Origin of the sequence: Nonomuraea indica (genome assembly GCF_002850745.1) — a bacterium.
In the GTDB taxonomy this organism is placed as follows: Bacteria; Actinomycetota; Actinomycetes; order Streptosporangiales; family Streptosporangiaceae; genus Nonomuraea; species Nonomuraea indica.
Window position 1 is genome coordinate 133698 of record NZ_KZ559476.1, and the last position, 112085, is coordinate 245782.

The 112085-nt window shown below is 74.0% G+C and carries 108 protein-coding genes (1 of these 108 only partly in view); 48 read left to right on the plus strand and 60 right to left on the minus strand.

Features of this window, described 5'->3' with window-relative positions; all coding sequences use genetic code 11:
- Window positions 1–25: 25 nt before the first annotated feature.
- On the minus strand, window positions 26–964 hold the full coding sequence (locus tag CXR44_RS26245) for a DMT family transporter (RefSeq protein WP_101788785.1): 939 nt from the start codon (window positions 962–964) through the stop codon (window positions 26–28).
- Here CXR44_RS26245 and CXR44_RS26250 point away from each other — a divergent pair.
- Window positions 963–2372 carry an aminotransferase-like domain-containing protein gene (locus CXR44_RS26250; RefSeq protein ID WP_101788786.1) on the plus strand — a complete coding sequence of 470 codons (1410 nt, stop codon included), beginning with the start codon at window positions 963–965 and terminating at the stop codon, window positions 2370–2372. The genes CXR44_RS26245 and CXR44_RS26250 overlap by 2 nt on opposite strands.
- On the opposite strand, the gene CXR44_RS26255 is transcribed toward CXR44_RS26250, so the two are convergent.
- On the minus strand, window positions 2348–2653 hold the full coding sequence (locus CXR44_RS26255; protein WP_101788787.1) for an antibiotic biosynthesis monooxygenase: 306 nt from the start codon (window positions 2651–2653) through the stop codon (window positions 2348–2350). The genes CXR44_RS26250 and CXR44_RS26255 overlap by 25 nt on opposite strands.
- A gap of 44 nt (window positions 2654–2697) precedes the next feature.
- Here CXR44_RS26255 and CXR44_RS26260 point away from each other — a divergent pair, with 44 nt between their 5' ends.
- The 3 genes from CXR44_RS26260 to CXR44_RS26270 are packed head-to-tail and all read left to right on the plus strand — an operon-like array spanning window position 2698 to window position 4911.
- A complete protein-coding gene (locus tag CXR44_RS26260) occupies window positions 2698–3369 on the plus strand; it encodes a CGNR zinc finger domain-containing protein (protein ID WP_101788788.1) in 672 nt (223 codons plus the stop codon).
- Window positions 3370–3413: 44 nt separating this feature from the next.
- Window positions 3414–4022, plus strand: a complete 609-nt coding sequence (locus CXR44_RS26265; protein ID WP_180903707.1) for a GNAT family N-acetyltransferase — start codon at window positions 3414–3416, stop codon at window positions 4020–4022.
- Window positions 4023–4035: 13 nt separating this feature from the next.
- Window positions 4036–4911: a 1,4-dihydroxy-2-naphthoate polyprenyltransferase gene (locus CXR44_RS26270; protein ID WP_101788790.1), complete on the plus strand. Its 876-nt coding sequence runs from the start codon at window positions 4036–4038 to the stop codon at window positions 4909–4911.
- A 9-nt stretch (window positions 4912–4920) separates the two neighbouring features.
- Here CXR44_RS26270 and CXR44_RS26275 read toward each other — a convergent pair whose 3' ends face one another.
- Complete coding sequence (locus CXR44_RS26275; protein ID WP_101788791.1) at window positions 4921–5853, minus strand: quinone oxidoreductase family protein; 933 nt, start codon at window positions 5851–5853, stop codon at window positions 4921–4923.
- A gap of 95 nt (window positions 5854–5948) precedes the next feature.
- On the opposite strand from CXR44_RS26275, the gene CXR44_RS26280 reads away from it, so the two are divergent.
- Window positions 5949–6836 carry a LysR family transcriptional regulator gene (locus tag CXR44_RS26280; protein WP_101788792.1) on the plus strand — a complete coding sequence of 296 codons (888 nt, stop codon included), beginning with the start codon at window positions 5949–5951 and terminating at the stop codon, window positions 6834–6836.
- Window positions 6837–6867: 31 nt separating this feature from the next.
- On the opposite strand, the gene CXR44_RS26285 is transcribed toward CXR44_RS26280, so the two are convergent.
- From CXR44_RS26285 to CXR44_RS26310, 6 genes are all read right to left on the minus strand, one after another.
- Window positions 6868–7374 carry a GNAT family N-acetyltransferase gene (locus CXR44_RS26285; protein WP_101788793.1) on the minus strand — a complete coding sequence of 169 codons (507 nt, stop codon included), beginning with the start codon at window positions 7372–7374 and terminating at the stop codon, window positions 6868–6870.
- 138 nt (window positions 7375–7512) lie between these two features.
- Entirely contained in the window at window positions 7513–8250 is a 738-nt protein-coding gene (gene dapB / locus CXR44_RS26290) for a 4-hydroxy-tetrahydrodipicolinate reductase (RefSeq protein ID WP_101788794.1), read from the minus strand.
- Between the two features lie 65 nt (window positions 8251–8315).
- On the minus strand, window positions 8316–9629 hold the full coding sequence (locus CXR44_RS26295) for a M16 family metallopeptidase (protein WP_101788795.1): 1314 nt from the start codon (window positions 9627–9629) through the stop codon (window positions 8316–8318).
- Window positions 9626–11947, minus strand: coding sequence for a polyribonucleotide nucleotidyltransferase (locus tag CXR44_RS26300; protein WP_101788796.1), 2322 nt, complete (start codon window positions 11945–11947; stop codon window positions 9626–9628). The genes CXR44_RS26295 and CXR44_RS26300 overlap by 4 nt, the downstream gene beginning before the upstream one ends.
- 274 nt (window positions 11948–12221) lie before the next feature.
- Window positions 12222–12491: a 30S ribosomal protein S15 gene (gene rpsO / locus CXR44_RS26305; protein ID WP_101788797.1), complete on the minus strand. Its 270-nt coding sequence runs from the start codon at window positions 12489–12491 to the stop codon at window positions 12222–12224.
- A 175-nt stretch (window positions 12492–12666) separates the two neighbouring features.
- Window positions 12667–13086 (minus strand): VOC family protein, encoded by a 420-nt coding sequence (locus tag CXR44_RS26310; RefSeq protein WP_101788798.1) that lies wholly within the window; start codon window positions 13084–13086, stop codon window positions 12667–12669.
- A gap of 83 nt (window positions 13087–13169) precedes the next feature.
- Here CXR44_RS26310 and CXR44_RS26315 point away from each other — a divergent pair, with 83 nt between their 5' ends.
- Window positions 13170–13754 carry a TetR/AcrR family transcriptional regulator gene (locus CXR44_RS26315; protein ID WP_101788799.1) on the plus strand — a complete coding sequence of 195 codons (585 nt, stop codon included), beginning with the start codon at window positions 13170–13172 and terminating at the stop codon, window positions 13752–13754.
- 71 nt (window positions 13755–13825) lie between these two features.
- Here the strand turns inward: CXR44_RS26315 and CXR44_RS26320 are convergent, their stop codons facing one another.
- A complete protein-coding gene (locus tag CXR44_RS26320) occupies window positions 13826–14746 on the minus strand; it encodes a bifunctional riboflavin kinase/FAD synthetase (protein ID WP_245899414.1) in 921 nt (306 codons plus the stop codon).
- A 141-nt stretch (window positions 14747–14887) separates the two neighbouring features.
- Between CXR44_RS26320 and CXR44_RS26325 the strand changes: the two genes are divergently transcribed.
- Window positions 14888–15904 carry a TRM11 family SAM-dependent methyltransferase gene (locus tag CXR44_RS26325; protein WP_101788801.1) on the plus strand — a complete coding sequence of 339 codons (1017 nt, stop codon included), beginning with the start codon at window positions 14888–14890 and terminating at the stop codon, window positions 15902–15904.
- Between the two features lie 3 nt (window positions 15905–15907).
- Here CXR44_RS26325 and truB read toward each other — a convergent pair whose 3' ends face one another.
- From truB to rimP, 8 genes are all read right to left on the minus strand, one after another.
- Window positions 15908–16777: a tRNA pseudouridine(55) synthase TruB gene (gene truB / locus CXR44_RS26330; RefSeq protein ID WP_101788802.1), complete on the minus strand. Its 870-nt coding sequence runs from the start codon at window positions 16775–16777 to the stop codon at window positions 15908–15910.
- Entirely contained in the window at window positions 16774–17886 is a 1113-nt protein-coding gene (locus CXR44_RS26335) for a DHH family phosphoesterase (RefSeq protein ID WP_245899415.1), read from the minus strand. Before CXR44_RS26335 ends, truB begins: the two co-directional genes overlap by 4 nt.
- On the minus strand, window positions 17883–18335 hold the full coding sequence (rbfA, locus tag CXR44_RS26340) for a 30S ribosome-binding factor RbfA (protein ID WP_101788803.1): 453 nt from the start codon (window positions 18333–18335) through the stop codon (window positions 17883–17885). The genes CXR44_RS26335 and rbfA overlap by 4 nt, the downstream gene beginning before the upstream one ends.
- 40 nt (window positions 18336–18375) lie before the next feature.
- Window positions 18376–18672 carry a DUF503 domain-containing protein gene (locus tag CXR44_RS26345; RefSeq protein WP_101788804.1) on the minus strand — a complete coding sequence of 99 codons (297 nt, stop codon included), beginning with the start codon at window positions 18670–18672 and terminating at the stop codon, window positions 18376–18378.
- Window positions 18673–18792: 120 nt separating this feature from the next.
- Window positions 18793–21870 (minus strand): translation initiation factor IF-2, encoded by a 3078-nt coding sequence (gene infB, locus CXR44_RS26350; protein WP_101788805.1) that lies wholly within the window; start codon window positions 21868–21870, stop codon window positions 18793–18795.
- Window positions 21871–21982: 112 nt separating this feature from the next.
- Entirely contained in the window at window positions 21983–22297 is a 315-nt protein-coding gene (locus tag CXR44_RS26355; protein WP_101788806.1) for a YlxR family protein, read from the minus strand.
- On the minus strand, window positions 22281–23285 hold the full coding sequence (gene nusA, locus CXR44_RS26360; RefSeq protein ID WP_101788807.1) for a transcription termination factor NusA: 1005 nt from the start codon (window positions 23283–23285) through the stop codon (window positions 22281–22283). The genes CXR44_RS26355 and nusA overlap by 17 nt, the downstream gene beginning before the upstream one ends.
- 11 nt (window positions 23286–23296) lie before the next feature.
- Window positions 23297–23800, minus strand: coding sequence for a ribosome maturation factor RimP (gene rimP / locus CXR44_RS26365; protein ID WP_101788808.1), 504 nt, complete (start codon window positions 23798–23800; stop codon window positions 23297–23299).
- Between the two features lie 1971 nt (window positions 23801–25771).
- Between rimP and CXR44_RS26375 the strand changes: the two genes are divergently transcribed.
- Together CXR44_RS26375 and CXR44_RS26380 are read left to right on the plus strand one after the other, a co-directional pair.
- Window positions 25772–26731 carry a hypothetical protein gene (locus tag CXR44_RS26375; protein WP_144070084.1) on the plus strand — a complete coding sequence of 320 codons (960 nt, stop codon included), beginning with the start codon at window positions 25772–25774 and terminating at the stop codon, window positions 26729–26731.
- Window positions 26728–27186, plus strand: a complete 459-nt coding sequence (locus tag CXR44_RS26380; protein WP_245899416.1) for a ferritin-like domain-containing protein — start codon at window positions 26728–26730, stop codon at window positions 27184–27186. Before CXR44_RS26375 ends, CXR44_RS26380 begins: the two co-directional genes overlap by 4 nt.
- A gap of 391 nt (window positions 27187–27577) precedes the next feature.
- Here CXR44_RS26380 and CXR44_RS26385 read toward each other — a convergent pair whose 3' ends face one another.
- The 3 genes from CXR44_RS26385 to CXR44_RS26395 form a co-directional block, all read right to left on the minus strand.
- On the minus strand, window positions 27578–28369 hold the full coding sequence (locus CXR44_RS26385; protein WP_101788811.1) for a class I SAM-dependent methyltransferase: 792 nt from the start codon (window positions 28367–28369) through the stop codon (window positions 27578–27580).
- Window positions 28370–28457: 88 nt separating this feature from the next.
- Window positions 28458–30200 carry a proline--tRNA ligase gene (locus CXR44_RS26390; RefSeq protein WP_101788812.1) on the minus strand — a complete coding sequence of 581 codons (1743 nt, stop codon included), beginning with the start codon at window positions 30198–30200 and terminating at the stop codon, window positions 28458–28460.
- A 160-nt stretch (window positions 30201–30360) separates the two neighbouring features.
- Complete coding sequence (locus CXR44_RS26395; RefSeq protein WP_101788813.1) at window positions 30361–31032, minus strand: hypothetical protein; 672 nt, start codon at window positions 31030–31032, stop codon at window positions 30361–30363.
- A gap of 129 nt (window positions 31033–31161) precedes the next feature.
- Here CXR44_RS26395 and CXR44_RS26400 point away from each other — a divergent pair, with 129 nt between their 5' ends.
- The gene (locus CXR44_RS26400; protein WP_101788814.1) at window positions 31162–32250 is read left to right on the plus strand and encodes an acyl-CoA dehydrogenase family protein; all 1089 of its coding nucleotides are present in this window, start codon (window positions 31162–31164) and stop codon (window positions 32248–32250) included.
- 7 nt (window positions 32251–32257) lie between these two features.
- Here CXR44_RS26400 and CXR44_RS26405 read toward each other — a convergent pair whose 3' ends face one another.
- On the minus strand, window positions 32258–32731 hold the full coding sequence (locus CXR44_RS26405) for a hypothetical protein (RefSeq protein ID WP_101788815.1): 474 nt from the start codon (window positions 32729–32731) through the stop codon (window positions 32258–32260).
- 94 nt (window positions 32732–32825) lie between these two features.
- On the opposite strand from CXR44_RS26405, the gene CXR44_RS26410 reads away from it, so the two are divergent.
- The 5 genes from CXR44_RS26410 to CXR44_RS26430 are packed head-to-tail and all read left to right on the plus strand — an operon-like array spanning window position 32826 to window position 39155.
- Entirely contained in the window at window positions 32826–33893 is a 1068-nt protein-coding gene (locus tag CXR44_RS26410) for an LLM class flavin-dependent oxidoreductase (protein ID WP_101788816.1), read from the plus strand.
- A complete protein-coding gene (locus tag CXR44_RS26415; RefSeq protein ID WP_101788817.1) occupies window positions 33890–34978 on the plus strand; it encodes a hypothetical protein in 1089 nt (362 codons plus the stop codon). The genes CXR44_RS26410 and CXR44_RS26415 overlap by 4 nt, the downstream gene beginning before the upstream one ends.
- A 37-nt stretch (window positions 34979–35015) precedes the next feature.
- A complete protein-coding gene (locus CXR44_RS26420) occupies window positions 35016–36620 on the plus strand; it encodes an AMP-binding protein (protein ID WP_342748601.1) in 1605 nt (534 codons plus the stop codon).
- 57 nt (window positions 36621–36677) lie between these two features.
- Window positions 36678–37985 carry an FAD-dependent oxidoreductase gene (locus tag CXR44_RS26425; RefSeq protein ID WP_245899417.1) on the plus strand — a complete coding sequence of 436 codons (1308 nt, stop codon included), beginning with the start codon at window positions 36678–36680 and terminating at the stop codon, window positions 37983–37985.
- A gap of 9 nt (window positions 37986–37994) precedes the next feature.
- On the plus strand, window positions 37995–39155 hold the full coding sequence (locus CXR44_RS26430; protein ID WP_101788818.1) for a DUF6986 family protein: 1161 nt from the start codon (window positions 37995–37997) through the stop codon (window positions 39153–39155).
- Between the two features lie 30 nt (window positions 39156–39185).
- Here the strand turns inward: CXR44_RS26430 and CXR44_RS26435 are convergent, their stop codons facing one another.
- The 5 genes from CXR44_RS26435 to CXR44_RS26455 all read right to left on the minus strand — a co-directional run bounded on the left by CXR44_RS26435 (window position 39186) and on the right by CXR44_RS26455 (window position 43972).
- The gene (locus tag CXR44_RS26435; protein ID WP_101788819.1) at window positions 39186–39866 is read right to left on the minus strand and encodes a copper homeostasis protein CutC; all 681 of its coding nucleotides are present in this window, start codon (window positions 39864–39866) and stop codon (window positions 39186–39188) included.
- Between the two features lie 365 nt (window positions 39867–40231).
- Entirely contained in the window at window positions 40232–40843 is a 612-nt protein-coding gene (locus tag CXR44_RS26440; RefSeq protein ID WP_101788820.1) for a GNAT family N-acetyltransferase, read from the minus strand.
- A gap of 201 nt (window positions 40844–41044) precedes the next feature.
- Window positions 41045–41794, minus strand: a complete 750-nt coding sequence (locus CXR44_RS26445; protein ID WP_180903708.1) for a GntR family transcriptional regulator — start codon at window positions 41792–41794, stop codon at window positions 41045–41047.
- Window positions 41795–42400: 606 nt separating this feature from the next.
- The gene (locus CXR44_RS26450; RefSeq protein WP_101788822.1) at window positions 42401–42808 is read right to left on the minus strand and encodes a Zn-ribbon domain-containing OB-fold protein; all 408 of its coding nucleotides are present in this window, start codon (window positions 42806–42808) and stop codon (window positions 42401–42403) included.
- Window positions 42809–42814: 6 nt separating this feature from the next.
- Entirely contained in the window at window positions 42815–43972 is a 1158-nt protein-coding gene (locus tag CXR44_RS26455; RefSeq protein ID WP_101788932.1) for a thiolase C-terminal domain-containing protein, read from the minus strand.
- A 165-nt stretch (window positions 43973–44137) separates the two neighbouring features.
- On the opposite strand from CXR44_RS26455, the gene CXR44_RS26460 reads away from it, so the two are divergent.
- The 6 genes from CXR44_RS26460 (at window position 44138) to CXR44_RS26485 (ending at window position 49545) form a co-directional block, all read left to right on the plus strand.
- Entirely contained in the window at window positions 44138–44740 is a 603-nt protein-coding gene (locus tag CXR44_RS26460) for a flavin reductase family protein (RefSeq protein ID WP_425437453.1), read from the plus strand.
- Complete coding sequence (locus tag CXR44_RS26465; protein ID WP_101788824.1) at window positions 44737–45876, plus strand: acyl-CoA dehydrogenase family protein; 1140 nt, start codon at window positions 44737–44739, stop codon at window positions 45874–45876. Before CXR44_RS26460 ends, CXR44_RS26465 begins: the two co-directional genes overlap by 4 nt.
- An 11-nt stretch (window positions 45877–45887) precedes the next feature.
- On the plus strand, window positions 45888–46661 hold the full coding sequence (locus tag CXR44_RS26470) for an SDR family oxidoreductase (RefSeq protein ID WP_101788825.1): 774 nt from the start codon (window positions 45888–45890) through the stop codon (window positions 46659–46661).
- Between the two features lie 38 nt (window positions 46662–46699).
- Complete coding sequence (locus CXR44_RS41160) at window positions 46700–47179, plus strand: PadR family transcriptional regulator (protein WP_245899418.1); 480 nt, start codon at window positions 46700–46702, stop codon at window positions 47177–47179.
- On the plus strand, window positions 47176–48174 hold the full coding sequence (locus tag CXR44_RS26480; protein WP_101788826.1) for a hypothetical protein: 999 nt from the start codon (window positions 47176–47178) through the stop codon (window positions 48172–48174). The genes CXR44_RS41160 and CXR44_RS26480 overlap by 4 nt, the downstream gene beginning before the upstream one ends.
- Before the next feature lie 75 nt (window positions 48175–48249).
- A complete protein-coding gene (locus CXR44_RS26485; RefSeq protein ID WP_101788827.1) occupies window positions 48250–49545 on the plus strand; it encodes a DUF2252 domain-containing protein in 1296 nt (431 codons plus the stop codon).
- A 4-nt stretch (window positions 49546–49549) separates the two neighbouring features.
- Here CXR44_RS26485 and CXR44_RS26490 read toward each other — a convergent pair whose 3' ends face one another.
- Genes CXR44_RS26490 through CXR44_RS26500 form a run of 3 tightly spaced genes read right to left on the minus strand, consistent with a single transcriptional unit; the run spans window position 49550 to window position 50940 of the window.
- A complete protein-coding gene (locus tag CXR44_RS26490; RefSeq protein ID WP_101788828.1) occupies window positions 49550–50365 on the minus strand; it encodes an ATP-grasp domain-containing protein in 816 nt (271 codons plus the stop codon).
- 45 nt (window positions 50366–50410) lie between these two features.
- Window positions 50411–50668 carry a hypothetical protein gene (locus CXR44_RS26495; RefSeq protein WP_101788829.1) on the minus strand — a complete coding sequence of 86 codons (258 nt, stop codon included), beginning with the start codon at window positions 50666–50668 and terminating at the stop codon, window positions 50411–50413.
- An 11-nt stretch (window positions 50669–50679) separates the two neighbouring features.
- Window positions 50680–50940 (minus strand): hypothetical protein, encoded by a 261-nt coding sequence (locus tag CXR44_RS26500; RefSeq protein ID WP_101788830.1) that lies wholly within the window; start codon window positions 50938–50940, stop codon window positions 50680–50682.
- A gap of 115 nt (window positions 50941–51055) precedes the next feature.
- Between CXR44_RS26500 and CXR44_RS26505 the strand changes: the two genes are divergently transcribed.
- A complete protein-coding gene (locus CXR44_RS26505; protein ID WP_219601997.1) occupies window positions 51056–51715 on the plus strand; it encodes an NIPSNAP family protein in 660 nt (219 codons plus the stop codon).
- A gap of 21 nt (window positions 51716–51736) precedes the next feature.
- Here the strand turns inward: CXR44_RS26505 and CXR44_RS26510 are convergent, their stop codons facing one another.
- From CXR44_RS26510 to CXR44_RS26520, 3 genes are all read right to left on the minus strand, one after another.
- On the minus strand, window positions 51737–52333 hold the full coding sequence (locus CXR44_RS26510; RefSeq protein WP_101788935.1) for a TetR/AcrR family transcriptional regulator: 597 nt from the start codon (window positions 52331–52333) through the stop codon (window positions 51737–51739).
- Between the two features lie 8 nt (window positions 52334–52341).
- Window positions 52342–53889: an MFS transporter gene (locus tag CXR44_RS26515; RefSeq protein WP_101788831.1), complete on the minus strand. Its 1548-nt coding sequence runs from the start codon at window positions 53887–53889 to the stop codon at window positions 52342–52344.
- Window positions 53890–54067: 178 nt separating this feature from the next.
- On the minus strand, window positions 54068–55006 hold the full coding sequence (locus tag CXR44_RS26520; RefSeq protein ID WP_245899419.1) for an SDR family oxidoreductase: 939 nt from the start codon (window positions 55004–55006) through the stop codon (window positions 54068–54070).
- A gap of 48 nt (window positions 55007–55054) precedes the next feature.
- On the opposite strand from CXR44_RS26520, the gene CXR44_RS26530 reads away from it, so the two are divergent.
- From CXR44_RS26530 to CXR44_RS26545, 4 genes are read left to right on the plus strand one after another with little or no spacing between them, the layout of a single operon-like run.
- Window positions 55055–55792 carry an enoyl-CoA hydratase family protein gene (locus CXR44_RS26530; protein WP_101788832.1) on the plus strand — a complete coding sequence of 246 codons (738 nt, stop codon included), beginning with the start codon at window positions 55055–55057 and terminating at the stop codon, window positions 55790–55792.
- 8 nt (window positions 55793–55800) lie between these two features.
- Window positions 55801–56613, plus strand: coding sequence for a CoA transferase subunit A (locus tag CXR44_RS26535; RefSeq protein WP_101788937.1), 813 nt, complete (start codon window positions 55801–55803; stop codon window positions 56611–56613).
- Window positions 56610–57341, plus strand: coding sequence for a CoA-transferase subunit beta (locus tag CXR44_RS26540; protein ID WP_101788833.1), 732 nt, complete (start codon window positions 56610–56612; stop codon window positions 57339–57341). The genes CXR44_RS26535 and CXR44_RS26540 overlap by 4 nt, the downstream gene beginning before the upstream one ends.
- Window positions 57338–58375 carry an NAD(P)H-dependent flavin oxidoreductase gene (locus CXR44_RS26545; protein ID WP_101788834.1) on the plus strand — a complete coding sequence of 346 codons (1038 nt, stop codon included), beginning with the start codon at window positions 57338–57340 and terminating at the stop codon, window positions 58373–58375. The genes CXR44_RS26540 and CXR44_RS26545 overlap by 4 nt, the downstream gene beginning before the upstream one ends.
- Here CXR44_RS26545 and CXR44_RS42240 read toward each other — a convergent pair.
- From CXR44_RS42240 to CXR44_RS26565, 4 genes are read right to left on the minus strand one after another with little or no spacing between them, the layout of a single operon-like run.
- The gene (locus CXR44_RS42240) at window positions 58362–58622 is read right to left on the minus strand and encodes a pentapeptide repeat-containing protein (RefSeq protein ID WP_425437454.1); all 261 of its coding nucleotides are present in this window, start codon (window positions 58620–58622) and stop codon (window positions 58362–58364) included. The genes CXR44_RS26545 and CXR44_RS42240 overlap by 14 nt on opposite strands.
- On the minus strand, window positions 58508–59032 hold the full coding sequence (locus tag CXR44_RS26555) for a pentapeptide repeat-containing protein (RefSeq protein ID WP_180903709.1): 525 nt from the start codon (window positions 59030–59032) through the stop codon (window positions 58508–58510). Before CXR44_RS26555 ends, CXR44_RS42240 begins: the two co-directional genes overlap by 115 nt.
- An 11-nt stretch (window positions 59033–59043) precedes the next feature.
- On the minus strand, window positions 59044–60534 hold the full coding sequence (locus CXR44_RS26560) for a glycoside hydrolase family 3 protein (protein WP_101788939.1): 1491 nt from the start codon (window positions 60532–60534) through the stop codon (window positions 59044–59046).
- Window positions 60535–60594: 60 nt separating this feature from the next.
- Window positions 60595–61746, minus strand: a complete 1152-nt coding sequence (locus CXR44_RS26565) for an acetyl-CoA C-acetyltransferase (protein ID WP_101788836.1) — start codon at window positions 61744–61746, stop codon at window positions 60595–60597.
- Window positions 61747–61834: 88 nt separating this feature from the next.
- Here CXR44_RS26565 and CXR44_RS26570 point away from each other — a divergent pair, with 88 nt between their 5' ends.
- Together CXR44_RS26570 and CXR44_RS26575 are read left to right on the plus strand one after the other, a co-directional pair.
- Window positions 61835–62512 carry a TetR/AcrR family transcriptional regulator gene (locus CXR44_RS26570; protein WP_397024302.1) on the plus strand — a complete coding sequence of 226 codons (678 nt, stop codon included), beginning with the start codon at window positions 61835–61837 and terminating at the stop codon, window positions 62510–62512.
- On the plus strand, window positions 62509–63189 hold the full coding sequence (locus CXR44_RS26575) for a DNA alkylation repair protein (protein ID WP_101788837.1): 681 nt from the start codon (window positions 62509–62511) through the stop codon (window positions 63187–63189). The genes CXR44_RS26570 and CXR44_RS26575 overlap by 4 nt, the downstream gene beginning before the upstream one ends.
- A 4-nt stretch (window positions 63190–63193) precedes the next feature.
- On the opposite strand, the gene CXR44_RS26580 is transcribed toward CXR44_RS26575, so the two are convergent.
- Window positions 63194–64033 carry a LysR family transcriptional regulator gene (locus CXR44_RS26580; RefSeq protein ID WP_101788838.1) on the minus strand — a complete coding sequence of 280 codons (840 nt, stop codon included), beginning with the start codon at window positions 64031–64033 and terminating at the stop codon, window positions 63194–63196.
- Between the two features lie 86 nt (window positions 64034–64119).
- On the opposite strand from CXR44_RS26580, the gene metE reads away from it, so the two are divergent.
- The gene (gene metE, locus CXR44_RS26585; RefSeq protein WP_101788839.1) at window positions 64120–66348 is read left to right on the plus strand and encodes a 5-methyltetrahydropteroyltriglutamate--homocysteine S-methyltransferase; all 2229 of its coding nucleotides are present in this window, start codon (window positions 64120–64122) and stop codon (window positions 66346–66348) included.
- Window positions 66349–66363: 15 nt separating this feature from the next.
- On the opposite strand, the gene CXR44_RS26590 is transcribed toward metE, so the two are convergent.
- The 7 genes from CXR44_RS26590 to CXR44_RS26620 are packed head-to-tail and all read right to left on the minus strand — an operon-like array spanning window position 66364 to window position 72762.
- Entirely contained in the window at window positions 66364–66915 is a 552-nt protein-coding gene (locus CXR44_RS26590; protein WP_101788840.1) for a GNAT family N-acetyltransferase, read from the minus strand.
- Window positions 66916–66955: 40 nt separating this feature from the next.
- A complete protein-coding gene (locus CXR44_RS26595; protein WP_101788841.1) occupies window positions 66956–67861 on the minus strand; it encodes a phosphotransferase family protein in 906 nt (301 codons plus the stop codon).
- A gap of 9 nt (window positions 67862–67870) precedes the next feature.
- The gene (locus CXR44_RS26600) at window positions 67871–68788 is read right to left on the minus strand and encodes a carbohydrate ABC transporter permease (RefSeq protein ID WP_180903710.1); all 918 of its coding nucleotides are present in this window, start codon (window positions 68786–68788) and stop codon (window positions 67871–67873) included.
- Entirely contained in the window at window positions 68788–69699 is a 912-nt protein-coding gene (locus CXR44_RS26605) for a carbohydrate ABC transporter permease (protein WP_180903711.1), read from the minus strand. The genes CXR44_RS26600 and CXR44_RS26605 overlap by 1 nt, the downstream gene beginning before the upstream one ends.
- Window positions 69699–71138, minus strand: coding sequence for an N-acetylglucosamine/diacetylchitobiose ABC transporter substrate-binding protein (gene ngcE, locus CXR44_RS26610; protein WP_101788842.1), 1440 nt, complete (start codon window positions 71136–71138; stop codon window positions 69699–69701). Before ngcE ends, CXR44_RS26605 begins: the two co-directional genes overlap by 1 nt.
- A 19-nt stretch (window positions 71139–71157) precedes the next feature.
- Window positions 71158–71892 (minus strand): sugar isomerase domain-containing protein, encoded by a 735-nt coding sequence (locus CXR44_RS26615; protein WP_101788843.1) that lies wholly within the window; start codon window positions 71890–71892, stop codon window positions 71158–71160.
- Entirely contained in the window at window positions 71893–72762 is an 870-nt protein-coding gene (locus tag CXR44_RS26620) for a MurR/RpiR family transcriptional regulator (RefSeq protein WP_101788844.1), read from the minus strand.
- An 80-nt stretch (window positions 72763–72842) separates the two neighbouring features.
- On the opposite strand from CXR44_RS26620, the gene CXR44_RS26625 reads away from it, so the two are divergent.
- Window positions 72843–73913: an N-acetylglucosamine kinase gene (locus tag CXR44_RS26625; protein WP_219601998.1), complete on the plus strand. Its 1071-nt coding sequence runs from the start codon at window positions 72843–72845 to the stop codon at window positions 73911–73913.
- Here CXR44_RS26625 and CXR44_RS26630 read toward each other — a convergent pair.
- On the minus strand, window positions 73910–74938 hold the full coding sequence (locus CXR44_RS26630) for a thiolase C-terminal domain-containing protein (protein WP_101788943.1): 1029 nt from the start codon (window positions 74936–74938) through the stop codon (window positions 73910–73912). The two genes, CXR44_RS26625 and CXR44_RS26630, sit on opposite strands and share 4 nt — an antisense overlap.
- Before the next feature lie 299 nt (window positions 74939–75237).
- Here CXR44_RS26630 and CXR44_RS26635 point away from each other — a divergent pair, with 299 nt between their 5' ends.
- The gene (locus tag CXR44_RS26635; RefSeq protein WP_101788846.1) at window positions 75238–75879 is read left to right on the plus strand and encodes a MerR family transcriptional regulator; all 642 of its coding nucleotides are present in this window, start codon (window positions 75238–75240) and stop codon (window positions 75877–75879) included.
- A gap of 10 nt (window positions 75880–75889) precedes the next feature.
- Window positions 75890–76750, plus strand: coding sequence for an alpha/beta fold hydrolase (locus CXR44_RS26640; protein WP_101788847.1), 861 nt, complete (start codon window positions 75890–75892; stop codon window positions 76748–76750).
- Window positions 76751–76767: 17 nt separating this feature from the next.
- Here CXR44_RS26640 and CXR44_RS26645 read toward each other — a convergent pair whose 3' ends face one another.
- Window positions 76768–77442, minus strand: a complete 675-nt coding sequence (locus tag CXR44_RS26645) for a ThuA domain-containing protein (protein WP_101788848.1) — start codon at window positions 77440–77442, stop codon at window positions 76768–76770.
- 209 nt (window positions 77443–77651) lie between these two features.
- Between CXR44_RS26645 and CXR44_RS26650 the strand changes: the two genes are divergently transcribed.
- The 7 genes from CXR44_RS26650 (at window position 77652) to CXR44_RS26680 (ending at window position 86479) form a co-directional block, all read left to right on the plus strand.
- Window positions 77652–78497, plus strand: coding sequence for an RNA polymerase sigma-70 factor (locus CXR44_RS26650; RefSeq protein ID WP_245899420.1), 846 nt, complete (start codon window positions 77652–77654; stop codon window positions 78495–78497).
- Window positions 78498–78504: 7 nt separating this feature from the next.
- On the plus strand, window positions 78505–79266 hold the full coding sequence (locus CXR44_RS26655) for an SDR family NAD(P)-dependent oxidoreductase (protein ID WP_101788850.1): 762 nt from the start codon (window positions 78505–78507) through the stop codon (window positions 79264–79266).
- Window positions 79267–79353: 87 nt separating this feature from the next.
- Window positions 79354–81003, plus strand: coding sequence for an NAD(P)/FAD-dependent oxidoreductase (locus tag CXR44_RS26660; protein WP_101788851.1), 1650 nt, complete (start codon window positions 79354–79356; stop codon window positions 81001–81003).
- A complete protein-coding gene (locus tag CXR44_RS26665) occupies window positions 81000–82463 on the plus strand; it encodes an ATP-binding protein (RefSeq protein WP_180903712.1) in 1464 nt (487 codons plus the stop codon). Before CXR44_RS26660 ends, CXR44_RS26665 begins: the two co-directional genes overlap by 4 nt.
- Window positions 82464–82609: 146 nt before the next feature.
- A complete protein-coding gene (locus CXR44_RS26670) occupies window positions 82610–83755 on the plus strand; it encodes a M20 family metallopeptidase (protein WP_101788945.1) in 1146 nt (381 codons plus the stop codon).
- 102 nt (window positions 83756–83857) lie between these two features.
- Complete coding sequence (locus CXR44_RS26675) at window positions 83858–84913, plus strand: LLM class flavin-dependent oxidoreductase (RefSeq protein WP_101788852.1); 1056 nt, start codon at window positions 83858–83860, stop codon at window positions 84911–84913.
- A 66-nt stretch (window positions 84914–84979) separates the two neighbouring features.
- Window positions 84980–86479: an AMP-binding protein gene (locus CXR44_RS26680; protein WP_101788853.1), complete on the plus strand. Its 1500-nt coding sequence runs from the start codon at window positions 84980–84982 to the stop codon at window positions 86477–86479.
- 10 nt (window positions 86480–86489) lie between these two features.
- Here CXR44_RS26680 and CXR44_RS26685 read toward each other — a convergent pair whose 3' ends face one another.
- Window positions 86490–87401 carry a cyclase family protein gene (locus CXR44_RS26685; protein WP_101788854.1) on the minus strand — a complete coding sequence of 304 codons (912 nt, stop codon included), beginning with the start codon at window positions 87399–87401 and terminating at the stop codon, window positions 86490–86492.
- Window positions 87402–87444: 43 nt separating this feature from the next.
- Between CXR44_RS26685 and CXR44_RS26690 the strand changes: the two genes are divergently transcribed.
- On the plus strand, window positions 87445–88803 hold the full coding sequence (locus tag CXR44_RS26690) for a serine hydrolase domain-containing protein (protein WP_101788855.1): 1359 nt from the start codon (window positions 87445–87447) through the stop codon (window positions 88801–88803).
- Between the two features lie 29 nt (window positions 88804–88832).
- Here the strand turns inward: CXR44_RS26690 and CXR44_RS26695 are convergent, their stop codons facing one another.
- The 4 genes from CXR44_RS26695 to CXR44_RS26710 all read right to left on the minus strand — a co-directional run bounded on the left by CXR44_RS26695 (window position 88833) and on the right by CXR44_RS26710 (window position 92543).
- A complete protein-coding gene (locus CXR44_RS26695; RefSeq protein WP_101788856.1) occupies window positions 88833–89579 on the minus strand; it encodes an SDR family NAD(P)-dependent oxidoreductase in 747 nt (248 codons plus the stop codon).
- Window positions 89580–89731: 152 nt separating this feature from the next.
- Window positions 89732–90337, minus strand: coding sequence for a cysteine hydrolase family protein (locus tag CXR44_RS26700; RefSeq protein WP_245899421.1), 606 nt, complete (start codon window positions 90335–90337; stop codon window positions 89732–89734).
- Window positions 90338–90451: 114 nt separating this feature from the next.
- Entirely contained in the window at window positions 90452–91639 is a 1188-nt protein-coding gene (locus CXR44_RS26705) for an MFS transporter (RefSeq protein WP_144070087.1), read from the minus strand.
- Window positions 91640–91655: 16 nt separating this feature from the next.
- Window positions 91656–92543, minus strand: a complete 888-nt coding sequence (locus CXR44_RS26710) for an MBL fold metallo-hydrolase (RefSeq protein ID WP_101788947.1) — start codon at window positions 92541–92543, stop codon at window positions 91656–91658.
- 127 nt (window positions 92544–92670) lie between these two features.
- On the opposite strand from CXR44_RS26710, the gene CXR44_RS26715 reads away from it, so the two are divergent.
- The 7 genes from CXR44_RS26715 to CXR44_RS26745 all read left to right on the plus strand — a co-directional run bounded on the left by CXR44_RS26715 (window position 92671) and on the right by CXR44_RS26745 (window position 100329).
- Window positions 92671–93099: a MarR family winged helix-turn-helix transcriptional regulator gene (locus CXR44_RS26715; protein WP_101788858.1), complete on the plus strand. Its 429-nt coding sequence runs from the start codon at window positions 92671–92673 to the stop codon at window positions 93097–93099.
- Between the two features lie 209 nt (window positions 93100–93308).
- On the plus strand, window positions 93309–95039 hold the full coding sequence (locus CXR44_RS26720) for a serine/threonine-protein kinase (protein WP_180903713.1): 1731 nt from the start codon (window positions 93309–93311) through the stop codon (window positions 95037–95039).
- 180 nt (window positions 95040–95219) lie between these two features.
- Window positions 95220–95582: a Zn-ribbon domain-containing OB-fold protein gene (locus CXR44_RS26725; protein ID WP_101788948.1), complete on the plus strand. Its 363-nt coding sequence runs from the start codon at window positions 95220–95222 to the stop codon at window positions 95580–95582.
- Window positions 95579–95914 (plus strand): VOC family protein, encoded by a 336-nt coding sequence (locus tag CXR44_RS26730; RefSeq protein WP_245899422.1) that lies wholly within the window; start codon window positions 95579–95581, stop codon window positions 95912–95914. The genes CXR44_RS26725 and CXR44_RS26730 overlap by 4 nt, the downstream gene beginning before the upstream one ends.
- A gap of 13 nt (window positions 95915–95927) precedes the next feature.
- A complete protein-coding gene (locus tag CXR44_RS26735) occupies window positions 95928–97487 on the plus strand; it encodes a class I adenylate-forming enzyme family protein (protein WP_101788861.1) in 1560 nt (519 codons plus the stop codon).
- Complete coding sequence (locus CXR44_RS26740; protein WP_101788862.1) at window positions 97488–99593, plus strand: acetate--CoA ligase family protein; 2106 nt, start codon at window positions 97488–97490, stop codon at window positions 99591–99593.
- Entirely contained in the window at window positions 99580–100329 is a 750-nt protein-coding gene (locus CXR44_RS26745) for a glucose 1-dehydrogenase (RefSeq protein ID WP_101788863.1), read from the plus strand. Before CXR44_RS26740 ends, CXR44_RS26745 begins: the two co-directional genes overlap by 14 nt.
- Here the strand turns inward: CXR44_RS26745 and CXR44_RS26750 are convergent.
- Entirely contained in the window at window positions 100323–100952 is a 630-nt protein-coding gene (locus CXR44_RS26750) for a PaaI family thioesterase (RefSeq protein ID WP_219601999.1), read from the minus strand. The two genes, CXR44_RS26745 and CXR44_RS26750, sit on opposite strands and share 7 nt — an antisense overlap.
- Before the next feature lie 307 nt (window positions 100953–101259).
- Here CXR44_RS26750 and CXR44_RS41770 point away from each other — a divergent pair, with 307 nt between their 5' ends.
- Window positions 101260–103785: a CHAP domain-containing protein gene (locus tag CXR44_RS41770; protein ID WP_101788864.1), complete on the plus strand. Its 2526-nt coding sequence runs from the start codon at window positions 101260–101262 to the stop codon at window positions 103783–103785.
- 59 nt (window positions 103786–103844) lie between these two features.
- On the opposite strand, the gene CXR44_RS26760 is transcribed toward CXR44_RS41770, so the two are convergent.
- The 7 genes from CXR44_RS26760 to CXR44_RS26790 form a co-directional block, all read right to left on the minus strand.
- On the minus strand, window positions 103845–104399 hold the full coding sequence (locus tag CXR44_RS26760) for a helix-turn-helix domain-containing protein (protein WP_245899433.1): 555 nt from the start codon (window positions 104397–104399) through the stop codon (window positions 103845–103847).
- 276 nt (window positions 104400–104675) lie between these two features.
- Window positions 104676–105512 carry a TIGR03619 family F420-dependent LLM class oxidoreductase gene (locus CXR44_RS26765; RefSeq protein WP_101788866.1) on the minus strand — a complete coding sequence of 279 codons (837 nt, stop codon included), beginning with the start codon at window positions 105510–105512 and terminating at the stop codon, window positions 104676–104678.
- Entirely contained in the window at window positions 105509–106498 is a 990-nt protein-coding gene (locus CXR44_RS26770; RefSeq protein WP_101788867.1) for an acyl-CoA dehydrogenase family protein, read from the minus strand. The genes CXR44_RS26765 and CXR44_RS26770 overlap by 4 nt, the downstream gene beginning before the upstream one ends.
- A 29-nt stretch (window positions 106499–106527) precedes the next feature.
- Window positions 106528–107628 (minus strand): acyl-CoA dehydrogenase family protein, encoded by a 1101-nt coding sequence (locus CXR44_RS26775; RefSeq protein ID WP_101788868.1) that lies wholly within the window; start codon window positions 107626–107628, stop codon window positions 106528–106530.
- Window positions 107629–107735: 107 nt separating this feature from the next.
- Complete coding sequence (locus CXR44_RS26780) at window positions 107736–108704, minus strand: alpha/beta hydrolase (RefSeq protein ID WP_101788869.1); 969 nt, start codon at window positions 108702–108704, stop codon at window positions 107736–107738.
- Window positions 108705–108820: 116 nt separating this feature from the next.
- Window positions 108821–109561: an ABC transporter ATP-binding protein gene (locus tag CXR44_RS26785; RefSeq protein ID WP_101788950.1), complete on the minus strand. Its 741-nt coding sequence runs from the start codon at window positions 109559–109561 to the stop codon at window positions 108821–108823.
- A protein-coding gene (locus CXR44_RS26790; RefSeq protein WP_101788870.1) for an ABC transporter permease subunit crosses the window boundary here: on the minus strand, window positions 109561–112085 show its 3' portion. The gene runs 268 nt beyond the window's last position; 2525 of the gene's 2793 nt are visible here — the last part of the coding sequence; its start codon lies off the right edge, out of view — the gene reads right to left on this strand; its stop codon occupies window positions 109561–109563. Before CXR44_RS26790 ends, CXR44_RS26785 begins: the two co-directional genes overlap by 1 nt.

Genomic DNA, 112085 nt, shown 5'->3' on the forward strand with positions numbered 1-112085 from the left:
CAGGGGGGCTGGGGGTGGGTGGTGGTCAGGTGCGGGTGCGTTGGGTGATGGCGACGCAGGCGAGGACGGCGAGGGCGCCGGCGACGGTCGCCGGGCCGAACCGCTCCCCCAGCAGGAACCACGCCCACACCAGGTTGAGCAGCGGCTGGGTGAGCTGTGTCTGCCCGGCGCGCGCGATGCCGCCGAGGGCCAGCCCGGCGTACCAGGGCAGGAAGCCGAGGAACATCGACACCACCCCCACGTACGCGAACCCGGCCAGCGCCTCCACGGACGGCTGCAGGGGCGTGGTAGCGGCGAGCACGGCCGTCACCGGGACGGTGAGCGGCAGCGACAGGACGAGGGCGCGCGAGATCACCTGCCAGCCGGGGGTGTCGCGGGACAGCCGGCCTCCCTCGGTGTAGCCGACGGCGGCCGACAGCAGGGCGCCGACGAGGAGCAGGTCTGCCCAGGCCGCGTTCGCGGTGCCCTGCCCGCGGGTGAGGGCGAAGGTGGTGATGGCGGCCGCGCCGGCCGCGCAGGCGGCCCAGAACAGGGGACGCGGTCGCTCACCGGCGCGCAGGACGGCGCAGGCCGCGGTGGCGGCGGGCAGCAGGCCGATGACGACGGCGGAGTGGGCCGTCGAGGCGCCGAGGTCGAGGGCCAGGCCGCTGAAGACGGGGAACCCGAAGACGACGCCCAGGGAGATCAGGGCGTACGCGGGCCACTGGTCGCGGGGCGGTAGCAGTGGGAGGCGGGCGGCCTTGAGGCAGGCGAGCGCTATCGCCCCGGCGAGTACGGCCCGGCCGATGGCGACGAACCACGGATCGAAGCCGCGCATCGCGTAGACAGTGGCGGGGAGGGATCCGGAGAAGGCGAGTACCCCGAGGAATGCCAGGGCGGTGCCCTTCCTCCGGTCACCGGCCGGCGTCGCGGCGGTGGGGACCGCTATCGGAGTGGCGACAATAGCGCTATCATTTCTCCTCATGGACAACGATAGCAGTATCGCCCAGATCGCCGCGATACTGCGTGACGAGGTGGCCCGGCTGCGCCCCGGCGACCGCCTGCCGTCCAGCCGGGAGATCATGCGGCGGCACAACGTCAGCCCCGTCACCGTGTCGCGGGCCATCGGCCGGCTGGCCGCCGAGGGCCGGGTGGTCACCAGGCCGGGCAGCGGCGCCTACGTCACCCATCCGCCCGGGCGGCCCGCCGAAGCCGCCGACCTGTCGTGGCAGACCGTCGCCCTGGGCGACCGGGTCGTGGACGAGTCCGCGGTGGTCAAGCTGCTCAGCGCCGCTCCCGAGGGCGTGGTGCCGCTCACCGGCGGCTACCTGCATCCGGGGCTGCGGCCCGACCGGCAGCTCGCCGTCGCGGCGGCGCGGGCCGTGCGCCGGCCTGACGCCTGGGCGATGCCGCCGCTGAACGGGCTGGCGGAGCTGCGCCGGTGGTTCGCGGCGGAGGCGGGCGGCGACGTGACGGCCGGCGACGCGCTGATCGTCTCCGGCGGCCAGGCCGCGCTGACGCACGCCTTCCGGGCGCTGGCCGCTCCGGGGACGCGAGTCCTCGTGGAGACGCCGACCTACCCGGGGGCGCTGGCGGCCGTCAAGGCGGCCGGCCTGCGGGCGGCGGCCGTGCCGATGGACCGTGACGGCGTGCGGCCCGACCTGCTCGCCGAGGCGTTCGCGGTGACGGGCGCGCGGGTGTTCCTCACCCAGCCGACGCTGCACAACCCGACGGGCGCGACGCTGCCGCCCGAGCGCCGCCGCCAGGTGCTCCAGGTGGCGCGGGAGGCGGGGGCGTTCGTCATCGAGGACGACTTCGCGCGCCACCTGACCAGCGAGGCTCCCCCGCCGCTGGTCTCGATGGATGCGCACGGGACTGTCGTCTACATCGCCTCGCTCACCAAGATCGTCTCACCGAGCATGCGGGTGGCGGCCGTGATCGCGCGCGGGCCCGCCGCGCACCGGCTGCGGGCCAGTCAGCTCGTCGAGTCGTTCTTCGTGGCCAGGCCGTTGCAGGAGACGGCGCTGGAGTTCCTGGGCTCGCCAGGCTGGCGGCGGCACGTGGAGGCCGTACGGAGCGAGATCATGATCCGTCGCGACACCCTGACCGCCGAGCTGGCCCGGCGGCTGCCTGCCGCCGAGCTGCACCTGCTGCCGCGCGGCGGCATGCACCTGTGGGTCCGGCTGCCGCCGGAGGTGGACGAGGACGCGCTGGTCGAGGCGGCCCAGCGCAACGGCGCGCTGGTCAGTCCCGGCCGGATGTACTACCCGTCGGAGCCGCCCGGGCCCCGGATCCGGGTGACGCACATCGCGGCCACCCACCTGCCCGAGCTGGTGGAGGGGGTACGGCGGCTCGGCGAGGCCCTCGATCAGGTGCTGGCGAAGACCTCGTAGTGGTCCACGGTGACCTCCCGGTCGACGAGGAAGGAGTCGTCCTCGGGATAGAACACCGCCCGGCCGGGATCCTCCCCCGCGAACGCCCGGACCGCGTCCCACGACTCCCAGAACGTGATCAGGAAGAACTCGGTCCGCTCTCCCGCCTCGCGCCGGGTGAAGTACGCGCCCTGGTTGCCGGGAGTCGCGGTGTACTCGGCGAAACCCGTGCGCATCAGATAGTCCTCGTATGCGGCGGCGTCGGCCGGTCGCGTCCAACCCCGCCAGGTTCGTACGATCATGGGAGCCATCATGCTGCAACCGGCCATTGCCATACAGTGGTGACATGCTGGCGCCTGCCGAGACCGTGCGCGACTTCCTCAACACCTACGACGTGGAGGCCGACGCCGACGAGCTGGCCTCGCCGGCGGAGCTGGCGGTGTGGTTGCGCGAGCACGGCCTGACGGGGCCGGGCGACCGCGCCTGCGACGACGACCTGGCCACGGCGGTCGCGCTCCGCGAGGGGCTGCGCGCCGCGCTCCGGGGCGATCCCGCCGACCTGCCCGTCCTGCCCCTCCGGGTGACGACGGGCGACGCAGCGCACGCGAACGACGAACGGCGGGCAGACCAGGCAACGCACGCGGGGGACGGCCCACGGACCAGCCACGCAGCGCACGCGGGCGACGGCCCACGGACCAGCCACGCAGCGCACGCGGGGGACGGCCGACGGGCGGGCGACGTGGGGCGGGCGGAGGGAAGGCCGCGGCTGGCCCCGATCGACGGCGGTGTCCGGGGCGCGCTGGCCGCGATCGCCGCCGCCACGGCGGGCGCCTCGTGGGATCGGCTGAAGGTCTGCGCGGAGGTCACCTGCCAGTGGGCGTTCCTCGACGCCTCCAGAAATCGATCACGGTCGTGGTGTTCCATGCGGGTCTGCGGCAACCGCACCAAAACACGCGCTTACCGGGCGAGGAAGCAGGGTTCGCGTCCTCCCCAAGGTCCAAACACCGATACGGTGTAACTCGTGCCTTGTGGCATGAACGGCAGGCGAAGGAGCGGGCCGAGATGGCAGACGTAGGCGTCCGGGCGGCCCGGCGCGAGGATGTGCTCCAGGTGGCGAATGTTCAGGTTCGTGCCTGGCGCTACGGCTATCGGGACTTCCTCCCCGAGGGCCCTCTGGAGCAGATGACCGGCCCGGCGGCCGAGAAGATGTGGCTGCGGCAGTGGGACGAGGCGATCGTCGCGCCGCCCACGTCGCGGCACCGGGTGCTGGTCGCGGTGGAGACCATTCTCGACACCGAGGGCTTCCCCGCGCTCGGGGCGGGCGGCAGTGCCGCCCTGGCGACCCCGCGTGGCGGTGAGCGGGTGGTCGGGCTGGCCTCCCACGCTCCCGCCGAGGATCCCGATCTCGATCCCACCGAGGTGGCCGAGATGCTGACGCTGCTGGTAGATCCCGACTTCGTCCGGCGCGGGCACGGCAGCCGCCTGCTCAACGCCACGGTCGACCACCTGCGGGACGACGGCTACCGGCAGATCGTCACCTGGGTGTTCGCCGACAACTACGCCGTGCTGGGCTTCCTGGAGTCGGCGGGCTGGGGCGAGGACATGGCCGAGCGGGTGCTCGACATGGGCCGCCCGATCCGCATGATCAGGCTTACCACCGACATCAGCTAAGGACTGCTTCAAGATGGCAACCCCCGGCCAGTGGATCGCCGGCGCGCGCCCGCGCACCCTGCCGAACGCCGTCGTGCCGGTCATGGTCGGCACCGGCGTGGCGATCGGCGAGGGCTCTTTCGTGTGGTGGCGGGCGCTCGTAGCCCTGCTCGTCGCGCTGCTGCTGCAGATCGGCGTCAACTACGCCAACGACTACAGCGACGGCATCCGCGGCACCGACGACCAGCGGGTGGGTCCCATGCGCCTGGTCGGTTCGCGTGCCGCCGAGCCCCGGCAGGTGCTGGCGGCGGCGCTGGGCTGCTTCGCCGCCGCCGCCGTGCTGGGTCTGACGCTCGTGCTGGCCACGCGTGCCTGGTGGATCCTGCCGGTGGGCGCGGCGGCGATCGCCGCCGCGTGGTTCTACACGGGTGGCAGAAGTCCCTACGGCTACCGAGCGCTGGGCGAGGCGGCGGTGTTCGTCTTCTTCGGCGTCGTGCCGGTGACCGGCACGACGTTCGTGCAGACCGAGCAGCTCTCGTGGGCGGCGCTGGTGGCCTCGATCCCCGTCGGACTGCTGTCGTGCTCGATGCTCGTGGTCAACAACCTGCGCGACGTGGGCACCGACGGCCCGTCGGGCAAGCGCACGCTGGCGGTGGTGCTGGGCGCGGAGCGCACCCGCCGGCTGTACGCGGCGTGCCTGGTCGTGCCCCTGGCGATCGCCGTGGCGATGACCCCGATGGCGCCGCTGGCCGCGCTGGCGGTGCTGGCGGGGCCGCTGGCGATCGTGCCGGTCAAGACGGTGCTGCACGGCGCGGTGGGTCCGGCCCTGATCGGCGTCCTGCAGCAGACGGGCAAGCTGCAACTCGCCTACGGCCTGCTGTTCACCCTCGGCCTGGCCCTCAGCCTGTAGGCACGCGCCTCACGGGCGGAGCACCAGCTTGCCGGTGGTGCGGCGCGCGGCCAGGTCCTCCAGGGCCCGTCCGGCCTCCGTCAGCGGGTAGGCGCCGCCCACCAGGGGCCGCAGGCGGCCGGCGACCGTGAGATCGAGCAGGTCACGCAGTGGTTCGGTCACTCCCGGCAGATGCAGCGAGCCGCCGAGCCAGTAGCCCGCGACCGCGATGTTGCGCTGGGTGAGCAGTCCCGGGTCGACGGGCGCCGGCGGCTGTCCGGACGAGCTGCCGTAGGTGACCAGCCGTCCGAACGGGGCCACGGCCGCCAGGGCCGCCTCGAAGACGGGGCCGCCGACGGCGTCCAGCACCACGTCGGCCGCGCGTCCGCCGTTGGCCTCGGCCACCCGTTCGGCGTACCCGTCGGCCTCGCCGGACACGGCCGCGTCGGCTCCCAGCTCCAGCACCAGGGCGCGCTTCTCCGCCGTCGAGGCGGTGCCGATCACCCTGCCCGCCCCGAACTCCCTGGCCAGTTGCACCGCCAGGTGGCCGACTCCGCCGGCGGCGGCGTTGACCACGACCGTCTCCCCGGGCGAGAGCCGGGCCACCGAGCGGAGCAGGTGCCAGGCCGACAGTCCCTGGACGAGCAGGGCGAGCGACTCTCCCGCGCCCAGGTCCTGCGGCACCTCCACCGGCTGCTTGACGATCGCCTTGGACGCGTACGCCTCCTGCGCGAATCCCATGACCCGGCGCCCGTCCGCGGTGCGGCCCACCACCTCCGATCCCGGCACGAACGGCGGCGGCGTCGCCCGGTAGCTGCCCTCCAGGCGCTTGACGTCGGCGAAGTTGACCCCGGCCGCCTCGACGTCCACCAGCGTCTCACCCGGGGCGGGCACCGGGTCGGGCACCTCGGCCGGGACCAGCACCTCGGGGCCGCCGTGGCGGATCGCTTGCATCACTCTCATGCCTCCACGCTACGAAGCCCGCTCCCGTCCAGGGAGGTGGTGACGTCGCTGCGTGGAGGACTTTGCATGAAAAGTCCTCATATATCGTCACTGTCGTGAAGTCCAGCGACCTGAGCGCCGCCGAACTGCGGGTGATCGTGGCCGCGGCCGGAGAAGGCAGCGTGTCCGGGGCCGCGGTGCGGCTGCGGCTGACGCAGTCGGCGGTGTCCCACGCCCTGCGCGGCGCGGAGCGCAAGCTCGGGACGGTGCTGTTCCGGCGGGGCCGTCACGGGGCCACCCCCACGCCCGCCGGGGAGGCCGTCGCCGGGCACGCCCGGCGCATCCTCGCGATGATGGGCGTCAAGCGGGCGGAGGCCGCACGCGCCGCGGGAGGGCACGCGACGGGTGCGATCCGGGTGGCCGCCTTCCGCGGCGCGGCCCTGCACCTGCTGCCGTCCGTGCTGGTCAGGTTCGGCCGGCGCCACCCGGGGATCACCGTGGACGTGCGGAGCGTGCCCGACCTCGGCCGGGGCGTGGCGGGTGAGGTGGCCGACGGCCGGGCCGACGTGGGGCTGGTCACCCTGCCGGTGCACGTCGAGGGGCTGGTGTGCCGGGAGCTGTTCGCCGAGCCGTACGTGCTGGCCCATCCGGCCGGCCATCCCGACCCGCGTTCGTTGCCGATGATCGGCTGGCACGAGAACTGCTCCGCCGCCACGCGGCGGTGGCTCGCCGGGCAGGACTGGATCCCGCCGGGCGACATGACCGTCGAGGACGAGGGCGTGGTGCTGTCGATGGTGGCGCACGGCCTCGGCGCGGCCATCCTGCCGCGGCTCAGCATGGCCGGGGCGCCCGCCGGGGTCGCGGTGGCCGGGCTCGGCGAGGAGCCGCCGGTGCGGCGGGTGGGGTACGTGACCACGCGGGAGATGGCCGCCTCCGCCGCCGTGCGTGACCTCGTGCGTGAGCTGCGCTCCACCGGGCCGGCCGGGCGCGTCGGAGCCGGGTGACCGGGCGCGTCGGAGCCGGTGACCGGGTGCGTCAGAGCCGGGTGACCGGGTCCGCGTCGCCGGTCCGGGCGCTCATGACCACGCGGGGGGCCACCTCGATGCCCAGCTCGCGCTCGTGCTCCACCAGCGCGCGCAGCTCGGGCCCCCACTGTCCCTCGGGCAGCACCGTGAAGCCGTGCCTGGCGTACCAGGGCGCGTTCCACGGCACGTCGCGGAAGGTCGTCAGCGTCACCGCAGGGGCGCCGCTCGCCGCCGCATGGTCGAGCACCGCCGCGACGAGCCGGCCTCCGATGCCCTGCCGCATCCGGTCGGGACGGACGGCCAGCTGGTCGAGGTGCACGTTGCCGTCGGCCCGGCCGACCAGCGCGAACCCGGCCGGCGGCACGCCGTCGACCAGCACCGAGGCGGCGTCGGTCACCTCCTCGATCTGCGTCGTGCCCGGCGGGAAGGTGATGCCGACCTGCTCGAACAGCCCGTCGGCCGCCAGCTCGATCGCCACCAGATCCGGAAGTTCGGCGTGTTCGGCCCATCGCACCACGGCGACACGTTCTCATGCCGGGCCCGTGGGACGCATCTGGATTAGTGTGCTGATCGTGCGGCTCGGCCGTGCGGCGCCGAGAACCCCTCCTCACCTCGTGCCCACCACCTCGTCCTGAGGTCGTGGGCACGTCGTGTCTCAGAGGTCGAGCAGGGCCTCCAGGCCGACGGTCAGGCCCGGCAGCTCGCGCACCCGCCGCACGCCGAGCAGCACGCCCGGGGTGAACGCGGCACGGCTCATCGTGTCGTGCCTGATCGTGAGGGTCTCGCCGTCGCCGCCGAGCAGCACCTCCTGATGCGCGATCAGCCCGGCCAGGCGTACGGCGTGCACGCGGACTCCGTCGACGTCGGCGCCGCGGGCGCCGTCGAGGGCGGTGCTGGTGGCGTCGGGCATGGCGCCCGCGCCGGCCTTGGCGCGGGCCTCGGCGACCAGCTCGGCCGTACGGCGGGCGGTGCCGGAGGGGGCGTCGGCCTTGTTCGGGTGGTGCAGCTCGACGATCTCGACGGACTCGAAGTAGCGTGCCGCCTGCTGCGCGAAGTGCATCATGAGCACGGCCGCGATGCCGAAGTTGGGCGCGATCAGCGCGCCGGTGCCGGGAGAGTCGGCCAGCCAGCCGCGCACGGTGTCGAGCCGGGCGGCGTCGAAGCCGGTGGTGCCGACCACCGGGTGGATGCCGTGCCCGATGGCCCACCGGAGATTGCCCATCACCACGTCGGGATGGGTGAAGTCGACGACCACCTCCGCGCCCGCGAGCCCCTCGATGCTGTCATCCTTGTCGAGCGCGGCCACCAGCTCCAGGTCGGAAGCCGCTTCGACCGCCTTGCACACCTCGACGCCCACGCGGCCGCGCGCGCCGAGAACACCTACCTTGATCACACGGTCAACCCTATACGGCGACGCCGCGTGAACCCACCCGAGGGCCCGCGCGGCGCGTGCGCACGTCAGACGATGGCGCCGGAGAAGTCCTTGTCGCCGTACGGGCCGATCACGGCGAGCGTGAGGGGCCGGTTGAGGACGTCGGCGGCGACCTCGGCGACCTCGTCCGGGGTGACCGCCTCGATGCGGGCGAGCACCTCGTCCACCGACAGCAGCTCGTCGTAGACCAGGTCGTTCTTGCCGATGCGGGACATGCGCGAGCCGGTGTCCTCCAGGCCGAGGACGAGCCCGCCGCGCATCTGCCCCTTGCCCCGCATGATCTCGTCGGCCGACAGGCCCTCGCTGACCACGCGGGCCACCTCGTCGCGGCAGATCTTGAGCACGTCGTCGATCTTCGACGGCAGGCAGCCGACGTAGATGCCGAACTGCCCGGTGTCGGCGTAGGCCGAGGTGTAGCTGTAGGCGGAGTAGGCCAGGCCGCGCTTCTCCCGGATCTCCTGGAACAGGCGCGACGACATGCCGCCGCCGAGCGCGGCGTTGAGCACGCCGAGCGCGAAGCGGCGGTCGTCGGTGCGGGCCATGCCGGTGGTGCCGAGGACCAGGTTGGCCTGCTCGGTGGGCCGGTCGAGGACGCGTACGCCGGAGAAGGTCTCGGCGCCGGGGCCGCTCGTGCGGGGCGGCTCCGCCTCGGCGGGGCCGCCCAGCGCGCCGGCCCGTTCGTAGGCCCGCGCCACCAGCTCCACGACCTCCTCGTGGCGGATGTTGCCCGCCACCGAGACGACCGTGCGGCGCGGCTCGTAGTAGCGGCGGTAGTACTCGACGATCCGCTCCCGGCCGAGCGCGTTGATCGACTCGACCGTGCCGAGGATGGGCCGCCCGATCGGCGAGTCGCCGTAGAGGGCGGCGGCGAACTGCTCGTGCACGACGTCGGACGGGTCGTCGTCGTGCATGGCGATCTCCTCCAGGATCACGCCCCGCTCCGACTCGACGTCGTCGTCGGTGATGAGCGAGCTGGTCACCACGTCGGCGAGCACGTCGACCGCGACCTTGAGGTCCTCGTCCAGCACCCGCGCGTAGTAGCAGGTGTACTCCTTGGCGGTGAAGGCGTTGATCTCCCCGCCGATGCCCTCGATGGACGCCGAGATCTCCATGGCGTCACGCGTGGGCGTGCCCTTGAACAGGAGGTGTTCGAGGAAGTGGGTGGCCCCCATGTGCTCGGGGGCCTCGTCACGCGAGCCGATGCCGACCCACATGCCGACCGCGACGCTGCGCACGGTCGGCATGGTCTCGGTCACCACGCGCAGCCCACCGGGGAGGACGGTGCGCTGGACGACCCCGGCCCCGTCGCGGCCGGGGTGCAGCGTAGTTGTCGTGGTCACGAGTTGCGGTCGTCCCCACCCTCGTTGCGGGGCGCGCGCACCCGGGTGCGGGTCCGGCGCGGACGCTCCTCGCGCGGCTTGTCGTCGGCGGCCGGAGCCTCCTCGGGAGCGTCCGCCCGCTCCGGGGCGGCCTCCTTCTCGGCGGCCTCCTTCTCGATGACCTCGACCGGCACCAGCGACAGCTTGCCGCGCTGGTCGATCTCGGCGATCTCGACCTGGATCTTCTCACCGACGCTCATGACGTCCTCGACGTTCTCGATGCGCTTGCCGCCGTGCAGCTTGCGGATCTGCGAGACGTGCAGGAGGCCGTCCTTGCCGGGCATGAGCGACACGAACGCGCCGAACGCGGCGATCTTGACGACCGTGCCGAGGTAGCGCTCGCCGACCTCCGGCATGTGCGGGTTGGCGATGGCGTTGATCGCCGACCGGGCGGCCTCGGCCGAGGGGCCGTCGGTCGCGCCGATGTAGATCGTGCCGTCGTCCTCGATGGTGATCTCGGCGCCCGTGTCGTCCTGGATCTGGTTGATCATCTTGCCCTTCGGGCCGATGACCTCGCCGATCTTGTCGACCGGGACCTTGATCGTGATGATGCGCGGCGCGGTCGGGTTCATCTCCGCCGGGGAGTCGATCGCCTCCTGCATCACCTCGAGGATCGCCAGACGGGCGCCCTTGGCCTGCTTGAGCGCGGCGGCCAGCACGGAGGCCGGGATGCCGTCGAGCTTGGTGTCGAGCTGCAGCGCGGTGATGACGTCCTTGGTGCCGGCGACCTTGAAGTCCATGTCGCCCATGGCGTCCTCGGCGCCCAGGATGTCGGTCAGCGTGACGTAGTCGTCACCCTCGCCGATCAGGCCCATCGCGATGCCGGCGACCATCTCCTTGAGCGGCACACCGGCGTCCAGCAGCGCCATCGTGGACGCGCAGACCGACCCCATCGAGGTGGAGCCGTTGGAGCCGAGCGCCTCGGAGACCTGCCGGATCGCGTACGGGAACTCCTCACGCGTCGGCAGCACCGGGATGAGCGCCCGCTCGGCGAGCGCGCCGTGGCCGATCTCGCGCCGCTTGGGCGAGCCCACCCGGCCGGTCTCGCCGGTGGAGTAGGGCGGGAAATTGTAGTTGTGCATGTAGCGCTTGGTCCGCTCGGGGTTGAGCGTGTCGATGACCTGCTCCATGCGCAGCATGTTGAGCGTGGTGATGCCGAGGATCTGGGTCTCGCCGCGCTCGAACAGCGCCGAGCCGTGCACCCGGGGCACCACGTGGACCTCGGCGAACAGCTCGCGGATGTCCTTGGTGCCGCGGCCGTCGATGCGGACGCCCTCCTTGATGACCCGCTCGCGCATGAGCTTCTTCATCACCGAGCGGAAGGCGGCGCTGATCTCCTTCTCGCGCCCCTCGAACTCGGGCAGCAGCTTCTCGCCGGCCAGCGCCTTGACCTTCTCCAGCTCCGCCTCGCGCTCCTGCTTGGCGGCGATGGTGAGGGCGGCGGCCAGCTCGGTCTTCACGGCCGCCTCGACGGCGTTGTAGACGTCCTCCTGGTAGTCGAGGAAGACGGCGTACTCGGCGGTCTCCTTGGCGGCGACCTGCGCGATGCGCGACTGCGCCTCGCACAGCACCTTGATGAACGGCTTGGCGGCCTCCAGGCCCTGGGCCACGGTCTCCTCGGTGGGCGCGACGGCGCCCTCGGCGACCAGCTTGAGCGTGTCCTTGGTGGACTCGGCCTCGACCATCATGATGGCGACGTCGCCGTCGGCCAGCACCCGGCCGGCCACGACCATGTCGAACGTGGCCCGCTCCAGCTCGGGGTGGGTCGGGAAGGCGACCCACTGGCCGTCGATCAGCGCGACGCGCACGCCGCCGATCGGGCCGGAGAACGGCAGCCCGGCGAGCTGCGTGGACAGCGACGCGGCGTTGATGGCCACGACGTCGTAGAGGTGGTCGGGGTTGAGCGACATGATCGTCGCGACGACCTGGACCTCGTTGCGCAGGCCCTTGACGAACGACGGGCGCAGCGGCCGGTCGATCAGCCGGCAGGTGAGGATGGCGTCCTCGGAGGGACGGCCCTCACGCCGGAAGAACGAGCCGGGGATGCGGCCCGCGGCGTACATGCGCTCCTCGACGTCGACCGTGAGCGGGAAGAAGTCGAAGTTCTCCTTGGGCTGCTTGGACGCGGTGGTCGCGGACAGCACCATCGTGTCGTTGTCGAGATAGGCGACGGCCGAGCCGGCCGCCTGCCGCGCGAGACGGCCGGTCTCGAACCGGATCGTGCGCGAGCCGAACGAGCCGTTGTCGATGACGGCTTCGGCGGTGTGGACACCCTCCACGGGGGACCTCCTTGTGGTCGGTCACCCGCGCCCTTTTTTCTCACCGGCACCCTCGTTAGGTGCAGCGCCGGTCTTCGATCGAAGCGCCCGGTCAGATACCGGAAGCCACTACCGAGGACCGGCCCGCAGGCGTCGCGGGTCGCATGGTGCTGAACGGACGCGGGGGCTGTGTGTCTCGGATCTTCAGTTGTATGCCAGGCGCTCACCGCGGTGTGCGGTGACGCGCCGGGCCTCATATGAGAAGGGAGCGGCGCGAGCGCCGCTCCCTTTCATGTTATCGGCGCAGGCCGAGTCGCTCGATGAGCGAACGGTAACGCTCGATGTCGACCTTCTGCAGGTACTTCAGCAGGCGGCGCCGGCGCCCGACGAGCAGCAGCAGGCCACGACGGCTGTGGTGGTCGTGCTTGTGCGTCTTCAGGTGCTCGGTGAGCTCGCTGATGCGCTTGCTCAGCAGCGCGATCTGCACCTCGGGCGACCCGGTGTCGCCGTCGGCCGTCGCGTACTCGGCGATGATGGACTTCTTGGCAGCGGTGTCGAGGGACACGGCTCTCCTTCTGTCTACGGGCACGCGACTGTGTACAAGGAAGCGAACGACCGTGCGTGCCTACAGTCGCCGCAGCGAAGGCCTTCAGGGCAGCGCGCGGCGGCGCCGTCACCGAGCCGACATGTCAGCGTACCACCATGCGCCACGTGCCCGTGTTACTCCGCGTGATCCCGCCTCACGGGGCGACGTACTGGGCGGCGTACTGGGCGGCGTACTCCTCCGACGGGGGGATGGGGGTGATGACGTCGATCAGCACGCCGTCGGGGTCGGCCACGATGAAGTGCCGCTGGCCGAAGTCCTCGCTGCGCAGCTCCAGCTCGGGCCGCAGCCCCTCGCCGGCGACGAGCCGCTCCCACTCGGCGTCGACGTCCGCCACCTCGAAGTTCAGCAGCAGGCCGGCGACGGGCCTGCGGTAGGCGGCGGGCAGCGTGGGGTGGGAGTGGTCGAGCAGGGCCAGCTCGTACGGTCCGCGGCGCAGGCTCACGTACCAGTCGGCCTCGAACGTCACCTCGAACCCCATCAGCCGGACGTAGAAGTCGCGCGACTCGGGGAGCCTCGTCGTGCAGATGACCGGGTAGAAGCTGCTGAGTTCCATGCCTCTCCTTCATTTCACATACCGATGGTATGTGGCGGTACGGTATTGACGTACCATCGGTATGTCAATGTGGGGGCGCGACGATGACGACCAGGGCCGAGCAGCGGCAGCGGACCAGGCGGACCCTGATCGCCGAGAGCAGGCGGCTGTTCGCGGCCAGGGGCTACGCCGCGGTGGGCCTGGCCGAGATCGTGCGCGCGTCGGGCGTGACGAAGGGGGCGCTCTACCACCACTTCGAGGGCAAGACCGACCTGTTCCGCGCGGTGCTGGCGCAGGTGCAGGACGAGGTCGCGGCCCGGGTCGCGGCTGCCGCCGAGGCGGCGGGCGGGCCGTGGGAGCAGCTCAAGGCGGGATGCGCGGCCTTCGTGACGGCCGGGGCCGACCCCGAGGTGCAGCGGATCATGCTGATCGACGGGCCCGCGGTGCTGGGCTGGAACGAGTGGCGGGCCATCGACGAGGCGACCTCCGCCAGGCACCTGGCCGAGGCGCTGGCCGCCCTCGTCGCGGACGGCACCATCGCCGCGCAGCCGGTGGCGCCGCTGACCCGGCTGCTGTCGGGCGCGATGAACGAGGCGGTGCTGTGGCTCGCCCAGTCGGCCGGGCCCGACGACCTGGCCGACACGCTCGCGGCGCTCTCCAGGCTGCTCGACTCGCTCCGGCAGCGCTGAGCGAGCCCGCCGATGATGGGGAGGCGGCGGTCAGGCGCCGCGTCCCCGCGGCGCCGAGAGCCCGCCGAGGGTCAGGTGGCGGTGGTCAGGCGCCGGGTCTCGGCGACGTCGGCGTGGATCTGGTCGATCAGCGCCTCGATCGAGTCGAACCGGGTGTTGCCGCGCAGCCGGGCCGCGAAGTCGACCGCGACGTGCACGCCGTACAGCTCCAGGTCGTCGCGGTCCAGCGCGTACGCCTCGACCGTGCGCGGCACGCCCTCGAACGTCGGGTTGGTGCCGACCGAGATGGCCGCCGGCCACCGCTCGCCCGCGTAGACGACGGGCAAGTTGGCGACCGGCACGCACTCCAGCCAGCCCGCGTACACGCCGTCGGCGGGGATCGCCGTGTGCGGCGGGGTCTCCACGTTGGCGGTGGGGAAGCCGAGCTGCCGGCCGCGCTGGTAGCCGCGCACCACCACGCCCTCCACCCGGTGCGGCCGCCCCAGCCCGGCGGCGGCGCCCTCGGCGTCGCCCGCCACGAGCCGCTCCCGGATCGCACTGCTGGAGACCCCGTCGAGCAGCGGCACCGTCTCGACCGTGAAGTCGTACTTGTCGCCGAGCGCGCGCAGCGTCTCCACGTCGCCGGCCGCCCCGTGGCCGAAGGTGAAGTCCTCCCCCACCACGACCACCGACGCGCGCAGCCGCTCGGCGAGCACGGCCTGCGCGAAGTCGCCGGGGCTCATCCGCGACAGCTCCAGCGAGAAGCCGAGCGCCAGCACCTCGTCCACGCCCAGCGCGGTCAGCAGCTCGGCGCGGCGACGCGGCGTGGTGAGCCTGGCCGGGTGCGAGCCGGGCCGCAGCACCTCGGCCGGATGCGGCTCGAACGTGACCGCCACGCTGCGCGCCCCCCGCGCGCGGGCCGCCTCGACGGTGCGCTCGGCCACCCGCCGATGACCGAGGTGCACGCCGTCGAACACTCCGACCGTGACCGCGGACCTCTCCGAACCCTGCACGCCGGCCCCATTCGCTCGTAGTGGATCGCTGACCGCCGATCGCGATCCAGTCAAGCCTGCCATGCGACCCGGCGTACCCTCCAACCGAGGGCCCGCCCACCAGGATGGCAGGGGCGCGCAGCGGGATAGCATCGTCACACCATGCCTCGATACGCACTGCTGATCCTGCCCGCCTTCAACCGGGTCTACAGCGAGAGCTCCGTCCGGCTGACCCGCTCCGAGCTGGCCGTCTTCGGCGACCGGGCGTTGAAGGCCGAGGTGTCGGCCATCGAGGAGACCGTGATCGGCGGCCTGCCGTACGTGGGGTTCGACACCTCCGAGCCGCTGTCGGCCGCCGACGTGGCGCTGCTGTCCAACCTGTCGTCGGTCTACGCGGTGTTCGGCGTGGAGGGCGAGCTGCTGCGCCCGCTGGGCATGCGGCCGCTCGACCGGCTGAGCAGCGACCTGATCACCATCCAGAAGTACGCCGGCAAGACCAACGAGCACTTCACCAAGCTGCTGCTCAACGTCACCGTGCTCGCCTCCGCCTTCCCGCTCGACGGGCGGCTCGCCGTGTTCGACCCGATGTGCGGGCGCGGCACCACGCTCAACCAGGCCCTCATGTACGGCTACGACGCCTTCGGCGTGGACGTCGACGGCAAGGACTTCGAGGCCTACTCCGGATTCCTGCGCACCTGGCTGAAGAACAAGCGGCTCAAGCACACGGCCGAGACCGTGCCGGTGCGTCGCGAGCGTTCCCTCGTCGGGCGGCGGCTGGACGTGACGTTCGCCCTGTCGAAGGAGGCCTACAAGGCGGGCGACGTGCAGCGGGTCAGCGTGGTCAACACCGACACCCTGCGCAGCAGGGAGGTGTTCCGGCCGCGCTCGTTCGACGTGATCGCCACCGACGCCCCCTACGGGGTGCAGCACGGCAGCAAGGGCGGGCGCGGGCTGTCACGCAGCCCGCTGGATCTGCTGCGGCAGGCGGTGCCGGTCTGGGCCGAGCTGCTCCGGCCGGGCGGCGCGCTCGGCATCGCCTGGAACACCTACGGCGGCAGCCGCGACGACCTGGCCGCCGTCCTCACCGCGTCCGGGCTCGACGTGGTCGCCTACCCCGACTTCGAGCACTGGGTGGACCAGGCGATCGTGCGCGACATCATGGTGGCGCGCAAGCCGTAGCCGCTAGACGAAGACGGCCAGCGCCTTGGCCGACCGGCCCCGCTCCTCCACGAGGGCGAGCAGCTCACCGTCGGGGCCGAACACGCCGATCGGTCCCGCGCCCAGCCCCGTCGCGGGCAGCGGCCCGCCGTGCCGGACCGTGCGGGCCTGCTCCGCCGTCACGTCGCGGCGCGGGAACGCCGCGGCCACGGCCTCGCCGATGGGCAGGACGACGCACTCGGCCGCCAGCTCGTCGAGCGTGCGGGCCATGCCCAGGTCGTACGGGCCGACCCGGGTGCGGCGCAGCCGCGTCAGGTGGCCGCCCACGCCAAGCCCGGCCCCCAGGTCACGGGCCAGCGCCCGGATGTAGGTGCCGCTGGAGCACGTGACGACCGCGTCCACGTCGATCACGTCGTCGTGCGGCCGGATGTCGAGCACCTCGAAGGCGTGCACGGTGATCGGGCGGGCGGCGAGCTCCACGTCCTGGCCGGCGCGGGCAAGCTTGTAGGCCCGCCTGCCGTCCACCTTGATCGCGCTCACCTGCGGCGGCACCTGCATGATCTCTCCGGTGAGCGCCGCCACGCCCTTGTGGATCCCGGCGGGGTCGATGTCCGACGCCGGCGCGGTCGCGGTGACCTCGCCCTCGGCGTCGTCGGTGTTGGTGGTGACGCCGAGCCGCATGGTGGCGGTGTAGACCTTCTCGGTCAGGGCCAGGTGGCCGAGCAGCCGGGTCGCCTTCTCGACGCCGACCACCAGCACGCCCGTCGCCATCGGGTCGAGCGTGCCCGCGTGGCCCACCCGGCGGGTGCCCGCCAGGCGGCGCATCCGCGCCACCACGTCGTGCGACGTCCACTCGGCCGGCTTGTCGACGATGATCAGGCCGCTCTCGGTCATCGCGCCTTCCCCAGCAGCTCACGGAACCGGGCCATGGTCTCCTCGACGCTGTCGTGCGAGGTGAACCCCGCCGCGCTGCGGTGGCCGCCGCCGCCCAGCTCCGCGCAGAGCGCGCCCACGTCGACCGCGCCCTTGGAACGGGTCGACACCTGCCAGGCGCCCTCGTCGTCCTCCTTCAGCACCGCCGCCACCTCGGCCTCGTCGGTGCGCCGGACGATGTCGATGATGCCTTCGAGCTCCGCGTACGGCAGCCCGTACGCGGCCCGGTCCACCCGCGTCACGTACGTCCAGACCAGGCCGCCGTCGAGCACCACCCGGTCGAACGCGGCGGCCAGCACCTTGAGGTAGCCGAACGGCGAGCGGTCCCACAGCTCGCGCGCGATCTCGTCGGTGCGCAGGCCGGTGGCGACCAGGCGCGCGGCCATCTGGTGGGCGGCCGGCGTGGTCGAGGAGTGCCGGAACGAGCCGGTGTCGGTCACCAGCCCGGCGTACAGGCAGGTGGCGATGTCACGGTCCAGCGTGCCACCGAGCCGGTAGATGAGCTGCTCGGCGAGCATGGCCGTGGCCGACGCCCTGGGGTCGACCAAGCCGAGGGTGCCGAAGCCCGAGCTGGAGGGGTGGTGGTCGACGACGATGACCTCGCGAGCCGCGTGGACGTTGGCGCGGAGCAGGCCGAGCCGGTCGGCCGACGCCGAGTCGAAGGTGATCATCAGCTCGGGGGCCGCCGGGAAGTCGCCGGGCGGGGTGAGCATCTCCTGGCCCGGCAGGAAGCGCAGCAGCCGCGGCACCGCGAAGTGCCGGTCGCCGAACGAGGCGACCACCCGCTTGCCGAGGGAGCGCAGCGCGAACCCGGTCGCCAGCATGGAGCCGAGCGCGTCGCCGTCGGGAGAAACGTGGCAGGCCAGGGCGACCTCGTCGGCACCGGAGATCAGCTCCAGGGCGCGTGCCCAGGTGGACTCGGGGACGCGGCCGGCGGCCGGCTCCCCGGTGGCGTCGGCGGCGCCGCCCGCGCCGCCGCTGGGCGGGCCCATGGTGCCCCGCGTCGTCCCGCCCGTGGCGCGGGCGGCGCGGGCCTGCCGTTCGACGCGGTCGCGTACGTCGGGCGTCACGGTGCCTCGTGTCCTGCCTGCTCGTCGTCCTCGTCCGGCTTCTTGTACGGGTCGGCCTCGCCCGCGTAGGAGGCGCCCGCGGCCTGCCGGGCCACCTCGGCGTCCCGCGCCCTGGCGACGTTGATCAGGTCGTCGAGCTGGCGGGCGCTGTCGGGCAGCGGGTCGTGCTTGAACGTCAGTGTCGGGGTGAAGCGCACGCCGGTCTGCCTGCCCACCTCCGAGCGGATGATGCCCTTGGCGCTCTCCAGGGCGGCCGCGCTGTCGGCCCGCTCGGCGTCGGAGCCGAACACCGTGTAGAACACCGTGGCCTCACGCAGGTCAGCCGTGATGCGCGTGTCGGTCACGGTGACGAAGCCCAAACGCGGGTCCTTGATCCGGCGCTCCAGCATCTCGGCGACGATCTGCTGGATGCGGTCGGCGAGTTTGCGCGCCCGTGCGGCGTCCACCATGTTCGCTCCCCCTCACACACGACGGCCGTCGTGCAGTCGTTCAGTCTTCGTCGTTGTAGAGCCGCTGCCTGGCCGACAGCAGCTCGATCTCGGGGCGGAAGGCCACCATCCGCTCGCAGGCGTCCATCACCTCTTTGCAGTTGCCCGCTGAGGCGGAGACCACCGCGATGCCGACCTCCGCCCTGCGGTGCAGGTCGAGATGGCCGGTCTCGGCCACGGCGACGCCGGGAAAGCGGCGGTGCAACTCGGCGACCAGCGGCCGCACGACGGAGCGCTTCTGCTTCAGCGAGTGCACGTCGCCGAGCAGGATGTCCAGGGTCAGAGCACCCACATACATCGTTGGCAACCACCGCTTGTCCTGGTGAGTCGAGCGCACGCCGGCCCTGCTGCGGTGGTGACCAGGGCCGAGCGTGCGAGAGGCGCCCGGCGGATGGCCCGCCGGGCGCCCGGCCGCGTGCTATGCGCGCGGCTTCTCCCGCATCTCGAACGTCTCGATGACGTCGTCGATCCTCAGGTCGTTGTAGCCGACCCCGATGCCGCACTCGAAGCCCTCGCGGACCTCGGTCGCGTCATCCTTGAAGCGGCGCAGCGACGAGACGGTCAGGTTGTCCGCGATGACGACGCCGTCGCGGATCACCCTGGCCTTGCTGTTGCGGACGATCACGCCGGAGCGGACCAGCGAACCGGCGATGTTGCCGATCTTCGGCACCTTGAAGATCTCGCGGACCTCCGCCGTGCCCATCTGGACCTCTTCGAACTCGGGCTTGAGCATGCCCTTGAGCGCCGCCTCGATCTCCTCGATCGCCTGGTAGATGACCGAGTAGTAGCGGATGTCGACGCCCTCGCGCTCGGCCAGGTCGCGCGCCCGGGGCTCAGGCCGGACGTTGAAGCCGATGATGACCGCGTTGTCGTCGGCGACGGCCAGGTTGACGTCGTACTCGGTGATCGCACCGACGGCGCGGTGCAGCACCCGGAGGCTGACCTCGTCGCCGACGTCGATCTTGAGCAGGGCGTCTTCCAGGGCCTCCACCGAACCGGACACGTCACCCTTGATGATGAGCTTGAGCTCGTCGACGCGGCCCTTCTCAAGGTCGCTGAACAGCTCCTCGAGGGTGCGCCTGCGGCTCGACTTCGCCATGTCGGCGCTGCGCTTGCGCGCGGCGCGCTGCTGGGCGATCTGCCGGGCCATGCGGTCGTCGGTGACGACGATGAAGTTGTCACCGGCGCTCGGCACGGCCGTCAGGCCCATCACCAGGACCGGACGCGACGGGGTGGCCTCGTCGACCGCCTCGCCGTTGTCGTCGAGCAGCGCCCGGACGCGGCCGAAGGCCTCGCCACAGACGATGGAGTCGCCGACGCGGAGCGTGCCGCGCTGGACCAGGACGGTCGCCACGGGGCCGCGGCCCTTGTCGAGGTGCGCCTCGATGGCGATGCCCTGGGCGTCCATCGTCGGGTTGGCCCGCAGGTCGAGCTCGGCGTCCGCGGTCAGCAGGATCGCCTCGAGGAGGTCCTCGATGCCCGTGCCGTTCTTCGCCGAGATGTCGACGAACAGCGTCGAGCCACCGTACTCCTCGGCCACCAGGCCGTACTCGGTGAGCTGGGCCCTGACCTTGTTGGGGTCGGCGCCCTCCTTGTCGACCTTGTTGACCGCGACCACGATCGGCACGTCGGCCGCCTGGGCGTGGTTCAGGGCCTCGATCGTCTGCGGCTTGACGCCGTCGTCGGCCGCGACCACCAGCACCGCGATGTCCGTGGACTTCGCGCCTCGGGCACGCATGGCGGTGAACGCCTCGTGACCCGGGGTGTCGATGAAGGTGATCCTGCGGTCTTCGCCCTCGTGCTCCGCGGAGACCTGGTAGGCGCCGATGTGCTGGGTGATGCCACCCGCCTCGCGCGCCACCACGTTGGTCTTGCGGATGGCGTCGAGCAGCTTCGTCTTACCGTGGTCGACGTGACCCATGACGGTCACGACCGGCGGACGCGCGGCCAGGTCGGCCTCGTCGCCCTCGTCCTCGCCGAACTCGATGTCGAAGGCCTCGAGAAGCTCGCGGTCCTCCTCCTCGGGGCTGACGACCTGGATGTTGTAGTCCAGCTCGGCTCCGAGAAGCTGCAGCGTCTCCTCGTTGACCGACTGCGTCGCCGTCACCATCTCGCCGAGGTGCAGCATGATCTGCACCAGCGAGGCGGGGTTGGCGCCGATCCGGTCGGCGAAGTCGGACAGCGACGCGCCGCGCGGCAGGCGGATCGTCGCGCCGTTGCCGCGGGCGACCTGCACGCCGCCGATCGCCGGCGCCGACATGTTGTCGAACTCCTGGCGCCTCTGGCGCTTGGACTTGCGGCCACGAGCCGGACGGCCACCGGGCCGGCCGAACGCGCCGGCGGTGCCGCCACCACGACCGCGACCGCCGCCACCGGGACGGCCGCCGAAGCCGCCGCCACCGGGACCGCCCGTGGTCGTGCCGGGACGACCGCCGCCGCCACCGGGACGGCCGGCGAACCCGCCGCCGCCACCGCCACCCGGACGACCGCCACCGCCACCGGGACGACCGCCGCCGCCACCCGGACGGCCGGCACCGCCGCCGCCACCGGGGCGACCGGCGCCGCCGGGGCCCGCGGGACGGCCCTGCGGCATCATCATCGGGTTGGGACGCGGACCACCCGGACGGGGACCACCCGCGCCGGGGCCGGGACGCGGACCCGCGGCGCCGGGCGGACCCGGACGCGGACCCGGAGCCGGCCGGTCGCCGCCACGGCCCTGCGGCGGGCGCGGGATCGCGCCGTCGCGCGGCGGGCCGTCACGACGCTCGCGCTGGCCGGGGCCACCGCCGTCGCGCTGACCGCCCGGACGCGGCGGCCGGGACTGGCCCATGCCGCTGGCGTTGGACGAGAACGGGTTGTTGCCCGGACGCGGGCCGCGCGGGCCCGGCTTGGGCCCGGGACGGGGAGCGCCGCCGGCCGGGGCGCCGGGACGCGGAGCGCCGCCGTCACGCTGGCCGCCCTCGCGCTGCCCGCCGTCACGGCCGCCGGGAGCGCCCGGACGGGGAGCGGGGCCGGGCCTGGGGCCCGGACGCGCCGCGGGGCCCGGACGGGGACCCGGAGTCGGGCGGGTGCCGCTGTCGAAGCGCGCCTGCGGGGCCGCGGGCGTCTCGCCGCGCGGCGCCTCGGGCTGCTGCTGCTGCGGCATGGGCACCGGCGGACGGGGCGTGCCGCCGGCGGGGCCCGGACGGGGACCGGGCTTCGGAGCCGGACCCGGACGCGGAACCGATGAGGTCGGCGCCTGAACGCCGTTGCCGGCCTGGCTGTCAGCCGGCCGGGGGGCAGCCCTCGGCGGCTGCGGCTTGGACGACGAACCGCCGCCCCTGGAGGGCCCACCCTTGGATGCGCCCAGAGCTTCGGTGAGCCTGCGGACCACCGGCGCCTCGATGGTGGAGGACGCCGAACGGACGAACTCCCCCATTTCTTGGAGCTTGGCCATGACGACCTTGCTCTCTACGCCGAACTCCTTAGCGAGCTCGTATACCCGGACCTTCGCCACTGCACTCCCTTACTCGGCCCGGGAGGCTGGCTGTGCCGTCCGGACCGTCGTTACCTTGACGTCTTCATCGCCGCGTGCTCATCAGGCGCTCATAGCAATCTGACTCCGCCCATCAACTCGGCGTCCTACATGACATGTCGTGATTCTCCTCTTCCAGGTGTGCCCGCACACGCGAGACGTCGAGCGGACCCGGCACGCGAAACGCGCGCGCGAACGCTCGGCGACGCTCGGCAAGCTCCAGACACCTCACGGACGGATGCAGCGATGCACCACGCCCGGGAAGCCGTCTTCGCAGGTCAGGGACCACATGATCCTCGACCAGCACCAGGCGGAGCAGCTCGGACCCAGCCGCACGAACCCTGCAGCCCACACAGGTGCGCTGCGGGGTCGCTTGGCCACCATATTCCAGCTTACCGCGTTGACGCATCTACGGAACCGGCGGCATCTTCGGCCTGGGTGTCAGGACGGATGTCAATCCGCCATCCGGTGAGCCTGGCGGCGAGCCTCGCGTTCTGCCCTTCCTTGCCGATGGCCAGCGAAAGCTGGTAGTCGGGCACGGTCACCCTGGCCACCCGCCCGTCGAGATCGAGAACCTCGACATGTGAAACACGGGCGGGCGAGAGGGCATTCCCGACGAACTCGCCGGGGTTCTCGGACCAGTCGATGATGTCGATCTTCTCGCCGTGCAGCTCGGCCATCACGTTGCGCACCCGCGCCCCCATCGGGCCGATGCAGGCGCCCTTGGCGTTGACGCCGGGCCTGCGCGACCTCACGGCGATCTTCGTCCGGTGCCCGGCCTCCCGCGCCACCGCCGCGATCTCCACCGTGCCGTCGGCGATCTCCGGGACCTCCAGCGCGAACAGCTTCTTCACCAGACCCGGATGGGTGCGCGACAGCGTGACCGACGGGCCCTTGTGGCCCTTCTTCACCTGCACCACGTAGGCGCGGATGCGCTCGCCGTGCACGTAGTCCTCGCCGGGCACCTGCTCGTTGTGCGGCAGCACGGCCTCGATCTTGCCGAGGTCGACCAGCACGACGCGCGGGTCCTTGCCCTGCTGGATCACTCCGGAGACCAGCTCGCCCTCGCGGCTGGCGAACTCACCGAAGTTGATCTCGTCCTCGGCGTCGCGCAGCTGCTGCAGGATGACCTGCTTGGCTGTGGTCGCGGCGATCCGGCTGAAGTTGCCAGGCGTGTCGTCGTACTCCCGGACGATCTCACCGTCCTCGTCGAGCTCCGCCGCCCAGATCGTCACGTGCCCGCTCGACCGGTCGAGCTCGGCACGCGCCTTGGACGCGGCGCCCTCGGTGCGGAAGTACGCGATCAGCAGCGCGTCCTCGATCGCCTTGACGACCAGGTCGAAGGAGATGTCCTTCTCCCGCTCCAGGCTGCGCAGGACGCTCATGTCGATGTCCACGAGGCTCCCCCCTAGCCCTCGTCGCCGTCGACGTCCGCGCCGTCCGCGTCGTCGTCGATCCGGCGGAACTCCACCTGCACCCGTCCGCGGGTCAGGTCCTGATAGTCGAGCCGGCGGCTGACGCCGTCGACGTCGAGCTCGACGCCGGTGTCGTCGGCGGCACGCACCCGGCCCTCCACCACGCCGCCGTCGGCCAGCTCCGCCTTCACCAGCCGCCTGGCGGCGCGCCGCCAGTGCCGTGGCTCCGTCAGGGGGCGGTCGACGCCCGGCGAGGACACCTCGAGGGTGTAGGCCGAGGGACCCATCACGTCGTGCTCGTCGAGGACCGTGGAGACGGCCTGGCTCACGTCGGCGACGTCGTCGAGGCTCACCCCTCCGTCACGGTCGACGACCACCCGCAGCAACCGCCGCCGGCCGGCCTGGGTGACCGTGACGTCCTCCAAGTCGAGGCCCTCCGCGCTGACCACGGGCTCCAGGAGCTTCATCAGGTGGTCGCGGGGTGATGCGCTGCCCATATCGACCTCCCCTATTGTCATGTCTCAGCCGGGCGGACCTCGCCTTCGGCTCCCGCCGCCGCTCGGCCGCTCAGCCAGCGACGACAGTTGACACCCTATCTGTAGGAGGGCGCGGAAAGAGCGCCACTCGGCGCTGACCCGCGGCGAGCCTCGCCCCGCCGCGGGAGCGGGCGTGAGCCCGTACGATGCTTCCTGCGCTCCGTGCTCCCGACCGTCGCCCGCGCCCGCGCGCGGCCGTGGCCCGGGAGCCGCCCGCGCCCGAGCTCCTCGGGCCGCCCCAGGGCCGTCTCCGGCAGCCGCCGCACGGCACCGGGAGGCGTTCGGGGACGCCGGGCGGCACTGCGGGTCCAGGGCCCGGACGGCGGGTCACCCCGGGTCCAGGGCCCGGACGGCGGGTCACCCCGGGTCCAGGGCCCGGACGGCGGGTCACCCCGGGTCCAGGGCCCGGACGGCGGGTCACCCCGGGTCCAGGGCCCGGACGGCGGGTCACCCCGGGTCCAGGGCCCGGACGGCGGGTCACCCCGGGTCCAGGGCCCGGACGGCGGGTCACCCCGGGTCCAGGGCCCGGACGGCGGGTCACCCCGGGTCCAGGGCCCGGACGGCGGGTCACCCCGGGTCCAGGGCCCGGACGGCGGGTCACCCCGGGTCCAGGGCCCGGACGGCGGGTCACCCCGGGTCCAGGGCCCGGACGGCGGGTCACCCCGGGTCCAGGGCCCGGACGGCGGGTCACCCCGGGTCCAGGGCCCGGACGGCGGGTCACCCCGGGTCCAGGGCCCGGACGGCGGGTCACCCCGGGTCCAGGGCCCGGACGGCGGGTCACCCCGGGTCCAGGGCCCGGACGGCGGGTCACCCCGGGTCCAGGGCCCGGACGGCGGGTCACCCCGGGTCCAGGGCCCGGACGGCGGGTCACCCCGGGTCCAGGGCCCGGACGGCGGGTCACCCCGGGTCCAGGGCCCGGACGGCGGGTCACCCCGGGTCCAGGGCCCGGACGGCGGGTCACCCCGGGTCCAGGGCCCGGACGGCGGGTCACCCCGGGTCCAGGGCCCGGACGGCGGGTCACCCCGGGTCCAGGGCCCGGACGGCGGGTCACCCCGGGTCCAGGGCCCGGACGGCGGGTCACCCCGGGTCCAGGGCCCGGACGGCGGGTCACCCCGGGTCCAGGGCCCGGACGGCGGGTCACCCCGGGTCCAGGGCCCGGACGGCGGGTCACCCCGGGTCCAGGGCCCGGACGGCGGGTCACCCCGGGTCCAGGGCCCGGACGGCGGGTCACCCCGGGTCCAGGGCCCGGACGGCGGGTCACCCCGGGTCCGGATCCCGGACGCAGGTCACCGCGGGTCCGGGTCCCGGACGCAGGTCACCGCGGGTCCAGGTCCCGGGACGGTGCCACGGCCGACCGTGGCCCCCCGGGTGGCGATCCCGTGGCCGACCGCGGGGTAGTGACCGTGGCACCGACCGCGCCGCGATTCCGGGTCGCGGTCGCGGAAGCCCTTCGGGGGTCGCGCTTTCGGGGGCCCTGACCTTTCGGGGCCCTCACCGGAGGTCGCGGTCCTCATGGGTCGTGGTCCCGGAGGTCACAGCCGGGGGTCGCGGTGCTCGAAGGTCGCGGTCTTGGACACGTGGTGTTCGGGACGGCGGTCCTTGAGACACGGCCCCGGGGCCGGGATCCTTGGGGTGCGGCCTTGGACACGATCCCGGGCACGACCTCAGGACGCGGTCCTCGCGGGACGGACCGGAGCGCGTTCCCGGGTACGTCCCCGAGGCGTGATGCTTGATGGCGTGTCCGGGGTCGCGACTCCCGGGAGGTCGTCCTCGGTGGTCGCGCCACGGTCGCAGATCCTGGGGTCGCAGCCCTAGGGTCGCTCGTACGACCCGGTCCGCAGTCCCGAGGGCTGCGGCCCCGGGCGCGGTTCGGGGGTCGCCCCGGGGCGCGGTCCGGGGTGATGCCGGCCGACAGTCCTGGAGGTCCTTTCCGTGCGCCCATCCCTCTCCCGGCGAGCCGTGCTGGCGGGCAGCGCCGCCGTGGCGGTCCCGGGGGCCATGGCGGCCCTCACGGGGTGCAGCGGCTCCGTGGACGAGCCCGAGCCGCCGGTCACGCCGCCGGAGCCTCCGGAGCGCGTCCTCGCCCGGCGGCTCATGGCCGACAAGGAGCGCACGATCGGCCTCTACTCGGCGCTGATCGCCAAGGGCGGGACCAAGCTCACCCCGTTCCGCGACCGCCACCAGGCGCACCTGGACGAGCTGCGCAGGCGCTTCCCCGGCGTCACCCCCTCGCCGTCGGCGTCCCCTCCCGCCTCGAACCCACCACAGCAGGACGGCTCCGGGCGACAAGGCGGCTCACAACGGCCGGACACGACCCAGCAACCAGGCGACGCCGTCCAGCAATCAGGCGCCGCGCAACAGACCGACGGCACACCGCGGCCGGCCGCGGCTTCCCGGGCCGGCGATCTCGCGCACCCGGCGGGTTCCACCCGATCGTCCGGTCTCGCGCACGCGCACGACGTCACGCAGGCATCGGCGTTCACCGTCCCGGACGGCTCCGCACGCGCCGGTGACGTCGCCCAGGCGGGTGAGATCACACAGGCGGGCGATCTCGCACAGGCAGGCGAGATCGGGCAGCAGGGCGAGATCGCGTACCTGGGCGAGCCCGCGCGACAGGCCGTGGACACGCGACAGGCCGTGGACACTCGACAGGACACGCGGCTTGCCGGAGCCGCGCAGAGCTCGCCCGGCTCCTCCTCGCCGGCCCCGACCGCGCCGCAGGCCACCGCCACCCCGGTGGTGACACTGTCGCGGCTGCGCGACCTGGAGCGCCGGTCGGCCGCTCTGCGCACGCGGCAACTGGCCGGCATCCCACCCTCCTTCGCCCAGCTGGTCGCCAGCATCGGCGCCTGCGAGGCGGCCCATGCCGTGGCCCTGCCGAGGTCGCTGTGAGCGCGGGCGACGTCGAGCGGCTGGCCAAGGCGCTGGCCGGTGAGCACGCGGCCGTCTTCGCGTACGGCCTGATCGGCGCCCGCACCACGGGAGCGCTGCGCGCCCGGATGACCCAGGCGTTCGACGCCCACCGGGCCCGCCGCGACCAGTTGCGCTCGTTCATCACCGCACGCGGCGGCAGGCCCGCCGAGGCCGCGCCCTCCTACGCCGTCCCGGTCGTCCCCACCACCGCCGCCGAAGCCGTCCGCGTCGCGGTGCACGTGGAGAAGGGCATCGCCGCCGCCTACCTCGAGCTGGTGGCCTGCGACGACGCGGCGCTGCGCAAGTACGCGGCGCTGGCGCTGCAGGAGTCGGTGACGCGCTCCTACTCCTTCCAGCCGTCGTTGGACGCGGCCTTCCCCGGCATGCCCCCTCCCGCGCCCCCGTCGCCGTCCCCCACCACGACAGGCGACTGACGTCCGCACGCCGGCCACCCACCCCGACAGTGACCGGCCGTGCGCCACCGCGGGCGCCGGACGCTGGACCGACGCGCAGAGAACGCTTCGGGAGCGTTCGTGGCGCGCTGGGGGCGCTCACGGGCCGTTCGGGAAACGCTGAGGGCGCTCAGGGGCCGTTCTGGACACGCTGGGGGCGCTCTGCGGCCCTTCGGGACGGGCCGAGGGCGCTCTGCGATCGTTCGGGACGCGCTGAGGCGCTTCGGGAGCGTCGAACGCGCTGAGGACGCTTCGAGAGCGCTCGTGACGCGCTGGGGCGTGCGTGGCGGGAGCTCCGGGGCGCACTGAGCGGGCGTGCGCCTTCAAGGGTCCAGCGCCTGCTCAGTGCACTGAACGGGTACAGGGTCGAGGGTCAGCGGCGGCGGCAGATCATGAGCTCGGTGGTGGGGCTTTCGCGGAGGATGCGGACCAGGCGGCGTTCGATGGGGTAGAGCAGGGCTCCGGCCAGCCAGCCGGTGATCTCCGTGAGGGTGACGGCACGCAGGAGGCCGCCCCAGAGCTTCCGCCAGAGCGGGTGGGCGTCGACCTGGGCGTTCATGAGGACGAGCATGGGGACGCGGCGCACGACGTCGAAGCCGGCCTCGTCGAGGGCGGCGGTGATCCACGGAAGGGTGTGGTTGACCTGGTGGTCGCCGCGCTGCTCGGGCCAATGCAGGAAGTTCTCCGACAGCACGAAGACGCCGCCCGGCCTGACCGCCTCACCGATGGCGCGCAGCGCCGCGCGGTAGCGGGAGTCGTCGGTGATGTGGAAGAGCATGTCCATCGCGGAGACCGCGTCGAACGAGGCGGGGTCGAGGGCGCCGCCGGGCTCGGCGATGTCGAGCCGGAGGAAGTCGGCGCTGGGGAAGCGGCCGCGCAGGCGGTGCACGGCCGCGTCGGTGAGGTCGCACCCGGTGATCGACTTGGCGCCGAGCTCCTGCCACCGGCGCACGTAGAAGCCGGTGCCGGAGCCGACGTCGAGCACGCGGGCGTCGCGCAGGTCGAGGCCCAGGGTGGCGACCTCACGGCGGAAGCCCTCGGCGCGCACGCGGTACATCCAGATGTTGAACGCGCGGCCGAGGTGCTTGTAGCCGACGCCGCTCTCGGTCCAGTCGGACTGCAGGCGGCTCTCCCAGAATTCCCTGAGCTGCGTGTGCTCCTTCATCGCACCGACCTTCGCAGGCGGGTGACCCGGCGTCAACCAGCCTGTCCGGAGGATGGCGCGTGCCGGCGCGCCCGCTCGGGGGCGCGGCTCAGGCGGTCGCGGCCACGACGCGGTCGGCGGCCTCGGCGAGCGGGATCTCCGACTTCTCGCCCGTGACCCGGTCGCGCAGCTCGACCACGCCCTGGGACAGGCCCCGGCCCACCACGACGATGGTCGGCAGGCCCAGCAGCTCGGCGTCCTTGAACTTGACCCCGGGCGAGACGCCGGCCCGGTCGTCGACGAGGACGCGCAGCCCGCGGGATTCCAGCTCGGCGCCGAGCTTCAGGGCGGCCTCCACCTGGTTCTCCTTGCCGGTGCCGACGATGTGCACGTCGGCGGGCGCGACCTCGCGCGGCCACACCAGGCCGAGCTGGTCGTGGAGCTGCTCGGCGATGACGGCGACGGCACGGGAGACGCCGATGCCGTAGGAGCCCATGGTGATGCGGACGGGCTTGCCGTCGGGGCCGAGGGCGTCGAGGCCGGCGGCGTCGGCGTACTTGCGGCCGAGCTGGAAGATGTGGCCGATCTCGATGCCGCGGTCGATCGACAGCGGTGCGGCGCAGCGGGGGCAGGCGTCGCCGGCGCGCACCTCGGCGGCCTCGATGGTGCCGTCGGGGACGAAGTCACGGCCGGCCACGACGTGGGCGGCGTGCTTGCCGGGCTCGTTGGCGCCGGTGACCCAGGAGCTGCCGGTGACGACGCGGGGGTCGACGAGGTAGCGGATGCCGAGCTCGCGCAGCACCTGCGGGCCGATGTAGCCGCGCACCAGGCCGGGGTGCCTGGCGAAGTCGTCGGCCTCGAAGATGGCGGGCTCGCCGGGGGCCAGGGACGCCTCCAGGCGCTTGAAGTCGACCTCGCGGTCGCCGGGCACGCCGATGACGAGCGTCTCGACCTTGTCGGAGCCGGGGGTCGTGACCTTGACGACGACGTTCTTCAGCGTGTCGGCGGCGGTGACGGACAGGCCGTGGTGCTCGTTGACGTAGGACACCAGCGTGTCGATCGTCGGGGTGTCGGGGGTGTCGAGGACGCGCAGCGCCTCCTGGGCCGCCACGTCGCGCGCGGGCGGCGGCGTCGTGGTGACGGCCTCGGCGTTGGCGGCGTAGCCGCACGCGTGGCAGGCGACGAACGTGTCCTCGCCCGTGGGGGTCGGCGCGAGGAACTCCTCGGAGGCCGAGCCGCCCATCGCGCCCGAGGTGGCGAACACGATCTTGTAGGAGATGCCGAGCCGGTCGAAGGTCCGGATGTAGGTCTCGCGGTGCTGCTCGTAGGAGCGCTTGAGCCCGTCGTCGTCGAGGTCGAAGGAGTAGGAGTCCTTCATGAGGAACTCGCGCCCGCGCAGGATGCCTGCCCGGGGCCTGGCCTCGTCGCGGTATTTGGTCTGGATCTGGTAAAGGGTGACGGGATAGTCCTTGTAGGAGCTGTATTCGCCCTTGACCATGTCGGTGAAGAGCTCCTCGTGGGTGGGCCCGAGGAGGTAGTCGGCGCCCTTGCGGTCCTGAAGGCGGAACAGGGTGTCGCCGTATTCGGTCCAGCGGCCCGTCGCCTCGTAGTATTCGCGGGGCAGCAGGGCGGGGAAGAGGACCTCCTGGCCGCCCATCCGGTTCATCTCCTCGCGGACGATCCGCGCGACGTTGTCGAGGACCAGCTTGCCGAGGGGCAGCCACGAGTAGATGCCGGGCGCGACCCGTCGGACGTAGCCGGCGCGGACGAGGAGCTTGTGGCTCGGCACTTCCGCGTCTGCCGGGTCGTCCCGCAGGGTGCGAAGAAACAACGACGACATGCGCAGCAACACGGCTACTCCTTGCTCGGGCCTTGGTGTGGAGGGTTACAGGCTATCGAGTCGGGAGGGCGGGGCGCTCTCGGTTAACGGCCTGCTGTGGACGAGGGGCGGGAGGCGCGGGCTTCCTGTGGACGAAGGGCGGAGAAAGCGGGCTTCCGGTGGAGGGGCCGCGTCAGTCGTCCAGAGGGAACGACAGTCCCAGCACGCCCGTCAGGACGACCGCGAACAGCAGGGCGAGCAAGGCCGTCACCGCCAGCGCGCACAGCCGGGCTCCGGTGGACCTGCGCAGGGCGATCACCGCGCCGACGGACAGGATGCCGACCGCGAGGGCGGGGCCGGGCCAGAACGCCTCCTCGGTCTCGATGAAGCCGGGAGTGGCCCGGTCGACGACGTCGGCCAGCAGCACGCCGCCCACGACGCCGGCCGTGATGTCGCCCCAGTGGTCGTTCCTGCGGGTCACGTACGCGAGCAGGCCGAGGCCGACGAGCATGAAGAGCATCCAGTTGAGCCCGGCCGCGCCGCCGTCGATGACGTCGAAGGTGAACCGGCCGCGCAGGGCGCTCGCGCCCATGGCGGCGACCAGCGTGGTGACGGCGGCCAGGAACGTGCCGAGCAGCGCCCACCCGAACCCCGAGGCGGTGACGCCCACGGCGATGGTGAGCGCGACGTAGGCGTACGGGTCGTAGACCCGGTCGAGCCAGGCGGGGCCCGCCCCGGACAGGAGCATGCCGCCGAGCCCGACGACCAGGCCTCCCCCGAACGCCGCGAGGACATGGCGTTCGATGGACCGCTGGCGCCGGTCGTACTCGGCGAAGTCCGCGTAGTCGATCGCTGTTTTGTCCATTTCCATCCCTGGTCATTCCTCCCCTTCCCTACGGAGGGGAATGACCAGTTGGACGCTATGTAACGGTACAAAAAGGACAAGTCTCGGCCATGAGGCATGCAACAAGCAATCGCTTGGTAGGCTTATGGGGTGACGGTCACCGACGAGTTGCGCGGCGTGGTCCGCTCCTTCCTGTCCGCCCGTCCCGGCGCGCCGTGGGCGGCCTTCGCCGGGGAGCTGGGACTGGCCGGGCTGGCCGTGCCCGAGGAGTACGGCGGCGCAGGGTGCGGGGCGCGGGAGGTGGCGGCGGTCGCCGAGGAGCTCGGCAGGGCGCTGTCGCCGCATCCGTTCCTGCAGACCGCCGTCCTGGCCGTGGCGGCCGTCCGCGCCGGCGGCGACGAGGCGGCCATGGCGCGGCTGCTGCCCGCCCTCGGCTCCGGCGAGGTGACGGCCACCGTGCTGCTGCCGGGCGACGGGGAGCTGCGCCTGGAGGACGGGCTGCTCACGGGTTCGGCGCCGTACGCGCTGGAGGGCGAGCTGGTGCTCGCCTACGCCGGCGGACTGCTGGTGGAGGCCGTGCCCACGCGGCGGGTGCGGCACCGGACGATGGACGAGAGCCGGCCGCTGACCGGCCTGCGCTTCGACCGGGTCCCGGTGCGGCGGGCGGGAAGCGGGCGGGCGTGGGAGCGGGTGCGCGACCTCGGGATCGCGGCACTGGCGGCGGAGCAGGTGGGCGGTGCGGCGCGCTGCCTGGAGATGGCCACCGCGCACGCCCGTGGACGCCACCAGTTCGGCCGGCCGATCGGGGCGTTCCAGGCGATCAAGCACAAGCTGGCCGACCTGCTGCTGCTCGTGGAGTCGGCCCGGTCGGCGGCGCTCGCGGCGGCCGAGGCAGGCGACAGGGCGTACGACAGCGCAGGGCGCGGCACAGGCGACAGCGCAGGCGGCAGCGCAGGGCGCGGCACAGGCGACAACGCAGACGGCAGCGCAGGGCGCAGCGCAGGCGGCAGCGCAGGCGGCGGGCCGGGTGACGCGTTGGGGACGTACGCCGCCGTGGCGGGGTCCTACTGCTCCGAGGCGTACCTGGCGGCGGCCGGCGAGAACATCCAGATCCACGGCGGGATCGGCGTGACGTGGGAGCACCCCGCGCACCGCTACTTCAAGCGGGCCACCTCCGACGCCCAGCTCTTCGGGCCGCCGCGCGCGCACCGCGCACGGCTGGAGGCGCGGGTCCTGTGAGCCGGGCTCAACCGCCGAGCAGGGTCTCCCACGGGTGGCGGGTGTTGGTGCGGCGGGTGGTGTCGAGCGCCTCGGCCAGCCGCCAGAAGGAGCCGGGCCGCTGCCGCACGCGGGCCCGGCCCATGGGGTCGATGGCGCGCAGTTCCACGCGTACGCCCATCACCTCCAGCACGGCGCAGGAGTCGTTGCCCGGCGCGGCCGCCGTGACGAGGCCGGGCTCCTCCAGGTGCTCCCGCAGCAGGGCCGCCACCTCGGAGGCGAAGGGGCCGTCGCGCCATTCGAGGTGCCAGCTGTCGTAACCGCGCCACCAGGTGAGGTCGCGGCACGATTCGATGAAGTCCACCTCGCCGGACAGCACGGCCATCACCCGGCCCAGGGCCTCGTAGCGGCGGGCGGCGGCGGCCGAGAGATCGTCGTCGGGAGCTTCCGGGACGGCGCCGTCCCGGGACGGCCGTAGCACCTGCTTTCGCCTCACGAGCATCCACTTTGATCTCGACGGCCCCCTTCACGCAAGTGGTGACGGCTGTTACGCTCTACCAAGCGAGCGCTTGGTCACTACTTTCGCCGGAGGCGCGATGACGTCCCTACGGATCAGCCTGGGATACGAACTGGAGGTGCGCGGGCGCTCCCGCGAGGTGGAGCAGCAGGCGTTCCAGAACGTGCTCGACCAGGTCGTGCTGGGTGACCGGCTGGGTTTCGACACCGCGTGGTTCGTGGAGCACCACTTCACCCGGGGCTTCTCCCACTCCTCGGCCCCCGACCTCGTGCTCGCCGCCGCCTCGCAGCGGACCGAGCGCATCCACCTGGGACTCGGCGTGGTGCTGCTGCCGTTCCAGTCGCCGATCCGCACGGCCGAGCGGGTCGCCACCCTGGACGTGATCAGCGGCGGGCGGGTGGAGTTCGGCACCGGGCGGGGCGCCTCTCCGCTGGAGTACCAGGCGTTCCAGCGGCCGTTCGAGAAGTCACGGCAGATCTGGGAGGACTCGCTGGAGGCGACGCTGGCCATCTGGCGGGCCGACGGCGAGCCCGTCAGCCGCTCGAACGAGTTCTTCGAGATCCCCGACGTGGCCGTCTACCCGCGTCCGGCACAGCGGCCGCACCCTCCCGTCTGGGTGGCGTCCACCTCGCTGGAGGGCTACCTCGCGGCGGCCGCGCACGGCTACAACCTGCTCGGCATGACGATGCTCAAGGGCATCGACGACGTGGCCGCCGACATCGCGCGCTATCGCGAGGCGCTGGCCGAGGCGGGGTTCGACCCGGCGAGCCGGCGGGTGGCGCTGATGATCCCGTGGTTCGTCGCGCCCACCAGGGAGGCCGCCACCGAGACGGCCGCCGACGCCGTCCTGTGGTACATCCGCCGTCAGGTCAACCTGGTCACCCCGCCCGACTACTACGACGCCCGCCACGCCACCCACCGGGTGCTGGGCCAGCTCGCCGCCGGCATGCCGCCGGAGGAGGCGATGGCGACGCTGCGCGAGCACCTGATGGTCGTGGTGGACGACGTGGCGGGCTCGCGCAAGGCCCTGGCCCGCATCGCGGACGCGGGGGTCACCGACCTGATCCTGCAGTGCCAGGTGGGCGGGCTGGCGCACGAGCGGGTGTGCGCGTCGATGGAGCTGTTCATGGCCGAGGTCGCGGCGTGAGCGGCCCCGCCCGGAGGTGGGGCACGCGCTGGCTCACCCGCGACGACCTGGACACCGCCGCGGGCTCGGCCACGGGGCTGCTGGCGGTCTCCGCCGACGCCTCCGGCGTCTTCCCGCTCGCCCCGGCCGACCGGGCCGCCGCGGAGGAGCTGACCGCGGCGGCGCTGCGGGCGGCCGGGGTGGGCGAGCGCGACCGGGTCGTCGTCGCGCTGGCCGAGCCGGCGGGGTCCCTGTGGGCCTCCGCCGCCGCCGGCGTCGCCGCGGCCGCCGCGTGGGTGGAGCCGCGCGGCCGGCTGCGCCTGCACCACGCGCTGACCACGCTGAAGGCCACGACGCTGGTCGCGACGCCGACCGGGGCGATGGACTTCCTGGCCCGGCTGCACCTGGAGTTCCTGCTGGATCCGCTGGACCTGGGGCTGCGTCACATCGTGCTGACCGGCGAGATCGCCTCGCCGCGGACCCTGGCCCACCTGGCCGTCGAGTTCGAGGCGGACGTGCGCGAGGTGTACGCCAACCCGTTCACCGGCGCGGCCCTGGCCTGGCGCGCCGCCCAGGACGAGCCGCTCACGCCGCTGGCGGACGGGCTGCTGGGCCTGGCGGCCCTGGACAAGGACGGGCCGGCCGCGGCGGGCGGTCCCGCCGAGCTGGTGATCACGCCGTACGGGCACGCGACGCTCGGCGACGCCGTGCTGCGCACCGGGCAGGTGGCGCGGCCCGGCGCGGGCGAGGAGGCGGTGCCGGCTCCCGTCCACACGGTCGGCGAGCACGTGCTGGTGCGCGGCGTGTGGCTGTCGCTGCCCCGGCTCGGCAGGACGCTCGCCAGGATCGACGGCGTGTCCCGCTGGGAGCTGACGGTCTCCAGGCAGGGGACGCTCGACTCGGCCGTGCTCACGGTCGCCTTCAACCGCGACAGCCTCGTCTCGAACCCCATGTGGCGCTCCCGCATCCAGGAGGCGCTGCGGGGGCTGACCCCGATCACGATCGGCCTGGAGATCGCGCCCGAGGCCGTCGAGACGCCCGCCCCCGGGGTGCTGAACGACCTGCGCGGCCACCACCTCGGCCGGGACCGGGCCCTCGTCACCTGACGGCAGGACCCCGCCGCTGGCCCACGACGGAGGAGGCGTGAGACCCGTGGAACCGGTGCCGGACTGGGGGACGCTCCCCCGCATGCTGCGCGACCAGGCCGCACGGCATCCCGACGCGGTCGTGATCGACGACGGCGGCGCCCGCACGACCCTGCGGGACCTGCTGGCCGCCGCGACGCGGGAGGCGGCGGGGCTGCTCGCGCTCGGCGTCGCCCCGGGCGACCGGGTGGCGATCTGGGGCGTGAACGACCCGTCGTGGGTGGTCCACGCCTTCGGCGTCTGGCTCGCCGGCGGGGTCGTGGTGCCGCTGTCGTCCCGGTGCAAGGGGCTGGAGGCGGCCGGCACGCTGGACCGGACCGGCGCGGACGTGCTGCTCACCGGGGAGGGTCCGCCGGGCGTCGTCCTGGCCGACCTGCTGCCGCCGCTGCCGGGCCTGCGCCACGTGGTCGTCCCCGACGGGGTGGCCGCCGGGGTCCCGCGCCTGCCCGTCTCGCGCCTGCCCGTCCCGTGTCCGCCCGTCCCGGGGTCGCCGGCGGCCGGGACGCCGGCGCGGGCGGTGGAGGAACGGGCGCTCGCCGTACGGCCGGACGACCTGTGCGAGATCATGTCCACCTCGGGCACCACCGGCACGCCCAAGGGCGTCATGCTGGACCACGCCCAGGTGCTGCGCGGCTACTGGGACTGGGCCGAGATCGTCACCCTCGGCGAGAATGACCGGTATCCGGTGATCGCGCCGTTCAGCCACGGGTTCGGGCTGAACGCCGGGCTCGTCGCCTGCGTGCTGCGGCGGGCCACGATGCTGCCCGTCCGCGTCTTCTCCCCCGAGTCGCTCATGACCCTGGTCGGCTCGGGCGCGAGCGTGCTGGCGGGGCCGCCCACGCTGTTCCACCGGCTGCTGGAGGAGCTGGACCGCGGCGCGCCGGACGTCACGTCGCTGCGCGTGGCCATCTGCGGCGCCGCCGCCGTGCCGCCGTCGCTGATCACCAGGCTGGTCGAACGGGTGGGCCTGGAACGGGTGATCAACGCCTACGGCCTGATGGAGGGCACGGTCGTCTCCATGACCAGGGCCGGCGACCCCGTCGAGGTGGTGGCGGCCACGGCCGGCAGGCCGGTGCCCGGCATCGAGGTGCGGGTCGTGGACGACGACGGCAAGGACGTGCCGCCGGGGGAACGCGGCGAGATCCTCCAGCGCGGCTACGGCGTGATGCGCGGCTACTGGGGCGAACCCGGCAGGACGGCCGAGGTCGTCGACGAGGACGGCTGGCTGCACACGGGCGACGTCGGCGTCCTGGACGGGTCGGGCAACCTCGCCGTCGTGGACCGCAAGAAGGACCTGTACATCGTCAACGGCTTCAACGTCTCCCCCGCCGAGGTGGAGGCGCTGCTGCTGCGCGAGGGCTCGCTGGCGCAGGTCGCCGTGCTCGGCGTGCCCGACGCGGTCTCCGGCGAGGCCGGGTGGGCGTACGTGGTGCCGAAGGCGGGACAGAGCGTGGACGTTCCGCGGCTGCTGGCCTGGGCGAAGGACAACATGTCCGGATTCAAGGTGCCGAAGCGGGTCGTCGTGGTGGACACGTTGCCCGTGAACGCCAACGGCAAGATCGACAAAGTCGCCCTGCGCGCCGCCGCCACGGGGGAGACATAGGCTCGCGCGACAGGGAAGAATCACGGCGAGGCGGCAATCGCGAGGCCGGGAGGCGACGTGGGTCTGCGCGTGGCGGTGATCGGGTCGGGTCCTGCCGGGATCTACACGGCCGAGGCGCTGGTCAAGCAGTCGCCCGAGCCGGTCGAGGTGGACGTGCTCGAACGCCTGCCCACCCCGTACGGGCTGGTCAGATACGGTGTCGCGCCCGACCACACGTCCATCAAGTCCATCGCCAACTACCTGCGCCGGGTCCTGGAGCTGCCCCAGGTGCGCTTCCTCGGCGGCGTCACGCTCGGCGAGCACGTGTCGGCCGCCGAGCTGCTGGGCGCCTACGACGCCGTCGTCTACGCCACGGGCGCGATGGTGGACCGCAGGCTCGGCATCCCCGGCGAGGACCTGCCGGGCAGCGTGGCGGCGACCGACTTCGTCAACTGGTACTGCGGCCATCCCGACGTCGAGCCGTCGCGGTTCGCGCTCGACAGCCCGGAGGTGGCGGTCATCGGCGTCGGCAACGTGGCCGTGGACGTGGTGCGGATCCTGGCCAAGACGGCCGAGGAGCTGGCCGCCACCGACGTGCCGCACGACGTGCTCGAACGGCTCGGCCGCAGCCGGGTCGAGGTCGTCCACATGGTCGGCCGCCGGGGACCGCAGCACGCCAAGTTCACCCTGAAGGAGCTGCGGGAGCTGGGCGAGCTGGCCAACGCCGACGTCCGGGTGCGGCCCGAGGAGGCGGTCGTGCTCGGCGGCGACTATCCGCGGCAGGTGCGCGGCAACCTCGACGTGCTGCGGTCGTGGGCGCAGCGCGCCGCCGCCGGCCGTCCCCGCCGCCTGGACGTGCGCTTCTGGCTGCGCCCCGTGGAGATCCTCGGGACCGAGCGGGTGGAGGGGCTGCGTCTCGAACGCACCCGGCTGACCCCCGAGGGGCGGGTCGAGGGCACCGGCGAGTTCGAGACGCTGCCGGTCGGGATGGTGCTGCGGTCGGTCGGCTACCAGAGCGTTCCCCTGCCGGGCGTGCCGTTCTCCCAGGAGACGATGACGGTGCCGAACGAGGCGGGCCGGGTGCGTGAGCGCGAGTACGTCGCCGGTTGGCTCAAGCGCGGCCCCACCGGAGTGATCGGCACCAACAAGTCCGACGCGGCCGAGACCGTCCGCACGCTGCTGTCCGACCTGGCCGGCCGCGAGCCGGCCCGGCGCGCCGGCCTCGACGAGCTGCTGGCCCGGCGCGGGGTGCGCCCGGTGACGTACGAGGAGTGGCTGGCGATCGAGGCCGCCGAGGCGGAGCTGGCCAAGTCGCTGGGCCGGGGCGAACGGGTCAAGCTGACCGGCCTGGAGGCGATGCTGCGCGCCTGCCGGCCCGGCCCCTAGGGTGGCCCCATGCGTGTGACCGTGGGGGACGTCCCGCCCGCCGGGTTCCAGGAGACCTACCAGGCGCAGCTCGCGCGCTGGCCCGGCGGGGCGCCGTCCTGGCAGCCGGTGCACACCGTGTACGTGCCGGCCGACCGGTTCTCCGCCGCGACCGTCGCCGAGTGGGGCGGCGAGGCGCTGGCCCTGGCCGAGGCGCACCTGGCCGGCGACGGCGAGGTGGCGGAGGTGTTCGGCGTCGCGGAGGGGCTGGCCCCGGCCGTGCGGGACCGGGTGCTGCGCAAGCTCGCCCGCGAGCCCGTCGAGGACCTGCGGATCGACTTCGAGGACGGCTACGGCGTGCGGCCCGCCGCGGAGGAGGACGGGCACGTGGAGGCGGCCGCCGAGGCGGTGGCCGCGATGCGGGCCGCGGGGACGCTGCCGCGGCGGTGGGGGCCGCGGGTCAAGTCGTTCGCCGACGGCGACGCGGGCCGGTCGGTGCGGACGCTCGACGGGTTCGTCACGGAGGTGGTGGCGCGGGCCGGCGAGCTGCCGCCCGGGTTCGTGGTGACGTTCCCCAAGGTCTTGATGGCCGACTACCTGCGGCAGTTCGCGACGGTCCTGGAGCGGCTGGAGGCTCGGCTCGGGGTGGCGGGGCTGCGGTTCGAGATGCAGGTGGAGGCGCCCCAGACGCTGGGATTCCTGCGCGGCGACCTGGCGGAGTCACTCGGCGGGCGGCTGGCCGCCGCGCACTTCGGGGTGTTCGACTACACGGCGGCGATCGGGCTGCCGCCGCACGAGCAGCGGCTCGACCATCCGGCCTGCGACCACGCCCGGCACGTGATGCAGGTGGCGTTCGCGGGGACCGGGGTGGAGCTGTCCGACGGGTCGCTGGCCGCCGCACCCGCCTCGGGCTCGGCCGCCGACGTGCGCGCGCTGTGGCGGCGGCACTCGGCGCTGGTCGGCCGTTCGCTGCGGCACGGCTTCCACCAGGGGTGGGACATGCACCCCTCCCACCTGGTGAGCCGCTTCGCCACGGTCTACGCCTTCCACCTGGCCACCTACGACGGCTACCTCGACCGCGTGCGGGCCTGGGAGGAGCGGCGGGCGGCGGGGGGCGGCGTCATGGACGAGCCGGCCACGGTCCGGACCCTGGCGGCCGCGCTGCGGCGCGCCGACGCCGCCCTGGGCTGAGCCCCGCCCCCGGCGGTGGGTCCTCGAAGGTCAGTCGCGGTCGACGAGGGTGCGCCAGCGGCGGACGAGGCCCCAGTCGACCGGGTCCGACCAGTTCGTCCGTACGGCGGAGCCGACATGGAACGCCCGGACCCCGTAGTCGAGCAGCGCCGGCACGTGCTCCGGCCGGAGCCCGCCCCCCGCCAGCACGATCGACGCGTCACCGGCCTCCGCCCGGGTCTTGATCACGGGCAGGCCGTCGCCGACGCCGGTGGGCGCGCCGGCGGTGAGGACGGTGGCCAGGTTCGGCAACAGGCGCACGGCGCGCCAGGCCGCGTGCACGTCGGCCGCGTGGTCGACGGCGCGGTGGAACGTCCACGGCAGCGGTGAGACGGCGTGGATGAGCGCCTCGGTGGCGGCCAGGTCGACCGCGCCGGCGCCGTCGAGGAAGCCGAAGACGAACCCCGCCGCCCCGGCCTGCGCGAGCGCCTTGGCGTCGGCGGCCAGCCGGTCGAGGGTGGCCGCGTCGGCGGTGAACGAGGCGTCGTGGCGGAGCATCACCATCTGGGGCAGCGGGCACTCGGCGGCGATCGCCGCGACCGTTTCGGGGGTGGGGGTCAGGCCGTCGGCCGCCATGTCGGCGACCACCTCAAGGCGGTCGGCGCCGCCCTGTTCGGCGGCCACGGCGTCGCGCACGTTCAGCGCGATCACCTCAAGGAGGGATGCGGTCATGAAGAGAGGTTATAGGGTGCTCTGCCCGATTCCGATGCGATAGGCCCCGAAAGTCCGAGCAGGCTCGGGGCCCCCGCCGACTCGGTGAAGTGGCGGACCGAGCCGGTGGCCGGCGACCTGACCCTCGGCTCGATCTTCGATCCGGCCACGACGTCCTGATCCATCTCCGACCTGGGCTCCGACGGCCACCCGTACCTGTCACGGATGGAGAAGTTCTCCACCTGCCGCTTCTGCCGGCGCGATGTGCCGCGTCGGGCGCGGGTCCGGGCCGCGCGTCGCAGCATGGGCATGCAGACCCCCGGCGGGGGTGCCGGGCGGGAGCCCGGAGAACCGTCCGAGCCCTGAGGGGCGGCTGGGGCGTGCCGTCAGGCGCCGATGAGCTCGGGGACGGTGAGGTCGCGGAAGACGGTGACGAGGCTGTCGTCGGCGGGGCGCTGGAAGAGGGCTCCGGAGGCGCGGTGCGGCAGGTCGACGGTGCGCAGGTGCCGGAAACCGCGGCGGCGGTAGTAGGCCTGCAGGCCCGGGTTGTCCTTGGCGCAGTCGAGGCGGAGCCACGGGCGGCCGACGGCGTAGGCGGTGCCGCCCGCCCAGTCGAGCAGGGCGTCGCCCAGGCCGTGACCGGCCCAGGGCCGGGCGACGGCGAGCTTGTGGACGTACAGGGCGGCGCCGGGGGCGTCGCCGGCGGTCCAGAACTCGGCGTCCGCGTGGCCGTCGACGGCGATGGTGGCGACGGGCCGCCAGGTGGCGGCGTCCACGTCGGGGTCGAGATGGGCGAGCTCGTCGTCGAGCAGGTAGAGCACGCGCTCCTCGATGAGCGGCTGGATGCGCTCGGGGCCGAAGCCGCCCCGGGGCCACTGGCGGACCCCCCGGTGGTGCAGCCATTCGGCGGTGTCGGCGAGCAGGGCGAGGACGCCGGGGAGGTCGGCGGGCTCGGCGCGGCGGAGTGCGAGCGGGTGGAGGAGGGTGTCGAGGTGCATGATGTCGCCCTTTCGGTGCGGAAGGTGTCCGATTGATCACCCAGCGTGATCTCACGGCGGCGCGTCGACTCGGACGGGGGACTAAAGGCGATATATACGCATAAATCGGTATTTGGGGGAGTATGCACGACTCCCCCAGCCCTGCGAGGTCCGGATTACTCGCGGCGGGCCGCCGGCGGGATCACCCCCAACCGAGCTCGATCAGCGGCGGTCGAGCTCGTATCTGATCAAGTGCTTGTCCGCGGGGAGCACCGACACCGCGACACGCACCGGCATATCAGCCCTGTCGTAACCAACTCGGACATACACGACAACAGGCGTGCCGAGTTCCAATTGAAGCCGCTCAGCTTCCTCTTGGTTGGGCATTCGCGCCCAAATGTCATCAACTACGCGAACTTGTTCGTGCCCGAGCTCCTCCAGAACTCGGTTCGCGCCCCGCGCGATGTCCCCTGGCCTGGCGATTTCCGAGTTGGCCACCAGGTCGCGCGGAAAGTAGGAGTCGTTGGTGTTGTACGGCTGGCCGTCCACGAAGCGCAGCCGCCGCCGCACCACGGCGAGCTCTCCCTCGGACAGCTCCAGCCTGCTCGCGATCTCCTCGACGGGCGTGACGGTCAGCACCTCGATGAGCTGGCTCGGCTCCCGGCCCTCCTGGGCGACGGCGAAGGCGAACGCCTCGCGCACCTCTCCCGTCGGCTGCGGCTCCAGCTCGCGCTGCGGGTAGATGAGCAGCGGCCGCCGGTCCCTGACCACGGTGCCGCGGCGCGGGGTGCGCGTCACCAGCCCTTCGTTGACCAGCTCGCCCAGGGCCAGCCGGACGGTGTTGCGGCTCACGCCATGGTCCTCCATGAGCTGAGCCTCGGTCGGCAGCTGCGCTCCGGGGCCGAGCTCGCCGGAGTAGATGGCCTTCCGCAGTTCCGAAGCCACCTGCTGGTACAGCACCGACCTTGCCACTTTCACCCCTTTTGTTCCAACAATTTAGACGATCTGGTTCTAGCAGGCCACAACCCCTTGACCAAAGCGCCTCGGCCGCAGCATCATCCATTCGTTGGTACAAATCCATCGAAAGGCCGGAGGGGGTGAGAGCCGGTGTTGCCGGTCCACGCGGGTAGGCCATACCCGTCCTGGCAAGACCCACGCGGTGCAACACGTTTACTGCGTTACGCGTTGCAACGCCAGGGTTTCGGTCACACCAGCCAGAGCACCGGCGATATCGTGTCCGTGCCGTTCCTGCCGGCCGGGCACCAACGGCGACCGGAGTCTCCGCACTCCCCCACCGACTCCATGCGCGACCAAGCGGCTCAGGACTCCATCCCTCGCCGGAGTCCTGACGCCGCCGCACATGGGGCAGGAAGCGCGTCCTGGCGGGTCCCCCACGCCCGCCAGGACGCGTGTTCCTCTTGACCCACCCCGTCCGGGGCCTGCCCCCGGGCCGGCACCTCCGTCCGGACGGCGCCCCGGGCGCCTTCCCGTGCAGCGCATCGCCCGCCGTCGACCGGCGCGGGCGGCGCATCCCATGCCACCGCCGTACCCGGCCTGTACGCGCGGGCGGCATCGCGTTCACCGGACGACCGGCTCCCAGCCGACCAGCGTCGGCCCGTCCCGCACCGGCACGAAGACGCCCCTCACCCGCTCGCCGCCCACCGGCTCGCGGGCGGCGTGCCAGCTTCCGGGCAGCAGGCAGTCCGGCACCGCGTCCGGCCGGACCATGACCACCACGGACGGCACCGCGAAGCCCGGCGCGAACGCCCGCCGGTTGACGATCCAGCTCTCCACCGTCCCCGCCGGCTCGGCCGCCTCCCAGTGCCAGCCTTCCGTGCGGCACGCCGGGCAGAACGCCCGGGCGGGCAGGCGGGCCGTCCCGCAGGAGTCGCACCGCTGGACGGCGAACTCCTCGCGCCCGGTCCGCTCCCACCACGGGGCCGAGTCACGATCGGGGCGCCAGGCCCCGGCGGGCGGGTCGGACATGGCGGCTCAACCCCTTCTGAGGATCAGTGCCGAGGTGGCCGGGAGGACGTAGCCGGGCTGCGCCGTCGACAGGGCGACCTCGGCGCCCGGCACCTGCCGGTCGCCCGCGTCGCCGCGCAGTTGCGAGACGGCCTCGGCGATGTGGTTGACGCCGTGCACGTAGCCCTCGGACAGGAAGCCCCCGTGGGTGTTGACCGGCAGCGGCCCGCCCAGGGCGGTGGCGCCCGAGGCCACGTACGGGCCGCCCTCGCCCTTGGGGCAGAAGCCGTAGTCCTCCAGTTGCACGATGACCGAGTAGGTGAAGCAGTCGTAGAGCTGCGCCACGTCGACGTCCGCGGGGCCGAGACCGGCCTGGCCGTACAGGCGGGGGGCCAGGGCGGCGGCGGCCGTGACCGTCGGGTCGGACGGGCCGCCCGACAGGTGCGACTGCCCGCCGCCCCAGGCGGCGGCCGAGACGAGGACGGGCGGGCGGCGCAGGTCGCGGGCGCGCTCGGCGGAGGTGACGACGAGCGCGCACGCGCCGTCGGTCTCCAGGCAGCAGTCGAGCAGGCGGAACGGCTCGGCGATCCACCGGCCGGCGAGGTAGTCGTCCAGGGTGATGGGGGTGCGCATGAGGGCGCGGGGATTCTTGGCGGCGTTGGCCCGCTGGGTCACCGCGATCTGTCCGAAATGCTCGGCCCTTGTCCCATATTTCAGCATGTGTGCGCGGGCGTACATCGCGAACTGCTGAGGCGGCGCCACGTACCCGTACGGGGCCTGGTACTGCACCTCAGGACTCACTGGAAGGGCCCGGCCGGTGCCGCCCATCCGGAACTCCGACCGCGCGTTGATCGCCCGGTAGCACACGACCGTCTCCGCCACGCCGGCCGCGACCGCCAGGGCCGCCTGGGCGACGACGGCGTGCGAGACGCTGCCGCCGCCGAACTGGTCCAGGTGCCAGTGCGGGTCGTGGATGCCCAGGGCGGGGCCGACCAGGGAGGGGGCCGCCGAGTCGCCGACCCGGTGGGTGGCCAGGCCGTCCACGTCGTCCGGGGTGAGCCCGGCGTCGTCCAGGGCGGCCATGATCGCGCGGCAGGCCAGCGTCAGCGTGCTCACGCCGGAGTCCTTGCCGAACGGGGTGTAGCCCACGCCGGCGATCGCCGTACGGTCCCTGAATTCAAGCAAGCGCTTGACCACAAACGCCACGCTAGGCCCGAAAATCCCGGCATGTCAACGTGCCCGCGCCCGCGAAGCCCCGGTTTCGCTTGACAGTCCTCCGCTCACAGCCCTACCGTCCAAGCAAGCGCTTGGTAAGATAACGAGTACGGCGGAACCCGAGGAGGCCACGAGATGAGCACACACGCTGCCCGGCTGGTCACGCCGGACGGCTGTGCGGGCCGCCCGACGCCCCACCAGCGCAGAGCCCTCCACGGAGCCGCCATGCCCAACGGCCTACCCCCCGAGAGCGCGAACGGCCATCTCGACAGCCGGCGCTTCAGGCAGGTGCTCGGGAGGTTCGCCACCGGCGTGGTGGCGATCACCGCGCTCGACCCGGTGACCGGCGAGCCGTGCGGCCTCGCGGCGAACTCCTTCACCTCCGTCTCCCTGGACCCGCCGCTGGTGGCGTTCTGCGTGGCGCACACCAGCACCAGTTGGCCGCGGGTGCGCGGCGCCAAGGCGCTGACCGTGAACGTCCTGGCCGAGCACCAGCAGCCGGTCTGCGCGCAGCTGGCGACGCGGGGCGGCGACAAGTTCGCCGGGCTCGGCTGGACCGGCTCACCCGGCGGCAACCCGGTGCTGGACGGGGCGCTGGCCTGGATGGACTGCTCGGTCGAGGCCGAGCACCCGGCGGGCGACCACGTGATCGTCGTCGCCCGGGTGCTCCAGCTCGACACGCACGCCGACGGAGGCCCGCTGGTGTTCTTCCGGGGCGGCTACGGGGGCTTTCGTTGAGCTCGCGCGCGAGCCTGCGCGAACAGGCGCGGGCGTGGCTGGCGGAGAACCTGACGGGCGAGTTCGCCGGCGCGCGCGGCCTGGGCGGCCCTGGCCGCGAGCACGAGGGGCACGCGATCCGGCTGGCCTGGGAACGCCACCTCGGCAAGGCGGGCTGGACCTGCCTGGCCTGGCCCGAGCGGTACGGCGGCCGGGCCGCCTCCCTGGAGGACCAGGTGGCCTTCCACGAGGAGTACGCCCGGGCCGACGCCCCCGCCCGGGTGGGCCACATCGGCGAGGGGCTGGTCGGGCCGACGATCCTCGAGTTCGGCACCGACGACCAGCGGGCGCGGTTCCTGCCGCCGATCCGGCGTGGCGAGGAGCTGTGGTGCCAGGGCTACTCCGAGCCGGACGCCGGCTCCGACCTGGCGGCGGTGCGCACCCGGGCGCACCTGGAGGGCGGCCGGTGGGTGGTCACCGGGCAGAAGGTGTGGACGTCCCTGGCCCACCTGGCCGACTGGTGCTTCGTGCTGTGCCGGACCGAGCCGGGCTCGCGGCGGCACCGGGGCCTGTCCTACCTGCTGGTGCCGATGCGCCAGCCCGGGGTCGAGGTGCGGCCCATCGTGCAGCTGACCGGCACGTCGGAGTTCAACGAGGTGTTCTTCGACGGGGCCACCACCGACGCCGGCAACATCGTGGGCGAGCCGGGCGACGGCTGGCGGGTGGCGATGGCCACCCTCGGCCACGAGCGGGGCGCGTCCACGCTCGGCCAGCAGATCGGCTTCCGGCGCGAGTTGGACAAGGTGATCGAGACGGCCCGGCGCACCGGCGCGGCGGACGACCCGGTGCTGCGCGACCGGCTGGTGCGGGCATGGCTGGAGCTGGAGATCATGCGGCTGAACGCGCTGCGCGCGCTGCGGCCCGCCCCCGGGCCCGAGGCCTCGATCGGCAAGCTCTACTGGTCGGAGTGGCATCGCCGGCTCGGCGAGCTGGCGCAGGCCGTCCAGGGCAGGGCGGGTCTGGTCGCGCGTGACGGCGAGCTGGACGACCTGCAGCGCCTCTATCTCTTCAGCCGGGCGGACACGATCTACGCCGGGTCGAGCGAGATCCAGCGCAACATCATCGCCGAGCGCACGCTGGGGCTGCCCCGGCAGTGAGGGGGACCGCCATGGCACCGGACTGTCCGCGCGGGCACGGCCTGCTCGACGGCAGGGTGACGCTCGTGACGGCCGCCGCCGGCGCCGGCATCGGCTTCGCGACCGCCAGGCGCTGCGCCGAGGAGGGGGCCGTGGTCGTGCTGTCCGACCGGCACGAGCGCCGCCTGGCCGAGGCCGCCGGGACGCTGGCGGAGCTGACCGGGGTCGAGCCGCTCGCGGTGCCGTGCGACGTGACGTCGGAGGCACAGGTGGTGGCGCTGTTCGACGCGGTGGTGGCGGCGCACGGCAGGCTGGACGTGGTGGTCAACAACGCGGGGCTGGGCGGCACGGCCGAGCTGGCGGGCATGGCGGACGAGCAGTGGCACGCCGTCCTCGACGTGACGCTGAACGGCACCATGCGCTGCACCCGGGCCGCCGTGCGCCTGATGATCGGCCAGGGGTCGGGCGTCATCGTCAACAACGCCTCGGTGGTGGGCTGGCGGGCGCAGCGGGGGCAGGCGCACTACGCCGCGGCCAAGGCCGGGGTCATGGCGCTGACCAGGTGCGTCGCGATGGAGGTCGCCGAGCACGGCATCCGGGTGAACGCGGTGGCGCCGTCACTCGCCGTGCATCCGTTCCTGGCCAGGGTGACCAGCGAGGAGCTGCTGGCGGAGCTGGCGGCACGCGAGGCGTTCGGCCGGTCGGCGGAGCCGTGGGAGGTGGCCAACGTGATCGTGTTCCTGGCCAGCGACTACTCGTCGTACATGACCGGGGAGGTCGTCTCCGTCTCCGCCCAGCACCCCTGAGACACCCTATATCTTGTCTCACAAGATATAGTGGGGGCGTGAACATAACGGAGCCCATGTTCCTCGCGCTCACCGCACTGGTGGACGAGCCGCGGCATGGCTACGGGATCGTCCAGGAGGTCGACCGGCTCTCCGGCGGGCGGGTCCAGCTCAAGATCGGCTCTCTGTACGGCGTCCTCGACCGGCTCGCCGCGGACGGGCTGGTGGGGCTCGACCGCGAGGAGGTGCAGCAGGGTCGCCTGCGGCGCTACTACCGACTGACCGACGACGGCGCCCGGGCCCTCGCCGCCGAGGCGGCCCGGCTGGCCGCCAACGCCGAGGTCGCGACGGCCCGCCTGCGCGCCCGCGCGGACACCGGTCCGGAGACCGCCGCGCCGGAATCCGCCCCGCGCGAGCGCGGCCGGTCCTCGACCGGCCGGGCTCCCAGCACCCGGCCGGCCACTGCTCTGGCGGTGCTCGCCTGTACTGCCCTGACCGCTCTCGCCGCGCGTGCGGCGGCCGACGGAGGTGTCGCGTGACCGAACCCGACCCGGTGCTGCTGGAGCAGCGTTACCGTGCCGTCCTCCGGCTCCTGCCGGCCTCCTACCGGGCGGAGCGGGAGGATGAGATGGTGGCGGCGTTCATGGAGATGTCCGGGGAGGTGCCGGACGAGCGCGGTCCCCGCCCGCGCTGGGACGAGATCGCCAGCGTGGCCGCGCTCGCGGTGCGGGTGCGGCTCGGCGCCCCGGGCGCCGAGCCGCGATTGGTCGCCTGGGGCGAGGCCGTCCGGCTGGTCGCGCTGCTGGGCGTGGGCTTCCAGGCGTTGATCAGCCTCTACTCCCTGCTGTCGCTCGGCGCGGCCGCGCTGCTCGTCGAGCCTCCTAGTGCTCGCCACATCGCTACGACGATGGCGAACTGCGCCTGGATCGCCGCCTACCTGGCCGTCATGCGGGGGCACGTCCGGCGGGCGAAGGCGGCGGCGCTGGTGGGCTGCGGGTCGTCGCTGTACGTACTCGCCACCGGCCTGCCTGTGGAGTTCCTCGGGTGGTCGGAGGCGGCCGTCGCGCTGATCCTCGTGACGACGATGCTCGCCCTGCTGGCCGGGTTCCACCGCGGCGTGCAGCCGGCGCGCCGCCCGTGGGGCCGCGCCGTCGCGCCGCTGGCGGTCGCCGTCCTGCCTCTGACGCTCGAGGCCCCGCTGATCGCCCTGATGAACGCGATGCCGCCGGCGGACAGCGAGGGGCTCATGTGGGCGGCGTTCTGGCTCGGTCCCGAAGGGCTCGCGATCCTGGCCGTGCTGGTGGCCGGGGCCGTCGCCCTCACGCGGCGCCGGTCTCCCTCCGTGCTGCTGGCCCTGGCGACGGCCGGCATGCTGCTGGCGGCGTACCGGCTGCCGGTGGGCCTGCCGCTGGAGTTCAACCAGCCTCTGTGGGTGACCGGTGTCGTCCAGTGCGGGATGCTCGCGGTGATGGTGTCGCTGCTGCTCGTCACCGGGATACGAGCACTGCCCGCCGGGCGGCCGGCGTCGCTCTGACCTGCCGCCTGACACTTCGCCGGGATCGGCCCGAAAGGGTGGGCGGGAGGAGGCGCCGCGGCTTACCGTCCGGGTATGAGTCCACGCGCATCCTTCCTGCTCGACGTCCTCATGGCCGAGTTCGGCGAGTCCATGAGGCGTGAGCCGGCCGCCTTCCGGCGCAAGTTCCGCAAGATGGCCGCCTCCCCCTTCGCCTTCTACCGGGGCAGCGCGTGCCTGTTCTACGCCGACCTGGCCGGCGCGTACGCCGACGGCTCGTTCCTGGACGAGCAGACCCGCCGGGTCTGGATCCACGGCGACCTGCACGCCGAGAACTTCGGCACCTACATGAACGCCTCCGGCGTGCTGGTGTTCAACGTCAACGACTTCGACGAGGCGTACGTCGGGCCCTACACCTGGGACCTCAAGCGGTTCGCGGCGAGCGTGGCGCTGCTCGGTTACGCCAAGGCGCTGTCCGACGAGGTGATCGGGGCGCTCGTGGCCGGCTTCGCCACCGCCTACCTCGACGAGCTGGCCGCGATCGCCGACGGCGGCGACGACGCCGTCGGCGCGCTGACTCTCGACACCACCACCGGTGTCCTGCACCGGGTGCTGCAGACGGCGCGGCTGAACACCAGGGTCGCCCTGCTGGACGCCGAGACCGTGATCGACGACTACGAGCGGCGCTTCGCGATCACGGACGGGCGGGAGGCGGTCGGCCCGTCGGCGCGCGAGGCGGTGCTGGCGGCGTTCGACGACTACCTCACCACGCTGCCCGCCAGTACGGGCTCGGTGGCGCACGCCATCAAGGACGTGGCGCTGCGCAAGGGCGTCGGCATCGGCTCGGCCGGGCTGCCGTCGTACAACCTGCTGCTGGAGGGACGCTCGCAGGCGCTGGAGAACGACGTGATCCTCTACATGAAGCAGGCGCAGGTGCCCGCGGTGGCCCGGCACGTCACCGACGAGAAGGTGGCGGGGTACTTCCGCCACCAGGGGCACCGCACCGCCGAGTCGCAGCGGGCGCTGCAGGCCTACGCCGATCCGTGGCTGGGCCACACGACGCTGGACGGCGTCGGGCAGCTCGTGGCCGAGGTCTCGCCGTACTCGGCGGACCTCGACTGGGACGACGTGAACGAGCCGGACGAGCTGGCGTCGATCATGCGGGACCTGGGCCGGGCGGTGGCGCGGATGCACGCGGTGGCGGACGACGAGTCGAGCCACGACCTGGTGGACTTCTCCACCGAGGAGGCGATCGTGGCGGTCGTCGGGGGTGACCGGCCCGGGTTCGCGGCGATGCTGGTGGACTTCGCGCACCGGTACGGGGCGCAGGCGCGCGGCGACCATCAGACGTTCGTCGACCTGTTCCGCAACGGCCGCCTGCCCGGGGTGTGACCGGCTACAGCAGCTCGCGCAGGCCCCTGGCGAGGGCCGCCGGCGCGCCGGGGTCGTAGCGGAGGAACAGGTAGGGCTCGGTCAGCTCCACCTCGATCACCACGGGGCCGCCGTCGGGCAGCCGGACCAGGTCGATCCGCGCGTACAGGAGCGGCTCGGGGACGGCGGCGAGCACCTTCTCGGCCAGCTCGATCTGGTCCGGGTCGGGGGTGCGCGGCCGCGCCCTGACGTGGTCGGCGCCCGTCATGCCCGGGCTGAGCATGGGGGTGCGGCGGACGGCGTGGCTGAACCGGCGGTTGAAGTACAGCAGGGAGGTCTCGCCCTCCGACTCGACCATGTCGAGGTAGGGCTGGACCATGGGGGTGCGGCCGGAGTCCGCCAGCCAGGCCGCGTGGTCGCGGGCGCGGCCGGGGTCGGTGGTCCTGATGGTGTCGCGGGCGCCCGCCGAGACGGCGGGCTTGACGACGTACTCGTCCCAGGCGGGCAGGTCGTGTGCCGACCAGTGGGTGGGCACGATCGGCACGCCCAGCTCGCGCAGGTAGGTCTTGTCGGTGTTGCGCTCCAGCACACCCGCAGGATTGAGCAGTCTGGTGGTCGTCTCGACGTGGCGGGCCCAGGCGAGGAACTCATCGCGGCGGGCGAGGTAGTCCCAGACGGACCGGACGACGACGGCGTCGTAGGACTGCCAGCGGACCCCGGGGTCGTCCCACCGCTCGGCCCGCCCCGCGATGCCGGCCTCCCGCCAGGCGGCCAGGGCGGGCTCGCGCTCGTCGTCGTTCTGGTCGGGGTCGTCGAACGTCACATAGGCACAGGTGAACACGGTGCCGATGGTACGGGTGCGGCTCGCCCGGGCCGGCCGCGGGGGCTAGTCGACCTCGGAGACCAGGACGGCGCCGCCGCCGCGGGTGGCGGTCACGGTGTTGGCGTTGACGGAGGTGACGTTGGTCGCCGTGCCAGTGCCGGAGGAGCGGGCGAGGACGTCGCCGAAGACGTTGCCCGACTGGGCGGACTCGCGGACGGAGCTGGAGTTCTTCGTGGTGGTGTCGGCGAGCGCCGGGGCGGCGGGCAGGGCGAGGGTGATGGCGGCCAGGGACACGGCCGCGAGGCGAAGGGCGCTGATCATGGTGGGTCCTCTCAGTGGAAGATGTAGGTGACCACGGTGCCGCCGTGGGTGGCGGTCGTGGCCGTGCCGTTGACGTTGGTGACGTTGGCGGACCAGCCCCAGGCGCGGTGGGTGGCGGCGATGTCGCCGAAGACGTTGCCCGACTGGGCGGAGTCGGCGACGCGGCTCTGGTTGCCCGTCCAGGTGTCGGCCTGGGCGGGCACGGCGGGCAGGACGGCCCCGGCCGTGGCGGCCGCGATGACGCAGAGTTTTCTGATCACAGGTTTGAACACGCGGCCGATCCTATAACTCTGCGTTGATGTGTCGTGACAGATTGTTGCCGACGGATTGACGGTGCTCCGGGTCACTGACAGGGGATGTCAGCGACCCGGCCGTACCGTACGCCGCGTGATCTACGAGTTCAGGCGCTACACGCTGCGTCCCGGCCGGCGGGACGAGCTGATCGAGCTGTTCGAGCGGGAGTTCGTCGAGCCGCAGGAGGCGGCCGGCATGGGGGTCGTCGGCCAGTTCCGGGACATGGACGAGCCCGATGTCTTCTGCTGGATGCGGAAATTTCCTGACATGGAGGCTCGGCGGGTGGCGTTGACGGCCTTCTACGGCGGGCCCGTGTGGCGGGAGCACCGCGCCGCCGCCAACGCCACGATGATCGACTCTGACGACGTCCTGCTGCTCCGCCCGGCGTTCCCCGGCGATCCCCTCCCCGCGGCCCGACGGCCTCCCGTCGGTGCCACCGAGGCGCCCGAGGCCCGGTACGTGGCCCACGTCTGGCCCGTCGGAGCGGGGTTCGCCCGGTTCTTCGCCGACCGGGTGGCGCCCGCGCTGGCCTCGGCCGGGGTGCCGCCGGTGGCCTGCTTCGCGACCGAGGACGCCGAGAACACCTTTCCCGCCCTCCCCGTCCGCACCGACGAGAGGGTCTTCGTGTGGCTCGCCAGGCTCGGCGGCCCCGCGGAGTCCTGCCCGGCCGAGCCGCCCGGGGTGGGCGCGTGGCTGACGGCCGCGCCACGCCGCTTCCGCCTCTCCCCCACCCCTCGCTCGGCCCTGCGCTGACGGGGACGGGCGGCTGGGGCCTCAGGACTCGCTGACGTCGGCGACAGGCCAGGGGCGGGTTCGCTGGAGTGCTCTGCCGAGGACTGCGCGGATGTGATCCGGGTCGGCCTCGTCGTCGTTGAGAAGGATGGCCGCGCACAGGCCGTCGGACAGGGCGACGAAGGCTTCGATCGCATCGGGGTCGTCGGTCTGTGTCCGGGCGAGTTCGGCGACGTTGTCGCGCCAGCGTCGTGCGGCTGGTCGCAGGGCGGGCCGGCGAGCCGCCAGGGTCGACAGCTCGCGTTCGGCGAGGGCGCGCTCCCGGCCCGCGCCCGCGGATTCGGCGATGAGGTGGGCGAGACCGCCGACCGGGTCGTCATCGGACTCGATGAGTCGACGGATGCGGTGGGTGTACTCGTCCGTGACGCTGGTCAGGGCGGCGACCAGCAGGTCGTCCAAGGTCGCGAAGTAGTAGAGGGTCAGGCTCGTGGTGATCCCCGCCTCCTTGGCCACGGTGCGGTGGGTGACACCGCTGGCGCCGTCGCGGCGGACGATCGCGAGCGTCGCCTCGATGATCTGGGCGCGGCGGCGCTGACCGCGCGCTTTGCGCCCGTCGACAGTGTCGTGTTCAGTCGCCATCACCCTGCTCACTCTTCATCGCCGCTCCTGCGTGTCGAGGCTATCGGCTCCGCCTCGGGGACGTTGTGGCCGAGAGGGCGGAGATGCCGCAGCGTCGTGAAGCAGGCGAGCGCGGCGGCCGCCACGGCGAGGCCCGCCACCACGGCGGCTGTGTTGAGCCCGCTGGTGAACGCGGTTCGCGCGTGGTCGAGAGCCCGTACCGGAAGCCGGTCCGCGAGGAGCAGGGCTCCGGAGAGACTGTCGCCGTACGTCTCCGCCGCGGCCGGGGACAGCCCGGACGGAGCCTCGATCCCGCTTCGGTAGATCACCGTGGTGAGGCTTCCCAGGAGCGCAACCCCTGCCGCGATGCCGAGCTCCTGAACGGTCTCCGAGAGCGCGGCCGCCGACCCGGACCTCTCCGACGGTGCCGCCCCCACGACGATGTCGGTGCCGAGCGCGGCGATGACCCCGAGTCCCAGGTAGACGAAGGCGAATCCGGCGACCACGCTCACCGTGCTGCCGGCCCCCGCGAGGCCCAGCAGCGCGTATCCGGCCAACGACAGCACCAGGGTGCCCGACATGACGACCCCCGGTGATACCCGACCGGCCACAAGAGGGGCGCCGATGGCTCCGACGAGCATGGCCAGGGCCGGCGGACCCATCCACAGCCCGGCCGCCGTCGGCGAAAGACCCTCGACGAGCTGCAGGTACTGGGTGACCAGGAACATCACCCCGCCGAAGCCGACCAGGCCGACCAACAGGACGCCCAGAGCCGAGGAGAAGGCCCGGCTGGTGAAGAGCTTCATGTCCAGCAGCGGTTCGCTCAGGCGCAGCTGACGGCGGACGAATGCGACGGCGCTGCCGGCCCCGACGACGACAGCGAGCCACGCCTGGGCGTCGACGCCGTGGGCGGCCGCGTGCTTGATCGCGTAGATGATCGGCAGCATCGCCGCCAGGGACAACCCGACGCTCGGCAGGTCGAGGCGACCGGCACGGCTCCGATACTCCGGCAGCAGCGCCGGCGCGCCGGCCAGCACCAGCGCAGCGACCGGCACCGCGACGAGGAAGGCCGCGCCCCACCAGAACGCGGCGACCATCGCCCCGCCGACCACCGGGCCGGCGGCCATCCCCAGTGCGAACATCGTGGCCCACACGCCGATCGCCAACGCCCGTTGCCGGACATCGGTGAACATGTTGCTGATCAGCGACAGCGTGGAGGGCATGAGCGTCGCTCCGGCCACTCCGAGCAGCGCCCGCGCCACGATCAGCCACAGGGCGTCGGGAGCGAACGCCGCGAAGACCGAGGCCGCGCCGAACGCGGCCATGCCGATCATCAGCATCCGGCGCCGGCCGATCCGATCGCCCAGCGTGCCCATCGTGATCAGGAAGCCGGCGATGAGGAAGCCGTAGGCATCCATGATCCACAACGTCTCCGTCGCGGTCGGACGCAGGTCGGCGGACAGGCTCGGGACGACGAGGTAGAGCGCCGTCACGTCGAGCCCGAGCAGCATGGTCGGTAGAGCCAGCAGCGCGAGACCGCTCCACTCACGCCACCCGGCGCGCGCCGATCGTCCCATGTTCGTCACACCTCGCCATTGATAGTTGAACCAACGTACTATTTGTACCATAGTTCAACTATGTTCCGCCGGGAGCCCCGGTCAAGCGCGCGGCGTCCAGCCCGGCAGGCTCGGCGTCCCGGGCCGGGCCCACGCCGGGCTCCGCTTCCGCAGGCCGGGCGTTCCCCTCCCGCGCGGGTCAGGGGTCCTGCGCCGGATGGCCGGCCAGCCGGCTCCAGGCCGGCACCTCGCCGCCGCCGTGCACGTGCACCTCGGCCCCCGTGACGTAACCGGGGGCGGCCAGCCAGAGGCAGGCGGTGGCCACGTCGGCCGGGGTGGCCATGCGACCGGCGGGGATGGCGGCGGCCACGGCGGCCTGGTCGGGGCCGTAGTGGGAGGCGGCGTTCTCGGTGGCCGCCAGGCCGACCACGACCGTGTTGACCCGCACCTCGGGGGCCCACTCCGCCGCCAGGCAGCGGGCCAGGTGGTGCAGTCCCGCCTTGGCCGCGCCGTAGGCGGAGGTGCCCGGCGACGGCCGGGTCCCGCTGGCGCTGCCGATCATCACGATCGCCCCGCCCGCCTCCCTGAGCAGCGGATACGCCTGCCGCGCCACGAGGAGCGGCGCGACGAGGTTGAGCTCGACGACCCGGGCGTGCAGCCGGGGCGAGGTGTCCGCCAGCGGCGCGTACGGCGACCCGCCGGCGTTGTTGACGAGCACGTCGAGCCGGTCCAGCCCCCGGACGAGCCGCTCCACGTCCTCGGGGTCCCGCACGTCGGCCTGGACGAAACGGATGCCCGGCGCGAGACCGGGCGACTCGGAGCCCCCCGGCGCAGAACCGGCCCGCGCCGAGCCGGGGGCCGGAGAACCGGACGGCGGGGACTCGGGTGGCGGGGACCCGGACAGCGGGGAGCCGGACGCTGGGGTGCCGGGTGGCGGGGACCCGGGTGGCGGGGAGCCGGACGCTCCCGAGCCGGACGCCGGGGAGCCGGACGCTGGGGAGCCGGGGGGCGGGATGCGGGCGCAGACGACGACCTGGGCCCCGGCGGCGGCGAAGGCGGCGGCGATGCCGGCGCCGATCCCCTTGGTCCCGCCGGTCACGAGGACGGTCCGGCCCGCGTAGTCGTAAGTCACGGTCACGGGTGCTACCGTACCAAGCAAGCGTTAGGTATACACCTGGGGAGCGGGATGGGGATCACGCTGCGAGCCGGTCCGATCGCCGAGGTCGTCATGGACGTCCCGCCGGTCAACGCCCTCACCGTCCGGCACTGGCACGACCTCGCGGGCGCCGTGCGCGAGGCCGGGGAGGACCCGGCGACCCGGGTGGTCGTCCTGCGGGCCGAAGGACGCGGGTTCAACGCGGGCGTGGACATCAAGGAGATGCAGGCGAGCGAGGGCCACCGGGCGCTGGTCGGCGCCAACCGCGGCTGCTACGCCGCCTTCGCCGCCGTCTACGACTGCGCGGTGCCGGTGATCGCCGCGGTGCACGGCTTCTGCCTGGGCGGCGGTGTCGGGCTGGCGGGCAACGCCGACATCGTGGTGGCCTCCGACGACGCCTACTTCGGCCTGCCGGAGGTGGACCGCGGGGCGCTCGGCGCGGCCACGCACCTGGCCAGGCTGGTCCCCCAGCACCTGATGCGCGCCATGGTCTACACCTGCCGGACCGTGACGGCCGGCGAGCTGCGCGCGTTCGGCTCGGTGCTGGAGGTCGCGCCGCGCGACAAGCTGCGCGAGCTGGCCCTGGAGGTGGCGGGCGGGATCGCCGCCAAGGACCCGTACGTCATCCGCCGCGCCAAGGAGTCGCTCAACGGCATCGACCCGGTGGACGTCAAGCGCGCCTACCGGTTCGAGCAGGGCTTCACCTTCGAGCTGAACCTGATGGGCGCCGGCGACGCGCACCGCGACCGCTTCGTGGAGGGCACGTGAGCAAGGTGATGACCGCCGAGGAGGTGGCGGGCCGGATCCGGAGCGGGATGACCGTGGGCATCGGCGGCTGGGGCTCGCGCCGCAAGCCGATGGCGCTGGTGCGCGCCCTGCTGCGCACGCCGGTCAGGGACCTGACGATCGTCTCGTACGGCGGGCCGGACGTGGGCATGCTGTGCGCGGCCGGCAGGGTGCGCCGGGTGGTGGCCCCCTTCGTGACGCTCGACTCGATCCCGCTGGAGCCGCACTTCAGGAGGGCGCGGCAGAGCGGCGCGGTGGAGTTCACCGAGTACGACGAGGGGATGTTCATGTTCGGGCTGCTGGCGGCGGCGCACCGGCTGCCCTTCCTGCCGACGCGGGCGGGGCTCGGCTCGGACGTCCTGCGGATCGACCCGCGGCTGCGGACCGTGCGCTCGCCGTACGAGGACGGGGAGGAGCTGGTGGCGGTGCCGGCGCTGGCCATGGACGTGGCCCTGGTGCATCTCAACCGGGCCGACCGGCGGGGCAACGCCCAGTACCTGGGGCCGGACCCGTACTTCGACGACCTGTACGCCAAGGCGGCGACGCACGCGTACGTGTCGTGCGAGCGGCTGGTGGACACCGCCGACCTGCTGAAGGAGGGCCCGGTGCAGTCGTTGCTGATCAGCCGGTCGATGGTGGCCGGCGTGGTGGAGGCGCCGGGCGGCGCGGGGTTCACCGCGTGCGAGCCCGACTACGGCCGGGACGAGCAGGCGCAGCGGCGCTACGCGGAGACGCCGTGGGAGGAGTTCGACCGCGGCGCCGACGGCGGGGCCGACGGCGGCGCTGACGGGCAGGCCTCATGAGCAGGGCTGACGTGTGCGTGGTGGCGTGCGCGGAGGCGTTCAGGGGCGACGGGGAGATCCTCGCGGCCGGCATCGGCGGGGCGGTCACCGTCCTCGGGGCGCGGCTGGCCCGGCTCACGTTCGAGCCGGACCTGCTGACGCACGACGGCGGCTGCCTGCTGACGGGCGACGTGCCGCCGCTGGACGGGGCGCCCGAGGTGGTCGAGGGATGGCTGCCGTTCCGCGAGCACCTGTGGCTGGTGCTGAACGGGCGGCGGCACGTGATGCTCGGCGCGAGCCAGATCGACCGGTTCGGCAACACGAACATCTCCTGCATCGGCGATTGGGCACGGCCCAGGGCCCAACTGCTGGGCGTGCGCGGGGCGCCGGGGAACACGCGGTGCGACCCGACGAGCTACTGGATCCCCCGGCACTCCCCCCGGGTGTTCGTGCCGCGGGTGGACATGGTCAGCGGGCTGGGCACCGACCGGGGGGCGTACGAGCTGCGGCGGGTCGTGACGGACCTGGCGGTGCTGGACTTCGGCGGGCCGGACGCGACGATGCGGCTGGTGTCGGTCCATCCGGGGGTGAGCGTGGCGGACGTGGTGGCGGCCACCGGCTTCGAGCTGGACGTGCCGGCCGACGTGCCGCGCACCCGGCTGCCCACGCAGGAGGAGCTCCGCCTGCTGGACGAGGTGCTGGACCCGCGCGGCCTGCGCGGGCGCGAGGTGCCGGAGCGGGCGGCGTGAGGACCGCACTGACCGAGCTGGTGGGCTGCCGGCATCCGATCGTGCAGACCGGGATGGGGTACGTCGCGGGCGCCCGGCTGGCGGCGGCCACGTCCGCGGCGGGCGGGCTCGGCGTCATCGCGGCGGCCACCCTGTCGGTCGCGGAGATGACCGCCGCGATCAGGAGCGTGCGGGAGCGGACGGACGCGCCGTTCGGGGTGAACATCCGCGCCGACGCCGCCGACGCCGCCGAACGCGTCGAGGTGCTGATCCGGGAGGGGGTGCGGGTCGCGTCGTTCGCGCTGGCGCCGCGGCGCGAGCTGATCGCCCGGCTGGCGGACGCCGGGGTGGTGACGATCCCGTCGGTGGGCGCGCGCCGGCACGCCGAGAAGGTGGCCGCCTGGGGCGCCGACGCGGTGATCGTGCAGGGCGGGGAGGGCGGCGGGCACACCGGCCCCGTGGCGACCACGTTGCTGCTGCCGCAGGTGGTGGACGCGGTGGACATCCCGGTGGTCGCCGCGGGCGGCTTCTTCGACGGGCGCGGGCTGGTGGCGGCGCTGGCGTACGGGGCGTGCGGCGTCGCGATGGGCACCAGGTTCCTGCTGACGAGCGACTCGCCGGTGCCGGACGCGGTGAAGCGGGTGTACCTGGAGGCGCGGGACACGGTCGTCACCACCAGGGTGGACGGGGTGCCGCACCGGGTGCTGCGCACGCCGTTCGTGGAGTCGCTGGAACGCTCGCGGCTGCTGCGCGCGGTCGTCAACGGCGCCCGGTTCAGGAAGCTGTCCGGCCTGTCGTGGGGCGAGCTGGTCCGGGAGGGCCGCCGGATGCGGCGCCGTCGCGAGCTGACCTGGGCGCAGGTGCTGCAGGCGGCCAACACGCCGGTGCTGCTGCGGGCGGCCATGGTCGAGGGCCGGACCGACCTCGGGGTGATGGCCGCCGGTCAGGTGGTCGGCGTGCTCGACGACCTGCCGTCGTGCCGGGAGCTGATCGACCGGATCATGGCCGAGGCCGAGGCCGTGCTGGGCTCGCTGGGGTCGGTCAGAGGACGCTGATGCCGCGGGCGGCCAGGATGGCGGCGGCCTGGACGGGGTTGATCGTCGCGCCGGCGAAGGCGCGCAGCGTGGCGTCGTCGGGCTCGCCGAGGTCGGCGCCGCGCAGGTCGGCCCCGGCGAACACGGTTTTGATCAGCTTGGCGCCGCGCAGCCGGCAGCCGCTGAACGTCGCCCCGGTGAAGTCGCAGCCCGACAGGTCGCGTCGTCGAAGCGGACGCCCTCGATGACCTCGCCGCGCAGCGAGCAGCCGCCGAGATCGGCCAGGGTGAGGTTGCAACCGGAGACGGTGAAGCCGGTGCCGCGCGACGCGGTCAGCGACGCGCCGATCATGCGGCAGCCGGTGAACGTGGCGTCGGTGAGCAGCGCGCCACCGAACCGCGCGGAGGACAGGTCGACGCCGGTGAACGTGGCGTCGACCAGGTCGGCGTCGTCGAACCTGATCCGCATCCCGCCGCCGCCCTCGAACACGGCCCCGTCGAGGTCGGCCTCGCGCAGGTCGGCGCCGTCGAGCACGCACGACTCGAACCGCGCCCCGCCGAGGTCGGCGCCGCCGAGGCCCGCCTCGGTGAGGTCGCACTCGCGGAAGACGTGGGTCTCGCCCGGCTCCAGCCGGTCGGCCAGCAGGGTGTGGGACAGGTCCTCGCCGGTGAGATGCACGGTGGCCGAGCCTATCCCGTGGCCGCGCGGCCGGCGATCACTTCGGCGGCGGCCCGGCCGCACACCTCGGCCGAGCCGTACGTGGCGATGTGCACCGCGCCCAGGTCGGAGCGCTCGGGCAGGCCCATCTCCACGACCACCGCGCCGGGGCGGGCGCTGAGCAGGTGGCGCGCCGCCTGATCCTGCCAGGGGTGGCGGTGCACGTCACGGACCACGATCACGAGGGGGCGGCCGTGGCCGGCGCGGACGAGCCGCTCGAGCGCCGGGCCGGTGGCCTCGGCCGCCGTCAGCCTCGTCACGGTCGTGCCGGGCAGCAGCGCGGCGAGCGGCGCGGCGACGCCCCACGGGGTGCCCCTGTCGATGGCGAGGTTCATCTCGGGTGCCAGCTCCACCACGTGGGGGGCGGCGGTGACGGGCAGCACGGGGCCGGCGGACCTGCGGGTGACGCGGACGGCCCGCCGCGCCGCCGCGAGCCCGACGGGAGCGTCGCGGCGGGTGGTGGTGCCGCCCGAGGAGCCGGTCCGGACGGCCAGCTCGCGGACCCGTCGAGCGGCGTCGGCCAGGCGCTCCTCGGGCAGCACGCCTTCGGCGACGGCGGCGGCGATCGCGTCGCGGACCTCGGCGGCCGTCGCCTCGTCGGAGCGCTCGCCGCCGAGACAGACCGCGTCGGCTCCGGCGGCGACGGCGCGGGCGGCCGCGCCGCCGATGCCGTACGCGGCGGAGACCGCGGCCATCTCGATGGCGTCGGTCACGATCACGCCGTCGAACCCCAGCTCCTCGCGCAGCAGCCCGGTGAGCAGCTTGGGGCTGAGCGTGGCGGGCAGGCCGGGGTCGTACGTGGGCACCAGGAGGTGGCCCGTCATGACGGTCAGCACGCCTTCGGCGATCGCCTCCCGGAAGGGGCGCAGGGCCGCCTCGACGCCGGCGAGGGACACCACCGGCACCCCGTGGTGGGAGTCGACCGAGGTGCCGCCGTGGCCGGGGAAGTGCTTGACGCAGGCCGCCACGCCCGCCGACTGCAGGCCGCGGACGAACGCCCGCACGTGCCGGGACACCAGGTCCGGGGCGGCGCCGAAGGCGCGCAGGCCGATGACCGGGTTGTCGGGGTTGGAGTTGACGTCGGCGGACGGCGCGAAGTTCAGGGTGATCCCGGCCGCGGCGAGCTCCCGGCCGAGGTCGCGGGCGAGCTCCTCGGTGAGCGTGACGTCGTCCACGACGCCGAGCGCGTACGAGCCGGGCCGGCTGCTGCCGGTGGCGGCCTCCAGCCGGGTCACCTCGCCGGACTCCTCGTCGGTGGCCACGAGGGCGGCCGGGTTCTCGGCGCGCAGGGCGGCCGTCAGGCGGGCGACCTGGGCGGGATCGGCGATGTTGCGGGAGAACAGCACCACCCCGGCGAGGCCGTGGCCGAGCCGGCGCCGGATCCAGTCGGGCGGGGTCAGGCCCGCGAATCCCGGCAACAGGACGGCGTCGGCCAGGCGAAGCAGGTCACCGCTGAGGCGCATGACCAGCAATCTAATAGGAAAGTTTCCTATTTGCTAGAGCGATTTTCTGACGTCACGGACTCACAGGCGCTCCAGGATGGTGACGTTGGCCTGGCCGCCGCCCTCGCACATCGTCTGCAGGCCGTACCGGCCGCCGGTGCGCTCCAGCTCGTGCAGCAGCTTGACGGCGAGGACGGCGCCGGTCGCGCCGAGCGGGTGGCCGAGGGCGATGGCGCCGCCGTTGGGGTTGACGCGGGCGGGGTCGGCGCCGGTCTCCCTGAGCCAGGCGAGCACGACCGGGGCGAACGCCTCGTTGATCTCCACGGTGTCGATGTCGCCGATGGTCATCCCGGTCCTGCGCAGGGCGTACGCGGTGGCGGGGATGGGGGCCGACAGCATCTCGACGGGGTCGCCGCCGCGTGCCGACAGGTGGTGCACGCGGGCACGCGGGGTCAGCCCGTGCTCGCGGACGGCGCGCGGCGAGGCGACGAGCAGCGCGGCGGCGCCGTCGGAGATCTGGGAGGCCAGCGCGGCGGTGAGCCTGCCGCCGTCCACCAGCGTCCCGAGCGCGGCCATCCGCTCCGGGCCGGTGTCGCGGCGCGGCCCCTCGTCGGCGGCGACGCCCTCGTACGGGGTGATCTCGCGGGCGAAGCGGCCGGTGTCGATCGCGGCGACGGCCCGGCGGTGGGACTCGCAGGCGTAGGCCTCCATCTCCGCCCGCGACAGCTCCCAGCGGGCGGCGATCTGCTCGGCGCCGGCGAACTGCGAGATCTCCCGCGTGCCGTAGCGCGCGCTCCAGCCCTTGGATCCGGCGAACGGCGTGTCGTGGCCGAGCGGGCGGCCGGCGAGCATGGCCGACGAGATGGGCACCATGCTCATGTTCTGCACGCCGCCCGCCACGACGAGATCGGCGGTGCCGGACAGCACGGCCTGGGCGGCGAAGTGCAGCGCCTGCTGCGACGAGCCGCACTGGCGGTCGACCGTGACGCCGGGCACCTCCTCCGGCAGGCCGGCCGCGAGCCAGCAGGTGCGGGCGATGTCGCCGGCCTGCGGCCCGATGGTGTCGACGCAGCCGAAGATCACGTCCTCCACGGCCGCGGGGTCGGCCCCGGTGCGCGCCATCAGCTCCCGCAGCGCGTGGGCGCCGAGGTCGGCCGGGTGGGCATGGGACAGGCCGCCGTTCTTCCGCCCGACCGGGGTGCGGACGGCGCCGACGATGTACGCCTCGTTCATTCCCGCATCGTAGCAAGCGCTTGGTCGCATCGGGAATGCGGGATGAGCAGGGGGAGTTCGGTGAACAAGCGATTGTGAAAGGGTCATAATGGGAGACGTGACAACGCGTAAGAGCTCGGGCTCCACCACGGCCACTCCGGCCAAGCGCCAACGCGCCGCCTCCGGGTCGGCCTCCGAGCGCCGGGACCACCTCGTCAAGCTGGCCGCGGAGATCTTCGCACGCAAGGGCTTCCAGGCCACGACCGTGCGGGAGATCGCCACCGAGGCCGGGATCCTGTCCGGGAGTCTCTACCACCACTTCGACTCCAAGGAGACGATCGTCGACGAGGTGCTCTCGACCTTCCTCGATGATCTCATCGCGCGTTACCGCGCGGCGCTCGACTCCGGCTCCGACCCGCGCACGGTGCTGTCGGAGATGGTGCGCATCGGCTTCGGCACGCTGGAGCCGCACCGCGCCGCGATCACCGTCATGCAGAACGACTGGAACTACCTGCGCCAGTTCGAGCGGTTCAACTACCTCGTCAAGGCCGAGGACGAGGTCGAGCAGATGTGGGTGGCGCAGATCAAGGCGGGCCAGGCGGCCGGGCAGTTCCGGGCCGACGTCGACCCCAAGCTGACCTACCGCATGATCCGCGACACGATCTGGGTCGCGGTCCGCTGGTTCCGCCCCGGCGGCCGGCTCAACCCGGCCGGGCTGGCCGAGCACTACATCACCGTGCTCTTCGACGGCCTGGCGACGGGCGAGCGGACCAGCCAGCGCGCATGAGCCTCGGCAAGGCGGTGCGCGAGGCACTGCGAGAGGCGGCGGATCCCGGCAAGGCCGCCGCGATGCGGGCCTACATGAAGTCCTCGATGCCGTTCCTCGGCGTCCAGGCGGTGCCGCGCCGGGCCGCGCTCCGGCAGGTGTTCGCCGACCACCGCATCGCCACGGCCCCGGAGTGGCGGCGGGCCGTGCTGGAGCTGTGGCGCGAGGCCGAATACCGCGAGGAGCGCTACGCGGCGGTCGAGCTGACCGGTCACCGCTTCTACCGGGAGTTCCAGACCCTCTACACGGTGCCGATGTACGAGGAGATGATCGTCACCGGCGCGTGGTGGGACCTGGTGGACGAGCTGGCCACCCACCGGATGAGCGGCCTGCTCGCCGCGTTCCCCGACTCGATGCGGCCGCTCATGCTGGAGTGGGCGCACGACGCCGACCTGTGGAAGCGCCGCACCGCCATCCTGTGCCAGAACCGGTTCAAGGGCCGCACCGACACCGCCCTGCTGTACGCCTGCATCGAGCCGAGCCTGTCCGACAACGACTTCTTCGCCCGCAAGGCGATCGGATGGGCGCTGCGCGAGTACGCCAAGGTCAACCCGCGCGAGGTGGTCCGCTACGTGCGGGCCAAGGGCATCTCGGGGCTGAGCCGCCGCGAGGCGCTCAAGAACGTCCCCGCCTCCTAGGCCGTCACCGGGTCCACAGGGCGTCCTGCACGGCCTGCACGAGCGCCATCAGCTCCGGTGTGACGCGTTCCTTCGACCAGGCCAGCGCGTACGTGACGCGCAGGCCCTCCGCCTCCAGCGGCACGAAGCCGACGTCGTCCCTGCGGACGCCCCTGACCAGGAGGTACGGCGTCGGCAGCAGCCCGGCGCCGGCGGCCACCAGGTCGAGCGCGGCGGCGAAGTCGTCGTCGGCCACGAGGCGTGGCCGGCCCGGCAGCCCCGGCCACGGCCGGCCGCCGGGCGCGAGCAGCACCTGGCCCGCCAGGTCGGCCGCGACGGCGCGGGCCCGGCCGGCCAGGGGATGCCCGGCGGGGACGGCCAGGTGGTCCACCGAGACGTGGAACCTGGCGGCGGTGACGAACCCGGCCGGCGCCGGGGTCGCCAGGATCGCCGCCGACACCTCCCCCCGTTCCAGCGCCGCCGACGCCGCGCTCCGCCCGGCCACCATGAGCTCCACGCCGATCGCGGGCGTGCGCCCGGCCAGCCGCCGGGCGACCCGCGCCGCGAGCGTGCCGACGAGTGGTGGATAAGCCAGGTGAATGGTCGGGCGGGACAGCCGGGCCGCCTCCGCCGAGAACGCCGCCGCCGCCTCCAGCGCCCGCTCGGCGTACGGCAGCAGCGCCCTGCCGCCGGCTGTGAGCGTGACGGCGCGGGCCGTCCGCTCGAACAGCCTGATCCCCGAGGCCCGCTCCAGCCTGGTGATCGCCTGGCTCATCGCCGGCTGCGACATCCCCAGGTCGGCCGCGGCGCGGGAGAAGCTGCGCCGCGCCGCCACCCTGGTGAAGCACTGGAGCTCACGCAGCATAAGCGTCACGAATAGATGATGCACCAGGTCGCGCGGGCCGGGCACGATGCCCCCGTTGATCCGCCACCTGATGTGAGGAGCCCGGCATGCCCGCCGTTCAGCCCGCCTTTCCCCGTTCCACCGTGCTCGGATACCCGCGGATCGGCCCGCGCAGGGAGCTGAAACGCGCCCTGGAGGCGTACTGGGACGGCCGCTCCGGCCGTGCGGAGCTCGACCGGGTGGGCGCCGAGCTGCGGGAGCGGACCTGGCGACGGCTGGCCGAGCTGGGGCTGGAGGGGCTGCCGTCCAACACCTTCTCGCTGTACGACCACGTGCTGGACACGGCGGTGCTGCTCGGCGCGGTGCCGGAACGTTACCGGGCGGCGGAGGACCCGTACTTCGCCATGGCCCGGGGCACGCAGGGGCTCGCCCCGCTGCGGATGACCAAGTGGTTCGACACGAACTACCACTACATCGTGCCGGAGGTGGGGCCCGAGACGGTGTTCGCGCTGGACGCGACCAAGCCGCTGGCGGAGCTGCGGCAGGCGCGGGCGCTGGGGTTCGAGACGCGGCCCGTCGTGCTGGGACCGGTGACGTTCCTGCTGCTGTCGGAGCGGGGCGCGGCGGCGCTGGACCGGCTCGACGACGTGCTGGGCTGCTACGAGGAACTGCTCGGCGTGCTGGCCGCGGAGGGCGTGGCATGGGTGCAGCTCGACGAGCCGGCGCTGGTGGCCGACCGGACGCCCGGGGAGCTGGCCGCGGTGCGGCGCGCCTACCAGCGGCTGGGGGCGGTGGCGGCGCGGCCGGGACTGTTCGTCGCGGCGGCCTACGGCGACCTCGGCGAGGCGCTGCCGGTGCTGGCGGCGACCCCGGTGGAGGCGATCGGCCTGGACCTGGTGCGCGGCGGCCTCGACGGGCTCGCCGCCCTGGCGGACGGCCTGCAGGCGAGGTCCGCCCCGGCGAAGGCCGGGCCGCTCGCCGGGAAGACCGTGGTGGCGGGGGTGGTCTCCGGGCGTGATGTGTGGCGGACGGAGCCGGGGCGGGCCGCGTACGCGCTGCGGGTGGTGCGCGAGCACGCCGGCGACGTGGCGGTGGGCACCTCGTGCTCGCTGCTGCACGTCCCCTACGACCTGGCGGCCGAGCCGGACCTCGACCCGGGGCTGCGGGCGCGGCTGGCTTTCGCCGAGCAGAAGGTCGCCGAGGTCGTCGAGCTGGCCCGCGCCGCCCCGGAAGGCGAGGCCGCCGCTCCCGCGCCTTCGGCTCCGGCCGCCCCGGTGGCGGCCGGGGAGCGCGGTCCGTACGAGGTGCGGGCGGCGGCGCAGGCCGGGCGGCTGCGGCTGCCGCCGCTGCCGACCACCACGATCGGGTCGTTCCCGCAGACCGGCGAGCTGCGCGCGGCCCGCGCGGCGCTGGCGGCGGGCACGCTGTCGCGGGACGTGTACGAGGAGCAGGTGCGGGCCGAGATCGAACGGGCGATCCGCACCCAGGAGCGGCTCGGCCTGGACGTGCTCGTGCACGGCGAGCCGGAGCGCAACGACATGGTGCAGTACTTCGCCGAGCACCTGGACGGGTTCGCGGTGACCCGCAACGGCTGGGTCCAGTCGTACGGTTCGCGCTGCACCCGCCCGCCCATCCTGCACGGCGACGTGAGCCGGCCGCAGCCCGTGACGGTCCGCTGGGCCCGCTACGCGCGGTCGCTCACGGACCGGCCGGTCAAGGGCATGCTCACCGGGCCCGTCACGATCGTGGCGTGGTCGTTCGTCCGCGACGACCTGCCACTGCGCGACGTGGTGTTCCAGGTGGCGGAGGCGGTGCGGGAGGAGGTCCGCGACCTGGAGGCGGCGGGCGTGCCGATCATCCAGGTGGACGAGCCGGCGCTGCGCGAGCTGCTGCCGCTGCGGCGGGCCGGGCAGGCGGGCTACCTGGAGTGGGCCGTGGCGGCGTACCGGCGGGCCACCTCGGGCGCCGGCGACGCCACGCAGATCCACACGCACCTGTGCTATTCGGACGCCGACCAGATCCTGGCCGCGATCGACGCGCTGGACGCCGACGTCACGACGATCGAGTCGGCCCGGTCGGGCGGGCGCATCCTCGGCGCGGTCGGCGCGTTCGGGCGCGGGCTCGGGCCGGGCGTGTACGACATCCACTCGCCGCGGGTGCCGGGCGCCGGCGAGATCGAGGAGCTGCTGCGCGAGACGCTGAAGGCGCTGCCCGCCGGCCGGGTCTGGGTCAACCCGGACTGCGGGCTGAAGACGCGCACCTACGAGCAGGTGGAGGCGGCGCTGGCCGCCATGGTGACCGCCGCGCGCCGGCTGCGCGCCGAGCCGGCCGGGTAGCCAGGCGTCCTCCAATCAGCCGTGCAGCTCGGCGAACTCCTCGACGGTCATGCCGAACAGCACCTCGTCGTCCCACCGGCCGCCGCTGTAGTGGCTGCGCCGGCGGCGGCCCTCCTCCGTGAAGCCGAGCCGCCGGTGCAGCGCCAGCGAGGGCGCGTTGGAGGCGTGGACCCACGCCTCGGCCTTCTGGAAGCGGCGTTCGGCGAACATGTAGCGCAGCAGCAGCACGACGGCCTCGCCGCCGTAGCCCTGGCGGTGGTGCCGGGAGCCGAGGGAGACGCCGTAGGAGAAGGTGCCGTTGAGCCGGTCGGCCCGGTGGGCGTTGATCATGCCGAGCGGGGCGTCGTCGTCCCGGGCGGCGACGACGAGGCGCGGCTCGTCGGGGTCGGCGTCCCGGGAGGCCAGGTCGGCCGCCCACTGCCTGGCGCGTTCGGCGGAGCGGGGCGGGTGGATGCTCTCGCCGGCGCGCACGACGTCCGCCTCCTGGGAGAAGGCGTGCAGGGCGGCCCAGTCGTCCGGCTCGGCGGCGCGCAGGCGGACGCGCTCGCCTTCCCATGGAGAAGTCATGATCCGCAGCCAACCAGATCGCGGCGGCCCCGGCGAGGGGTCACCCGGTGAAGGTGCGGACCAGGTGGGCGAGGGCGGCGTCGGCGTAGGGGCGCGGGCCGGGGCCGAGGCCGTGGGCGAGGTCCTCGATGAGGGCGCAGCGGGCCAGGAAGCGGACCCGGTCGGTGACCGCGTCGTCGAGCCGGCCGGCGTAGCGGGCCAGCGTCAGCTCGTACACCTCGGGGCCGAGGTCGCGGTAGAGGCGGGCGAAGTCGCGGGCGGGGTCGGTCAGGGCGGCGTCGGTCCAGTCGACGACGCCCGTGAGCCTGCCGGTGCCGGGGTCGGCGAGCAGGTGCTCGGCGCCCAGGTCGTTGTGGCACAGGCGCGCACCGGCCGTCACCGCCGGCGCCTCCTCCGGCCCCTCCCCTCGCGGCTCCGCGAACGGGTCGGCGGGCGGGCCGGCGGCGAGGAAGTCCTCGACCAGCCGGCGGTGCTCCGGCGGGACGTGGGCGGCCACGGACTCGTACTCACGCGCGGCCTCCTCGCGCAGGTCGGCCAGGGGGTAGCGGTCGAGCGGCACCAGCTCGCCCAGCGGGGCGGGCGGGACGGCGTGCAGGGCGGTGAGGAAGGCGCCCAGCGGCTCGGCCAGCCGCCGCGGGTCGGCCACGGGGTGCCGGTGCAGCGGCCGGCCCGGCAGCCTGCGGTAGGCGATCACGCCCGCCGCCGGGTCGCTGAAGACGACCTCCGGCACGGGAAGCGGGGAGATCGGCGCGACGGCGGCCAGCACCGCCACCTCCGCCTCCGTGGCCGCGGGGTCGGGCTCCTTGGCGCACCGGACGATGAGCTCGCCGTCGACCTCGTAGGCGACGTTGTCCAGCCCCTGCCCGATCGCGGCGACGGAGCGCACCTCGCGGCCGGGCAGGTGACGCGCCAGCAGGGCGCGGACGTCAGGGGACGCGTGGGTCATCCGGACACGCTACTTCAGCGCGCCGGCCGTCAGGCCCGACTGGATCTGGCGCTGGAAGACCGTGTAGATCACCAGCATGGGCAGGATCGCCAGCGTCAGCGCGGCGAACAACGCCGACCAGTCCTGGTCGTAGCCGGCCGCCGTGGAGATGTCGGCGATGCCCTGCGGCAGCACCCACTTGTCGCGCTCCTGCAGCAGCACCAGCGGGAGCTGGTACTGGTTCCACTGGCCCAGCACGTTGAAGATCGTGACGCTGATGATGCCGGGCCGGGCCATCGGCAGCATGATCTGGAAGAACACCCGGGTGTGGGACGCCCCGTCCACGAGCGCCGCCTCGGCCACGGCCGTGGGCAGCGTGCGGAAGAACGCGGCCAGGAAGAACACGGTGAACGGCATCGAGTAGGCGATGTAGACCAGCACCAGCCCCGCGTGGGTGTTCAGCCCGATGAACGGCCCGACCAGCGGCACGTTGCCCATGTTCTGCACCACGAAGAACAACGGGGTCAGCGCCAGGTAGACGGGGAAGGCCAGCCCGGAGACGAACAGCAGGTAGAAGGCCCGGTTGCCGCGGAAAGGGTAGCGGGCGAGCACGTAGGCGGCCATCGAGCCGAGCAGCATGGTGCCGAACGTGCTGAACGCCACCACGACGACGCTGTTGAGCATGTACTGCCCGATGTGCGCCTGCTCCCAGGCGCGGGCGAAGTTGTCCCAGCGCAGCGTGGCCGGCAGCGACCAGGCGTCGCCGAAGATCTCGTCCTCGCTCTTGACCGAGGCGAGGAACGTCCACAGGATCGGCACCACGGTCAGCACCGTCCACAGCAGCAGCGCGGCGTGCGACAGGGCGCTCAGCGGGCCGAGCCGCCGCCTGCGCTCCTGCCTGGCGGCCCGGCGCGAGGTGGCCACCGCGGGCGAGGTCATCGTCGACATCAGTACTCGATCCGTTCGCGACGGGACAGCCTCAGGGACAGCACGGCGAAGCCCACGGTGAAGAAGAACATCACCACGCCCAGCGCGGAGGCGTAGCCGAAGCGGAAGTAGGTGAAGGCGTTGCGGTAGATCTCGGTCGCCATGACGGTGGTGGAGAAGTCGGGGCCGCCGTGCTGGTCGGTCATCACCCACACGATCGCGAACACGTCCAGCGCCAGGATGCCGAGGTAGACCCAGGCCACCTGGACGGTGTCCCACAGCAGCGGCAGCGTGATCCGGAAGAACAGGCTGACCCGCCCGGCCCCGTCGATCTGCGCCGCCTCGAACATGTCGCGCGGGATGGAGGCGAGCCCGGCCGAGAACAGCACCACGTAGAAGCCGACCGCCTGCCACACCATGACGCCCAGCACCGACCAGAAGGCGACGTCCGGGTCGGACAGGAACCCGACCGGCCGCAGCCCCAGCGCCATCAGCGGCCCGTTGAGCATGCCGCTGCCGTCGGGCCGGAACACCTGCTGGAACAGCACCGCGACCACGGCGACGGCCAGCACCTGCGGGAAGAAGAACACCACCCGGTAGAACCGCGATCCGGGGACCCCGGCGGCGCCCCGCCCTCCGCCACCCACGTTGAGCAGGAAGGCGAAGAACAGGGCGATGACGATCGTCAGCAGCGGCAGCAGCAGCAGGAGGGCCCCGTTGTGCGTGACCGCCTTCCAGAAGATCGAGTCGGAGAACAGCCGGACGAAGTTGTCGAACCCGATGAAGTTCGGCGTGGCGGTGACGCCGCGCCAGTCGGTCGTGGCGATGTAGAACGCCTGCGCGTACGGCGAGATCACATACACCAGGTAGAGCGTCACCGGGGCCGCCAGGAAGGCGATGATGAACAGCCCGCGGCGATACCTGTTGATCATCAGCGCCGGTACTTCTTGATCGAGGAGTCGCCCTTGATCTCGTCGGCCTTCTTCTGCAGCCGCTCCAGGTACTTCTCGGGCGTCAGGCCGCCGCTCATCAGCTCGCCGGTGGCGGCCACGGCCTCGTCGTGGAGCTGGGCGTACCAGTTGCGCCAGCGGAAGTAGACGGTGTTCTCGCCGGCGGCGGCGAGCGCCTCGGTGGCGCTCTTCGCGCCCGGTGACAGCGGCCGGCCCTCGCCCGCGCCCTTGACCACCGAGACGGTCCTGACCAGCTCGCTGAAGTCGCCGGCCGCCTTCTTCGACAGCATGGCGCGCAGGTACTCCATGCCGGCCTGCGGGTTGGCGGCCTTGGCCGGCACCAGGAACGTCTCGCCGGGGCGGGAGTGCAGGGTGCCGTACGGCAGCTTGTCGGAGGAGGTGAAGTCGGGGATGGGGAACATGCCGTACTCGAAATCGGCGGGTGTAGTCGTTTTCTGCTCGTTCTCCAGCCAGGAGCCGGACGGCAGCATGGCGACCTTGTACTTGTTCTGGGCCGTCTGGGTCTGCACGTGGTCGAGCCCGGCCGTGCCCTCCATGAGGTACTTGGCGCCGATCTCGGCCCAGGCGGCGGCCGACTGCCGCATCGGCTCGGCCGTCCAGGCGCCGTCCTCCAGGTTGTCGAGGTTGACGAGCACCTCCTTGCCACCGATCTTCGCGGCCATGGTCATCAGCGGCTCGTAGAGGTACTGCGGGTGCTTGCCGGCGTAGGTGAACGGCGCCATCTTCCCGGACTTCTTGATCGTCTCGCACAGCGCGACGAACTCGTCCCAGGTCTTGGGCACCTGCCAGCCGTTGTCACGGAAGACCTTCTGGGAGTACCAGATGCCGTGGATGTAGTTGACGTAGCCGACGACGTGGAACTTGCCGTCGTAGGTGCCGAAGTCGATGACGGCCGGGTCGAGCGTGTCGCGGACCTTGGTGCCGGGGTCGTCCCAGCTCGGCGCGTCGAGCAGCGGCCCGAGGTCCTGCAGCTGGCCGTCCTGGGCGAGGGCGCCCATGTCCATGGCGCCGGCGCCGGAGTTGTCGATGACGTCGGGCGGATTGCCGCCGGCGAAGCGCGGCTGGAGGACCTTCGTGATCTCCTTGGTGGAGTTGTGCTTGATCTCCACCTTGGGGTACTTCGTCGCGAACAGTGGCTGGTGGATGTCCTTGGCGTAGGCGTGGCCGAAGCCGCCGTCGAAGATCCAGACCTCGAGCGGCCGGTCGGCGGCCACGCCGAACGGGTTGGCCGCGCTCGTCGCGACGGGCGCGGCCGACTGCGCCGGCGCCTTGCCCGCGGGGGTGGCGCAGGCGGCGAGCGCGCCCGCCACCGGCATCAGCGCGGCGCCGCGCAGCAGCTCGCGCCGCGAGAGCCGCGGCTTGTCGGACGAAGCGCCGGGGGGGTCGAAGGGGTTCGGCATGGTCACGCCTCCTGAGTGTTCAAGCTCCACGTCTGATGCGCCCTGCGTAGCGGCTCTCCAGGGCCCTGTTGTGCTCGTCGCCGCCGGTCACGTTGGCCGACAGGTAGACGGGCGGTGTCTCGCCGAGCGCCACCAGCCCGGACACGGTCTCGGCGACCACCATCTGCGCGAGCAGCGCCGAGGTGATGGTGGAGACGGCGCCGTACGAGCCGCCGCCCGGCAGGTCGAGGATGGCGTCGCCGTACGGCGCGCCGTTGTCGAGCACGACGTCGGCCAGGTCGAGCAGCTTGCGGCCGGACGGGTGGCGCGAGGTCATCCGGGTGCTGTGACGCACCGAGGTGATCGCGATCAGGGGGTGGCCGCGGTCCTTGACCAGCGTGGCCAGCTCGACGACGGCGCCGTTCACGCCGGAGCTGGACGCGAGCACGAACACGTCCTGCGGCTCGACCGGGGCCAGCGCGTAGATCTGGTGGGCGACGGCCGGGTCGCGCTCCAGCTCCGGGGTGAGCACGCCCGGCGGATGCCCGCCGTACAGGACGAGGTCGCGGGGGGAGAGCCGGTTGCTGGGCACGAGACCGCCCGCCCGCCCCGCGATCTCCATGGCGATCGCCTCCGAGTGGCCCGAGCCGAACGCGTTGACCACGCCACCGGCGCGCAGCGAGGCGACCAGCAGGGCCGCCGCCCGCCGCACCGGCTCCGCCTGTGTCTCGGCGACGTGGTGCGCCAGCTTCAGGGCCTCGGTCGCGTACGTCATTCAGCCTCTTTCCACCCGGTGGCTCTCCACCGCGCTGATCGTGCGTTCGAAGGCTTCGTTGGTGCGCTCGTAGGTGCGCTGGGCGACGGCCACGTAGACGGCGTCCAGCACGAAGAGCTGCGAGTGGACGGCGGCCAGGCCGCCGAGCCGGAAGGTGGTCTCGCGGCTGGCCGTGGTCAGCACGAGATCGGCCAGCTCGGCCAGCGGCGAGCGGGCGAACGAGGTGACGGCGACCGTGGTGGCGCCGTGGCTGCCGGCCTCCGCCAGCGCCTCCATGACCTCGCGGGTGCGGCCCCGGTGGCTGATGCCGACCGCGACGTCGCCCGTCCCGAGCAGCGCGGCGTCCGACAGCGCGACGTGCGCGTCACCCGCGCTCCAGCCGGGGATGCCGATGCGGCGCAGCCGGCCTTCCAGCATGGTGGCCACGTTACCGCTGGTGGAGACGCCGACGAGGAGCACGCGCGAGGCGGCCACGATCGCGTCGGCCACCCGGGCGACGACGGCGGAGTCGAGCTGGGCGGCGGTGTCGTGGATGAGCCGGGTGTCGGCGGCGGCCATCACCTCGATGGCGGAGTCGAGCGGGTCGTCGGGTCCGATCTCGTGGCCGACGCCGGCGCCCCAGCCGGCCTGCGCGGCCCGGCCGGTCTCCGTGGCGAGCGCCACCCGCAGCTCGGCGTAGCCGGAGAAGCCGAATGCGCGGCAGAACCTCGTCACGGTGGCGGGCGAGCTGCCCGCGCGCTCCGCGAGGGCGATGATCGTGGACCGGGCGGCCTCGGCCGGGTCGGCGAGGATCACCTCTCCCACGCGGCGCAGCGCCTCCGGCAGGCCCGGGAGCTCGGTGCCGATCCGCCCGAGGGCTCCTGACGTCACAAATATTCCTTCCGAATCCCCGGCTATTGGGCGAAAATTATTCTTGCTTCCTGATCGCGTCAAGACCCACAATCAAAGCCGTGACTGAGTCGTTGGCGGTGTCGCCGGCTGGACCGCCCGCGGGGACGTTCGTGGTCGGGGTGGACGCCGGCGCGACCTCCACCCGGGTCGCGGTGCACGCGCTCGACGGGACGCGCGTCGGCTACGCCACGGCCGGGGCGGGCAACCCGAGCGCCCACGGCCTGGCCAGGGCGGTGGAGGCGATCGGCGCCGCCCTGGAGGGGGCGCTGCGCGGCGTGGACGCCTCGCGCGTGGTGGCGTCCCTGGCGGGCGTGGCGGGCCGGATCGACGCGCTGGAGCCGGAGCTGGCCAAGGTGTGGGCGGGGCTGGGCGTCACCGAAGGGCCGCGGGTGGCCGGCGACGTGGCCATCGCGTACGTGGCGGGCACGCCGGAGCCGTCGGGGTCGCTGCTGCTGTCGGGCACCGGCGCGGTGGCGGCCCGGATCGAGGACCACGAGCTGGTCACGCTCGCCGACGGGCTGGGCTGGCTGCTGGGCGACGCCGGCTCGGGCTTCTGGATCGGCCGTGCCGCCGCCCGCGCGGTCGTCGCGACGCTGGACCGCGGCTCGCGCGACGGCCTGCTGGTGCGGCTGGTGGCCGCGGACTTCCTCGGCGCCGGGTCCCCTGGCGAGGCGGGCGCGGAGGCCGGCGTGGCGTGGGGCACCTCGCCGCGCGCCGACGCCGACCGGATCGTCCGGCTCGCGCAGGCCGACCACATGCGGCTGGCCGCGCTGTCCCGGCTGGTCAGCCGGGCCGCCGCCGAGGGCGACCCGATGGCCGTGCGGATCGTCGGCGAGGCGGCCGGGCACCTGGTCTCCACGGTGCTGCGGGTGCATCTGTCGGGCCCGGTGGTGCTGGCGGGCAGCGTGCTGACCAACGAGGGGCCGGTCAGGGACGCGGTGCGCGAGCTGCTGGCGCGTGCGGACCCGATCGACGCCCGGCGGGCCGGGAGCGTGGCCACGGCCCGCGACGCGGCGGGGGCGGCCGCCTGGCTGGCGGCCCGCACCGGCGGGCTGCTGTCACCGGATCGGGCCCGCGAGCTGCACCCCGTCTTCACCCGGCCCCCGGCCGACCCCTCGATCCGGCGCTAGGACACGAGGATGGCGGCGCTGCCGTAACTGCCGCCGAAGCCGGTCACCAGCGCGGCCTCCCGGCCGCCGCGCAGCTCCCGTACGGCCTGGACCACGTTGTTGAGGCCGTGCACGTACCCCTCCGACAGCAGCCCGCCGTGCGGGTTCACCCAGGCGTGCCGCCGCTCCAGCAGGTACGGGCCGAGGTCGCCCCGCGCGACGAACCCGAAGTCCTCCAGTTGCCTGGGCACCAGCCACGAGTAGGCGTCGTAGGGCAGGGCCACGTCCACGTCCGCCGGCCGCAGGCCGGAGACCTCCCACAGCCGGGGCGCCACGTACGCGGAGAAGGTCGCCGTGACGTCGGGCGCCCGGTCCATCGCCGAGCACCCCGGCCCGCCCCCGCGCACCACCGCGCGCACGCGCGGCCCGTCCAGCACCCCGCTGACCAGCAGCGCGCACGCGCCGTCGCTCTCCTGGCAGCAGTCGGCGGTGCGCAGCGGCGTGCACACGTACGGCTTGGCCAGGTAGGCGGCCAGGTCCAGCGGGCCGGCGCGCAGGGCGCGGGGGTTCGCCCCGGCGTTGGCGCGCGACTGGGCGACCACGGCGTGCAGGTGTTCCTCGGTGAGCCCGGTGTCGTGCAGGTAGCGGGTGGCGGCCAGGGCGAACAGCGGGATCGGCCCGGCCATCCCGTAGGTGAACCGCTCCTGCTCGCCCGTCGAGACGGTGTTCATCCGGCGGCCGGAGCGGCCGTTGAGGGCGCGGAAGACGAGGACGTGCCGGGCCAGCCCGGCGTGGACGAGCATGGCGGCGTCGCCCAGGACGGAGGCCGCCTGGGTGCCGCCGCCGGCGATGTCGTTGTGCCAGCCGAGCCGTTCGACGCCCAGCGCGCGGGCGACCCGGGTGACCGGGACGGAGTCGTTCAGGTGGTAGCTGAGCAGCGCGTCCACCTCGCCGGGTGCGACGCCCGCGTCGGCGCAGGCCGCCCGGCACGCCTCGACGGCGAGGTCGAGCACGGTGCGGCCGGAGGCGCGGGTGAGCGCGGTCATCCCCACCCCCGCCACGGCCGCCCGCCCGGCGAACGGCTGCACGGCGACCTCCCGGCTCGGCGCCCTTGCGAGGTGTCCCGACCGTCCGGCTCCCCGCCCGGCTCCATGAGGACCCACCACGAGGTCCGCGAGGCGCGGGTGAGCGCGAGTCGCCCGCCGGGGCGGGGCGCGATCCATCCCGGCGGGCGACGTCCGCGGTGCCTGCCCGCCACGCTAACGCGCCGGCGAGATCAAGACAAGCGCTTGCTCGGGACAGGACCTCCCGGGCCCTCGGTGCTGGATAGCGCTATTATCCACGGATGCGCATCTCGGAGCTGAGCGACCGTTCGGGCGTCGCCCTCGCGACGATCAAGTACTACCTGCGCGAGGGCCTGCTCCACCAGGGCGAGCAGGTCGCCGCGACCCGCGCCGTCTACGACGACTCCCACCTGCGCAGGCTCCGCCTCATCCGGGCGCTGCTGGAGATCGGCAGACTTCCGGTCGCCGCCATCAAGCAGGTCATCGACGCGGTCGAGGACGAGTCGCTCCCCGTCCACCAGATGCTCGGCACCGCCCAGTACGCGCTCGGCCCGGCCGTCGAACCCGAGCCCTCGGACGACTGGCAGGCCGCCCGCGCCGAGGCCGACCGCCTCATCGACGAGCGGGGCTGGACCATCGCCCCGGACGCCCCGACCAGGAACGAGCTGGCCCAGACGCTCCTCACCCTGCGCCGGCTCGGCATGCCCACCGACCTGAGCCGCTACGCCGAGACGGCCGGCGGGCTCGCCGCCGCCGAGCTGGAGTCCCTCCGGCTCGACGGGCCCCGGGAGAGCGCCGTCGAGGCGGTGGTGCTCGGCACGGTCCTGTACGGCCGGGCCTTCGACGCGCTGCGCCGCCTCGCCCACGAGTCGGAGTCGGCCCGCCGGCTCGCCGGAGAGGATCAACCGCCGGCCGCCGGGTAGAGGCCGCCGCATGTTCGAGTACTTCGCGGAGGACAGGATCGACGTCGGCGAGGCGGAGCTGTACGTCCGGCACGGCGGGACGGGCACCCCGGTGCTGCTGCTGCACGGCCACCCGAGGACGCACGCCACCTGGCACAAGGTCGCCGCCCTGCTGGCGCCGCACCACACGGTCGTCTGCCCCGACCTGCGCGGCTACGGCCGATCCTCCAAGCCGCCCACCACCCCCGACCACTCCCCCTACTCCAAGCGGGCCATGGCGCGCGACATGCTGGCCCTCATGCGCGCCCTCGGCCACGAGCGGTTCGCCGTCGCCGGGCACGACCGCGGCGCGTACGTCGCCCACCGGCTGGCCATGGACCACCCCGAGGCGGTGACCCACCTGGTGCAGCTCGACTCGGTCCCGCTGGGCGAGGCGCTGGCCCGCTGCGACGCGAAGTTCGCCACCGCGTGGTGGCACTGGTGGTTCCTCGGCCAGACCGCCAAGCCCGCCGAACGGGTCATCGACGCCGACCCTGACGCCTGGTACCAGGTCGACGCCTCGGCGATGGGCGAGGAGGCGTACGCGGACCTGCGCCGCGCCCTGCACGACCCCGCGACCGTGCACGCCATGTGCGAGGACTACCGCGCCGGACTGGGCGTGGACCGCGCCGCCGACGACGCCGACCGCGCGGCGGGGCGGCGGCTGCGCTGCCCGCTGCTCCTCCTGTGGGCCACCAAGGACGACATGGAGGACCTGTACGGCGATCCGCGCGAGGTGTGGGCCGCCTGGGCCGACGACGTGCGCGGCCGCCCGATCGACAGCGGCCACCACATGGCGGAGGAGGCCCCGGCGGAGCTGGCGGCGGCGATCAGGGACTTCGCCGCCTCCTGACCGCCGGGCCGGCGCCGTCAGTCGCGGACCGCGACGGGGCGTTTCAGCAGCCAGAGGGCCGCGCGCTGGAGCAGCGTCCGGTGGATCTCGTTGTCGTAGGAGCGCGTGTCGTGGCCGAGCGCGTCGTAGAGGACCCGGCCGCGCCGTACCGGGCGGGCCCAGACGAGGGGCTGGCCGCCGGACGAGGCGAGGGGGCGCACGTCGGGCAGCACCTCCAGGTCGCTGTAGACCTCGTCGACCACGTCGAAGTCGCGCAGCCCCTCCACGACCGGGTGGCCGCCGTGCACGCGCACCCCGGTCCAGCCGAGCGGCGGGTGGTGCGACTTCGGCCAGGTCCAGCAGCCGCCCAGCACGCGGGGCCAGCCCTGCCAGTCGTCGAAGCAGATCGAGGCGGCGTGCATGCCCAGCAGCCCGCCGCCCCGGTCGAGATGGTCGAGCAGCGTGGCGCGGGCCTCGGCGGGCAGCTCGAAACGCCACCGCCCGCGCAGGTCGGCGAACCGGTCGAGGTCCATCCGCCAGCGCAGCGCGTTGACCGTGATGAGCTGCACCTCCGGCGGTTCGCTCAGCGCTCCGGCGATGTCCTCGGTGATCTCCGACTCGATCCCCACCTCCGCCAGCACCTCGGCGAGGGCGGCCGAGGTCGCGTCGAAGTCGTGGAACGGGCCTCCTGACAGGATCAGATTTCTCGCCATCAGCCAAGACCATCACGCCCTCCCCCGGCGGCGCCACCCCGCCCTCCGCATCCGCCCGTCACCTCCGGTCGCCGGCGCGGCTCGCCGCCGGACCGTTCGGGTCGCGTACATGACCAGGCCGCGCGGCGCGGACAACAGCCGGGCCCGGCTGCGGCTGGACCGGCGACCCCGCCATGCCGCCATGCTCCCGGGAGAGGGATGATCCGAGCGTGGACTTCGAAGAACACCGGCCGACGTTGCTCGGGCTCGCCTACCGGCTGCTGGGCAGCATGTGGGACGCCGAGGACGTCGTCCAGGAGGCATGGCTGCGCTGGCAGACGACCGACCACGACGAGATCAGGGACCCGCGGGCGTTCCTGGTGACGGTCGTGTCACGGCTGGCGATCGACCAGCTCCGCTCGGCCCGGGTCAAGCGTGAGGCCTACACCGGGTCATGGCTGCCCGAGCCGGTCCTGACGGCCGACGCGGGGCCGCTCGACACGGCCGAGCTGCGCGACACGGTGTCGTACGCGACCCTGCACCTGATGGAGCGGCTGTCGCCGCCGGAGCGGGCGGTGTTCGTGCTGCGGGAGGCGTTCGAGTTCCCGTACGACGAGATCGCCCGCGTCGTCGGGGTGTCCGTCGCCAACGCCCGCCAGCTGCACCGGCGCGCCGCCCTGCGGCTGGCCGACGGCCGCGACAGGTTCCAGCCGACCGGGGAGGAGCACGCCAGGCTGCTGGAGAGGTTCATCGAGGCGGCGGGAGGCGGCGACCTCGGCGCGCTGGCGGAGATCCTGCACGAGGACGTCGTCATCTGGAGCGACGGCGGGGGCAAGGTGCGGGCGGCGCTCCGGCCGATCCTGGGCCGGCGCAAGGCGGTGGCGTTCATCGGCGGAGTCACCCCGGACGGCGCCGAGGGCGTCGTCGCCGACGTCAACGGCCTGCCCGCGGTGTGGAGCGTCGCCGGCGGCCACCCGCAGCTCGTCGCGTTCGCGGTCCGCGACGGCCGCATCGGTGAGATCTTCATCATCCGCAACCCGGACAAGCTGCGGCGGGTGGCGCCGGCGGACCTATAGTCGCCTCATGGATCTCGGCATCACGGGCAAGGTCGCACTGGTCACCGGCGGCAGCGCGGGCATCGGCCTGGCCGCCGCCAAGAGCCTGGCACGGGAGGGGTGTGACGTGTGCGTGAGCGCGCGCGACCCCGAACGGCTGGCCGACGCGGTGGTCGAGCTGCAGGAGTACGGCGGCGTCGTGCACGCCGTGCTGGCCGACGTGGAGGACCCGGAGGCGGCGGCGCGGGTGGCCGCCGAGACGCGCGAGGTGCTGGGGCCCGTCGACATCCTGGTGGCCAACGCGGGCGGGCCGCCCGCCGGCCGGTTCGTCGACATGGGGGCGGCCGAGTGGGACGTGGCCGTCCAGCGCAACCTGCTGGGCACCGTCCGGCTGATCCACGCCGTGCTGCCGGAGATGCGCTCGCGCGGGTGGGGCCGCATCGTCACGGTCACCAGCAGGTCGGCGCGCGAGGTGCTCGACGGCCTGGCCCTGTCCAACGCCACGCGTCCGGCCGTCGCCGGGATCGTGCGCACGCTGGCCCGCGAGGTCGGGGGTGACGGCGTGCTCGTCACCAACGTGATGCCGGGGCCGATCGACACCGGCCGGCTGCGCGAGCTGGCGGGCGGCGAGGACGGGCTGGCCTCGCGCGGCGCCCGGGTGCCCGTCGGCCGGGTCGGGCGGCCGGAGGAGGTCGGCGACGTGGTCGCGTTCCTGGCCAGCGAGCGGGCCTCGTTCGTGAACGGGGTGTCGCTGCTGGTCGACGGCGGCGAGGCGCACGTCGTCGCCTAGCGACCGGGCAGGGGGCACCGCGGCGGCCCGAAGACCTCGCGGCGCATGACATGCTTCCCTGGAAGGACTCGTGGGGAAGGCAGGGCCATGGACAAGCCGGTCATCGTGACGGTGGACGACGACCCGGGCGTCTCGCGGGCGGTGGCCCGCGACCTGAGGCGCCGCTACGGCCAGCGCTACAGGATCGTCCGGGCCGAGGCCGCGGACCAGGGGCTGGAGGCCGTCAAGGAGATGCGGCTGCGCGGCGACGAGGTCGCCGCGATCCTCGCCGACTACCGCATGCCGCAGATGAACGGCGTGCAGTTCCTCGAGGCCGCGATGGACATGTACCCGTACGCGCGCCGGGTGCTGCTGACCGCCTACGCCGACACCGACGCCGCCATCCAGGCGATCAACGTCGTCGACCTCGACCACTACCTGCTCAAGCCGTGGGACCCGCCGGAGGAGAAGTTCTACCCGGTGATCGACGACCAGCTCGACGCCTGGCAGCGCACCGAGCGGACCGAGGCGGCGACGCTGCGGGTGGTGGGCGACCGCTGGTCGGCGCCGTCCTACCAGGTGCGCGACTTCCTGGCTCGCAACCACGTGCCGTACCAGTGGATGCTGGCCGAGGACCCCGAGGGCGCGCAGCTCGTCGCCGCCGTGGGCGAACAGTGCCACCTGCCGCTGGTGATCACCTCGGAGGGGGCGTCGCTGCAGGCTCCCGACCAGTCCACGCTCGCCTCCGCCGTGGGGCTGTCGACCACGCCGGCCACCGACTTCTACGACCTCATCGTGGTCGGCGGCGGCCCGGCCGGCCTCGGCGCGGCCGTCTACGGCGCCTCGGAGGGGCTCAACACGGTGCTGGTCGAGGCGCAGGCCTCCGGCGGGCAGGCGGGCCAGAGCTCCCGCATCGAGAACTACCTGGGCTTCCCCGACGGCGTCTCCGGCCAGCAGCTCGCCGACCGGGCGCGCAGGCAGGCCCTGAAGTTCGGCGCCGAGCTGCTGACCGCGCGCAAGGTCACCCATCTGGAGCCGCGCGGGCAGGCGCGGGTGGTGGGGTTCAAGGACGGCGGCGAGATCGCGGCGCACGCGGTGATCCTGGCGACCGGGGTCAGCTACCGCCGCCTGGACGCGCCCGGCCTGGACGACTTCGTCGGCCGGGGCGTCTACTACGGCGCCGCCCTGACCGAGGCGCCCGCCTGCCGCGACGCCGAGGTGTACATCGTCGGTGCGGCCAACTCGGCGGGCCAGGCGGCCGTCTACCTGGCGGGATTCGCGAGCAAGGTCCATCTGTTGGTGAGAGGTGACGGTCTGGAGAGATCCATGTCGCACTACCTCATCGAGCAGATCCACGCGATCCCCAACATCGAGGTGCACGTCCAGACCCGCGTCACGGCGGGCGCGGGCGACGGGCACCTGGAGCGGCTGACGCTGTCCACCAAGGGCGAGGAGCGCGCGGTCGACGCCCAGTGGCTGTTCGTGTTCATCGGCGCCGAGCCTTTCACCTCCTGGCTCGGCGACACCGTCGAGCGCGACCCCAAGGGGTTCGTGCTCACCGGCCCCGACCTCGTGCAGGGAGGCCGGCGGCCGCGCAACTGGCCGCTGCGCCGCGAGCCCTACTACCTGGAGACCAACGTGCCGGGCGTGTTCGCGGCGGGCGACGTGCGGGCGGAGTCGATCAAGCGGGTCGCCTCCGCCGTCGGCGAGGGCGCGATGGCCGTCGCGCTCGTCCACCGTTACCTGGAGAAGCAGTGAGCGTTCCGAGCGACCTCCCCATCGACATCGACGAGCTGCGCAAGCTGTTCCTGTTCGAGCGGCTGACCGACGAGCAGCTCACCAAGCTGGCCGGCAGCGGCGCCGTCCGCTCCTTCGACCAGGACGAGGACATCCTGCGGCAGGGCGAGCCGGCCGAGTGCTTCGCGGTGCTGATCGAGGGCGAGCTGCAGATGGTCCAGCAGACCGTCAGCGCCGGCACGGTGGCGATGCCGCGCACCTCCCAGCCCGGCGTGTACGGCGGCGCGACCGCCGCCTACCTCGGCGACCGCGCCCCGGCGACCTACCAGCACACGCTGCGGGCCACCGCGCCGTCCCGGGTGTTCATGCTGCCCGCCAAGAAGTTCGCGCACATCGTGGCCGAGTGGTTCCCGATGGCGATGCACCTGCTCGACGGCATCTGGTCGGGCGGGCGGATGCAGCGCGAGGTCATCGACCGGCGGCAGCGTCTCACCGCGCTCGGCACGATCACCGCCGGGCTCACCCACGAGCTGAACAACCCGGCCGCCGCCGCGGTCCGCGCGGTCGGCGAGCTGCGCGCGCTCATCCGGACGTCCCGCGTGGAGCTGGCCAGGCTCGCCGAGGACGGCATCCCGCCCGAGCGGCTGCGGGCGCTCATCGACATGCAGGAGAGCTGCACCGATGCGGTGGGCAAGCTGCCGCCGCGCAGCCCGCTGGAGATCTCCGACGCCGAGGACGAGCTGGCCGAGGCGCTCGAACAACTCGGCGTGGACGACGCCTGGGACCTGGCGCCGGCGCTGGTGCAGGCCGGGTTCGGCGGCGAGCACCTGGCCAAGGTCTGCGCGAAGGTGGGCGAGGAGCACGCCCCGGCGGCGCTGCGCTGGCTGTCGGAGGCGGTCGAGATCTCCCAGATGCTCGGCGAGGTGACCGAGGCGACCGAGCGCATCTCGTCGCTGATCCGCTCGGCCAAGCAGTACTCCCAGATGGACCGCGCGCCGTTCCAGATCTGCGACGTGCACGAGCTGCTCGACAGCACGCTCGCCATCTTCCGCGGCAAGATCCCGCCGGGGGTCTCCGTGGTCACCGACTACGACCGGACGCTGCCGCCGATCCCCGCCTACGGCGGCGAGCTCAACCAGGTGTGGACCAACCTCGTCCACAACGCGATCGACGCGATGGGCGAGGAGGGCACGCTGACCGTCCGCACCGCGCACGACGAGGACGAGGCGATCATCGAGATCGGCGACACCGGACCGGGCGTGCCCGACGCGATCAAGGACCGGATCTTCGAGCCGTTCTTCACCACCAAGAGCGTCGGCCAGGGCACGGGGCTGGGGCTCGACATCTCCTACCGGATCGTCGCCGGGCGGCACGGCGGCGAGATCAAGGTCCGCTCGGTGCCCGGCGACACCTGGTTCGAGGTACGCCTGCCGCTGCGCGAGCCGTCCCCCTCCGGGCCGGGCCCCGACGCCACGGCCTGACCCCGTCCCGCCGACCTGACGTGCCCGGACCGACCGGCCCGGGCCGACCGACTCAGCCCGCACGCACGCCTTTCCCGCGAACGACGTCCGCCAGGGAGGAACCCCCCGTGCCGATCGCCGACTGGACCCGTCAGGCCCTGCCCGCCATGCTCGACGACATCAGGACCCTCGTCGAGCTGGAGACCCACAGCTACGACACGGCCATGCTCGCCACCGGTCTCGACGCGCTGCGCGCCCTGGTGGCCGGGCGGCTCGGCCGGCCCGCCACCGAGGTGGTGCGCGACGGCGGCAGGCACGGCGACACCTGGGAGGTGACCTACCGGGGCACCGCCCCGGGCACCGTGCTCCTGCTGTGCCACTACGACACCGTCTGGCCCACCGGCACGCTGGCCGGGTGGCCGTTCCGTCTCGACGGGGAGACCGCGTCCGGGCCGGGGGTGTTCGACATGAAGACCGGGCTCGTGCAGGCGGTCTGGGCGGTGCGCGGGCTGCGCGAGCTGGGCCTGCCGCATCCCTCGGTCAGGATGCTGTTCAACGGCGACGAGGAGCTCGGCAGCCCGTTCTCGCGCCCGTACATCGAGGCGGCGAGCGACGGCGCGCTGGCCACGCTGGTCTTCGAGGCGTCGGCCGACGGCGGCAGGCTCAAGACGGCGCGCAAGGGCGTCGGCGTCTTCGACGTGACCGTCACCGGCGTCGAGGCGCACGCGGGGCTCGACCCCGAGGCGGGGGCGAGCGCGATCCATGCGATGGCCGAGGTGATCACGCGGATCGCCGCCTCGGGCGCGCCCGAACGCGGCACCACGGTCAACGTCGGCCTGGTCGACGGGGGCACCGGGCGCAACGTGGCCGCCGGGCGCGCGCGAGCCGGCGTGGACGTGCGCGTGGGCGATCCGGCGGAGGTGGCGCGCATGGACGCGGTGTTCGCGGGGCTGGCGGTCGCCGACCCGCGGGTCACGGTCGAGGTGTCCGGCGGCTGGAACCGGCCGCCCATGTCGCCCAACGCGGGGTCGCGGCGGCTGTTCGAGGCGGCGGTCGCGGTGGCTGCCCGGCTCGGCCTGCGGCTGGAGGAGGTCGCGGTCGGCGGCGCCAGCGACGGCAACTTCGTCTCGGCGCTGGGCCGTCCGGTGCTCGACGGGATGGGCGCGGTCGGCGGCGGCGCGCACGCCCGGCACGAGCACGTGCTGGTCGAGCACATCCCGGTGCGCACCGCGCTGACGATCGGCTTGGTCAGCGGGCTGGCGACGGGCACGGTCGACGGGCCGGCGACGGGGCCGGGAAGCGGGCCGGCGTAGGAGGCGGCGCGGGAAAGCCCCGTCCGGCGGGGCTCTCAACCGGGGACGGACCTGATACGCTCCCAAGCGAGCGCTTGGTTCACACCTGCGAAGGGCCGCCGCATGAAGTTCTCAACGTTCCACCTCTTCCACCGGTTCGACGGGCAGAGCTTCAAGGACGTCTACGACTACCACCTGCAGCTCATCGAGCTGGCCGAGGAGCTCGGTTTCGACGGTGTGCGCCTGGCCGAGCACCACTTCCGCGACTACGGCGTGGCGCCCAACCTCTTCACCGTGCTCGCGCACGCGGCCGCCCGGACCTCGCGCCTGCGTCTCGGCACCGGCATCGTCGTGCTGCCCCTGCACAACCCCGTCCACGTGGCCGAGGAGGCCGCCCAGGTCGACGTGCTGTCGGGCGGGCGGCTGGATCTGGGGATCGGGCGGGGCTACCAGAGCTTCGAGTTCGAGGGGTTCGGCATCGACCTGGCCGAGGCGCGCGACCGGTTCAACGAGGCGCTGGAGGTGATCCTCGGGCTGTGGACGCGGGACACCTTCGGGCACGAGGGCAAGTTCTACCGGACCGGCACCGAGGTGGCGCTCGCCCCGCGCCCGCTCCAGACGCCGCACCCGCCGCTGCACGTCGCCGCCGTGTCGCCGGAGACCGTCACCATGTACGCCGAACGCGGGCTGCCCATCCTGGCCGACCCGGCGGCGCCGTTCCGCAAGGTCGTCAAGGCGGCCGAGACGTGGCGGGAGACCGCCACCCGGGCCGGGCACTCCGCGCGGGCCGAGCTGGTCGTGGCGCGCAGCGTGTACGTGGCGCCGACGGCCGAGCAGGCCCGGCGCGACCAGGAGAGGTTCGAGGCGGCCTTCGACCGCTCGCGCATCTTCAACGAGCGCAGCGCGCCCATCGACCCGCGGACCGGCCGGGCCGCCGAGGGCTTCGAGTACTACCAGGACCGCTACCTGAAGGGCGGCAGCGTGTCGGCCGACTTCCGGTGGGAGCAGCTCGAGGTGATCGGTGACCCGGAGCGGGTGATCGAGCAGATCACGCTGCTGCGCGACGCCGGGTTCGCGAACCTGCTGTGCGACTTCGGCAGCACCCGGCCGATGCCGCTGGAGGAGATGAAGAAGGTCATGCGCTTCTTCGCCGCCGAGGTCATGCCCGCTTTCTCGTGATCCGTACGCCCGCCCCGGGCCGCGACCGCGTGGCCGGCCCGGCCGTCCACCCCCGCAGGAGGCGCGATGATCCACAGTCTGACCCTCTCCGACGTCCTCGCCGAGCACGCCCGCAGCCGTCCCCGGGAGACCGCGGCCGTGGACGGGGACGTCCGGCTCACCTACCCGGAGCTCGACACCCGCGTCAGCCGGCTGGCGGACGCCCTGTCGGCACTCGGGGTCGCGCCCGGCGAGCGGGTGCTGTGGCTGGGCCAGAACTCCCACGCCGTCCTGGAGCTGCTGCTGGCCTGCTCGCGGCTGGGGGCCGTGTTCTGCCCGGCCAACTGGCGGCAGTCGGCGGACGAGCTGCTGTTCGTGGTGGAGGACCTGACGCCGCGGGTCGTGGTCTGGGAGCCGTCGGAGGCGACCACGGCCGCGCGCAGGGCCGGGCCCGCGACGGCCGCCTGGGTGCGGGCGGGCGAGGAGTACGAGAGGCTGCTGGCGGGCGGGGTGGCGCGGGAGTTCGCGCAGGTGGCCGACACCGAGCCGGTGCTGGCGCTCTACACGGCGGCCTTCGGCGGGCGGCCGTCCGCCGCGCTGCTGAGCAGCGCCGCCCTGGTGGCCCACAGCACGTCCCTGCTGGTGGTGCGCCAGATGGAGCCCGGCTTCACCTTCCTCAGCAGCGGGCCGCTGTTCCACGTGGGGACGATGATGTTCTGCCTGGCCACGCTGCAGATCGGCGGGGTGAACGTCTTCACGCCCGCCTTCGACGCCGAGGAGGTCTGCCGGCTGGTCGACACCGAGCGGGTCACGCAGGCGTTCCTGTTCGGGCCGATGATCGACGCCATGCTGGCGGTGCGGCCGCGGGGCAAGTACGACCTGTCGTCGCTGCGGTTCGTCTCGCACTCCGAGGAATGGGACGAGCTGATCACCGTGGACGACTCGCCGTGGTGCCGGTCGAAGATGGGCGGCTACGGGCAGACCGAGGTGGGCGGGATGCTGACGTTCCTCGGCCTGTCTCCGGGGGCGTCGGGCTTCGCCGGGCGGCCGTCTCCGCTGGTGCAGGTGCGCATCCTCGGGCCCGGCGGGGCCGAGGTGCCGGTGGGTGAGGTGGGCGAGATCTGCGCCCGCGGCAAGTCCCTCTTTTCCGGATATTTCGCCCGGCCAGACCTTAATGCCGACAAGTTCGCGTACGGCTGGTACCACACCGGCGACCTCGGCCGTCGCGAGCCGGACGGCACGATCACCTTCATCGGCCCCCGACTTCGCATGATCAAGTCAGGCGCCGAGAACGTCTACCCGGCCGAGGTGGAGCGCGCGCTGCGCAGCCACCCGGCGGTCGCCGACGCCGCCGTGATCGGCGTGCCCGACGAGCGCTGGCATCAGGCGGTGAAGGCCGTGGTCGTCCTCGGAAGCGGCGCCGAGGCGACGGCCGAGGAGCTGATCGGCCACGTCAAGGGGCTGCTGGCCTCGTACAAGAAGCCCAGAGAGGTGGTGTTCGCGGACGCGATACCGAGGCGCGGCCCCGCCCCCGACTACGACGCCCTCGACCGCGCCCACGGCGGCGGCAACTACCCCGGCTCCTGACCGCCGGCCGCTACAGGATCGCGAGCGGGTTGATCGGGCTGCCGGTGCCTCCCTCGATCCTGAGCGGCGCCGCGACGAACACGAACTCCGCGCGTCCCGTCGCGCTCAACTCCTCCAGCCACAGCATCTCCATCAGGTGGATGCCGTGCCGGTGCAGCAGGACGAGGTGCAGGTCGTCGTCGAGGCCCTCGGCGGCGGCCTGGCGGGAGTCCAGCCCGCCGACGGCGGCGTTGTCGCAGGCCACGGCCGCCACGTCGCGGGCGGCGAGCCACCGGCCCGCCTCGGCCGACAGTCCCGGCTGCCCGGACCAGTACTCCTCGGGCGAGCGCCGCCAGACGGCGGGCCAGCCGGTGCGGATCACCGCGACGTCACCGGCGCGCAGGCCCGGCCCCAGCGCCTCCAGCTCGCCGGGGCCGACGCGGTGTCCGGCGGGCAGGTGGTCGACTCCGTGGTGGCGCGGCACGTCGAACAGCACCCCCCTGGCGACGACGCCGCCCACCTGCTCGATGCCGCACCTGGTGGCGCCGTAGGAGCGCACCCGGGCGGCGGGGTGGGCGTTGTAGAGCTCGTCACCGGACCACATGTGGCACAGCGCGTCCATGTGCGTGGTGGTGCCGTGGGGGGAGACGACCAGCGCGTCGTCGGCGACCCGCAGGCCCGCGCCGATCGGGCGCGCCCCGGCCGCGTAGTCGCCGCCGTCCACCGACATGAAGTGCTGCGGCAGCGGCCGGCCCCGCAGGTGCGGCACGGTCGCGGGAGCGGCCGAGGAGGTGGCGCCCCTGATCGGCAGGGCCAGGCTGAGCACCTGGCCCGTGGTGGCTGCGCCCAGCGCCCGCAGGACCACCTCGGGGGTGAGCAGGTTGAGGGTGCCGCGTTGGTCGTCTGGGCCGAACCGGCCCCAGTTGTTAGGCTCGGCAACCAAGTAAGCGCTTCCTTTCTCACGGTCCGGCAGTCAGGGAGGTCCGATGCACTGCGATCCCCGGTTCTCGCGCGTGCGCGAGGTGTTCGAGCGGCACTTCACCGACGGCGAGGAACTGGGGGCCGCGTTCGCGGTGTACCTGGACGGCGAGCTGGTGGTGGATCTGTGGGGCGGCGTGGCCGACCGGCACACCGGACGGCCGTGGCGGCGGGACACCCCCGCGTTCGCCTACTCCTGCACCAAGGCGATCACCGCGACGGTGCTCCTGCAGCTCGCCGAGCGGGGGCTGGTGGACGTGAGCGCGCCGGTGGCGGAGGTGTGGCCGGAGTTCGCGGCCGAGGGCAAGGCGGCGATCACCGTCGAGCACCTTCTCACGCACGAGGCGGGGCTGCCGGTGGTGGAGGATCCGGTGCCCGTCGAGGAGTTCGGCGACCACCCGGCCATCGCGGCGCGGCTGGCGCGGCAGCGGCCGCTGTGGGAGCCGGGGTCGGCGCACGGCTACCACGCGCTCACGTACGGGTTCCTGATCGGCGAGGTGGTGCGGCGGGTCACCGGCAAGTCGGTGGGCGAGCTGGTCGCGGCGGAGATCGCCGGGCCGCTGGGCCTGGACCTGTGGATCGGCGCGCCCGACGCGGTGATCTCCCGCGCCGCCCGCATCACGGCCGGTGACCGCCGCTCCCCCGCCGCCGGCGAGGACCAGGCCGTGACGGGCGACACCGGGGCGGACGCGACCGGCACGGACCGGGCCGAGACCCGCCGGAGCGGGCCTGAGGACGCGTTCGCGACCGGCACGGACCGGACCTGGACCGACCGGAGCGGGGCGGAGGACGCGTTCGCGACCGGCACGGACCGGACCGGGACCGACCGGAGCGGGGCGGAGGACGCGTTCGCGACCGGGACCGACCGGAGCGGGGCGGAGGACGCGTTCGCGCGGATGGCGCGCGACGCGCGCGATCCCCACAGCCTGATGAACCGGGCTCTCGGCAACCCCGGCATGCAGCGGCTCAAGGGGGGCGCCAACCATCCCGCGATCCTGCGCGCCGGCTGGCCGGGCGCCGGGGTCGTCACCACGGCCGCCGCCCTGGCCGGGTTCTACCGGTCGCTCCTCGCGGGCGACGTCCTGCGCCCGGAGACGCTGACCGGCGCCCTCCGCGCCCGCGTGTCGGGCCCGGACCGGGTGCTGCACGTGGACAGCTCGTTCGGGCTCGGGTACATGCGCCCCTCGATGACCTTCTTCGTCCCGTCGCGGACCGCGTTCGGCCACACGGGGCTGGGCGGCTTCCTCGGGCTGGGCGATCCCGGCCACGGCCTGGCCGTCGGCTACGTGACGAACCGGATGGCCGACGCCGCCTCGGGCGGCCTGCGCGCCTATCGCCTGACCGAGGCGGTCTACCGGTCGTTGTGAGCGCGGGAGTCGCACGGCGGTCATCGCGGTCAGTGCATGGTCACGCCGCCGCTGACCGACAGGGTCTGCCCCGTCATGTACGCGGCGCGTTCCGTGCACAGGTAGGCGACGAGTCCGGCCACGTCGGCGGGCGTGCCGAGGCGGCGCAGCGGGATGGTCCTGGCGATGCGCTCCACCAGGCCGGGCTCGGCGGCCGACACCCGGCGCAGCATCGGGGTGTCGGTCGGCCCGGGGCAGACGACGTTGGAGGTGACGTTCGCCCGGGCGGCCTCCCTGGCGAGGGTCTTGGCCAGCCCGAACAGCCCGGCCTTCGTCGCCGCGTACGCGCCCTCGCCGCCCGACCCGGCCCTGGCCCCGTCGGAGGAGACGAACACCAGCCGCCCCCACCTCCTGCGCATCATGCCGGGCAGGAGCAGCTTGGTCATCAGCATCGGGCCCCGCAGGTTGACCTGCCACATCAGGTCCCAGCCGGCGGGGTCGCTCTCGGTGAACGGCTCCACGACCGAGACCCCCGCGTTGTGCACGAGGACGTCCACGTCCTGCCCGGCGGCCACCTCCCGGCAGAATCGTTCGACGGACTCCGGCGAGGCGAGGTCGAGGGCCAGAGCGGCGCCGCCGGCCAGGCCGGCCGCGACCTTCTCCGCACCGCGCAGGTCCACGTCGGCGACCACCACGCGGGCGCCCAGGGCGGTCAGGTCGGCGGCGACGGCCGCGCCGATGGCGCCCGCCCCGCCGGTGACCACGGCCACCCGCCCGTCCAGCCGCATCCCGTCCATCACCGGCCCGCCTCCACCCTCCGACCGCGTCCCGTCGTCACCAGCCCGCCTCCACCCTCCGGCCGCGTCCCGTCGTCACCGGCCCGCCTCCGCCCTCCGGCCGCGTCCCGTCCATCACCGGCCCGCCTCCGCCTTCCGGCCGCGTCCCGTCGTCATCGATCCGCCTCCGCCTCCCACCGCTCCACGAGTCCGGCCGCCGTGGTGCGGGTGGCGAGCAGGCTGATCGTGTGGCGCAGCACGGACCGCGCGTACTCCTCCGGCACGCCCGCCACGGCGTCGGTGACCACGGTGACGCGGTAACCGAGGTTCACGGCCTCCAGGGCGAGGCCCGGGATGCCGAGGTTGAGCGAGACCCCCACGGCGACGACGGCCGAGACGCCCAGCGAGCGCAGCGTCATGTCGAGGGAGGTGCCCGTGAACGGCGAGAAGCCGTGCAGGCGTCTGCTCTCCAGGTCGCCGGGATGGCGCAGTTCGGGCAGCACCTCGACGGCCGGCGTGCCGTCGAGCATGTGGGCGGGGTCGTCGAGCAGCGAGACGATGAACGGGCAGTTGGCGGTGTGCGAGCCGGCCCGGTCGGCGCGGAAGGCCGCGGTGCAGTGGACGACGGGGATGCCCGCCGCGCGGGCCGCCTCCAGGACGGCGGCGGTGTTGGGGACCACGTCGCGCAGCCGGCAGGCGGTGACCAGGTCCGGGAACCTGGTGAGGTCGCCGACGACCCCTCGCTGCATCTCCATGACGAGCACGGCCGTCCGCTCCACCGGCGCACCCTCTCTTAGCGAGCGCTTGCTTGGTTACCTCGCAGCGTACACGGCCACCCGCCCGCTGACGACCGCCGGCAGGTCGAGGAGGAGCGCGACCGCCGACGGGGCCCTTCACCGGGGGCGTCGCGAGAGCAGCGCTCCCGCGGTCATCGCCGTCGCCCCGGCCAGGGCGGCGGTGGCGGCGACGAAGGCGGCCCCGGCGAAGCCGAAGGCGCTGGACAGCGCGGCGAAGGCAGAGGGGGCGACGGCGGCGCCGGTGTAGATGCCGACCTGGACGGTGTGGCCGGCGTTCTCGGCGGCCCGGTGGGCCACCAGCCGGAGCGTGGCGGCGAGCAGCAGCCCCGTCCAGCCCCATCCGGCCGAGAAGGCGAGCGCGGCGCCCAGCACGAAGGTCACCGGCGTGCCCATCGCGATGAGCGCGAGCCCGAGACCACCGGCCAGCATCATCGCGGTGATCACCGCGGGGTTGCGGCGCGGGGCGCGATCGGTCAGGGCCCCCGCGCAGAGCCGGACGGCGATGGCGAGCAGGGCGCTGAGCGACAGCAGGTTCCCGGTGACGGCGACAGGCAGCCCGGAGTGGGCGCCGAGTTGCACGAAGTACGTCGCCACCGCGTTGTTGCCGGTCGCCGACAGAGCGGCGGCCGAGGCCCACAGCACCAGCACGGCGCCGGTCCTGCCGGCGGGGGCGGATCCCCCGGCCCGCACCTGGGGCGGACCGGGCGGGACGCGGGCCAGCGGGGCGAGCGCCACCGGGATGAGCGCGGTCAGGCCGGCGATCACCATGGCCGGACGCCAGCCGCAGGCCGGGACGACGACGGCGACGAGCAGGCCGGGCACGAGAGTGGCCGCGCCCATCGCGGCGCCGACCGCACCGGCGGCCAGCGAACGCCGGCGCGCGGGGACGCGGGCGGCGATCAGCCGGCCCGCCGCCGGCTGGACGAGGCCGTTGCTCAGCCCGCCCGCCACCAGGGCGGCCGTCATGGCGGTGAGGTCGTCCACCCGGGCGACGGTGATCATGACGGCGCAGGCGGCCACCGCCGCGACGGCGAGCACCACGGGCGCGGGCAGGCGCGCCGCCACCCGCTTGGCGATGGGCGACCCCACCGCCGTGGCCGCGTAGAAGGCACTGATCGTCAACCCGACGGAGGTGCGGGAGACGTGCAGATCCGCCTCGATCGCCGGCGCGAGAGCGCCCACGGTGAAGCCCGGCATCACCGTGACCGTCGCTGTCAGCGCGGCCGCGGTGACGCCCGGCCAGTGCCCGGTGCGCGGTTCCACGGGAAGCCCGTGCGCGGTCATCGTCGGCACCGGCGGCTCAGACGTCCAGAGGGCGCCAGGCGGGGCCGGCGCCGTCCCGGCGGACCCGGCCGAACACCACGTCGGCGAAGTGGATCCCGAAACCGATCGTGCCGGGCTCTTCCAGGTCGGCGACCAGGCGGCGGCGGTGCTCGGCGGACCGGACGGCGTCGTGGTCGACGGCCGCGGACCATTCGGGGTGGTCGACCTGGATCGGCGAGTGGAGGGCGTCGCCGAAGGCGATCAGCCGCTGACCGCCGGAGGTGATGACGTACTCGGCGTGCCCGGGCGTGTGGCCGGCGGCGAGCCGGACCCGCACGCCGGGGAAGATCTCCTCGCCGTCCGCCACCGTACGGACCCGTGGCGCCAGCACGGCGGCCGCCTCGGCCATGCCGTGCGCCTCCAGCAGGTCGCGCCGGGCCCATTCCGGCTCGGTCACCAGGTAGTCGGCGTGGGCGAAAGCAGGCCGGTCACCGCCGGGGGCGGGATGCCAGGCCCAGCCGAGGTGGTCGGAGTGGAGGTGGGTGAAGGCCACGGCCTCGATCTCTTCCGGCCTGCGGCCGAGTCCGGCCAGGCTGTCCAGGAGCGCGCCGCCGTGGATGACGCCGCGCGGGGTGCCGGGGTCCGGCGGCAGCGTCTCCGGCCCGAACCCCGCGTCGATCAACAGTGCCCGGTCGCCGTTCTCCACCAGCAGGCCGCCGATGCTCGCCACCAGGCTGCCGGACGGGTCCAGGTACTGCGGGTGGGCGGCCCAGATCTCGTCGGTGGTGTCCGGGAGCCATCCGCGCGCCGGGAGCCGCACGGCCCCGTCCGGCACGAAGGACACCCTCATGCCGCCGAGGCGCAGCGAGCGGATCCCGGCCGGTCGCCGCAACCGTTCGTCCTGGTCGACCGCGATGTTCGCCATGGTCTTGTTCCCTTCAGCGTTCAGGTCGTCGCCCGGCCCGGACGGCGACGCAGCCACGATAAACATCAAGCTTTAACTATGCAAGCTCTAAATATTTCGACTTGATGGACTTGCTAGGATGGGAGGCATGACGACGTCCCCGGAGCCGCAGGCCATCGCCGAGCGAGAGCTGTGCGGCCTGGTGAACGGCCTGGCCCAGCAGATCGCCGATCACGTGCGCGAACGCGCCGTCACCTTGGGCCTGACCGCGGCGCAGGCGACCGCGCTCCGCGAGATGACGGGGCCGATGACCATGCGGGAGCTCGCCGAGCGCATGAGCTGCGAGCCGTCCAACGCCACATTCATCGTCGACAAGCTGGAGCGGCAGGGCCTGATCGAGCGACGCGCGCACCCCACCGACAGGCGCGCCAAGCACCTCGTCCTCACGGACGAGGGCGACGCGCTCCGCGAGCGGCTCCTCGACCTTCTCGTCCAGGACTCACCGCTGGCCGCCCTCACCGCCCAGCAGCAGCGCGTCCTCCAGGGCCTGCTCGAACAGGCACTCATCCGCCGGTGAGCCGACGCCGGCACTCCCGCCGGCCGCACGAACCCGCCTGCCCGGCCCGCCTGCCCGACCCGCCTGCCCGACCCGCCTGCCCGCCCCGCCGGGCAGGCCCGGCAGGCGTGGCACGGCCGGGACGTACGGTGATATTTCGGCAGACGTGACAACCGGCACCCCAGGTGAGACCGTCGAGTCCACGAGGAACGGCTCGATGGGGGTGGGACTTGGTCCCGGGGTACCACGAAGTTCGTCAGCTCGGCGCGGGGCGCACCGGCCGCGTGTTCCTCGCCACCTACGAGGCGACCGGCGCGTACGTGGCGATCAAGTACCTGAACGCCACGCTGCGCCGCGACGCCGGGTTCATGGAGCGCTTCCGGTCCGACGCCCGCGCGCTGGTCGAGATCGACGACCCGGCCGTGGTCAGGACGTACGAGTACGTGGAGACGCCCGACCGGGCGGCCGTGGTGACGGAGCTCGTCGACGGGGTGTCGCTGCGCACGCTGCTCGGCGAGCACGGGCGGACCAGCCCGGAGGCGGCCCTCGCCGTGCTCAAGAGCACGCTGCTGGCCCTGGCGGCGGCGCACGGCGCGGGGGTGCCGCACCGCGACGTCACGCCGGGCAACGTGCTGGTCCAGGCCGACGGCGCGGTCAAGCTCGGCGACTTCGGGGTCGTGGTGCACGCCGAGGAACCGGGGGTGCCGGCGGGCAGCCCGCCGTACATGTCGCCGGAGCTGTGGAGCGGAGGCGCGGCGGGACCGCAGGCCGACGTGTACGCGGCGGCGTGCCTGCTGTTCGAGGCGGTCATGGGGCGGCCACCGTACGCGGCGGGAGGCGTGGCGTCGCTGCGCGAGAGGCACCTGTCGGAGTCGGTGCCGCTGGAGGTGGTCCCCGACACGCTGCGCGACCTGCTGCGACGGGGCATGGCGAAGAACACCGACTTCAGGTACGCCTCCGCCGCGCAGTTCGCCGCCGAGCTGGAGGAGGACGCGGTCGCGGCGTACGGCCCGGCCTGGGAGCAGCGCGGCCGGCGGCACCTGGCGGAGCTGGCCACGGTGCTCGCGCTCCGGTTCCCGCTGGCCAGGAGCGAGCCGGCGGCCGCGGCAGGGGCGCGCGGGAGGCCGCCGAAACTGCCGCCGCACCTGTGGATCACCGGGGCGGCGGTCGCGGCGGTGCTGGCCGGCCTGCTGCTCGCCGGTGGCGGGTCGTCCGGGCCCGGCACGGTGCTGATGCCGCCGCCCACCTCGCCCGGCGGTGAGCCGGCCCCCGGCGACACGACGACGCCCGCCCGCCGCAGCCCGACCGGCTCCCGACCGGCCGCCACCGCGCACCGCACACCGCCGGGCGCCGAGCCGGACGGCCGGCCCGACACCGGGGTGGCGGTGCCCGACAGCCGGCCGGGCACCGCCACCCGGGGCCCGGCCGGCACGCCCCCGCCCGTGCGGCCCACCCCCTCCCCCGGCACTGCGGCGCCCGCGCCGTCGCGCAGCGCGGTCGCGCGGACGTCGGTGCGCTCGGCCGACATCGTGCGGTGGAGCGGTTCGGCGGGCGCGGTGCGGGTGGCCGCCGACGGCACCGGCCCGGTCCGATTACGGATCGCCTACACCCGGCGCGACGGCGACGGCCCGGCCCGCACGGTCGCCGAGGAGACGCGCACGCTCGCCGGTCGCGACGTCTACACCAGCACCGTGCTGCGCGACCTGGGGGACGTGCCGTGCGGCACCCGCGCGCACTTCGGGCTCGTCGTGCTGACCGAGCCCGTGGCGGGCAACGGCCCGCAGGTCAGCGAGGCGGCGGTGGACGGCGGCCCGTGCCCCTCCCCCTCCGTCCCACCCACCGCCTCCCCCACCCCTGACCCCGGCCGGGAGGGCGCCCTGCCGGCCACGGAGACCGGGTCGCCACCGGGAGATCCGGCGGGAGACCCACCGGGCGATCCGGACGGCGGCGGGAGCGGGTGACGGCCCTCCCGGCGACGGCGCACCGGACGCGGGCCGCGCAGGTGACCGCCCTCCCGGCGGCGGCACGACGGTCCAGGACGCGCAGGTGACCGCCCTCCCGGCGGCGGCAGGCCGGACGCGGGGCGGGGTGGAGCGGCGGGGTCTTGTCCACTAACCAAGCGTGCGCTAGCTTGGCAGGCGATGACCGGTGACACCTCCGCCTACTGGGCGGCCTGCAGGCGCGGCGAGCTCGTCGTCCAGCGCTGTACGGCCTGCGCCCGGCGCGTCCACCTGCCCGAGGCCGACTGCCCCTGGTGCGGAGGCGGCCCGCTGGTCTTCGAGCCGGTGTCGGGCGAGGGCGAGGTGCACACGTTCACCGTGGTGCACCGGTCGTTCGCGCCGGGCTACCAGGGCCGCGAGCCGTACGTGCTGGCCTGGGTGGACCTGCCGGAAGGGGCCCGCGCCTTCGGCCAGGTCGTGGGATGCGCGCCGGAGGAGGTCCGCGTCGGGCTGCCGGTGCGGGTGACGTTCGTGGACGACCTACCGCATTGGAGGCCCCGGTGAGCGTGCTCGGCAAGGTGGGCAACGTGCTCATCCCCGTCGCCGACCTGGACCAGGCGATCGCCTTCTACGGGCTGCCGGTCAAGTTCCGCGACGGCGACCGGTTCGCCGCGCTGGACGGGGGCGATGTCACGGTGGCGCTGGCCGGGCCGGCCGAGCACGTCACCGACTCCGCGGCGCCCTCCTACCGGGTGGCCGACGTGGCGGCGGCCGTACGGGAACTGTCGGCGCGGGGCGGCGAGGTGGTGCGCGCGCCCGAGGACGGGCCGCACGAGACGCGGGCCGTGCTGCGCGACCCCTCAGGAAACGTGTTCGTGCTCTATTCGCCCCGCTGACCGGGAGACTCCCATGGCGCGATCCCCCTATGGCAACTACGGCCACGCCATCCTGACCGCGGGCGCGCTGCGCTCCCCCGACCAGGTGGCGCTCACCTACTGCGGCGAGCGCGGCTTCACCTACGACGAGCTCAACCGGATCGTCAACCGGCGCGCCCACGCCCTGCTGGGCGCCGGGATCACCCCCGGGCAGCGGGTCGCCGCGCTGCTCGACGAGACGCTGCACGTGGCCGAGGTCTACCTGGCGCAGGCCAAGATCGGCGCGGTCACCGCCGCCCTGAACCCCTACTGGCCGGCCGGGACGCTGCGCGACGTCGTGGCCCACTCCGGGTGCACGGCCTTCGTGTACGACGCGACGACCGAGCGGGCGGTCACCGAGATCAGGCCGTCGCTGCCCCAGGTCACCGCCTGGATCAAGGTCGGCGGCCCCGGCGCGGACGCGGTCGACCTGGACGCGCTGGCCGCGGCCGCTCCCGAGGGGGAGCCGCCGCTCGCCGGCGGCCACGACGACCCGCTGGCCCTCTACTACACCTCGGGCACGACCGGGCTGCCGAAGGCCGTGGTGCACACGCACGCCTCCTCTCTGGCCACCGCGCAGATCTGGCTGGACGTGCCCCGCGGCCCGGACGCGGTGTTCGGCACCGGCGCGATCATCTGGGGCATCGGCTTCCCGGCCATCGTCGGGCCCGCCCTGTACGCCGGGATGCGCCTGGTGCTGGAGCAGGACTGGGGCCCGGCCAACTTCCTGCGGGTGGTGCCGCGCGAGCGGGTCACCCACGTCTCGCAGATCCCGTCGTTCTACGCGGCGCTGCTCGCCTCCGCCGACCACGCCGACGCGGACCTGTCGTCCCTGCGCGTGATCATGCTGGGCGGGGAGCCGCTGACCGCCACCATGCTCGACCGCATCAGGCGACGCCTTCCCGGCGCCGCCGTCTACTCCTACTACGGCCAGACCGAGGCGCCCTACACCTGCATGGGCCGGGTGGACGACGGTTCCACCCCGCTCGGCTCGTCGGGCCGGGCCCGCACCGGCAACGCGGTCCGGGTGACCGGGCCGTCCGGCGAGCGGGTGGTGGACGAGACGGGCGAGATCAACCTGGCCGGTCCGCACGTGATGGCCGGTTACGACGGCCTGCCCGAGCGGACGGCCGAGGTGCTGCGCGACGGCTGGTACGTGGGCGGCGACCTCGGCGCCGTCTCGGCCGACGGGGTGCTTCGGGTCCTCGGCCGGCGGGAGGACGCCATACTCAAGGGCGGCGTCTGGAGTCAGCCCGTCGCCGTCGAGGAGGCCGCGGCGGCGCTCGACGGGGTCGCCGAGGCCGGCGCGACCGGCGTCCCGGCGCACGCCGAAGGCCGGGAGGCGGCCGAGCAGCGGATCCTGCTGGCCGTGGTGCCGCGCGCCGGGCACACCCTCGATCCGTCCAAGCTGGCGCTCGCGCTGGCCGACGCGCTGCCGCCGCACCAGCGGCCCGACCACATCGTGGTGGCCGACGCGCTGCCGCACTCCCAGGACGCCTCCGGCGGGCCCGGCAAGCTGCTGCGCCGCGAGCTGCCCCGGCTGCTGGAGAGCTGAGTGTTCGAGTACCAGGCCAAGGAACTGCTGCGCCGGGCCGGGGTGACGGTGCCGCGCGGCGTCGTGGTCGCCGGGGACCCCACCCCGGCCGATGTCGCGGGGCTGGACGAGCCGCTGGTGCTCAAGGCCTTCGGGGCCGGGTTGGTGCACAAGTCGGACGCGGGGGCGGTGGAGCTGGGCCTGCGGCGCTCGCAGGTGGCGGAGGCGGCCTCCCGGATGCGGGCCGCGCTGGCGGGGCGCGGCGTCACCGCGGCGGGCTTCCTCGTCGAGGAGCAGGCGGCGGCAGGGGTCGAGCTGATCGTCGGTGTGGTCCGCGACCCGGCGTTCGGGCCGGTGCTGCTGGCCGGTCTGGGCGGCGTGTGGGCCGAGGCGTTGCGCGACACCGCGGTACGCCTGTGCCCGATCTCGGAGGCGGACGCGCGCGCGATGCCGGCGGCCCTGCGCGGCGCGGCGCTGCTGCGGGGGTACCGCGGGCGGCCCGGCGTGGACGTGGACGCGGTCGTCAAGCTCCTCATGACCGTCGGCGGGCCCGGAGGGCTGTGGGAGCGGCTGGAGCTGGGCGAGTTCGAGATCAACCCGGTCATCGCCGCGCCGTCCGGCGTGGTGGCGGTGGACGCCCGCTACCTCCCGGCCGCCGACGGCGCCACCGCGTCGGACGCCCCGGCCACCCCGGAGCCTCCCACCGCGTCGGACGCCCCGGCCACTCCCGAGCCTCCCGCCGGGAGCGGCGCCGACTTCAGCGCGTTGTTCGAGCCGCGGGCCGTGGCCGTCGTGGGGGCCTCCACCACCCGGCCGAACTTCGGCAACATGTTCCTCGACTTCTACCGGGCAGCCGGGATGCCGGTCGTGGCCGTGCATCCCGAGGCGGACGAGGTCAGCGGGGTGCCCGCCGTGCGCTCACTGGCCGAGGCCGCCGGGGTGGACTACGCGCTCGTCGCGGTCCCCGCCGAGCGGTGCGCCGGCGTCGTGCGGCAGGCGACCGGCATTCCGTACACACAGGTCATGAGCGGGGGCTTCGGCGAGGCGGGGCGGCCGGAGCTGGAGGCGGAGCTGCTGGCCGCCGCGCGGGCGGCCGGGACCAGACTGCTCGGCCCCAACTGCATGGGCGTGTACTGCCCCCGCGGCCGGCAGACCTTCACCGGCGGCGGGCTCGGGCCGCCCGGCACGATCGCGCTCGTCTCGCAGAGCGGCGGGCTGGCCGGGGAGGTCGTCAAGGTCGGCGAGCGGCGCGGGCTGGCCTTCAGCCGGGTCGCCACGGTCGGCAACGCCGCCGACGTCACCCCCGCCGAGCTGCTGCGCTGGCTGTCGCACGATGGCGAGACCCGTGCCGTCGGGCTCTACCTGGAGGACCCGCGCGACGGTCGGGCGCTGTACGAGGCGCTGGCCGCGACCACCCTGCCCGTCGTGCTGCTGGTCGGCGGGCGCAGCGCGCAGGGGCGGCGGGCGGCCGCCTCCCACACCGGCGGCCTGGTGTCCGACGGGCGGATCTGGCGGGCGCTGGCCGAGCAGACCGGCGCGACGCTGGTGACGAGCCAGGACGACCTGATCGGCGTGCTCGCCTTCTTCCAGGCGCACGGCTCCCGGGCGGTGACCGGCGAGGGTGTGCTGGTCGTCGGGCCGAGCGGCGGGGCGAGCGTGCTGGCCGCCGACGCCTTCGACCGGGCCGGGGCGGGGCTCGACCCGCTGCCGGGCGAGGTGCTCGGCGAGCTGCGGGAGCTGGGTCTGGGCGCGGGCAGCACCCTGGCCAATCCCCTGGAGGTGCCCGTCGGCCCGCGCGGCCGGCCTGAGCTGGTGCCGCGTGTGCTGGCGGCCGTCACGCGGCACCGGCCGTACCGGGACGTGGTCGCGCACGTGAACGTGCAGAGCTTCTTCACCTACGGCACGGCGGCCGAGCCGCTGCTCGGCTACGCCCGCGCGCTCGCGGGGGCGCAGCACGACCTGCCCGGCACCAGGATCACCCTGGTCACCCGGAACGCCGAGTGCGCGCCGGCGGGCGTCGAGGACGAGGTCAGGGCCATCGCGGCGGCGGCCGGGATGCCCGTCTACCGATCCATGGAGGCGGCGGCGGTGGCCGTCGCGGCAGGAGGCCGGCATGGGACTGCTTGATGGCAAGGTGGCGCTGGTCACCGGCGGGGCGCGCGGCATGGGCGAGGCGCACGTGCGGCTGTTCCTGCGGGAGGGGGCGGCCGTGGTGTTCGGCGACGTGCTGGACGAGGAGGGCAAGGCGCTGGCCGAGGAGACGGGGGCGACGTACGTCCATCACGACGTGACGAGCCCGGCGCAGTGGCGGCAGGCCGTCGAGACGGCCGTCAAGGCCCACGGCAAGTTGGACGTCCTGGTCAACAACGCCGGGATCCTGAAATTTCGGCGGATCGCCGAAATGGAGCCCGAGGACTTCGACCGGGTGATCGAGGTGAACCTGAAGGGCACCTGGCTCGGCGTCAAGAGCGTGATCGAGCCGATGAAGGCCGCCGGACAGGGCTCGATCGTGAACATCTCCTCGATCGAGGGCTACGTCGGCGCCGAGGGGCTGTCGGCGTACGCGGCGTCGAAGTTCGGGGTGCGTGGCGTCACCAAGGCGGCGGCCCGGGAGCTCGCCCGGTTCGGCATCCGGGTCAACTCGGTGCATCCGGGTGCGATCGACACCGCCATGGTCGCCGACCCCGACCTGGCGGGCGAGGTGGACGCCGAGGCGTTCGTGAAGTTCATGGTGATCAAGCGGTTCGCCGAGCCGGTGGAGGTGTCGCACGTGGTCGCGTTCCTGGCCTCGGACCGGTCGAGCTACTGCACGGGCAGCGAGTTCACCGTGGACGGCGGCCTGCTGACCGGCGCCGGCTACTGACCGGCGGGCCCGCGCTGCAGCCAGCCCGCCGGGGTGACGAACAGGCCCGTCGCCTCGGCCAGGGGCGTGCCGTCCGGCAGGGCGATGCGGCCGTCGGCCCACGACTTGCGCCCTTCGGAGCGCGTGTGCTCGGCCGTGGCGACCAGCGGCGTGCCGTACGGGACGGGCGCGCGGTAGCGCACGGTCAGCGTGCCGGTCATCCCGGCGAGGCCGGCGGCGGCCACCGCCTGGCCGAGCAGGTGGTCGAGGATCATCGCGCTGATCCCGCCGTGGACCGCCCCGGGCGGCCCCTCGTGCAGCGGGCGGAAGACCAGCTCGGCGCGGACGCCGCCGCCCGGCGCCCGCTCGACGGCGAGCGGCAGCGCGTGCGGGTTGGCGGCGCCGGTGACGGCGTTGCCGAGGTGGCGCAGCGTGCCGTCCGGTGCGACCTCGAACGGCTGCGGCGTGGTGCGCGCGGCGGCGCGCAACCGTCCGGTGAGCGCCGACAGCTCACCGGTGACCGCGGTGAGCTCCTCCTCGCCCACGTCGGTCAGCGCGACCGCGTCCATCAGTTCCCGGACCTGCCGGGCCAGGACGCACAGGGCGTCGAGGCGGGGTTCGCCGGCGGTGACCTCGATCGTCATGCCAGGCATCTTAGAACACGTTCTACCGTAACGGCTTTGTCACTCCGGGGCCACACCCTAGATCTTTTTGCTATAAGCACAACTTTCTTGGGACATTTCTGGCAGGCTCTTGACCTGCAGCTTCCCCCTCCAAGGGCGCACGACACCCCCTTGGTCAGTGCTTGACCTGCCTTTTTGTCACGGTAGCCTCCCAGATCACGGAAGACTACAGGCCTCCGGTTTTGTCACACGGGTCCCGGGATACCCCTCCCTACCCAGGGCTGTGCGGACAAACCCGGTCTTGCCCGGAAGGTTCCACAGCACTTCGATGACGCCAGAGACACAGAAGTTCATCGACCTTCTCGAGAGCCAGCTGGGCTACGCCGAGAGGGCCGGTGCCTACACCAAGTTCGGCCACTGGTACGGCAAGAACGTCGAGTTCGACGCCGACTACACCGCCGCTCCCTGGTGTGACATGTTCCTCGCCTGGGCCGCCAACAAGCTCGGCTACGAGGAGTGGATGGGCGAGTTCGCCTGGACCGTCAGCCACGCCAAGTGGTTCAAGAAGAACGACGCGTGGGGCACCAAGCCCGAAGTGGGCGCGTTCGTCTTCTTCGACTGGAGCGGTTCCGACGACATCGACCGCATCGACCACGTCGGCGTCGTCACCAAGGTCGTGGGCCGCAAGATCCACACCATCGAGGGCAACATCGACGGCGGCATCGCCAAGCGCAAAATCCGCGACACCGACAAGGTGGTCGGCTACGGCTACCCCGAGCGGATCAAGGAACGCCTCGACGAGCAGCTCGCCAAGCAGCAGGCCATCGAGAACGCCCACCGCGAGCAGCTGAGCCAGCCACCCGGCCAGCAGGTCAACCAGCTCCAGAACGGCCCGCTCAGCTCGCTCATCCCCTCCACCGAGGTGTACGTGGAGGTCCAGCCTCCGCTGGCCGCCCGCAGGGAGCAGGCCCCCAAGACCGGCAACCAGGCCCAGCGGGAAGGCGCCCCGTCCCCCGCCGAGCCCGGCGCCCAGCCGCGCACCGGCACCCGGACCGAGGCGCAGGCCAAACCGCAGGCCGACACGCCGCGAGCGGACGCCGCCGGGCGGACCGAGAAGAAGGGCAAGCACGCCAAGCCGGCCACCGCCGACACCACCGCGGTGACCGCCGAACCCCTGCCGCCCACCGTGGAGGCGGCCCGGCCCGTCACCGCCCCCGCCCTCGACTCGCCCACGCTGGTCGGCTCGGCCCTGGTGGCCGCCCTCGCCCTGCTCGCGATCGCCAAGACCCGGCAGCTGCGGGCCCGGCCCGCCCTCGCCGCCGCGGCCACCGCCGCCGCGTCCACGCCGGCGGCCCGCCGTCACCGGCACCGCCGCAAGGCCGGCGCCCGCACCCTCTTCGCTGCCGCCGCGGCGGCCCCCACGGCCTCCACCACGGCCCCCGCGGCCCTCGGCCCCGGCACGCCCCCGGACCGGACCCTCACCACGAGCCCGGCCCCGTCGAGGGCCGCCGGGCTGCCCACCCCGGAGGCGCCCGAGACCGTCCCGGTGCCCGCCCGGGTCCCCGCCGAGCTGCCCATCGCCGCGCGGCTCGCCGCCGGGGCCGGCGCGGAGTCGCCGCTGGAGTCGTTCGAGCCGATCGTCATCCCGCGCACCCCGGCGGCCGGCTCCCCCGGACCGCGCTTCCGCCCGTTCGAGCCGGTCACACTGCGGCTCCCCACGCCGTCGGCGGGCGCCCAGCACCGCTCGGGCGACGACGCGCTGGGCATCCGGCTCGCCACCCCGTCCGAGCCCCTGTCCACACGGCTCTCCGCCCCGTCCGAGCCCCTGTCCGCGCGACTCTCCGCCCCGTCCGGACCGGTCGGGGAGCGCCACTCCGCCGCGCCCGCGGCGGGGCGGCGGACGCTGCCGTTCGAGCCGATCGCCATCCCCGAGGCGACGAGCTCGTGGGACGCCTTCGCGCCGCCCGCCGGCCGGGCCGCGGCGGCCCACCGGCCCGCCGGCGGCCCGCCGTCCCGGGATTCCGCCACCGGCGCCGCGCACGGGTCCTGGGACGCGTTCGAGCGCCCGGCCCGTCCGTCGCGCCGTCACGAGGCCGGGTACACCGCCCAGGCGCGCACCACCCGGCTGGAGGGCTCGGGCGGCTACCGGGGCAGGCGGCGCAGGAGCGGCCACCCGATCGAGGAGCCCGCGGCCTTCACCGCCGACGCGCCGCTGCGCGGCCGCCGCCACCGCGTCACCGCCCCCCACTGCCCCGACCAGCAGCGCCAGGACCCGCACGGCTCCGACCCGTCCCGTCCGGCCCAGCGCCGCCTGGACGCCCCCTGGGCCGAGCACCGGCTCGACGCGTCCTGGACGGCGCCGCAGCGGGGCGGCGACGGCGGCACGGCGGTGCAGGACGCGACGGCGTTCGCCGCGTGGGACAGGCCGACCCGCGGACGCCGCCATGCCCGGGGTGCGGACGGGCCCGTCGACGGCCAGTTCTTCCAGGACACCCCGTCACGCGGCCGCCGCCACCGCGCCTCACGCCCCGCAGAGACCCCCGCGCCCGCCGGCGCCGCCGCCCCCGGCGCTGTGGCCACCGGCCCCGCCGCTTTCACGCCCGCCACCTACACCCCTGCGGCGTTCACCCCCGCCGGCCTCCCCACCGAGGAGTGGAGCCCGGCCACCACCGGGGCGTTCGCCGCCGTGGTGCTGCCGGCCCCCGCCGACGTCCACGCCGGGCCCGACCCCGGGGTCACCGTGCCGTGGCCGGAGCCGGACAGGCCGACCGCTTCCGCCGGCACCGCGTCCGCGTCCACCGCACCGGCCGGGGAACGCCGCTCCGGGTCACGCCGAGGCCGCCACCGCGCCTGACCACCGCCGCCCGACGTCCCCGCCCGTCCGGCCCCCTCCTCGGAGGGGCCGGACGGGGGTCATCGGGAGCGGACGCGGAGGTGGGCGCGTTCGCCCTGGTGGCCGAAGAGGACCAGCAGCTCCACCGGCTCCTCGTCCGCGCTCCCCATCCAGTGCGGCACGTGGGTGTCGAACTCGGCCGCCTCTCCCGGCTTCAGCACGAGGTCACGGTCGCCGAGCATCAGCCGCAGGCGACCGTTGAGCACGTACAGCCACTCGTACCCCTCGTGGCTCTTCAGGTCCGGCTCCACCCCTGGACGCGGCGGGATGATCATCTTGTACGCCTGCATGCCACCGGCCCGGCGGGTGAGCGGCATGAACGTCGTCCCGTGGCGGCGCACCGGGCGCAGGTGGACGCGCGGATCACCCGTCCGGGGAGCGCCGACCAGCTCGTCGAGCGGGACGTCGTAGACCCGCGCCAGCGGGAGGAGGAGCTCCAGGTTGGGCCGGCGCCCGCCGCTCTCCAGCCGCGACAGGGTGCTCTGCGAGATGCCGGTGCGCTCGGCCAGGTCGCCGAGCGTCAGCTCGCGCCGGCGCCGCAGCGCCCGCAGCCGTGGGCCCACGGCTGCCAGCACGCCGTCGAGGTCGTCGTCACGCCGGTCGCCGCGAAGGTCGTCGTGCGAGTCGCCGTGCCGGTCGCCGCGAGGGTCGTGGTGCGAGTCGTGCGAGTCGTGCGAGTCGTCGCGCCGGTCGCCGCGAGGGTCGTCGTGCGAGTCGCCGCGGTGGTCCCCGCGGGAGTCGTCGCGGTGGTCGTCCATGCTCGCCAGCTTGCCGTTCCAGCAAGAGCCTTTGCAAGCGTACGGCCGGCTCCGGCCGTACGGAGCGCCGCCGTGGTCGGAGCGCCGCCGTGGTCAGAGCGCCGCCGGTGGCGAGAGTCCGTAGGCCGCGGCGAAGGACTCCAGCGCGGTCACCGCGTCCCGTCCGCGCCGCCACGGCCGGACGATGAGCCGGTCCACGCCCAGCGCCGCCCACGACGGCACCTCCTCCGGGCCGCCCAGCTCGTAGGCGTGGACCGTCACGGAGCCGGTCCCGCCCAGCGCGGCCAGCCGGTCGAGCTGGGGCCGGATCGACGCCAGGGTGTGCGGCATGCTGATCCACCCGTCGCACAGCCGCGCCGCCCGCCGCAGCGCGGCCGGCGACTCGCCGCCGCAGAGGATCGGCAGCCGGTGCTGGACGGGTTTGGGCTCGAAGGCCACCTCGGGAAAGGCGTAGAAGCGGCCGGAGTGGGCCACGACGGGTTCGCTCCACAGCCTCCGGGCCACCGCGACGGCCTCGTCCAGCCGGGCGCCCCGGTCGGCGAAGGAGATCCCCGCGGCATCCCATTCGCCCCGGTACCAGCCTGCGCCGACCCCGCAGACGGCCCTGCCCGACGAGACGACGTCCAGCGTGGCGAACGCGCGGGCGGAGACGAACGGGTGGCGCAGCGCGAACAGGTGGACGGCCGTGCCGAGCCGGACCCGGGAGGTGCGGGCGGCCAGCCAGCACAGGTACGCGGGGGCGTCGAACAGCGGTGTGGACGGCTTGATGCCGGGGTCGGAGGTGCCCGGGTAGACGGCCGTGGACAGGTCGGTGGTGAAGACGAGGTGCTCGGGCAGCCACACCGACTCGAAGCCCAGCTCGTCGGCCGCGACCGCGACGTCCTTCCACGCGGCCGGGTGGAGCAGCCCGAGCGGCACGCCGAACTTCACGGGTACCTCCGCGTGTCCCCGGCGAGCACGGGGGCGCGGACCGCGGCCCGGTGCTCGGCGGCCCCGCCGTAGGCGGCCGACAGGGACCAGGCGCGCGCCAGCCAGAACCGCAGGTCCAGCTCCTCGGTGTAGCCGATGGCGCCGTGCGTCTGCAGGGCGGAGCGCGCGGCCAGCACGGCGGCCTCCCCGGCGGCGGCCTTGGCGGTGCGGGCGTCCCGCCACGCGGTGTCCCCGCCTCCCGGCTCGGGGGCGTCCCTCTCCTGGGCGTCCGCCGAGACGGCGGCCCGGTGGACGAGCGGCGCGGCGAAGGACACCGCGATGGCCACGTCGGCGAGCAGGTGCTTGACCGCCTGGAAGGACCCGATGGGCGCGCCGAACTGGCGCCGCGTGCGCGCGTACTCCACCGACAGCTCCAGCAGCCGCCTGGCCACCCCGATGAGCTGCGCGGCCGTGGCCACGGTGGCCCGCAGCAGCGCCGGCTCCAGCGGCCGCTCCAGCGGCGTGGAGCCGGTGTACGCCACGTCGAACAGCGGACGGCACGGATCGGCGCCGGGCCGGGGCGTGAGGCGTACCGAATCCCTGGACACCAGGCGGGCCCCGCCGGGCCGGGCGACCACGACGAGGTCGGCGAGGTCGGCGTCCGGCGCGAACGCGGCCCCCGGCGGCAGCACGGCCACCCGGATCTCGCCGGAGGCGAGCTTGGGGAGGCCGGGAAGCAGGTACGGCGCGGCGACGGCGGTCTCGACGACGGGCCCCGGCAGGCAGGCCCGGCCGGTCTCCTCCAGCGCGGGAAGCGCGTCGGTCAGCCCGAGACCGAGCCCGTCCGCCTCGGGCGGGACGAGCAGCCCGAAGAACCCGACCTCGGCGAGCCGGTCCCAGGCGGGCAGGCGTCCGGTGCGCAGCGCCCGCGGCGGGCAGTGCGCGGCCAGCACGTCGCGGACGGTCTGGGCGAGGGCGAGCTGGTCGGGGGTGAAGGCGAAGTTCATCGGGGCGGCCCCTTCGCTGGAGGACGGGGTCAACGGGGCAGGCCGAGGACGCGCTCGGCGATGATGGTGCGCTGGATCTCGTTGGTGCCGGCGTAGATGGGCCCGGCCAGCGAGAAGAGGAACCCGTCGAGCCAGGGCGTCTCTCCTGCCCGGTCGCCGAGGAGTTCCACGGCCAGGGTGTGCATGCGCAGGTCCAGCTCCGACCAGAAGACCTTGCCCATGCTGGTGGCGGGGCCGGCCTCCTCCCCGGCCATGAGGCGGCGCGCGGTCCCGAAGGTGTGCAGCCGGTACGCCTCCGCGTCGGTCCAGCAGCGGACGGCCCGGTCGGCGAGCACGGGGTCGGCGTCGCGGGCCAGGGCGACGAGCCGGTCGGCGGTCGCCAGGAACCGGCCGGGGCTGCGCAGGGTGAGGCCGCGTTCGGAGGAGGTGGCGGCCATCGCGATCCGCCAGCCGTCGCCCACCTCGCCGATGACCATGGAGTCGGGCACGAGGACGCCGTCGAAGAACAGCTCGGCGAAGCCGGGCAGCCCGTCGAGCTGCGCGATCGGCCGGACGGTCACCTCGTCCATGGGGAACATGAGGTAGGTCAGTCCTCTGTGCCGCGCCCCCGAGGTGCGGAACAGCCCGAACCCGTGGGAGGCGTAGGAGGCCCGCGAGCTCCACGTCTTGTGGCCGTACAGACGCCAGCCGCCGTCGGCGCGTACGGCGCGGGAGGTGAGCGCGGCCAGGTCGCTGCCGGCCTCCGGCTCGGACCAGGCCTGCGCCCACACGTCGTCGGCGCGGGCCATCCTGGGCAGCCACGTGCGCCGCTGCTCCTCGGTGCCGAAGGCCATGAGGGTGGGGGCGAGCAGGAAGATGCCGTTCTGGCCGACGCGGGCGGGCGCGCCCGCCGCCCAGTACTCCTCCTCGAAGATCAGCCAGTCGATGAGGGAGGCGTCCCGCCCGCCGTAGGCGGCGGGCCAGGAGACGACCGACAGGCGGGCCGCCGCGAGCTCCGCCTCCCACGCGCGGTGCGCGGCGAAGCCCTCGGGGGTGTCCAGGGAGGGCAGCGGGGCGGGGACGTGGGCGGCCAGCCAGTCGCGGACCTCGGCGCGGAAGTCCTGCTCGGCCCGGGAGAAGTCGAGATCCACGACACCAACCTAGCGCACGCTTGGTTCACTGGCCAGGTCCTGCGGGGAGCACGCCACGGACGGACCATCAGCGGTCCAAGCCTCGGCCGAGCGCGACGGAGGGACCGTCAGCAGCGCAACGCCCGGCCCAGCGCGGCGATCCGCGCCTGCCTGGCCCGGACGCCCAGCGCGGTGTCCGGCGCCATCATGTCGAAGCCGTGGAAGGCGCCCGGATACAGGTGGAGCTCCGTCGACACCCCGGCCCGCACCAGCCGCATGGCGTAGTCGACGTCCTCGTCCCTGAACACCTCCAGCTCGCCCACGTCCACGAACGCCGGAGGCAGCCCCGCCAGGTCCCCGGCCCTGGCCGGAGCGGCGTACGGCGAGACGTCGTCGCCGCCGGCCCGGTCGCCCAGCAGGGCCCGCCAGCCGAAGAGGTTCGCGTCCCGGTTCCACACGACGGCGTCGGCGAACTCGTGGCTGGACGGCGTGACGTTGCGGTCGTCGAGCATCGGGCAGATGAGGAGCTGGAAGGCGACGGCCGGGCCGCCCCGGTCGCGGGCCAGCAGCACGGTGCCGGCCGCCAGCCCGCCGCCCGCGCTCGCGCCGCCCACGGCCAGCCGCCCGGGGTCGACGCCCAGCTCGGCGGCGCTCGCGGCGGTCCAGAGGAGTCCGGCGTAGCAGTCCTCGACCGGCGCCGGGTCCGGGTGCTCGGGCGCGAGCCGGTAGTCCACCGCGACGACGACGCAACCGAGCCGCTCGACGTACTCGGCGAGGAAGGCGTCGTCCATCTCCGGCGTGCCGACCATCATCCCGCCGCCGTGGATCCAGTAGAGGCAGGGCCGGGCCTCCTCCGGGCCCGCCGCCGGGCGGTGGACACGCAGCCGGACGTCGGGGGCGCCCTCGGGCCCCGGCACGTGGCGGTCCTCGATCGTCACGCCGCTGTCAGGCCGGGGCACCGCCGCGGCCACCGCGTGCACCTCGGCGCGGATGCCCGCGACGTCCTCCATGGTCATGGCCGAGAGGTCCACCGCGGGCAGGGGCGTCCGGTCGAGCACGGCCCGGAGCTCCGGATCAAGGTTGGGATGGTATGCCATGCCGTCTCCCTTTCCACGAAGGCCGCCGCCGTACCTCTCGATGATCGGCGCGGGCGTGCCGGTGGACGACCGCCGTCCGGCCGGCACACGGGGTGGGGGCGCCCGAGGCGGGAGGATCAGCCGAGGTAGGCGGCCCGCACCACCGGGTCGCCGCGCACCTCGTCCGGGGTCCCGGACGCGATGACCCGGCCCAGGTCGAGCACCACGAGCCGGTCACAGGTCTCCATGACGAAGCCCATGTCGTGCTCGACCAGCAGCACCGTGGTGTCCAGCGCCGCGACGACCTCGCGCAGCCGGGCCGTCTGCTCCGCGTCCAGGCCCGAGGTCGGCTCGTCCAGCAGCAGGAGTCGGGGCCGGTCGGCGAGGGCCCGGGCCAGCTCGACCAGCCGCCGCCGGCCGACGGGCAGCGCGGCGGCGTGGACGTCGCGCAGCCCGGTCAGCCCGCACAGCTCCAGCACCTCGGCGACGCGCTCGCCGCGCTCGCGTTCCAGCCGCCGCCGGGCCGGCCACCCGACCAGGTCGGCGGCCAGGCCGCCGCCACCGCCGTGCCAGTCGAGCGCCGCCAGCACGTTCCCGGCCACGGTCAGCCGGCCGAACACCTGGGTGCGCTGGAACGTCCGGCGCACGCCGAGCCGCGCCCGCCTGACGGCCGACGTCCCGGTCAGGTCCACGCCGGCCACGGCGACCCGGCCGGCGTCCGGCCGCCGCAGCCCCGACACCACGTCGAACAGCGTGGTCTTGCCGGCCCCGTTCGGCCCGATGACGCCGCACACCTGGCCCTCGGGCACCTCGAACGACACCCCGTCCAGCGCCCGGACCCCGCCGAACGCCACGGACACCTCCAGCACGCTGAGCATCACGACACCCCCAGGTAGGCGGCGGTCAGCCGGTCGGCGTCCACCTCGGACCGCGGCCCGCTCCACACCACCCGGCCGAGCCGTACGAACGCGACCCGGTCGGCGACGGCCAGCGCCTCGGTCGCCTTCTCCTCCACCAGCAGCAGCGCCACCCCGCGCCGGCGCAGCTCGGCGAAGACCTCGAACACCTGCCGCACGACGAGGGGCGCCAGCCCCAGCGACGGCTCGTCGGCGATCAGCACCCGCGGCGGCCGCACGAGGGCGGGCGCCAGCGTGAGGAGCTGCTGCTCGCCGCCCGACAGCGCGCCCGCGAGCACGGTACGGCGAGCGGCGAGCTGCGGCATCCGCTCGTAGGCGGGGCCGGGGTCGGGCAGCCAGGTGCGCAGGTTCTCCTCCACGGTCAGGCCGGGGAAGACGCCTCTGCCCTCGGGGGCGAGCACCACCCCGGCGCGCGCCCTGCGATGCGCGGGCCAGGCGGTGACGTCGGCGCCGTCGAGCAGCACCCGCCCCGCGGTCACCGGCACGTCACCGGCGGCGACGGCGCACGTGGTGGACTTGCCCGCGCCGTTGGCCCCGAGCAGCGCCACCACCTCGCCGGGCCGTACGGCCAGGTCGATCCCGCGCAGCACGGTGACGTCGCCGTACCCGGCCACGATCCCCTCCAGCCGGAACACCCCCTCTCCGGCGTCCGCCTCCACGGACGCCACCGGCGACGGCGAAGCCGCCGAAGCCGCCGAAGCCGCCACGGGCGTTCCCGCCCCGCCCACCCGGTCACGGACCCTCACGGCGCCGCCCGCGGGCCCCCGGTCCTCCGCCACGGCCTCGGGGCCGTCGTCCCTCGCGCCGGAGGGCGTGCCGGGCCGCGCGGCATCGGCCGGGACCGTCGCCGCGGCGGTGGCGCGGGACCCGGCCCGCCGCCGGCGGCGGTGGCGCTGCTCGGCGAGCTGCGCCAGCACCCCGTCCGGATGCCGGGCGAGGATCATCCCGCCCGCTCCGAACAGGATGGCGCCCACGTGCGCCGACACGTCCCAGGCGGCCAGCAGCTCGGGGAAGACGGCCGCGACGAGCCCGCCGAGCACGGCCCCGCCGACGCGGCGCACCCCCTGCAGCACCACCACGGCCAGCCAGACGAACCCCGCGGCGGCGGGCAGGTCGGTCGCCGTGATCGACCCCTTGGAGATGGCGAACAGCGCGCCGCCGAGCCCCGCGATCCCGGAGGCCAGCACGAACAGCATGATCTTGGCGCGCGGCGCCGACAGCCCCGAGGTGACCGCGGCGGCCGGGGCCGAGCGGACGGCGAGGATCGCCCGTCCGGAGGCCGACCGTTCCAGGTTGCGGATGAGCATCGCGACCAACCCGATCAGCGCCAGCAGCAGCACCACCCGCACCCGGGGGTCGGAGGTGTCGGCGAAGCCGAAGCCCAGCGCGGGCAGCGGCCAGCCGATCGTGCCGTTGCTGAACGCGTCCACCTGGAACAGCACCTGGTCGGCCAGCAGCGCCAGGGCGAGCGTCGCCAGCGTGAGCACCCGCCCGCCGAGCCGCAGCGCGGGCAGCGCCACCAGCATGCCGACGGCGCACGCGGCCAGCACCCCGAGGGCGATCGCGACGACGAACGGCAGCCCGGAGGCGAACGCCCAGCCACAGGTCAGCGCGGCCATCGCGGCGAAGGCTGCCTGGGCCAGGTTGACCATGCCGCCGATCCCGGTCACCACCACGAACGAGCAGAAGATCAACGCCAGCACCAGCCCGTGCGCCGCCACGCCCACGTAGTACTCCGGCCCGGTGGCCGTGAACACCAGCAGCGCCGCGAGCGACAGCGCCCACGGCAGCCGCCGCCGCCAGACCGGCACGCCGGCCAGGTGGTCGGGCGGCGGCGCGTCCTCGGCCGCGCTGCCGGCGACGCGCTCCCGCGACCGGTTGAGCAGCACCAGCCCGGCGAACAGCAGGATGACGGGCACGGCCGTGCGCAGCCCGGTGATCTCCTCCAGGAAGTCGGTGTAGCCGGCGACCAGGTTCTGCACCACGCCGAGCGCCAGCCCGGCGGCGAACGTCCACGGCACCGACCGCAGCCGCCCGAACACCGCCGCCGTCGCCGAGGCGAACAGCAGCACCGTGTACGCGGTGGCGTCCAGCCCGAGCACCGGCACGGCCAGCACCCCGGCCAGCCCGGCGAGCCCGGAGCCGAGCATCCAGGCGACGGCCGAGGTGGCGTCCGCGTCGATGCCGCGCAGCGTGGCCAGCCGCCGCCGGTCCACGCAGGCGCGCATCCGCAGTCCGTACGGGGTGTGCCGCATGAACGCCCACAGGCCGGCGGCGGTCACGGCCGACGCGCCGAAGGTGATCAGCTGGTCGGTGTCGAGGCGCACGCCGAGCACGTCGAGCGGCACGGCCGGGTGCGGCCCGATGCCGCGCGGCAGCGACGTCGCGTCGGCGGGCGGCAGCCCGGAGACGTCCACGACGAGCAGCCCGAGCGCGGGCAGCGCGATGGTCAGCCCGATCGTGCCGACGATCTGCGCGGTCTCCC

What these genes read in the sequence shown, in the direction of transcription:
- CXR44_RS26250 (WP_101788786.1), top strand. Translation starts at nt 963, where the DNA reads ATGGACAACGATAGCAGTATCGCCCAGATCGCCGCGATACTGCGTGAC.
- CXR44_RS26245 (WP_101788785.1), bottom strand. Translation starts at nt 964, where the DNA reads ATGAGGAGAAATGATAGCGCTATTGTCGCCACTCCGATAGCGGTCCCC.
- CXR44_RS26255 (WP_101788787.1), bottom strand. Translation starts at nt 2,653, where the DNA reads ATGATCGTACGAACCTGGCGGGGTTGGACGCGACCGGCCGACGCCGCC.
- CXR44_RS26260 (WP_101788788.1), top strand. Translation starts at nt 2,698, where the DNA reads ATGCTGGCGCCTGCCGAGACCGTGCGCGACTTCCTCAACACCTACGAC.
- CXR44_RS26265 (WP_180903707.1), top strand. Translation starts at nt 3,414, where the DNA reads ATGGCAGACGTAGGCGTCCGGGCGGCCCGGCGCGAGGATGTGCTCCAG.
- CXR44_RS26270 (WP_101788790.1), top strand. Translation starts at nt 4,036, where the DNA reads ATGGCAACCCCCGGCCAGTGGATCGCCGGCGCGCGCCCGCGCACCCTG.
- CXR44_RS26275 (WP_101788791.1), bottom strand. Translation starts at nt 5,853, where the DNA reads ATGAGAGTGATGCAAGCGATCCGCCACGGCGGCCCCGAGGTGCTGGTC.
- CXR44_RS26310 (WP_101788798.1), bottom strand. Translation starts at nt 13,086, where the DNA reads ATGGAACTCAGCAGCTTCTACCCGGTCATCTGCACGACGAGGCTCCCC.
- CXR44_RS26315 (WP_101788799.1), top strand. Translation starts at nt 13,170, where the DNA reads ATGACGACCAGGGCCGAGCAGCGGCAGCGGACCAGGCGGACCCTGATC.
- CXR44_RS26325 (WP_101788801.1), top strand. Translation starts at nt 14,888, where the DNA reads ATGCCTCGATACGCACTGCTGATCCTGCCCGCCTTCAACCGGGTCTAC.
- truB (WP_101788802.1), bottom strand. Translation starts at nt 16,777, where the DNA reads ATGACCGAGAGCGGCCTGATCATCGTCGACAAGCCGGCCGAGTGGACG.
- rbfA (WP_101788803.1), bottom strand. Translation starts at nt 18,335, where the DNA reads ATGGTGGACGCCGCACGGGCGCGCAAACTCGCCGACCGCATCCAGCAG.
- CXR44_RS26345 (WP_101788804.1), bottom strand. Translation starts at nt 18,672, where the DNA reads ATGTATGTGGGTGCTCTGACCCTGGACATCCTGCTCGGCGACGTGCAC.
- CXR44_RS26355 (WP_101788806.1), bottom strand. Translation starts at nt 22,297, where the DNA reads ATGCGTCAACGCGGTAAGCTGGAATATGGTGGCCAAGCGACCCCGCAG.
- rimP (WP_101788808.1), bottom strand. Translation starts at nt 23,800, where the DNA reads ATGGGCAGCGCATCACCCCGCGACCACCTGATGAAGCTCCTGGAGCCC.
- CXR44_RS26385 (WP_101788811.1), bottom strand. Translation starts at nt 28,369, where the DNA reads ATGAAGGAGCACACGCAGCTCAGGGAATTCTGGGAGAGCCGCCTGCAG.
- CXR44_RS26395 (WP_101788813.1), bottom strand. Translation starts at nt 31,032, where the DNA reads ATGGACAAAACAGCGATCGACTACGCGGACTTCGCCGAGTACGACCGG.
- CXR44_RS26405 (WP_101788815.1), bottom strand. Translation starts at nt 32,731, where the DNA reads ATGCTCGTGAGGCGAAAGCAGGTGCTACGGCCGTCCCGGGACGGCGCC.
- CXR44_RS26410 (WP_101788816.1), top strand. Translation starts at nt 32,826, where the DNA reads ATGACGTCCCTACGGATCAGCCTGGGATACGAACTGGAGGTGCGCGGG.
- CXR44_RS26430 (WP_101788818.1), top strand. Translation starts at nt 37,995, where the DNA reads ATGCGTGTGACCGTGGGGGACGTCCCGCCCGCCGGGTTCCAGGAGACC.
- CXR44_RS26435 (WP_101788819.1), bottom strand. Translation starts at nt 39,866, where the DNA reads ATGACCGCATCCCTCCTTGAGGTGATCGCGCTGAACGTGCGCGACGCC.
- CXR44_RS26440 (WP_101788820.1), bottom strand. Translation starts at nt 40,843, where the DNA reads ATGCACCTCGACACCCTCCTCCACCCGCTCGCACTCCGCCGCGCCGAG.
- CXR44_RS26450 (WP_101788822.1), bottom strand. Translation starts at nt 42,808, where the DNA reads ATGTCCGACCCGCCCGCCGGGGCCTGGCGCCCCGATCGTGACTCGGCC.
- CXR44_RS26460 (WP_425437453.1), top strand. Translation starts at nt 44,138, where the DNA reads ATGAGCACACACGCTGCCCGGCTGGTCACGCCGGACGGCTGTGCGGGC.
- CXR44_RS26470 (WP_101788825.1), top strand. Translation starts at nt 45,888, where the DNA reads ATGGCACCGGACTGTCCGCGCGGGCACGGCCTGCTCGACGGCAGGGTG.
- CXR44_RS26485 (WP_101788827.1), top strand. Translation starts at nt 48,250, where the DNA reads ATGAGTCCACGCGCATCCTTCCTGCTCGACGTCCTCATGGCCGAGTTC.
- CXR44_RS26495 (WP_101788829.1), bottom strand. Translation starts at nt 50,668, where the DNA reads ATGATCAGCGCCCTTCGCCTCGCGGCCGTGTCCCTGGCCGCCATCACC.
- CXR44_RS26510 (WP_101788935.1), bottom strand. Translation starts at nt 52,333, where the DNA reads ATGGCGACTGAACACGACACTGTCGACGGGCGCAAAGCGCGCGGTCAG.
- CXR44_RS26515 (WP_101788831.1), bottom strand. Translation starts at nt 53,889, where the DNA reads ATGGGACGATCGGCGCGCGCCGGGTGGCGTGAGTGGAGCGGTCTCGCG.
- CXR44_RS26530 (WP_101788832.1), top strand. Translation starts at nt 55,055, where the DNA reads ATGGGGATCACGCTGCGAGCCGGTCCGATCGCCGAGGTCGTCATGGAC.
- CXR44_RS26535 (WP_101788937.1), top strand. Translation starts at nt 55,801, where the DNA reads ATGACCGCCGAGGAGGTGGCGGGCCGGATCCGGAGCGGGATGACCGTG.
- CXR44_RS26540 (WP_101788833.1), top strand. Translation starts at nt 56,610, where the DNA reads ATGAGCAGGGCTGACGTGTGCGTGGTGGCGTGCGCGGAGGCGTTCAGG.
- CXR44_RS26560 (WP_101788939.1), bottom strand. Translation starts at nt 60,534, where the DNA reads ATGCGCCTCAGCGGTGACCTGCTTCGCCTGGCCGACGCCGTCCTGTTG.
- CXR44_RS26565 (WP_101788836.1), bottom strand. Translation starts at nt 61,746, where the DNA reads ATGAACGAGGCGTACATCGTCGGCGCCGTCCGCACCCCGGTCGGGCGG.
- CXR44_RS26570 (WP_397024302.1), top strand. Translation starts at nt 61,835, where the DNA reads ATGGGAGACGTGACAACGCGTAAGAGCTCGGGCTCCACCACGGCCACT.
- CXR44_RS26575 (WP_101788837.1), top strand. Translation starts at nt 62,509, where the DNA reads ATGAGCCTCGGCAAGGCGGTGCGCGAGGCACTGCGAGAGGCGGCGGAT.
- CXR44_RS26580 (WP_101788838.1), bottom strand. Translation starts at nt 64,033, where the DNA reads ATGCTGCGTGAGCTCCAGTGCTTCACCAGGGTGGCGGCGCGGCGCAGC.
- metE (WP_101788839.1), top strand. Translation starts at nt 64,120, where the DNA reads ATGCCCGCCGTTCAGCCCGCCTTTCCCCGTTCCACCGTGCTCGGATAC.
- CXR44_RS26590 (WP_101788840.1), bottom strand. Translation starts at nt 66,915, where the DNA reads ATGACTTCTCCATGGGAAGGCGAGCGCGTCCGCCTGCGCGCCGCCGAG.
- CXR44_RS26595 (WP_101788841.1), bottom strand. Translation starts at nt 67,861, where the DNA reads ATGACCCACGCGTCCCCTGACGTCCGCGCCCTGCTGGCGCGTCACCTG.
- CXR44_RS26600 (WP_180903710.1), bottom strand. Translation starts at nt 68,788, where the DNA reads ATGTCGACGATGACCTCGCCCGCGGTGGCCACCTCGCGCCGGGCCGCC.
- CXR44_RS26605 (WP_180903711.1), bottom strand. Translation starts at nt 69,699, where the DNA reads ATGATCAACAGGTATCGCCGCGGGCTGTTCATCATCGCCTTCCTGGCG.
- ngcE (WP_101788842.1), bottom strand. Translation starts at nt 71,138, where the DNA reads ATGCCGAACCCCTTCGACCCCCCCGGCGCTTCGTCCGACAAGCCGCGG.
- CXR44_RS26615 (WP_101788843.1), bottom strand. Translation starts at nt 71,892, where the DNA reads ATGACGTACGCGACCGAGGCCCTGAAGCTGGCGCACCACGTCGCCGAG.
- CXR44_RS26630 (WP_101788943.1), bottom strand. Translation starts at nt 74,938, where the DNA reads ATGACCGCGCTCACCCGCGCCTCCGGCCGCACCGTGCTCGACCTCGCC.
- CXR44_RS26635 (WP_101788846.1), top strand. Translation starts at nt 75,238, where the DNA reads ATGCGCATCTCGGAGCTGAGCGACCGTTCGGGCGTCGCCCTCGCGACG.
- CXR44_RS26640 (WP_101788847.1), top strand. Translation starts at nt 75,890, where the DNA reads ATGTTCGAGTACTTCGCGGAGGACAGGATCGACGTCGGCGAGGCGGAG.
- CXR44_RS26645 (WP_101788848.1), bottom strand. Translation starts at nt 77,442, where the DNA reads ATGGCGAGAAATCTGATCCTGTCAGGAGGCCCGTTCCACGACTTCGAC.
- CXR44_RS26655 (WP_101788850.1), top strand. Translation starts at nt 78,505, where the DNA reads ATGGATCTCGGCATCACGGGCAAGGTCGCACTGGTCACCGGCGGCAGC.
- CXR44_RS26660 (WP_101788851.1), top strand. Translation starts at nt 79,354, where the DNA reads ATGGACAAGCCGGTCATCGTGACGGTGGACGACGACCCGGGCGTCTCG.
- CXR44_RS26670 (WP_101788945.1), top strand. Translation starts at nt 82,610, where the DNA reads ATGCTCGACGACATCAGGACCCTCGTCGAGCTGGAGACCCACAGCTAC.
- CXR44_RS26675 (WP_101788852.1), top strand. Translation starts at nt 83,858, where the DNA reads ATGAAGTTCTCAACGTTCCACCTCTTCCACCGGTTCGACGGGCAGAGC.
- CXR44_RS26680 (WP_101788853.1), top strand. Translation starts at nt 84,980, where the DNA reads ATGATCCACAGTCTGACCCTCTCCGACGTCCTCGCCGAGCACGCCCGC.
- CXR44_RS26690 (WP_101788855.1), top strand. Translation starts at nt 87,445, where the DNA reads ATGCACTGCGATCCCCGGTTCTCGCGCGTGCGCGAGGTGTTCGAGCGG.
- CXR44_RS26695 (WP_101788856.1), bottom strand. Translation starts at nt 89,579, where the DNA reads ATGGACGGGATGCGGCTGGACGGGCGGGTGGCCGTGGTCACCGGCGGG.
- CXR44_RS26705 (WP_144070087.1), bottom strand. Translation starts at nt 91,639, where the DNA reads ATGACCGCGCACGGGCTTCCCGTGGAACCGCGCACCGGGCACTGGCCG.
- CXR44_RS26710 (WP_101788947.1), bottom strand. Translation starts at nt 92,543, where the DNA reads ATGGCGAACATCGCGGTCGACCAGGACGAACGGTTGCGGCGACCGGCC.
- CXR44_RS26715 (WP_101788858.1), top strand. Translation starts at nt 92,671, where the DNA reads ATGACGACGTCCCCGGAGCCGCAGGCCATCGCCGAGCGAGAGCTGTGC.
- CXR44_RS26725 (WP_101788948.1), top strand. Translation starts at nt 95,220, where the DNA reads ATGACCGGTGACACCTCCGCCTACTGGGCGGCCTGCAGGCGCGGCGAG.
- CXR44_RS26735 (WP_101788861.1), top strand. Translation starts at nt 95,928, where the DNA reads ATGGCGCGATCCCCCTATGGCAACTACGGCCACGCCATCCTGACCGCG.
- CXR44_RS26745 (WP_101788863.1), top strand. Translation starts at nt 99,580, where the DNA reads ATGGGACTGCTTGATGGCAAGGTGGCGCTGGTCACCGGCGGGGCGCGC.
- CXR44_RS26750 (WP_219601999.1), bottom strand. Translation starts at nt 100,952, where the DNA reads ATGACGATCGAGGTCACCGCCGGCGAACCCCGCCTCGACGCCCTGTGC.
- CXR44_RS41770 (WP_101788864.1), top strand. Translation starts at nt 101,260, where the DNA reads ATGACGCCAGAGACACAGAAGTTCATCGACCTTCTCGAGAGCCAGCTG.
- CXR44_RS26770 (WP_101788867.1), bottom strand. Translation starts at nt 106,498, where the DNA reads ATGAACTTCGCCTTCACCCCCGACCAGCTCGCCCTCGCCCAGACCGTC.
- CXR44_RS26780 (WP_101788869.1), bottom strand. Translation starts at nt 108,704, where the DNA reads ATGGCATACCATCCCAACCTTGATCCGGAGCTCCGGGCCGTGCTCGAC.
- CXR44_RS26785 (WP_101788950.1), bottom strand. Translation starts at nt 109,561, where the DNA reads ATGCTCAGCGTGCTGGAGGTGTCCGTGGCGTTCGGCGGGGTCCGGGCG.